This window comes from Pseudomonas sp. PDM21, assembly GCF_014852505.2.
Classification (GTDB): domain Bacteria; phylum Pseudomonadota; class Gammaproteobacteria; order Pseudomonadales; family Pseudomonadaceae; genus Pseudomonas.
This window is the reverse complement of record NZ_CM181223.1, coordinates 5,953,154-6,067,338: the sequence shown is the minus strand read 5'-3', so window position 1 is coordinate 6,067,338 and position 114,185 is coordinate 5,953,154. Positions and strand designations below refer to the sequence as shown.

Sequence of the window (114,185 nt, the reverse complement as noted above, 5' to 3'; positions counted from 1 at the left end):
GCGGCGACGCTCTGCGCCATCAGCTCCACGCCGACCCAGGCCGGCAGGCTGCCGTCGGCTTCGTTGAACAGGCCGCCCGGGCGCACCGTCAGGCGCGTGCGGATGTCCTCGTCGCCGAAGTCGAGCACTTCGTCGATGAGGATCATGTCGCCCGCGTGGGGCAGCAGGGAGGCGATCGGCCAGTCGATCATCGGGTCACTCCAGAATCCTTGCTCAGCTCGCCCAGGATCAGGCTGATGTTGTTGCCGCCGAAAGCGAACGAGTTGCTCATCAGGTAGCGCGGGCCTTGGGCCGGCAATCGCGGTGCGTCGTCGCCCACCAGTTGCAGTGCCGGCAATTGCGGATCGGCGATGCCGTCCCAGCGTTGCGGCGGCAGGCGCCGGTCAGGGTTGTGCTCGCCCAGCAGCAGCCAGCAGAACGCCGCTTCCAGCGCGCCGGCGGCGCCGAGGGTATGCCCGGACAGCGGTTTGGTCGAGGAGCAGGGCACGCCGGCGGGGAATTCCGCGCTGACGGCAAGGCTCTCCATGACGTCGTTGTGCGTGGTCGCGGTGCCGTGCAGGTTCAGGTAGGCGATCTGCCCGGCCTCCAGCCGCGCCTCGGCCAGCGCCTTGCGCATCGCTGCGCGGGCGCCACGCCCTTCGGGTTCGGGGGCGGAGATGTGGTGCGCATCGGAGCTGGCACCGGTGCCGAGCAGGGCGACTGTACCGGGCTCGCGGGTCATCAGGAACAGCGCGGCACCTTCGCCGATGTTGATGCCCTTGCGGTTCGCGGAGAACGGTTTGCACAGCTCATCCGACACCGCTTCCAGCGCGCTGAAGCCGTTGAGCGTCAGCTCGCACAGGCTGTCCACGCCGCCGCACAGCACGGCATCGCACAGCCCCAGGTTCAGCAGCCGGCGCGCGCTCTGCAGGGCGCGGCCGCTGGAGGTGCAGGCGGTGGAAATCACGTAGGTCGGGCCGGCCAGTTGGTAGTGATCCGCGAGGTACACGGCCGGGTCCGACAGCTCCTGGTGGGAGTAGTGGAAACCTTCGGGCAGCTGCCCGTGCAGGCTGTGGTGGCGCACGCCCTGGGTGGTTTCCTGGATGCCCGAGGTGCTGGTGCCCAGCACCACTGCCACGCGTGCAGCGCCGTAGCGCTGGATGGCGGCGCGGATGGCCGGGTCGATCTGAGTGGCGGCAGCCAGCAGCAGGCGGTTGTTGCGGGTGTCGTGGCGCTTGTCGGGGATGGCTGCCAGGCGTGCCTTCACCGTGCCGACGGGAACACTCTTGCCCGGCACCCAGCCGGCCTGCACCTGCATGCCGGCGGACTCGCCCGCCAGCAGCGCGGCGGCCACTTCGCGGCGGTCATTGCCCAGTGCGCAGATCAGGCCCAGCTCGTTGAGAAAGGTGGCGGTCATGGTGCGGCGCTCTCGGCGTTCAGGGGCGTCACCCGGTAGCGAAGGTCGGCGGATTCGAGGGTGAACTCCTGCGCTGACCGGTAGGTGATCTTCCAGCGTTGCTGCAGGTGGCGACCGTGCTCGTCCGCCCGGTAGTCCGTGGTCTGGTAGCGCGAGGCGAGATCACCCTCGGGCGTCAGCGCGAACAGCAGCACGGCGAAGAGTTCGCGCGCCTCGGGGTTGGGCGGCAGCAGGCCGTCGTTGCTCCATTCTCCCTCACGCAGCAGCTGGCGCGACAGCGGGATGCCCAGCGGATCGATCAGCGACCAGCGCAGCGCTGTGCCTTCCTGCTGGATCACCAGCAGCCAGTCCTGTGTCGAGGGTTGGCTGGCCTGGCCTTGTTCGCGCTGGATGTGCAGCTGCAACGGCGTCGCCAGCGGCGGCAACGCGGACGGCAACGGCGCATGCTGGGCGCAACCGGCCAGCAGCAGGACGAAGGCAAGACTCAGCCAGCGGATCATGCTCAGCGGCTCTCCAGGGGTTTGCGCACCACGGCGTTGACCAGGGTCTCCTCGCGCTGGCCGAACGGTTTCGGCTTGCGCAGGCCCCAGCGCTCCAGCAGGCCGAAGTCCTTGGCGCGGCTCCACCACAGGTAGGGGTAGGAGACGTTCTTCTCGCTGAACTCGAAGCCCTGCTCGCGGAGCATCTGCAGGTACTGCGCGGCGCTCTTCTGCACGTGCATCGGGTGGCGGAAGAACCAGCGGATCACCCAGGTATCGATGTACGCCTCGGTGGACTCGGCGAACAACAGCAGGCCGCCCGGCTTGAGCACCCGCCAGAATTCCTGCAGCGCCTGCTCCTGCTCTACCAGGTGATGGAAGGTCTGGTGGCAGAACAGGATATCGACGCTGTCCGAAGGCAGCATCAGGTCGGCGCAGTCGGCGCAGTTCAGTTCCACCTCGATGTTCTCCCGCGCCGCTTCCACGGCCGAGCAGTCGAGGCTGTGCGGGTCAGCGTCGAGACCGATCATGCGGCCGGGCCTGAAGGCATCGCGCAGCAGGCGGAACGAGCGGCCCTGGCCGCAGCCGGCGTCCAGCAGCACCGGATTGGCCGGGATGTCCCAGCTGACCAGGCGCTTGAGGTCGTTGATCGCCACGCGCAGCACATGGTGCTGCCAGGTGTGGCTCTGCAGGAACCAGAAACCGAATCGGGTTTCTTCGACGTAGGTGGAGGCGGGGCGAGTCATGACAGTCCTTGTCCTTCAGCTGGCACAGATTTCGGAGAGCACCCGCAGGCGACGCTGCGGTTCGGCGACGAAGGGATTGCGCATGTCCCAGGCGTAGCCGGCGAGGATGGAGCAGATCATCCGGCGGATTTCCGGGGTGGCCTTCTCGTAGAAGATCACGTCCTGGAAGCTGCCGTCGTACCAGCCCTCGACGTAGGCGCGGAAGGTGTCCACGCCGCGCTTGAGCGGTTGGGCGAAGTCGCCTTCCCAGTCCACCGTCTCGCCCTTGAGCTGACGGTCGAGCAGGTTGGCCGCCATGCTGGAGGAGCGCATGGCGATGGTGACGCCGGAGGAGAATACCGGGTCGAGGAATTCCGCTGCGTTGCCCAGCAGGGCGAAGCCCGGCCCGGCCAGGCGCTTGACGTTCGCCGAGTAGCCGCCAAGGGTGCGCGCCGGGGTGTCCCACACGGCATTCTTCAGCAGCGAGTGCAGGTTCGGCGCGGCGTCGAAGAAGCCCTTCAGGCAGGCGTCCAGATCATCCAGCTTGCCTTCGAAGTGACGGTCCTCGGCGACCACGCCGACCGAGGTGCGGCCATCGCTGAAGGGGATGGTCCAGTACCAGATGCCGCGCTCTTCGGGGTGGATGCTGATGAGGATCTTCTCGCGGTCGAATTCCGGCGCGTCGATCCGGTCCTCGATATGCGTGAACACGGCGCGGCGTACCGGGAAGCCAGACGGCGCCTCAAGGTCCAGCAGGCGCGGCAGCACGCGGCCGTAGCCACTGGCGTCGAGGACGAAGGCGCACTCCACCGCGTACTCGCTGCCGTCCAGGCGGCGCACCCGCAGGCGCGGGCAGTCGCCGGCGAAATCGGCAGCGATGATTTCTTCTTCGTAGCGGATTTCCACGCCCTGCAGCTCGGCCTGGTCGGCCAGCAACTGGTCGAAGCGCGCGCGCTGGACCTGGAAGGTCGAGCCCTTGCCTTGCGTGAACTTGTCGCGGAAGTCGAACGCGGTATAGCGCTCGCCCCAGCCGAAGGCGGCGCCGTGCTTCACCTGGAAGCCGGCGGCGAGCACGGCGTCGAGCATCCCTGCTTCCTCGACGAAGTCCAGGCAGTGCGACAGCAGGCTCTCGCCGATGGAGAAGCGCGGGAAGCGCTGGCGCTCCAGCACCAGCACGTCGTGGCCCTTGCGCTTGAGCAGGGCGGCGGCGATGGCGCCGGACGGACCGGCGCCGATGACGACGACGGTGCGTTGTTGCAGTTCAGGGGCGGACATCTGAAGGGCTCCTTGCCGGTGCCTGATCCTGGGACAAAGACAGGGAATCAGGCGGGGTAGCGGTGGCGGCGCGCGGACGGCGCACGCCGCAAAGGGCGGGCAGCAGGGTGGCGAACAGGCTCATCAGCAGCAGGCTGAAATACAGCAGCGAGTCGATGTAGCCCTGCTGGAACAACAGGTTGAGGAAGACGATCTCGGTCAGCCCGCGAATGTTCAGCAGCAGGCTTTCCTTCCACCGTTCACCCAGGCTCGCGCCCGGCAGCGCCCAGCGCAGGCCGAGCCAGCTGCCGGCCAGCTTGCTGAGCACCGGCAGCGCCAGCAGCGCGCCGAGGTAGAGCCAGGAATAGCCGGCGAGGGCGTGGTGGAAATCGATCTGGAGGATGCCGAAGGCCAGCACCAGCGGCACCAGCAGATTGTTCTGCAAGGCCAGCGCTGCCTGTGGCGACACCGGCAGGCGGAACGGCTGGCGCACCGCGGCCTGGGCCATCAGCCAGGTGATGGCGAACACCAGGGTATTCAGGTGCCAGTGCTGGAAGGCGATCATCAGGCCGAAGAACGGCAGGCTGTAGACCAGGTGCTGGCGCATGCCGATCAGCCTTAGCAACAGCGGCCCCGCGCCAGCCAGCAGTGGCCAGGCCAGTTGGGACGGATCGCTGCTGCCCTGGGCCAGGCCGAACAGGCTCCAGCACCCCAGGTCCATCAGCACCGCCGCGTGCATCAGGCGGCGGGTGGCGTCCTCGGGGTATTCGATGTTGCGCAGGAACAGGTAGAGCACCGGGATCGCGGTGATCGAGAACAGCAGGCCGATGCCCAGCACGCTCATCCCCTCGCGCACGCCCAGCAGCCACCAGGCGCTGGCCATGCCGCAGGCCAGCGGTACGGCGAAGCTGGGCAGGGCGATCTTCAGGCTCTGGCGGCTAACGTCGAGGTCGATCACGTCACTGAGGATGTGCCCCAGCAGCAGCGCGAAACCGATGTCGTAGAGCGGCCGCAGCCAGGGCGCCGTGACCAGCGTGCGCACCTCGAAACCCTGGCCCTGCAGCACGACGAACAGCAGCGGCAGCAGCAGGCCGGCCACCAGCAGCTGGCTGACGATGGGCAGCAGGCGCAGGCGCCGCCCGCCGATCACGGCCAGGGCGAACAGCGGCGGCATGGCCAGCCAGAAGAAGATCGTCAGCATGCCGCAGCTCCTTCTCGGGTGCTGGCTTGTGCCCAGGGGCAGAACAGGAAGCAGAACCCCAGGCCCAGCCCCACGGCCAGGCCGAAATTGCTGATCACCGGCGTGGCCGACAGCGCCAGCAGGCCGAACGACAGCCAGGTGGTGATGGCCGCCAGCAGCACGCCGACCAGGCTCACCGCCGCGCCGCCGACGCGCTCACGCATGAGGATGGTGTAATCCACGCCGATGGCGGTGACCAGCAGCAGGCCGAACAGGCTGAACAGCGTCAGCGGCTGGCCCAGCCAGCCGAGGCTGGCGAGGCTGCACAGCGCTGCCAGCAGGGGCAGCAGGACGATGCGCAGGGCGCCGCGCGGACCGAAGGGTTTGAGCAGCAGGGCGAAGATCAGCACGCAGGAGAGCAGCTTGAGTTCGGTGGCGCTGAGCTGGGTGGCGGCGAACAGGCGGTTCAGCTCGCCGAGGCGATCCACCAGTTGCACGCCCTCCAGCCCCTTGGCCTGTTCGGCCAGCACGCCGGCGTCGGACAGTCCCTGCAGGCTCACCAGCCCGGCCACGCCGCTCTCCACCATGCCCAGCCACAACGGCCGCCAGGGCTCGCCCAGCGGACCCTGCAGGGCTTGATCGAGGGATTGCGGCGGAAGCTGTTCCAGCTGATCCAGCTCGGCTTGCAGCGCGGCCTGCGGAATGCCCAGGTCGATCAGTGCCTGCCAGTGTTGCGGCAGCTGGCGCAGAGCTTCGCGGGCCTGCTGTTGTTGCTGCGCGGTGGCAAGCAACTGGTTGAGCGCGAGGTAGCCCTTGAGCTGGCCGGAGGCGACCAGCTTGTCCAGTCGCGCAGCCAGTTCGGCCTGGCGTTGCAGCAGCTGGGTTTCATCGCTGGCGCGGACCAGGAAGAACTGGCTGGTGGGCTGGTAGCCGGTGATGCGCGCGGCGGCCTGGGCCTCGCTGAGCAATTGCGGCTTGGCGCCCAGCCACTGGCGCAGGTCGTTCTTCACCTGCAGTTGCCACAGCCCGCCGGCGCAGAACAGCACAACCACCGCGAGCAGCGGCCAACTGCCGGTGCGCTGGAGCAGGGCCTGGCGCAGGCCGATCAGGCGCTCGCCCAGCGAGAGCAGCAGAGGTTGTGGAGCGATGGCGTTGCCGCGCAACAGCAGCGGCAGCAGGCCGATAACGCACAGGTAGGCGGCGAGCAGGCCGGCCACCGAGAAGGTCGCCACCTGGGTCAGCGCCGGGAAGGGCGTGCAGGCCAGGGCGAGGTAGCCGATCAGGTTGGTGGCGAGGCTGAGAAACAGCCCGCGCTGGCTCAGCTTCAAAGCACGCCAGGGCTGCCAAGGAGCGACAGTCCAGGCTTTCGACAGATAGTGCAGCGGGTAATCCGAGGCCACACCGATCAGGCTGGCGCCCAGCATCAGGGTGAGCAGGTTGATCTTGCCGAACAGCGCGATGCACGCGGTGGCCCCGGCCAGCACGCCGACCAGCACCGGCAGGAAGGCCAGCAATGCGCGCCCGCGGCGGAAGGCGAGCAGCAACAGCAGCAGGGTGCCCAGCGCGGCGCCGCCGCCAACCCAGGTCATTTCGCGGCTGGCCTGGCGCTGGCCGTCGGCTGCATACAGCAGGCCGCTGGCGGCGACTAGCTGGCCGCCGTCGGCTGCCAGTTGCTGGCGTGCCTCGGCGATCTGCGCGGCCACGGCGCGCGGCAGGTTCATGTCGAAGGCATCGGCGCGGGTACGTGCGCGCAGCAGCACCCAGCTGCGCCCGCCGTCTTCGGCGAGTAGCGCGCCGCTGCCGATGTCCAGCTGCACCTTCGCCGTCAGCGGCTGGTGGTGCTGGATGCGCAGGGCCAGGCCGAACCAGTCCTGGTCGTTGGACAACAGGCCGAAGCCGGAGAAGGGATCGAAGAGTTGTTCGACGCGCTGCTGGACGAAGGCGGCGGGGTCATCGGAAAGCTGGCGACGGTCATCGGCACTGAGCAGCGCGAGGCGGCCCGCGCGCAGTTGTTCGCGCAGGGCCGGCAGGTCGGCCTGAACGCCCCACTGCACCTTCTCGTAGTGGCCGCTGGCCTGCCAGCGCTCGGCCAGTTCGCGGGCGTGGGCGATGGCGGTGTCGCGCTCGGGGTAGCCGACCAGCACCAGCAGTTCGCGGTTGAGCGGCTCCTGCATGCGCTGCTCGGCTTGCTTCTGCAGGGCATCACGGCTGCTGCCGGGCACCAGCTCCAGCAGGTCGGTGCTCAGCGGCGCGGCACCGCGCCATTGCCAGGCAGCGAGGGCGAGCAGCGCCAGCAGCCCGGCGATCACCAGGCGTGGCAGCCACTGCGGCCGCTCAGCGGGCAAAGTCACTGCGCTCCGCATCGGTCAGGCTGTCGCCGGGCTGGCTGCTGGTCATGCGCAGCACGGTGCGGTCGCCCTGGGCTTCGTGCAGTTCGATGCGCTGCACCAGTTCGCCGCCGGCGATCTCGATGCTGTCGAAGATCTGCTTGAGCAGCACGGCACGCGGCGTCAGGGTGAGCGTCCAGTCGTTCGCCTCGCCGCTGAGGGCGAGGTCGAAGTCGCGTTGCAGGCCGCTGCTGTCGCCTTCCAGCACGGCGAGGAACAGGCGGTTCTGCTGCGCGCTGGCGCTACGTTGCGGCAGTTGCTGCCAGCCGCTGGCGTCGCGCCGGGCGATGCCCTGGCCGTCGATGCGGTAGTCTTGCTTGAGCGGCGTCTGCAGCAGCCAGAGGAGGCCGTGCTGCTTGGCGAGGACAAAGTGGCCCTTGCTCACCAGCGGCTGCGGCAGCGAACGCAGGTGCTTCTCCTGGACGAACTCGCCGCGCACCACCGCCGGCTTGCCGAGCTGCGCGGCCAGTTGCGGCAGGTCGAAGGCGTGGGCCAGAGGGGCGAGCAGGAGGCCGCAGACGAGCAGGGCGCGCTTCAGCATGCTTCTGCCTCCAGCGCGCGCTGCACGGCGTCGATGAACACCGCGGGCGAGGCCATCTGCATCTCGCGGCTGGCGATCGCCACCGCCACCTGGGTGCTGCTGGCGCGGGTCAGGCGTTCGCCGGTTTCGGCGTCGCTGATCAGGTAATTGATCTTCAGCCGATTCTCCCACTCCACCAGGTCGGCGCGCACGCTGATGCGCTGGCCGAAGCGGGCGCCGCGCACGTAGCGCAGCTGCAGGTCGATCACCGGCCAGGCATAGCCGGCCTCGCGCATCTGCGAGTAGTTGTGGTCGAGCCTGTCGAGCAGGGCGCAGCGCGCGACTTCCAGGTACTTGACGTAGTGGCCGTGCCAGACCACTTCCATCATGTCGACGTCGAAGAACGGCACCAGGATTTCCACCTCGGCCTGCAGCACTCCGGCCTTACGCATAGAGCCCCCAGTGGCGCGCGCGGATGCGCTCCAGGCACAGGCGCAGTTCGCCTTCCAGGGCGCGGTCCTCGATCAGCGGCGGGAAGTCCTGGCCGAGTTGTTCGTGCATGCCGCCCAGCGGCGCTGGCAGCGGGCGCGCACCGGCTTCGCCGCCGCGCAGCCAGACGCCCTGTTGCGCCGCCAGCAGAGTGGCGGCGGCGACTTGTTCGGTCAGCTCCAGGGTGCGCAGGGCATCGCGCGCGGCGATGGTGCCCATGCTTACCTTGTCCTGGTTGTGGCACTCGGTGGAGCGCGAGAACACGCTCGCCGGCAGGGTGTTCTTCAGCGCCTCGGCGGTCCACGCGCTGGCGCCGATCTGCACGGCCTTGAAGCCGTGGTTGATCATCGCGCGGTCCGCCGGAGCGCCCGAGAGGTTGCTCGGCAGGCCATGGTTGTAGCGGGTGTCCACCAGCAACGCGAGCTGCCGGTCGAGCAGGTCGGCGACGTTGGCCACCAGGTTCTTCAGGCTGTCCATGGCGAAGGCGATGTGGCCGCCGTAGAAGTGCCCGCCGTGGAGCACGCGCTCGTCCTCGGCGTCGATGATCGGGTTGTCGTTGGCGCTGTTCAGTTCGATCTCGATGAACTGCCGCAGCAGGCCCAGGCTGTCGGCCAGCACGCCCAGCACGTGGGGGGCGCAGCGCAGCGAGTAGCGGTCCTGCAGGCGGTGCAGCGGCGGGGTCGGCGCGTCGATGGCGAGGTCCTGGCGAATCCACGCGGCGACCTGCATCTGTCCCGGATGCGGCTTGGCGGCGAACAGGCGCTCGTCGAAGTGCTCCGGGTTGCCCTGCAGGGCGATGACGTTCAGCGCGGTGATGCGCGTGGCCAGCTTGAGCAGGTAGTCCGCGCGCGAATAGGCGAGGCAGGCCAGGCCGGTCATCACCGCCGTGCCGTTCATCAGCGCCAGCGCTTCCTTGGGCCGCAGTACCAGCGGCTGCCAGCCCAGCTCGGCATGGACGTCGGCGGCACTGCGACGCTCGCCGCGCCACAGCACTTCACGCTCGCCGGCAAGGGTCGCGGCAACGTAGGACAGCGGGGTGAGATCGCCGCTGGCGCCTACCGAACCCTCTTCCGGGATCAGCGGCAGGATGTCCAGTTCGAGGAAGGCATGCAGGCGCTCCAGCAGTTCCAGGCGTACGCCGGAAACCCCGTGGCTCAGCGAACGCAGGCGCGCGGCGAGCACGGCGCGCACGGCGGCCGGTTCCAGCAGCTTGCCCAGGCCGCAGCCGTGGAAGGTGAACAGGTGCTGCGGCAGCGCCTCGACGTGCTCCAGCGGCACGGCCACCACGCAGGAGTCGCCGTAGCCGGTGGTGACGCCGTAGATCACGCCTTCCTTGTCCAGCAGGGTGTCGAGGAACTGCGCGCCGCGGGCGATCCGCGCGCGGAACTCGGCGTCGTCGTCCAGGCGGCTTTCGACGCGGCGCTCGGCGAGGGCGACGATCTGTTCGATGCTCAGGTGGCCTTGGCCGAAAACCGGCGTTTCAGTGGCTGTCGTCATGGGCTTTCCAGAACGGGTAGAAGTTGAACCACTGCTGCGGCGCGCGCAGGCAGTAGTGTTCCAGGCGCTGGGCGTAGCGCTGGGTCCAGTGTTTCAGGACCTCCGCGCGGTCGCTGCGGCGCCACTGGATGCGCTCGGCGAAGGGCTCCAGGTGTACGCGGTAGCGGCCCTCTTCCTTCAGGCAGAACATCAGGTTGGCCGGGCACTGAAGTAGCCCGGCGAGCAGCCAGGGCCCCTGCGGGAAGGCGGCCGGGGCGCCGAGGAAATCGACCTCGACGTTGCGCCCGCCGTGCAGCGGAACGCGGTCGCCGGCAATCGCCAGCCATTCGCCGGCGTCCAGGCGCTGGGACAGCTGCAGCATGATCGCCGGGTCCAGCTCGCTCACCTGGATCAGCCGCAGGTGGCTGGCGCCGGACTCGCCCAGCAGCTTGTTGAACTGCTCGGCGTGGCGGGTGTGCACCAGCACGTTCATGCGCACCTTCTCGCCCAGTTCCGCCAGCGCGCGGCAGACTTCGAGGTTGCCCAGGTGCGCGCCCACCAGCAGCTGGCCACGGCCGCTGCGCAACTGCGCGCGCAGGTTGTGCGGGTCGTTCAGTTCGATGCTGGCGAGGTCCAGGCGGCCGGCCCAGACATCGAGCTTGTCGAGGATGGCGTCGGCGAAGGCCATGAACTGGCCGAACACGCGGCCGGTGCTCGGGCCCAGCGAGGCGTCACCGCTGTGCTGCGCCAGGCGCTGCTGGTACTCGCGGATGGCGCCGCGCGCACGGGCGCCGAAGAGGAAGAAGTACAGCACGATCAGGTGCAGCAGCGGCGACAGCAGGCGCCGGCCAAGGGTGCGCGCCGCCCAGGCGGTGAAGCGCATCAGCAGCAGGCTGCCGCGCTCGCGCTGTTGCGCCCAGTGCTGCGCGCTCACGCGGCGCTCCGCAGGCGGCGCCAGAGGATCGCCGGCGAGCGCCAGAGCATGCCGAAGAACAGCCGGGCATGCATGGAGGAGATCAGCGCGTTGTCGTGGAACAGGCGGAAGTGCGAGAGGCCGTCGAGCGGATAGTGGACCTTGGTCGGCAGCCACTGCATCGGTTGGTTGCGCCAGGCCAGGCGGACGAGGATTTCCGGGTCGAAATCCATGCGCTTGCCCAGCGTGGTGCTGTCGATCAGCTTGAGCGTCGACGCCAGCGGGTAGACGCGGAAGCCGCACATGCCGTCGCGGATCGATAGCGACAGGCTGTTGATCCACACCCAGACGTGGGTCAGGTAGCGCGCGTAGAGGCGACCCTTTGGCACGCTTTCGTCGTACTGCGGATAGCCGCAGACCAGCGCGTCGGGATGCTCGCGGGAGGTGCCGAGGAAGCGCTGTACGTCGCCCAGGTCGTGCTGGCCGTCGGCGTCCACCTGCAGCGCGTGGGTGAAGCCCAGGCGCGCGGCTTCGCGCAGGCCGGCCATCACCGCGCCGCCCTTGCCCTGGTTCACCGGCAGGCGCACCAGGTACGTGTCGCGGCCTGCGGCGAGCTGGTCCATCACCGCCGCGCACTCGCGGCTGGAGGCGTCGTCGACCAGCACGCAGGGCAGGCCGGCGGCGAGCAGTTCGGCGACCACCTGGGGCAGCGCGTGCTCGTGGTTGTACACCGGAATCACGGCACACGGTTTGGTGCTCATTCGTCCGCCCCCAGCAGGATGCGCCCTGAAGAACAGGCGGCCTCGCCACGGGTGAAGGCGAAGTACAGCTTGCCGCGCTCGGCGTCCCAGCGCAGGGCCAGCTGGCAGAGATCGCCCGGCCGCAGCAGTTGCTGAAACTTCAGTACTTCCATCCCGCCGAAGCGTGGCGGCAGGTTGAAGACCTGGCGGCCCAGTTGCTGCGCCCATTGCACCTGCACCACGCCCGGCAGCACGGGAGCCTTGGGGAAGTGGCCGGGGAAGTAGGCGAGGTCCAGGGGGATTTCCAGCTGGAAGTGCTGTTCGCCGTCCACCGCGTTGTGCGTCAGTACGTCGGGGTCGCGGCTGCGCGGCGCGTGCAGCAGTTCGTCCACCAGGCTTTGCGGCAGCTTGCCCTGGGCATTGCCCGGCAGACGTCGCAGCAGGCGCCAGCGGCGCGGCAGGGCGAGGGCTTCGCAGTGGTCGGCGAGATGTTCGCGCAGGCGCTGGGTCAGTGCGCGGCGGCCGCCATTGCGCAGCTCGTACAGGCCGGCGTCGCTCAGGGCGACCAGTGCGCCGAGGCTGGCGCGGTTCTCCTGCACCACGCCCAAGCGCGCTTCGCTGACGAAGGGATGCTTCATCAGCGCCGCTTCCAGTTGCGGCAGGGAGATGCGTTTCTCTTCCAGTTTGACGATGCGGTCGAGCCGGCCGAGCAGCTCGAAGCGGCCGTCGGCGCAAATTCGCGCGGCGTCGGCGGTCTGTTCGGTTTCGCCGGGTGGCAGGTAGGTCGATTCGATGCGCAGCGCGCCGTGCTCGTCCTGGCTCAGCACCACGCCTTCGAACGGCTGCCACAGCTGGCCGCCCTGGCGCCAGGCGATGCCGCCGGTCTCGGAGCTGCCGTAGATTTCCGTGGGTGCCTGGCCGAGGCGCTCGTGCAACTGCTCGCCGGCTTCGGCTGGCAGCGGGCCGCCGGAGGAGAACACCCGCACCACCGGGCGCAGCGCCGGCCAGTCGAGGTTGTCGCCCATGCGCTTGAGCAGCGCCGGGCTGCCGACCCAGGCGAAGCGCGGCTGGTCGAGGCTCAGGCGTTGCAGGTCTTCGGGGAAGGCGATCTGCCGACGGAGGAAGGCGCGGCCGGCGGACAGCGGCCAGAGCACGCGGAACAGCAGGCCGTAGATGTGCTGCGCGGCGACGCTGCCGAGGATGCGCGCATCGCCCAGTTGTTCGCCCCAGAGGGCTTCCAGCACCTGCACTTCGTTGCTCAGCTGGCGCAGGGACTTGCCGATCAGCTTGGGCTCGCCGGTGGAGCCGGAAGTGCTGAGCACCAGGCGGCAGGCGTCGAGGTCCAGCTCTTCAGGTGCAAGAGGGGCCGGAGACAGTGCCGGGCCGTTCAGTTCGGCCAGCAGCAAGTCACCGGGCTGATCGCCGATCCAGGCGTCGATCTGCGAGGCCAGTCGCTCGCGGCTGTGGGCGAGGTTGTCGGCCGGCAGCACCGCTTCGGCACCGGCCAGCCACGCCGCGTAAAGGGCGATGGCCAGTTCGGCGGCGTCTTCCAGGTGGATCGCCACGCGCCGGGCATTGCGCTGGCGCAGGGCGCCGGCGGCTGCGCAGACGCGCTGCAGGAAGTCGCTGGCGAGCAGCGTCGGCTCCAGCGCCAATGGGCGCGAGGCGGGCAGCTCCAGCAGCAGCCGGGCGAGGGGAATCGATTTCATCCTTGACCTCTGACCCGCTGCCGTACCAGCCACTCGACGGCGAACAGCACGCCCATCAGCAGGTAGGAAATCAGGCCGTTGTACAGCGTCCACCAGGCCAGCGGCGCCCACAGTGTGAGGGCCGCGGCGATCAGGCCGTTGCCCAGGAAGAACAGCACCCAGGCCTGGGTCACCCGGCGGGTGTAGCGCACCGCGTGGGGCGGCAGCTCCGGCTCGCGCAGTCGCGCCAGGCGCTCGACCAGCGGCGGGCCGAATTTCAGGCTGAGGGCGAACAGGCACAGCAGGCCTGCGCTGATCAGCACCGGGTACCAGCGCAGCAGGTGCGGCTCATTGAGGAACCACAGCAGCATGCAGAAGGCCACGGCCGCCAGCGCCATCCAGCGCTGCCCGGGGCGTTGCCCGCTGCCCAGGCTGCGGGCGAACCACAACCCGCCCAGCAGCAGCGCGAAGAATTTCGGCGACAGGTGGTCGATGCCGAAGTAGATCGCGAACGGGTAGAGCAGCCCGGCCAGCAGCAGGCCGAGCCCGACCAGGCGTGTCATGGGTTGGCCAGGCGATAGACCGCTTCGACCACGTCGCCGACGGTACGCACCGACTTGAACTCCTCGGCGGCGATCTTCTTGCCGGTCTGGCGCTTGAGGTGGTCGATCAGGTCGACGGCGTCGATGCTGTCGATCTCCAGGTCCTGGTACAGGTTGGCATCGAGGCTGATCTGCTCCGGCTCCAGTTCGAACAGCTCGACCAGGGCGTCGCGCAGGGTGTTGAAAATGTCCTCACGGGTTTGCATGGTCAGCGGTCTCAGGCGGCTTTCTGGGCGGTCACGAAGGCCGCCAGGCTCGCCACATTGGCGAAATGCTGGCGGGTGTCCTTGGCATCGGCGTCGATCTTGATGCCGTAGCGTTTCTGGATGGCCAGGCCCAGTTCCAGGGCGTCGACCGAATCCAGGCCGAGGCCGTCGCCGAACAGCGCGTCTTCGGCGCCGATGTCGTCAGGGCCGATATCTTCGAGGCCGAGGGCGTCGATGATCAGCTGTTTAATCTCCAGTTGCAGATCGCTCATCTCTTGCGAGCTCCTTGATGAAATGCTGGTGCAGGAAGGCATTGAGCCGGCGCGAGGCTGCCGGGGCGGGGCCCTGGCTGGCAAAGACCTGCGGGTCCAGGTCGTCGCCGACGCGCAGCCGGAAATGCACGCGGCGGGCGGGAATGCTGTACCAGGGCTCGGCCTTGGTCAGGGTGGTCGGGGTCACGGTGATGGTCACCGGGGTGATGACGCTGGCGCCGCGCAAGGCGATGGACGCCGCGCCGCGATGGAATTGCGGAGCCGCGCCCGGCGTGGTGCGGGTGCCCTCGGGGAAGACGATCAGGGTCTGGCCCTGCTGCAGCGCGTCCACGGCCTCATCGAACATGTCCATGCTGCCGTTGTTGCTGATGTACTGCGCCGCCGTCACCGGGCCGCGGGTGAAGGGGTTGGCGAACAGGCTCTGCTTGACCACGCAGTTGGCGTCGCGGATCAGGCCGATGAGGAAGACCACGTCGATCAGCGACGGGTGGTTGGCGATGACCATCTGCCCCGGACGGCCGAGGCGCTCGATGCCTTCCACTTCGTACGTCAGCACGCCGCTGCGCTGCATGATCTGCACGAACAGCCAGAACAGCCGGCTGACCGTGTGGCGTGCGCGGCTGCGACGGCGCAGGGCATCGCCCGGCAGCAGGCTCAGCAGCGGAAACACCAGCACCCGTAGCAGCAATCCACCAATACCGAAGATGGCGAAGCACAGGCCGGTGGCGAACAGGCGCCACAGCCAAGCGTCGGCGCGCTTGCTCAGTGGTTGCGTTGCCAGGTCCATAGACGCTTCTTCCAGGGGTGATGGATCAGGCCGGTGCGCTCGATCAGCGCGCGCACCAGGTTCAGGGCATTGGGGTGGGACGGCGGAGCAAGGGCTGTGCCGTTTTCCGCGAGTTCCAGTGACCATTCGCTGCCGGGCTTCAGGCGCAGGGCCACGGCATAGGGGAAGGGCACGTCGTCGACCCAGGGCGAATACAGCTCCGGTACCGGCTCCTCGGTCACCACCAGCAGCACTTCCGGGGCACCTTCGGCCAGCAGTGCAGCGGCTTCCAGCAGGCCATGCTCGAAACCGTCACGTTCGCCGGCGATGGCTGTCATTTCGCTGGTGTCCTGCCGCAGGATCGACCACAGGCCAATGACCGCGTTGTGCACGGAAAGGCTGAACTGCGTCGGGGACAGTGGTTGTTCGACGGCCAGCTCGCGCAGCAGTTCCAGGCTGCGGCCGGTTTCGCCGTGGCGGGAAACGAAGATCAGCGGCATCGGCGGCCGCCCGTCGGCCAGCGGCCAGGCGACACTGAACACCATACGCGCCAGGGGGCTCAGGCGGCGGCGTTGCATGGCGGGGAGAAAGGCGACATCCGGTTGGGCGGCGCTGTCGGGAAGACGTTCTTCCCGTACCCAGCTCTGCCAGTCGGAAATCGTGGACAGGCCCGGGGCCCAGGCACTCCACTGGTCGATATTGAATTGAATCACGCTGCGAGCTCTTGTGGGCCCTTCGGGGCATTCCGGTCGGCTAATGGGTCTTCCTTGATCCACCAAGAGCTTCGTCGACACGTGCCATGGCGCAGGGCCGGTATTATCCCCGGTCATGCTGCTGTCAAGCAAACTTTTGCTTACAAAAGGGCTGACGCAGGAAATAGGGCAATTCTCGATTAAACGCCGACTTTATGACGAACCACTGTATGAAATCCCGTCAGCCGCCGAGCGGTAGCGGAGCCTCGGTGCGAGGATGCTCGCCCTTGTCATGGGCTTTGCATAGAATCCCGGGGTCTTGAATGGTTCTGGAGGGATGGCTCATGCGGCGCGTGGTGTTCAATCAGAAGGGCGGGGTCGGCAAGTCCAGCATCGCCTGCAACCTGGCGGCAGTGAGCGCAGCGGAGGGTTATCGCACCTTGCTGGTGGACCTGGATGCCCAGGCCAATTCCACGCATTACCTCACCGGCCTGACCGGCGAGGACCTGCCGGTGGGCATCGCCGACTTCTTCAAGCAGACGTTGTCGTCCGGGCCTTTCAGCCGCAAGGGCAAGGTCGACATCTACGAGACGCCCTTCGACAACCTGCACATCGTCACAGCCAGCCCGGAGCTGGCGGACCTGCAGCCCAAGCTCGAGCAGAAGCACAAGATCAACAAGCTGCGCAAACTGCTGGACGAGTTGTCCGAAGACTACGACCGAATCTACCTGGATACGCCGCCGGCGCTGAACTTCTACACGGTTTCCGCGCTGATCGCTGCAGATCGCTGCCTGATTCCCTTCGATTGCGACAGCTTCTCCCGCCAGGCACTGTACGGCCTGCTGCAGGAGATCGAAGAGCTGAAGGAAGACCACAACGAGGAGCTGGAAGTCGAAGGCATCGTGGTCAACCAGTTCCAGCCGCGCGCGACCCTGCCGCAGCAACTGCTGGATGAGCTGGTGGAAGAGGAGCTGCCGGTGTTGCCGGTGTACCTGATGAGCTCGGTGAAGATGCGCGAGTCGCACCAGGCCTGCACCCCGCTGATCTTCCTCGAGCCGCGGCACAAGCTGACCCAGCAGTTCGTCGAACTGCACAACCTGCTGGAAGCCTGAGCGCTTACTGGCTGATCAGCACATCGCAGGGCGGCCGGCGCAGGAAGTAGCGCGTCGAGCTGCCCAGCATGGCCTGCTCGATGGCGCCGCGGCTGCGGCTGCCGAGCACCAGCAGGTCCGGCGTCCATTCCCGCAATGCTGTTTCCAGCGCCTGCTGGGGCGTGCCCTGCTGCACTGCGCAAAGCAGTTGCGGCCCGGCGGCCGGCACCTGCGTGCGCTCATCCTGCAGCGCCTGGCGCAGCAGTTCGCGTTGGGTGTCCAGGTGGCTGTCGGCGCGACCCGCCTTTTTGCCCGGCTGGTAGGCGTTGAGCGCGAGCAATTCGGCGTCGGCCGCGAGCAGTCGGTAACCGGCGCGCCAGGCCTGGCAGGAGCAGTGCGACAGGTCCAGGCCGGCAAGGGCCTTCGCGTAAGGTCTGGCGGACTCCTCCACGGCCAGCAGGATCGGCGCGCGGCAATGCCGGGCGATGCGCTCCAGGGTGGTGCCGTCGAAGCGTTCCAGCAGTTGCTGGTGGTGCGCTCCGATCACCAGCAGGTCGGCGTTCAGTTCCTGCACCGTCGCGGTCACGGTATTCGCCGCGCGGCCCTGGCGGATCACCAACTGATAGTCGGTGATATCGCTGGCGCGGGCTGCATCGCGCAGCGCCACCTCGGCGGCTTCGCGCACCGTGGCCATCATGCGGTCGGGGAAGAATTCCTCGATGACGTGCAGCAGCGTGACGCTGGCGCCGTGCTGGCGGGCCAGCTGGGCGGCGCGGCGTACGGCGATATCCGCCTCGACGCTGAGGTCGTGGGCGACGAGCAGGTTCCTGTACATGGTGGGCTCCCTCTGTGGCGCTTCCACTGTCGCGCCACGTAGGAAATCTCACCTTGATGCAGGGCAATGGCCCGGATTCAGCGGCTACGCAGCTGATAGATGGCGTGGCTTTCGGCGACGACGTTGCCTTCTTCGTCCTTCAGCTGCAGGTCGAGGACGAATTCGGCCTTGCCGAGGTTCGTGGCTTCTTCGCCAATGCGCTGGATGTCCTCCTCGCTGAGTCGCGCCTCGACCGTCACGTCGCTCGAGGCAGGGCGCAGGAAACGCAGGCCGGCTTCCTTGACGATGGGATAGAAGCGCCGGGCGTCGAAACTGGTCAGCATCAGCACGCCCCCGGGCAGCTCGGCCACGGTGAACAGTGCGCCAGCGTACATGTTGCGCAGGTGGTTCTCATTGTCCTTGAGCGGCATGCGCAGGCGCACGAGGCCCGGTTCCAGCACCTCCGCCTTGAGGCCGGTGCGCTTGACGAAGGCGATGTGCTCTTCGGTGAGTTGGCGGATGAATTCCAGGTTATGACGCATGGGCGCGCTCCGATTCGCCGGCGGGGTGTGCCCCCAAGCCTAGCCGCACCACGCGGCCTGGCAATGACCGCGTGGATTGACCGAAACGCTCGCCCTCAGATGCCCTGGCGCGACAGCCAGTCGAGCAGCTGCGGCAGCGGCATTGCGCCGCTCTGGCGCGCCACTTCCTGGCCGTTGCGCAGCAGGATCAGGCTCGGGATCGAACGAATCCCCAGGCGTGTGGAGAGGTTCGGGTTGGCATCGCTGTCGAGCTTGGCCAGGCGCACCTTGCCCGACAGCCGCGCTGCGGCCTGCTCGAACACCGGCGCAAAGCCCTTGCACGGCCCGCACCAATCGGCCCACACGTCTACCAGCAACGGCAGGTCGCCCTTGGCCTGGGCGGCGAAGCCGGCTTCGTCGAGGTCGAACGGCGTATCCAGCACGATCGGCGACTGGCAGCGCCCGCAACTGGGCGAATCGCCCAGTCGCTCGGCAGGAACTCGGTTCAGGCCGTTGCAGTGGGGGCAGGGGATGATCAGGGAATCGGACATGACGGGGCTCCTCGGGCTATGGGGAGCTAGGTGGTGGCGATCCGGGGGATTATCAACTGTACCCGGTGGCGAAGCTCAGTTTCGATGAGCCTGCATGTACTGCCGCAGAAGCTGGTTGATGCGAGTCTGGTAGCCGGCCCCCTGGCTCTTGAACCACTCCAGTACGTCCGCGTCCAGGCGGATGGTGACGGCTTGCTTGGCCGGCACATGAATTTCGGCGTTCTTGAAGAAGTCTTCGCCCAGCTCGGGGATATCGCTGGTGTCGATGTCCTTGTCCTTCAGTTTGCTCAGGCGCTTGAAGTCAGTTTTCGATGGTTTGGACATAGTGTCTGGCCTCCCGTCTGGTGGCTTTCCGGGCGGAGATGATGCGGATGACATCTCCTTCTCGTTCGGTGCTCACGACCACTCCAATCAACGACCTTATTCGGCCGAGATTGATCCAGCGCTCCTCGGCGTAATTCTCGCGGTCATCGCGTTGTGCGAGGTAGGGCTGCTGGAACAGCTCCATCGCGTCGTTGAAGTCGATTCCGTGCTTGCGGATGTTTGCCAGGTTCTTGGCTTCGTCCCATTCGAATAGCATGCTGCTCTCCGTATTGACGTTTGTACATACAAAATGTCCGTGGCGGTCGTATTACGTGACGAAATGCATGGGTTGGCTTGCTCTGTCGCTGGCGTCGGCTGCCGCCGACGGGTCGCGGGCATGGCCCGCTCCTGCAGGGGCGGGCCGTGCGCGTCGGGGGCTAGCTGTGGCTGGCGCGCCGCTCGTGGTCTGCCTCGTACAGCGAGTGGGCATCGGAGGCCAGCAGCAGGAGGGCGCGGTTGATTTGCAGGACGTTGCGCAGCGGCTGGGCGTCGAGGGTGGCGAGGGAGAGGATGCCGAGCAGGTCGATCACAGCGCTCAGGCGGTCTTCGGCGGCGTTGTAGAGTTCGTCGGTCGGGGCGTCGGTGCGCAGGTAGAGGGTGGCGTTGCGGGGATGGGCGTGGTGTTGTGAGTCGGTTCCCAGCGGGAGGAAACGGTCTTTTTCGGGGTGCGCGGGTGCCTTACCATCGGTGTTAGCCATGATTAGTTGCCTGTTAACTGATTGTGGTTAGCGGGCCTTCGGTGTTGGTAGCACCGGGGGCTCGCGCCTTTCGATCCGTGCCGTTCGGCAGTTCTGGATCGCAGTCTTCCGCCGCGAGGAACATGCTGGAAAATTCCTGCATCGTGCTGCTTATGCTCGGGAAGATGTCGTCATTCTACGGAGTCAAAGCAAGCGAAAACCCGGCGGGAAGGGGAATCCACCGTGTCTGGCAGGAGCTTGCGAAAAGGCGGGTCTGGGCGGGGTAGGACGGCGGGAATTTGATGTAGTCCCGCCGGGCACCGGCATCAGACGTGATCGCGAACAGGTCCCTGATCGTCCGGCGCAGGGCAGGTCGCGGGCATGGCCCGCTCCTACAGGAAAGCGCCGCATGCCCGCCCACTGTAGGAGCGGGCCGGCAGGCCGGATGATTCGTCGGTGGGGCAGCGCTTCCTGCCCCTGCGCATCACACGCGGAAGTGGCTGACCAGCGTCTGCAACTGCCCGCCCAGGCGGGCAAGTTCGACGCTGGACGCGGCGACTTCCTGGTTGGCCGAGGCGGTCTGTTCGGAAACGTCGCGCACGTTGACCACGCTGCGGCTGATTTCCTCGGCGACGGCGCTCTGCTCTTCGGCGGCGGTGGCGATCTGCTGGTTCATCGCCTGGATGTTGGAGACGGTGCGGGTGATCTCGCCGAGGGATTCGCCGGCCTGGCGGCTGAGGGCGACGCTGCTGGCGGTGAGTTCGCGGCTGCCGAGCATGACGCTGGAGACCTGGCGAGTCCCGCTCTGCAGGCCGGCGACCAGGGCTTCGATCTCTTCAGTGGACTGCTGGGTGCGCTGGGCCAGGCCGCGCACTTCGTCGGCGACCACGGCGAATCCACGCCCGGCCTCGCCCGCGCGGGCGGCTTCGATGGCGGCGTTGAGGGCCAGCAGGTTGGTTTGCTCGGCCACCGACTTGATGACGTCCATGACCTTGCCGATCTTCTCGCTCTCCTGCTCCAGGCGCTGCATGGCGTCGGCGGAGCGTTCGACTTCTTCGGCCAGGCGCTCGATCTGCTCGACCGCCTTATTCACCACACGGTCGCCGTCCTGGGCCTGGTGGTCGGCGGCGGAGGCGGCCTGGGAGGCCTGCTCGGCGTTGCGCGCGACTTCCTGCACGGTGGCGGACATCTCGTGCATGGCGGTGGCGACCTGGTCGGTCTCGATCTTCTGGGTGTTGGCGCCGGCGCTGGTCTGCTCGGTGACGGCGGAGAGTTCCTCGGCGGCGCTGGCGATCTGGGTGACGCCATCGCGGATGCCACCGATCAGCTCGCGCAGGCTCTGGCTCATGCGCTGCATGCTCTGCTGCAGGCGGCCCAGCTCGTCGCGGCGGCTGACCTGGATGGTCTGCGACAGGTCGCCAGCGGCGATACGGTCGACCACGGCCATGGTGTCGTGCAGCGGGCGGGTGATCTGGCGGGTGATGACCAGCGCGGCGATGCTGCCCAGCACCAGCGCGAGCAGGGTGACCAGGGTCTGCAGGCTGCGGGCCTTGGCGCTTTCGATATCGCGGCGATCAAGCTGCAGCTGGTAGAGGTTTTCGCTGATCTTGACGATGTCCTGGCCCTGGGCGGTCATTTCCTTGCGCGCCTGGACGATCGCGGCCATGTTCTGGCGCAGCGTGACGACGGCGTCGCGGTAGGTGCGCAGGGCGGTGCCGAGTTGCTGGACGTACTGCGCTTCGGCGACGCCGAGCACGCTTTCCAGGGCCGGCAGGCCGGCGATGCTTTCGTCGAGGCCGCGGGTCACGCCGTCACCGTTGCTGGTGAGGGCGGTGGCGAGGTAATCGCGCACGTCATAGCGGGCCTGCAGCAGGTCTTCGCGGGTACCGGTGATGGCCTGGAAGCGGGTGGCGCGCTCTTCGTCGGCGGGGGCCTTGAGGATGTCTTGCTGGATCTGCGCGGTCAGCTCGTTGGCGCGGGCAGCATTGTCCTGCAGGGTGCGGCGGGTGAGGCCGGCGCTCTGGTAGCCGGCGCGCATGGCGGCCAGGGATTTCTCGTAGTCACCGATGATGCCGCCGAGCTGGTCGAGCATGCGCACGTTCTCGGGGCTGACGAAGGATGCGCGCAGTTTCTGCTGCTGTGCCTTGAAGTCGGCCAGGGTGCTCATGACGTTGGCGGCTTCCTGCTCGGCGCCGTCGGCGATCATGTACTGCAGGCGCGTGATGCGCAGCTTGGTGAGGCGCGAGTTCAGCTCGGTGATGTCGCTCATCCAGTTGCTGCGGTCGATCAGCGAGCCCAGGCCGACCCAGCTGACGATGGCGAGGATGGCGGTGAAGGCGAGGACCAGGCCGAAGCCCAGGGCCAACTTGAGATTCACGCTCAGGTTGGAAATCCAGCTGTTCATTGACGATCTCCAGGAAAGGTTGTGTGAAGTCAGGCCGTTCGGAGATTGTTGTTATTGGGGGCCAGGGTGGCGAACCACGTCCCTGCACTATCGGCAGGCCGGGACGGAACCCGATGGTGGCGAGCGAAAAAAGTTATCCGCCGGCCGGCGCCGGGGGGCGGGTCGGGGTGCGGATGACGGGGGAAGGGAGACGGTGGACGGCCGCGCAATTCCCTTTTCGCTGGCGTATCAGGTGGCGCGGTCGCGCGGTTGCCTGGGGTGCAGGCAGCGACGGCATTGTACGGAAGGGCGAGGCCATCGTCTGCCCGATGATGGCATCTGGATATGACGGTGATGCGTCAGTTTATTCATGAGGTCCCGCACGAGGCACCGCCCGGCGCCTCGTGCGGGGCTGGCCGTCAGGCCCTGGCGGCGTCCAGCGCCTGGGCCAGGTCGGCGAGGATGTCGTCGATGTGCTCGATGCCGATGGACAGGCGCACCATGTCGCGTGGCACGCCGGCCTTCTCCAGTTCCTCGTCGTTGAGCTGGCGGTGGGTGGTGGACGCCGGGTGGCAGGCCAGGGACTTGGCGTCGCCGATGTTCACCAGGCGCACCACCAGCTGGAGCGCGTCGATGAAGCGCGCGCCCGCTTCCTGCCCGCCCTTGATGCCGAACGAGAGGATCGACGCAGGTTTGCCGCCCATGTAGCGCAGCGCCAGTTCCTGCTCGGGGTGGTCGGCGAGGCCGGCGTATTTCACCCAGCTGACTTGCGGGTGGTCCTGCAGGTATTGCGCGACTTTCACCGCGTTCTCGCAGTGGCGCTCCATGCGCAGGGCGAGGGTTTCCAGGCCCTGCAGGATGAGGAAGGCGTTGAACGGCGAGAGCGCGGCGCCGGTGTTGCGCAGTGGCACGACGCGGCAGCGGCCGATGAAGGCGGCGGGGCCGAAGGCTTCGGTGTACGTGACGCCGTGGTAGGACGCATCCGGCGTGTTGAGCAGCGGGAAGCGCGCCTTGTTCTCGGCCCAGGGGAATTTTCCGGAGTCGACGACGATGCCGCCGATGCTGGTGCCGTGGCCGCCGATGTACTTGGTCAGCGAGTGCACGACGATGTCCGCGCCGTGCTCGAACGGGCGGCAGAGGATCGGCGTGGCGACGGTGTTGTCGACGATCAGCGGCACGCCGTGGCGGTGCGCGGCATCGGCCAGGGCCTGGAGATCGACGATGTTGCCCGCCGGGTTGCCGATGGATTCGCAGAACACCGCCTTGGTGCGCTCGTCGATCAGTGCTTCGAGGGCGGCGATGTCATCGTGCGGCGCAAAGCGGGTCTGGATGCCGAAGCGCGGCAGGGTGTGGGCGAACAGGTTGTAGGTGCCGCCATAAAGCTTGGCCACCGAGACGATGTTGTCGCCGGCTTCGGCGACGGTCTGGATGGCGTAGGTGATGGCGGCCATGCCGGAAGCCACGGCCAGAGCGGCGACGCCGCCTTCCAGTGCGGCCACGCGCTCCTCCAGCACCGCGTTGGTGGGGTTCATGATGCGCGTGTAGATGTTGCCGGCGACCTTCAGGTCGAACAGGTCGGCACCGTGCTGGGTGTCGTCGAACGCGTAGGAGCTGGTCTGGTAGATCGGTACGGCCACGGCCTTGGTGGTCGGATCGGGGCTGTAGCCGGCGTGGATGGCCAGGGTTTCCGGTTTCATTGTTCGAGCGTCCTTGTGGCAGAAAGCCCCGAGGATGCGAGCGGTGCCCGGCCCCGGTCAATGACCGGGAGCAATGCATGGCGGGCGCCGCTAGATCGCTTTTCGCTGAGCTTATAACCGCCTCAGGACGAGCAACTGATCTCCAGGTGACGGCCCCAGTCCGGCGGTCTACGGGTGAATACCTCGGCGTCGGGCTGTTCTTCGAAGGGCTTGCTGAGCACTTCGTGCAGGCGGCGCACCACGCTGAAATCACCTTGCTCGGCGGCGCTGATGGCTTCCTGGGCGAGGTAGTTGCGCAGCACGTAGAGCGGGTTGACCGCGTGCATGCGGGCGCGGCGCTCGTCCTGGCTGCCGCCTTCGCGCTCGGTGCGGGCCTGGTAGTCGGCGGCCCAGGCGTCGAAACCGGCGAGGTCGACGAAGTCTTCCCGCACCACGGCCAGCGCCTGCTCCGGTGCCTGGTCGCCGAGGCGGCGGAAGAACAGCGAGTAGTCCACGGCGCCCTTCTGCATGGTCTGCAGCAGGCGCTGCACCCGCTCCAGGTCGCCCTCTTCGGCCGTAGTGAGGCCGAGGCGGCGGCGCATCAGGTCCAGGTAGCTGGCCTGGTAGAGCGGCAGGAACAGATCCAGCGTGGCGCGCAGGTCGTCCACCTCGACGAAGGGCGTCAGCGCCTGGCCGAGGGCGGCGAGGTTCCAGTGGGCGATGGGCACCTGGTTGCTGAAGGAGTAGCGGCCGGTGTCGTCGGAGTGGTTGCAGATGTGGTTGGCGTCGAAGTCGTCGAGGAAGGCGTAGGGGCCGTAGTCGAAGGTGATGCCCAGGATCGACATGTTGTCGGTGTTCATCACCCCGTGGCAGAAGCCGTAGGCCTGCCAGTAGGCAATCATCTCGGCGTTGCGCTCGACGACTTCGCGGAAGAGTGCGAGGTAGGGCTTCTCGTCATCCAGGCACTGCGGGTAGTACGACTGCAGGACGAACTCGCCGAGGGTGCGCAGCTGATCTTCCTGCTTGGTGTAGTAGAAGTATTCGAAGTGACCGAAGCGCACGTGGCTGGGCGCCAGGCGCAGCAGCATGGCGCCGGTTTCCTTCGACTCGCGCCACACCGTGGTGCTGGAGCCGATCACGCACAGTGCGCGGCTGCTGGGGATGCCCAGGGCGGCGAGGTATTCGCTGGCGAGGAATTCGCGGATCGACGAGCGCAGCACGGCCCGGCCATCGCCCATGCGCGAGTAGGGCGTCTGCCCGGCGCCCTTGAGGTGCAGGTCCCAGTGCTCGCCGGCCTCGTTCACCACTTCGCCCAGCAACAGGCCGCGGCCGTCGCCCAGCCGCGGGTTGTAGGAGCCGAACTGGTGCCCGGAATAGACCATCGCGCGCGGGTCGGCTGCTTCCCAGAGCTTGTGCCCGGCGAAGATTTCCGCGAACAGTGGGCTTGTCGCCTCGCTCGGGTCGAGGTCGAGCAGGGCCATGGCGGCGGGGCTGGCGACGACCAGGCGCGGGTCGGCGATGGGATCGGGCAGGACCTGGGTGGAAAACACGTCACCCAGGCGGGCGAAGCGGTTATCGAAGGTCAGTTCGTCGAGCTTTTTCACAGGCTAACTCCGGACAAGTCCGAGCATTGTGCTCGGACTTGTCCGAAGGCGTCCACCCTCAGGCCTTGTCGCCGCCAGGCTTATCGGTGCCCTGGGGGCCGCCGATCTTCACGGGTGCGGCAGCGGGTTGCTGCTGGCCGACGATGACCTGGGCTTCCTGGCCTTGGAAGTTCTTCAGGAACACGTCGACCTGGTTGAAGGCCATGTCGATGCCGGCTTCGCGGAAGGCCAGGGCGATGCGCGTGAGGGTTTCGTCCACCGCCGGGTTGCGGTCGCCCAGCTCGCGGACGTGGAAGCGCAGCTCGTAGTCGAAGGTGCTGGCGCTGATCAGGGTGAAATACACCACCGGCTCCGGGTCGCGCAGGATGCGGGTGTTGGCGTGGGCGGCGTCGAGCATGATCTTGCGCGCCAGCGGCAGGTCGCTTTCGTAGGCCAGGCCGATTTTGATGGTGACGCGCGTGACGGTATCGCTCAGCGACCAGTTCACCAGCTGGCCGGTGATGAAGGTCTGGTTGGGGACGATGATTTCCTTGCGGTCGAAGTCGGTGATGGTGGTGGCGCGGATGCGGATCCGGCTGACGGTGCCGGACAGCGTGCCGATGGTCACCACGTCGCCGATCCGCACCGGGCGCTCGAAGAGGATGATCAGGCCGGAGACGAAGTTGGAGAAGATCGCCTGCAGGCCGAAGCCGAGGCCGACCGACAGCGCGGCCACCAGCCATTGCAGCTTGTCCCAGCTCACCCCGAGGGTGGACAGCGCGCTGACGAAGCCGATGCCGCTGATGGTATAGGACAGCAGGGTGGTGATGGCGTAGGCGCTGCCCTGGGCCAGGGTCAGGCGTTGCAGCACCAGCACTTCGAGCAGGCCGGGAAGGTTGCGCGCCAAGGCGACGGTCACGGCAGCGATGACCAGCGCCATGAGGAAGTCGCTCAGGCTGATCGGCGTGGTGGACGCCGCATCGCCGGTGCCGCTGGTGTACTGGTAGAGGGTCACGTTGTCGAGGTAGGAGACGACGCTGATCAGGTCGGCCCAGACCCAGTACAGGGTGACCACGAAACCGATCAGCAGGCCCAGGCGGATCAGGCGCATGGACTGTTCGTTGATCTGCTCGATGCCCAGGGTCGGCTCTTCGACCACCTCGGTGCCCTCGATGCCTTCCTTGGGCGCGTTCTGGCGGTTCTTCAGGGCGCGCTGGTAGGCCAGGCGGCGGGCGGCGACGCCCATGCCGCGGACGAAGGTGGCTTCCACCACCATCCAGAACATCAGCAGGAACAGGGTATCGATCAGTCGGTCGGTGAGCTTGAGCGCGGTGTAGTAGTAGCCGAAGCCCACGGCCAGGAACAGCGCTACCGGCAGGGCGGTGAAGCCCAGGCCGACGATCATCTTGATCATCGATGGGCGTTCGCTGGACGGGCTCTTGAACAGCAGCTGAGCAAGCAGCCAAGTCATGGCACCGTAGCCGAACAGCACCACGGCAATGCCGATCACGTCATCGGCCAGCGAGGCCGGCGAGTGCTCGGCGACGGTGACCACGGCGACCAGCGACATCACCACCAGGCCCAGTCGGCGCATCAGCTTGCCGAGGAACTGCACCTGCGGCTGGCTCCAGTGGAAGTGCCGCTCGGCGATGCCGCCGGGGCGCAGGATGCGGTGCGCGGTGTAGAACACCAGCCAGACCTGCGCCATCTCCAGCAGCGCGCTGCCCAGGGTGGCGTTCTGTCCACGGGCGTCGAGCAGCAGGGCGAGGCCGGCGATGGCCAGGGCCAGGGTACCGGGCAGTGCCAGCAGCACGGCGAGCAGCAGCGCCAGCGGGGTGTGGGCCTGGCTGTCGCGCTTGAAGTGGCCGATATCGTCGTTCAGCGATTCCAGCTTGTCGTAGAGGAACTTGCGCTTCCACAGCAGGGCGGCAACCAGCAGGAGCAGCGGCAGGAACAGGAAGGGCCGGTCGATCAGGCCCTCGCCCAGCTCCTTGACGCCCGAGCCCCAGGGCACTTCGGCCAGCTGGTGGTGCAGCAGGGCCGGGGTCATCTTGAACCACGACAGGTCCAGCGGGCGGTTGCTGGGAATCCAGAACATCTGCTCGTCGAGGGTGGCGCGCAGGCTGCTGCTGGTTTCCTTGAGCTGCTTCTGGTTCAGCTGCAGGGTGATGGCTTCGTTGAGCAGCGCGTTCAGCTCGTGGTTGAGGCGTTCCATCAGTTCCAGGCGGGTGTCCACCAGCTCGGACAGGTCGTGGCGCAGCTGCGCGGTGACACTTTCCTGGGATTGCTGGGCCAGCAGGTTGTCGATGTAGACCTGGGTGTTGTTGATCTCGTCGCGCTTCTGGTTCAGCTCGAACTGGTACAGGCGCAGGTCGGCGATCTCGTCGGCGAGGTCCTGGTCGGTCTTGATCACCGGCAGCGACTGCTTCTGCTGGTAGAGGATCTTCGACAGCAACAGGCTGCCGCGCAGCACGTTGATCTGCTCGTCCAAGGCCTGCTCGCCCTGGGTCAGGTTGTCCAGCTGCTGCTTGGCTTCCAGGTTGCGCCGGGTCAGGGTGTTGAGGCGGTCGGTGGTGCGCAGCAGGTAGTCGGAGAGCTTGAGGTTGGCGGCGTTCTCGTGGCTCAGCAGGCTGTCGGTGCCAGCGGCCTGGTCGGCGTCCTTGGACAGCTCCGCGACGGTTTTCTCCGACTGCTCGCGGCGCTTGTCGCTGATCATCGCCTGCAGTTCGAGGGTTTCGCGCTCTTCGCGGCCGATGCGCTCGGCCAGCAGGTCGCGCTGGCTGGAGGCGAGGTCGAGCAGCAGGTTGTTGCCGGCCAGTTGCTTGCGCAGCAGCAGGTTCTGCGCGCTCAGCGCGGCCTGTTCGGCGAGCAGCTCGTTGCGGCGTTCGTCGGTCAGGGGCTTGGCGCCTTCCTTGCCGGCCTTGAGGGCGGTGTTGATGTCCAGCAGGCGCGTCTGGTTCTTGCTCAGGTCGGCCTGGGCGCGTTCGGGGCGGGTCTGCGCGGTGAGGATCTCGCTCTTGGCGTCGATCATCTCCTTCTGCCAGGCGGCCAGCTGGGTGGATTGCTCGTTGAGGAGCATTTCCAGCTGGGTGGCGTTATAGCCGCCGTAGCGCTGGGCGGCGGGCTTGTCGGCACTGCCCTTGAGGCGACTGAGGGCCTTCTGGTTCTCGCTGATCAGCTTGGGCGCATCGGCCAGGCGGCCGTTGAGCTCGCTGAGCTGCTTCTCGCTGTCTTCCTTGGCTGCCAGCAGCCTGAGGGTGTTCTCCAGGCTGGCCTTGACCGGCTTGGCTTCGGCATCGCTGAGCTTGCGGTCGGCCAGGCCGTCGAGGCTCTGCTGCACCTTCTCGGCGCTGGGGACGGTGGTATCGGCGGCCAGCGCGGGCAGGCCGGTGAGCGAGCTGCCCAGGAGGACAGCAGTCAGGAGAGTACGCAGCAGGAATGACATGGTCGCGTTCAGCGGCTCGTGCGAAAAAAGTGGAGTGAGGGTAGTGCTGGCTGGCCGGCACCCGCAAGCGGGCGCCGGTGGGCGGTCAGAGGAAGAGTCCCGGACCGGGACGACCTTCGGGGAATTTGACCCCGACCTTGCGGATCTTGTTCCCGTCCAGGGCGGCCACGGTCCAGGTCAGGCCGTTCCATTCAACCTGGTCGCCGATGATCGCCTGGCCGCCGATTTCGTGGGCGATGAAGCGGCCCAGGTTCTGCTCGCCGTCGACGCCTTCAAGCTTCAGGCCGTAGAGCGAGGCTACGGCGGACAACTGGGCGTCGCCCTCGAGGACGAAGTCGCCGAAGAAGCGTGCACTGAGGCCGCGATCCGGCGCCTGGCTGAACAGCTTGCCCAGTGGCGAGAGGTCATGCTCGTGGCCGATCACGCAGAGAATGTCGTCGGCTTCGAGGATGGTACTGCCGGACGGGTGCAGCAGTTGGGTGCCACGGAACAGCGCAGCGATACGCGTTCCCTCGGGCATCTTCAGTTCGCGCAGGGCGGCGCCGATGCACCACTTTTCCTTGCTCAGGTGGTAGACGAACAGCTCCCACTCGCTGGTCGGGTGGACTTCCAGGCCGGCGCGGGAGATCGGCGCCGGGTCCGGCGGCACCACCACGCGCAGCAGCTTGGCGGCCCAGGGCAGGCTGGTGCCCTGCACCAGCAGCGAAACCAGCACGATGAAGAAGGCCACGTTGAAGAACAACTGGGCGTTAGGCAGCCCGGCCATCAGCGGGAACACCGCGAGAATGATCGGCACCGCGCCGCGCAGGCCGACCCAGGCGATGAAGGCCTTTTCGCGGCCATGGAAGGCGCGGAACGGGAACAGGCCGACCAGCACCGACAGCGGACGAGCGAAGAGGATCATCCACAGCGCCAGGCCCAGGGCGGGCAGGGCGATCGGCCAGAGGTCGTGGGGCGTGACCAGCAGGCCCAGCACCAGGAACATGCCGATCTGCGCCAGCCATGCCATGCCGTCGAGCATGTGCATGATGCCGTGGCGCGATCGGATCGGCTGGTTGCCCAGCACCAGGCCGCACAGGTAGATGGCGAGGATGCCGCTGCCGTGCACCGCGTTGGCCAGGGCGAAGATCAGCAGGCCGCCGCTGATCGCCAGCAGCGGATAGAGGCCGTTGGCCAGGTGGATGCGGTTGATCACCTGCAGCAGCAGCCAGCCGCCGGCGAGGCCGAGCACCGAGCCGATGCCGAACTCGCGCAGGAAGTGCCAGAGGAAGCTCCAGGACAGGCCGCTTTCGCCGTGGGCGAGCATGTCGATCAGGGTGACGGTGAGGAACACCGCCATGGGGTCGTTGCTACCTGATTCGATTTCCAGGGTGGCGGTGACCCGCTCGTTCAGGCCCTTGCCGCCGAGCAGTGAGAACACGGCCGCGGCGTCGGTGGAGCCGACGATGGCGCCGATCAGCAGCCCTTCCATCCAGCTCAGCTTGAACAGCCAGGCGGCAGCGATGCCGGTCAACCCTGCGGTGATCAGCACCCCGGCGGTGGCCAGTGACAGGGCTGGCCAGAGGGCTACGCGGAAACTCGACACCCGTGTGCGCAAACCGCCGTCCAGCAGGATCACCGCCAGCGCCAGGTTGCCCACCAGGTAGGCCATGGGATAGTTGGAGAAGCCGATGCCGCCGGGGCCGTCGGTGCCCGCGATCATGCCCACGGCGAGGAAGATGACCAGAATCGGGATGCCCAGGCGCGAGGACAGCGAGCTGACCAGGATGCTCATGCCGATCAGCACAGCAGCGATCAGGAAATAGCTGTTGATGGCCACGGCATCCAAGGTGTCGACCTCCTGGGGAGTAGGGGAGTGGCGACGCTACTTGGGGATCAGGATGCAGGCCGCATGCCAATCGATTCTAACCTGCGGATTTACAAGGCTGTCAAAGGTTTGTTGAGGACCGTTCGGCGGCGCTTTCCGGCCACGCCCCGGCGGTGGCCCAGGTAGGTACCAGACTCGGCGACGTCACTTGGGTGGGCGCCCAGGCGACGGCCTCGCTCAGGGGCAGCCGGACGGCATCGAGGCAGGCCTGGCGATCACGCTGCAAGGTGGTGCGGGCCTTGGTCACTTCGCCGGCCATATTCGCCTCGCCGCCGATGGCGCGGACCTGCGTATGCCACAGATGGCGGGCCGAGCTGCCGGCGACGCCGCAGCTACCCAGCGGGTCGTAGTAGGACGAGCCGAACTGGGCGTAGCCGGCGTTGACCAGGGCATTGAAGTAGCGGCTCTGCGCGGCGATCGATTTGCCGTCGCCGCCGCGCAGGACTTCGAGACCGTTGGACATGGCCTTGTCGACGCTTTGCAGATAGTCGTCGGCGTGCTGCAAGGCTTCCGCGTTGGGATCGGTGAAGATCGGCGCAGAGTTCAGTGAGGACGCCTGGTTGCTTTGCGGGCTGCTCTGGGGCAGCGCATCGGCAGGGCCTGTATTGAACAGCGCGAGTACGCAGCCCAGCGCGGCAATAACCGCGAAGAGCGGGAAGAGATGCAGGCAGTGGCGGGAAGTGGTGGCGAGTAAGGAGGGATGCATGGCCAGGGTCGTGAAGGCAAAAAGTTGCGCGGGCGCCATTCAACGGCAATCGCCCCCGGCTTCGCTGTCGGCCTGGTCAGCTGTTGTTGTGGGAATTTTCCTTCAGTTCACTCGGCTTCCTGCTGCATTCCTGGCAGAGCCGCCCTTATCCGCAGGCATAAAAAAGCCCCGGACGTGACCGGGGCGAAAGGGACATGCGGGGGCCTAGAACCAGGCGTCCTGCATGGTGGAACAGGTATCGTCGCGGCCTTCGAGCAGGGCGAGGTCGTGGTGGCAGGACGGTACTTCCCAGGTCAGGAAGTAGCGCGCGGCCTGCAGCTTGCCGCGGTAGAAGTCGGCGTCCGACGCATCGCCGCGCGCCAGACCTTCCTCGGCGCGAATGGCCTGCTCCAGCCAGCGCCAGCCGATCACGGCATGGCCGAAGACCTTCAGGTACAGCGCGGAGTTGGCGAGGCCCTGGGCCACGCGGCCCTGCATCAGGTCGCCGAGCAGGCTCAGGGTAGTCGCGGACAGGCGCGCCATCAGTTGCTCCAGCGGTTCGCGCAGCTTGTCCAGCGACGGGTGGGCGCTGGCGCGCTCGCAGCACTGGCTGATCAGGCGGGTCAGCTGCTTGAGGCCGGCACCGTTGTTCTGCGCCAGCTTGCGGCCCAGCAGGTCCAGCGACTGGATGCCGTGGGTGCCTTCGTGGATCGGGTTCAGGCGGTTGTCGCGGTAGTACTGCTCCACCGGGTATTCACGGGTGTAGCCGTGGCCGCCGAGGATCTGGATCGCCAGCTCGTTGGCCTTCAGGCAGAACTCCGAGGGCCAGGATTTGACGATCGGGGTGAGCAGGTCGAGCAGCTCGTGGGCCTGCTTGCGTTCTTCTTCGGTGGCCAGCGTCTCGCAGTCATCCACCAGACGCGCGGCGTAAAGGCCGAGGTCGAAGGCGCCTTCGACGTAGGCCTTCTGGGTCAGCAGCATGCGCCGTACGTCGGTGTGCTCGATGATCGATACCGGCGCGGAGGTCGGGTCCTTGGCGTCCACCGGGCGGCCCTGCGGGCGTTCGCGGGCGTACTCCAGGGAGTACAGGTAGCCGGCGTAGCCGAGCATGATGGCGCCCATGCCGACGCCGATGCGCGCCTCGTTCATCATCTGGAACATGTAGGCCAGGCCGTGGTGCGGCTTGCCGACCAGATAGCCGACGCACTCGCCCTTGTCACCGAAGTTGAGGGCAGTGGAGGTGGTACCGCGCCAGCCCATCTTGTGGAACAGGCCGGCCAGGGTCACGTCGTTGCGCGCGCCGAGCGAGCCGTCTTCGTTGACCAGGAACTTGGGCACGATGAACAGGCTGATGCCCTTCACGCCGGGCGGTGCGTCCGGCAGCTTGGCCAGCACCATGTGCACGATGTTGTCCGACAGCGGGTGGTCGCCGCCGGAGATGAAGATCTTGTTGCCCTTGATCCGGTAGCTGCCGTCGGCGGCCGGTTCCGCGCGGGTGCGGATGTCGGCCAGGGACGAGCCGGCATGGGGCTCGGTCAAGGCCATGGTGCCGAACCAGCGGCCTTCGATCATCGGCTGCAGGAACAGGCGTTTCTGTTCTTCGCTGCCGAAGGTTTCGATCAGGTGGCTGGAGCCCATGCTGAGCATCGGGTAGGACGAGGTGGCAATGTTGGCCGACTGGAAGTGCGCGAAGCAGGCGCGCGCCAGCAGGTGCGGCAGCTGCATGCCACCCTGTTCGAAGCTGCGCGAGGCGTTCTGGAAACCGGCCTCGTTGAAGGCGTCCACCGCCGGCTTCACTTCCGGGATGAGCACCGCGCCGCCGTCGACGTACTGCGGTTCGTTCTCGTCGTTCTTGCGGTTGTGCGGGGCGAACAGCTCCTCGGCGATGCCGCGGGCGGTGCCCAGGGCGGCGTCGAAGGTCTCGCGGTTGTGCTCGGCGAAGCGTTCGCGCTGGGTCAGAGCCTCTGCGTCGAGCACTTCGTAGAGTTCGAAAGCGAGGTTGCGGGAGCTGAGCAGGGTCTCGGACATGGATCGACCTCCGTGGGAATCTGCGCAGTCTAGTCTGGTGAATGAAGCGCGCACAGAATCATCCATGAGCGTGATAAAGGGCTAAAACGCCCGGCCTCCCGGCGGGCCCCGGCGACGGCGGGCTCGCACCGCACCCGCCCCAGGACCTAAACTGCGCGCCTTGAGGAGTCCGCTATCCATGAACTACCGCCACGCCTACCACGCCGGTAACCACGCCGACGTGCTGAAACACATCGTCCTCGCCCGCATCTTCGCGCTGATGGCGCGCAAGGACACGCCCTTCGCCTACCTCGACAGCCATTCCGGCATCGGCCTCTACGACCTGCTGGGCGATGAAGCCAGCCGCACCGGCGAGTGGGAATCGGGCATCGGTCGCCTGGTCGAGCGCGATGACCTGCCGGAGCTGCTGGAGGATTACCTGGGCGTCGTGAGTGCGCTGAATCCCGACGGTGGCCTGGAGTTCTACCCCGGCTCGCCGGAGCTGGCGCGTCGCCTGACCCGCCCGCAGGACCGGGTGATGCTCAACGAATTGCACCCCGAAGATGGTCGCCTGCTCAAGGCCAACATGGCCGGCGAGCGCCGCATCTCGGTTCACCAGGGCGACGGCTGGCTGCTGCCCCGCGCCTTCCTGCCCGTTTCCGAGAAGCGTGGCGTGCTGCTGATCGACCCGCCCTTCGAGCAACCGGATGACCTGGAGCGCTGCGTGACCGCGCTGGACGAGGCCATCGGCCGCATGCGTCAGACCGTGATCGCCATCTGGTACCCGATCAAGGACCGTCGCCAGCTCAAGCGTTTCTACCAGCGCCTGGAGAAGAGCTCGGCGCCGAAGATGCTGCGCGTGGAGCTGTGCGTGCACCCGGCCGAGACGGCCGATCGTTTGAACGGCTCCGGACTGGTGATCGTGAACCCGCCGTGGCCGCTGGACGAGGAGCTGCGCGGCCTGCTGCCGTGGTTGGCCGAGACACTGGCGCAGAGCGAAGGCAGCAGCCAGGTGGACTGGCTGATCGCCGAATGAAAAAAGCCCCGGCAGTGCCGGGGCTTTTTCGTGGCGTGGCCGGCGAAGCTTCACGCCGGCAGGCAGACGCCTGTGCCACCCAGGCCGCAATAGCCGTTGGGGTTCTTCGCCAGGTACTGCTGGTGGTAGGCCTCGGCGTAGTAGAACGGCGGCACTTCGCGGATTTCCGTGGTGATCGCGCCGTAACCCTTGGCGTCGAGTTCCTTCTGGAAGGCCGCGCGGCTGGCGTCGATGGCGGCTTTCTGCGCCTGGTCGAACCAGTAGATCACCGAGCGGTACTGGGTGCCGGTGTCGTTGCCCTGGCGCATGCCCTGGGTCGGATCGTGGGATTCCCAGAACACCTTCAGCAGCGCCTCGATGCTGGTTTCGCGCGGGTCATACGCCACCAGCACCACTTCGCTGTGGCCGGTCAGGCCGGAGCAGACTTCGTCGTAGGTCGGGTTCGGCGTGAAGCCGCCGGCATAGCCCACCGCGGTGACCCACACGCCTGGCTGTTGCCAGAAGCGCCGCTCGGCGCCCCAGAAGCAGCCCAGGCCGACAACGATCTGCTGTACGCCGGCCGGGTAGGGCGCGGACAGCGGGCGGCCATTGACGTAATGCGCTTCGGGCACTGGCATCGGGCTTTCACGCCCCGGCAGGGCCTGGGCGGAGCTGGGCAGTTCCAGCTTGTGGGCAAGTATTTGCGAGCGCAGGGTCATGGCATTCGTCTCCTCTGAGTAGGGGCGGCAATAGACTCGGGTACTCGCCGAAGATTACAGCGTTTTATCCGGGAACGGGGATGGCTGCGGGCACGCCGTGCCAGCGCGGCTCAGTGCGGGCGGCAGGGGTAGCGCTGCAGGCTGGAGGAGAGGTCGTGGCTGGGGATGGGCTTGTCGAACAGGTAGCCCTGGCCGATGTCGCAGCGGTTGCGCCGCAGGAAGGCCAGCTGGGCGGCGGTCTCGACGCCTTCGGCGACCACCTGCAGCTTGAGGTTGTGGGCCATGGCGATCACCGCCGAGGTGATTTCCATGTCGTCCTGGTTGTCCGGGATGTCCTTGATGAAGCTGCGATCGATCTTGATCACGTCGATGGGGAATTTCTTCAGGTAGCTCAGCGACGAGTAGCCGGTGCCGAAGTCGTCCATGGCCAGGGTCAGGCCGAGGCTCTTCAGGCGCTCCAACTGCTGGCGGGTGTCGTCGGTGGCATCCAGCAGCAGGCTTTCGGTGAGTTCAAGCTCGAGCTGGCAGGCCGGGATGCTTTCCTCGTGGAGGATCGCGGCGATGGAGCCGACCAGGTCCGGGTCGCTGAACTGCTTGGGCGACAGGTTGATCGCCATGTGCAGCTCGCCCAGGCCCCTGGCGGCCAGCTCGCGTACCTGGCGGCAGGCCTGGCGGATCACCCATTTGCCGATGGGGATGATCAGCCCGGTTTCTTCGGCGACGCTGATGAACTGGTCCGGGCGGATCATGCCCTTCTCCGGGTGCTGCCAGCGCAGCAGAGCTTCCAGACCGAGCAGCGCGCCACTGCGCAGGCACAGCTTGGGCTGGTAGTGCACCGCCAGTTCGTCCTGCACCAGCGCGCGGCGCAGGTTGCTCTCGACGAACAGTTTGTAGCTGGCCTCGGCGGTCATCGCCTCGGTGAAGGTCTGCACCTGGTGCTTGCCGTTGGCCTTGGCCTTGTGCAGCGCCAGGCCCGCGTGCTTCATCAGGGTCTGCGGGTCCTGCCCGTGCTGCGGCGCGTAGGCGATGCCCACGGAACCGGTGATGCTGATCAGTTGGTTGTCGACGAACAGCGGCTTGTCGAGCACGTCGAGGATCTGCGCGGCGACCTTCTCGCCACGGCCGGCCACGGACTCCTCCAGCAGCACGGCGAATTCGTTGCTGGCGAAGCGCGCCAGGGTGGCGCTGTCGCTCAGGCTGCTGCGCAGGCGGCGGGCGAGGTTGGCCAGCAGCTTGTCGCCGGTCTGGTGACCGAGGCTGTCGTTGATCCGCTTGAAGTTGTCGATGTCCACCAGCAGCAGACTCAACGAATGCTCGCTGCCCACCTGCAGGCGTTCTTCCAGGGCGTTGATGAAGAAGTGCCGGTTGGCCAGGCCCGTGAGGTTGTCGCGGTAGGCGAGCTTCTCGATGTGCTGCTGGGCCAGCTTGCTCTGGGTGATGTCTTCGTAGATGCCGATGTAGTGCGTCAGCTCGCCCTTGTCGTCGTAGACCTTGGACAGCGACAGCTGGCCCCAGTAGGGCTCGAGGTTCTTGCGCCGGCTGCGGAACTCGCCCTGCCAGCTGTTCTGCGTGACCAGGGTGGAGCGTGCGTCGAACAGCAGCTCGCTGAGGTTCGCCAGTGCCGGCAGCTCCGGCAGGCGGCGGCCACGCACTTCGTCGGCGCCGTACTGGGTGATCGCGGTGAAGCTCGGGTTGACGTATTCCACCAGGCCGTCACGGTCGATCAGCAGGAAGGCGCTGGCGCTCTGCTCGACGGCGCGCTGGAACAGGTGCAGGGCGCTGGAGACGTTGCGCCGCTCGTGATTCATCAGCACCTGGGCGTATTGGTCGGCCAGTTCGCCGGCGAAGGCGATCTCGTCGCTCTGCCACATGCGCACTTCGCCGACGTGTTCCAGGCAGAGCACACCGACCACTTCGCCGCCGACGCGAATGGTGGCGTCGAGCATGGCGCTGATGCCTTGCGGGCGCAGGTAGCGCTGGGCCAGTTCCTGGGTGCGCGGGTCCTGCTGGGCGTTGTGGGCGTCGATGGCGCGGCCGCTGTGGACCGCGTCGAGGTAATTGGGGAAGTTGCTGGCGTCGATGTCCTGCGGCTTTTCGTACTGGTCGGTGTCGCGGCGGTAGATGGTCACCGCTTCCAGGCGATGGTCGGTGTGCAGGCGCCAGATGCCCGCGCGGGCCACGTCATAGGCCTCGCAGGCGGCCTGGGCGATCAGCTGGGCGGCTTCGAGCAGCGGGTCGCTGGACAGGTAGCGGTGGCGCGCCAGGCGCACGATCAGGTTCTGCTGGGTGCGCGAGCGCACCAGGTGCTGCAGGTGTTCGTCCTGGGAGCGCTGGTACATCTCCAGGGACATCTTCAGGCGGATGTTCTGCGCTTCCAGGTCCAGCAGGCGCGGGTCCAGTTCGGTTTCGTGCTCGTCCGCCTCGGTCTGCAGCAGATAGCCGTGGAGCAGCTGGCGGCCGTGTTGCTGGAAGCTTTCGCCGACCTCCAGCACGTTCAGCGTGCCGCGCGGCGAGTGGAGCAGGTAGCGCACCCGGTAACGGCCGTCCTTGAGCAGTTGCTGCTGCACCTGCTCATGAAGGCGATGGCGCGCTTCGGGCTCCATCAGGCTGGCGTAGGGGGCGTCGAGGATGCCGCAGAGGTCCTGGGCCGGCACGCCGATCTGGCGTTCGCAGCCGGGGTCGAGGAACAGCAGGGTCCAGCTGGGTTCATTCAGGCGCTCGAAGCGCAGCATCCCGAGCCTCGAAGGGACGGGAAGCTGCGTGACAACCTCGGCCGCCTGACGGCTGGCGGCATCGGGATGACTCTTCATGCGCGGTGGATTTCCAGGGTGCTGGACGAGGTACATGGCCTCGCCCGACTTCTATGGGCGTTGGCAAGATTTGCATGAGGCACGGGGCCATGACAAGCCAAGACTGTATCGGCCGTCACAGAGCGAAGTTGAGGCAGTGCCGGGAGCCAGGCGTGACCGCCGGTCCGGACAAAAAGAAGCCCCGCCATCCGGCAGGGCTGGAGAGTACGAGCGTGGCGTGCTCGTCGAGAGGAAGGCCGGCGCGGGGCCGGCCTTTTACAACACTTGCAGCGCTTACAGGAGCAGGGTGCGGATATCACCCAGCAGGTCGGACAGGCGCTTGGTGTAGCGCGCGGCGGCCGCCCCGTTGATCACGCGGTGATCGTAGGACAGCGACAGCGGCAACATCAGGCGCGGCTGGAAGGCCTTGCCGTCCCACACCGGCTGCATGGTCGCCTTGCTGACACCCAGGATCGCCACTTCCGGCGCGTTGACGATCGGCGTGAAGCCGGTGCCGCCAATGTGGCCGAGGCTGGAGATGGTGAAGCAGGCGCCCTGCATGGCGTCGGCGGAGAGCTTCTTGGTGCGCGCTTTCTCGGCCAGTTCGGCGGCTTCGGCGGCGAGCTGCAGGAGGCTCTTCTGGTCGACGTTCTTGATCACCGGGACCAGCAGACCGTCCGGCGTGTCCACGGCGAAGCCGATGTTCACGTACTTCTTGCGGATCAGCGCCTTGCCGCTGGGGGCCAGCGAGCTGTTGAAGTCCGGCATTTCCTTGAGCAGGTGAGCGCAGGCCTTGAGCAGGATCGGCAGCACGGTCAGCTTGACGCCGGCCTTCTCCGCGACCGCTTTCTGGGCCACGCGGAAGGCTTCCATCTCGGTGATGTCGGCCGAGTCGAACTGGGTCACGTGCGGCACGTTCAGCCAGCTGCGGTGCAGGTTGGCGGCGCCAACCTGCATCAGGCGGGTCATGGCCACTTCTTCCACTTCGCCGAACTTGCTGAAGTCGACTTCCGGAATCGGCGGGATGCCCGCGCCGCCGGTAGCGCCAGCCGGTGCGCCGGATTTGGCGCGTTGCAGCTGTTCCTTGACGAACGCCTGCACGTCTTCCTTGAGGATACGTCCCTTGGGACCGGTGCCTTTGACTTCACCCAGCTCGACGCCGAACTCGCGGGCGACCATGCGCACCGCGGGGCCTGCGTGAACCTTGGTGCCGTCACGGCTGGGCGCACCCACCGGAGCAGCTTCCGGAGCCTTGGCCTGAGCCGCGGCAGCCGGTGCCGGAACTGCGGCCGGAGCGGCAGCGGCCGGAGCCGGTGCAGCAGCCGGAGCTTCTGCGGCGGCCGGGGCTGCAGCGCCCGCGACCTTGAGCTTGAGGATCAGGTCGCCGGTGCCGACTTCGTCACCGATCTTGATCGATACGCTCTCCACCAGGCCGGAAGCCGGCGAGGGGATTTCCATGCTGGCCTTGTCCGACTCCAGGGTGATCAGCGACTGGTCGGCTTCGACCGTGTCGCCGGCTTTCACCATGACTTCGATGACGTTGGCCTTGCCGGCCGAGCCGATGTCCGGGACGTGGATGTCCTGGACGCTGGCTGCGGCGGGCGCGGCAGCCGGCGCCGGGGCAGCGGCCGGAGCCTCTGCCTTCGGAGCTTCCGCAGCCGGAGCCGGCGCTTCGGCCTTGGGCGCTTCGGCGGCAGCCGAACCACCCTCGACTTCCAGCTCGAGGATTTCGTCGCCTTCCTTCAGGGTGTCGCCCACCTTGACCTTCAGGCTCTTCACCACGCCGGCCCTGGGCGAGGGGATTTCCATGCTGGCCTTGTCGGATTCCAGGGTCAGCAGGCTCTGATCGGCCTCGACGGTGTCGCCGACCTTGACCAGCAGTTCGATCACTTCACCCTGACCATTGCCGATGTCGGGTACACGAATCAGTTCGCTCATCGTGCCTCTCCTCAGCAGTCCAGCGGGTTGCGTTTTTCGGGGTTGATGCCGAACTTGGCGATGGCTTCCGCCACGACCTTGGGTTCGATATCACCGCGATCGGCCAGGGCTTCCAGCGCGGCCAGCACGACCCAGTGGCGGTCGACTTCGAAGAAGTCGCGCAGCTTGCGGCGGCTGTCGCTGCGGCCGAAGCCGTCGGTGCCCAGGACCTTGAACTCCTTGCTCGGCACCCACTGACGGATCTGCTCGGCGTAGAGCTTCATGTAGTCGGTGGAAGCGATCACCGGGCCCTTGCGGCCGGCGAGGCATTCTTCGACGTAGCTCTGCTTGGGCTTCTGGCCCGGGTGCAGGCGGTTCCAGCGCTCGACAGCCAGGCCGTCGCGGCGCAGTTCGTTGAAGCTCGGTACCGACCAGACGTCGGCGCCGATGCCGAAGTCTTCGCGCAGGATCTTCGCGGCGGCTTCGACTTCGCGCAGGATGGTGCCCGAACCCAGCAGCTGCACGTGATGCGCGGCGTCCTTCTTGTCCTCATCGAGCAGGTACATGCCCTTGATGATGCCTTCCTCTGCGCCCTTGGGCATGGCCGGCTGGACGTAGTTCTCGTTCATCACGGTGATGTAATAGAAGATGTCCTGCTGCTCTTCGATCATCTGGCGCGAACCTTCGCGGATGATCACCGCCAGCTCGTATGCGTAGGTCGGATCGTAGGTGCGGCAGTTCGGGATGGTCGCCGCCAGCAGGTGACTGTGACCGTCTTCGTGCTGCAGGCCTTCACCGTTGAGGGTGGTACGGCCGGCGGTGCCGCCGATCAGGAAGCCGTGCGCGCGGCTGTCGCCAGCGGCCCAGGCCAGGTCGCCGATACGCTGGAAACCGAACATCGAGTAGAAGATGTAGAACGGCAGCATCGGCTGGTTGTGCGTGGAGTACGAGGTACCCGCGGCGATCCAGCTGGACATGGCGCCGGCTTCGTTGATGCCTTCCTCGAGGATCTGACCTTTCTTGTCCTCGCGGTAGAACATCACCTGGTCTTTATCCACCGGCTCGTACAGCTGGCCGACGGAGGAGTAGATACCCAGCTGACGGAACATGCCTTCCATACCGAAGGTACGGGCTTCGTCCGGCACGATCGGGACGATGCGCGGGCCGAGTTCCTTGTCCTTGACCAGCTGCGAGATGATCCGCACGAAGGCCATGGTGGTGGAGATTTCGCGGTCGCCCGAGCCGTCGAGCATGGCCTTGAGGGTTTCCAGCGGGGGAACCGGGACCTGGAAGCTCTTCTCGCGGCGAACCGGCATCACGCCGCCCAGCGCGGCACGGCGGGAAGCCAGGTACTTGGCTTCGGCGCTGCCTTCCTCGGGGCGGTAGAACGGCAGGTTTTCCAGGTCGGCATCCTTGATCGGGATGTCGAACTTGTCGCGGAACGACTTCAGGGACTCGACGTCGACCTTCTTGACGTTGTGCGCGATGTTCTTCGCTTCGCCCGAACCGGTACCGTAGCCCTTGATGGTCTTGGCCAGGATGACGGTCGGCTGGCCCTTGTGGTTGACCGCCTGGTGGTAGGCCGCATAGACCTTGTAGGGGTCGTGGCCGCCACGGTTGAGTTTCCAGACTTCCTCGTCGGAGAGGTCCTTGACCATCTCCAGCAGCTCCGGACGCGCACCAAAGAAGTGCTCACGCACGTAGGCGCCGTCTTTGGCCTTGTAGTTCTGGTACTCGCCGTCGATGACCTCGTCCATGCGCTGCTGCAGCAGGCCGGCGGTATCCTTGGCGAACAGCGGGTCCCAGAAGCGACCCCAGACCACCTTGTTGACGTTCCATTCGGCGCCACGGAACACGCCTTCGAGTTCCTGGATGATCTTGCCGTTGCCGCGAACCGGGCCGTCGAGGCGCTGCAGGTTGCAGTTGATGACGAAGATCAGGTTGTCCAGCTTCTCGCGGCCAGCCAGGGAGATCGCGCCCAGGGATTCGGGCTCGTCGCACTCGCCGTCGCCCATGAAGCACCAGACCTTCTGCTTGCCGGCGGGGATGAAGCCGCGGCTTTCCAGGTACTTCATGAAGCGCGCCTGGTAGATCGCCTGGATCGGGCCCAGACCCATGGAAACGGTCGGGAACTGCCAGAAGTCCGGCATCAGCCAGGGGTGCGGGTAGGAAGACAGGCCGTTGCCGTCCACTTCCTGGCGGAAGTTGTTCAGCTGGTCTTCGCTGATGCGGCCTTCGAGGAAGGCGCGGGCGTAGACGCCGGGGGAGGCGTGGCCCTGGAAGAACACCAGGTCGCCGCCGTGTTCGTCGGTCGGGGCCTGGAAGAAGTAGTTGAAGCCAACGTCATACAGGGTCGCCGAGGAGGCGAAGGAGGAGATGTGACCACCCAGATCCGGGTCGGCCTTGTTGGCCTTCATCACCATCGCCAGGGCGTTCCAGCGCACCAGGGAGCGGATGCGGCGTTCCATGAACAGGTCGCCGGGCATGCGGGCTTCGTGGGTGACCGGGATGCTGTTGCGGTACGGCGTGGTGATCGCGTAGGGCAGTTGGGTGCCGGACCGGCTGGCCAGCTCGCCCATACGGGTCATCAGGTAATGGGCGCGGTCTTCACCTTCACGGTCCAGGACCGATTCCAGGGCGTCCAGCCATTCCTGGGTTTCGACGGGATCGAGGTCTTGCATGGCTTGCTCCAGGGCGGAAAGGCTTCCAGAATCGGAAGCCAGTAGATCGTTGCCGATAGCTGCGCCAACCTCGTGGGCGACGCGGCGAATTCTTGGAAGTGCTCCGGGGGTACGCCCGGCGGGTTGTAGTTTTACTACAAATCGCCAGCGGATACATCCCTCCCCCTGAAAAAGTTAGTAGTAAAACTACAGGGGCGCGAAAAGACAGGAATGCCGGCGCCTCGCCGACCACTCAGGATAGACCATGAGCCTGCCGTCCCTGGCCGCTTTGCCGGCTACTCTCAAGCCTCTCGCCGAGCGCGCTGAGCAGAATTTCCGCACCGCCATCGCCGCGCTTTCCGCCGAGCAGATCGCCAGTTTCGACAGCTGGTCCGACGAGCGGCATGCCGATTTCGCCCGCGTCACCGCCGGCAGCGATTTCGTCGCCGAGCAGGTCCAGCGCGATCCTGCCTTTCTATTGGCGCTGGCCGCGACCGGCGAGCTGGAGCGTGCCCTGCAGCCCGGCGAGATGGGCGCGCAGCTGGAAGCGCTGCTGGCCGACTGCGCCGATGAGGACGAGCTGGGCCGCCGCCTGCGCCGCTTCCGCCGGCGCCAGCAGATGCGCATCATCTGGCGCGACCTGACCCGCCGCAGCGACCTGGCCGGCACCTGCCGCGACCTGTCGGACCTCGCCGACGCCAGCATCGACCAGTCCCTGGCGTGGCTCTACCAGCGCCACTGCCAGCAGTTCGGCGTGCCCATCGGCAACCGCTCGGGCCTGCCGCAGAAGATGATCGTGCTGGGCATGGGCAAGCTGGGGGCGGGCGAGCTGAACCTGTCTTCCGACATCGATCTGATCTTCGGCTACCCCGAGGGCGGCGAGACCCAGGGCGCCAAGCGCGCGCTGGATAACCAGGAGTTCTTCACCCGTCTGGGGCAGAAGCTGATCAAGTCGCTGGATGCGATCACCGTCGAAGGTTTCGCCTTCCGCGTCGACATGCGCCTGCGTCCCTATGGCTCCAGCGGCCCGCTGGTGCACAGCTTCGCCGCGCTGGAGCAGTACTACCAGGACCAGGGGCGCGACTGGGAGCGCTACGCGATGATCAAGGCCCGCGTGGTCGGCGGCGACCAGGAGGCCGGCCAGCGCCTGCTGGAGCTGCTGCGTCCGTTCGTCTACCGGCGCTACCTGGACTTCTCCGCCATCGAGGCGCTGCGCACCATGAAGCAGCTGATCCAGCAGGAAGTCCGGCGCAAGGGCATGAGCGAGAACATCAAGCTGGGTGCCGGCGGCATCCGCGAAGTGGAGTTCATCGCCCAGGCCTTCCAGCTGATCCACGGCGGCCGTGACCTCAGCCTGCAGCAGCGACCGCTGCTGCGGGTGCTGGCGATCCTCGAGGGGCAGGGCTACCTGCCGCCGCAGGTGGTTGCCGAGCTGCGCGAGGGCTACGAGTTCCTGCGCTATGCCGAGCACGCCCTGCAAGCGATCGCCGACCGTCAGACCCAGATGCTGCCGGAGGATGAGTTCGAGCGTATCCGCGTCGCCTTCATCATGGGCTTCGCCAACTGGTCGGCCTTCCACCAGGCCACCAACCAGTGGCGCGAGCGCATCGATTGGCATTTTCGTCAGGTCATCGCCGACCCGGATGAAGATGAAGAAGGCCGGGTGGATACCACCATCGGCGGCGAGTGGATTCCGCTGTGGGAAGAGGCGGTCGATGAAGAGTCCGCCTGCCGGCAGTTCGCCGACGCCGGGTTCGCCCAGCCGGCGGCGGCCTGGAAGCGCCTGACCGACCTGCGTAATGGCCCGCAGGTGCGCGCCATGCAGCGCCTGGGCCGCGAGCGGCTGGATGCCTTTATGCCGCGCCTGCTGAACATGATCGCCGAGCGCGGCCCGGCGGATGCGCTGCTGGAGCGAGTGCTGCCGCTGATCGAGGCGGTGGCGCGGCGTTCTGCCTATCTCGTGCTGCTCACCGAAAACCCCGGCGCGCTGGAGCGCTTGCTGACGCTCTGCGCGGCCAGCCCGATGGTGGCCGAGCAGATCGCCCGCTTCCCCATCCTGCTCGACGAGCTATTGAATGAAGGGCGGCTGTTCCGTCCGCCACAGGCCGCCGAGCTGGGCGCCGAACTGCGCGAGCGGCTGATGCGCATCCCCGAGGATGACCTCGAGCAGCAGATGGAAACCCTGCGCCACTTCAAGCTGGCCCACGCCCTGCGCGTGGTGGCTTCGGAAATCGCCGGTACCTTGCCGCTGATGAAGGTCAGCGATTACCTGACCTGGCTGGCTGAAGCCATCCTCGAGCAGGTACTGAGCCTGACCTGGGACCAGTTGGTCCAGCGCCACGGCCGGCCGACCCGCGTGGACGGAACGCCTTGCGCCCCGGACTTCATCATCATCGGCTACGGCAAGTCCGGCGGTCTGGAGCTGGGCCACGGCTCTGACCTCGACCTGGTGTTCATCCACGACGGCGACCCGCAGAGCGAAACCGACGGCGCCAAGCCCATCGATGGAGCGCAGTTCTATACGCGCCTGGGGCAGAAGATCATCCACTTCCTCACCGCGCAGACGCCTTCAGGCATGCTCTACGAGGTGGACATGCGCCTGCGCCCGAGCGGTGCTTCCGGCCTGCTGGTCAGCTCGCTGCGTGCATTCGAGGCCTACCAGTTGGGCGAGGCCTGGACCTGGGAACACCAGGCGCTGGTGCGCGCCCGCGTGCTCGCCGGCTGTCAGCGGGTGGCCGTGGCGTTCGAGGCGATCCGCGCGAAAGTGCTCGGCCAGCAGCGCGACCTGGCTGAGTTGCGCAAGGAAGTCAGCGAAATGCGCGCGAAGATGCGCGACAACCTCGGCACCCCGAGCACGGCCGCCGGTACTGCGGCGAATGCCTTCGAGGCCGCGGCCCCGTTCGATCTCAAGCAGGATGCCGGTGGTATCGTCGATATCGAATTTATGGTGCAATACGCCGCCCTGGCCTGGTCGTGGCAGCACCCGGAGCTGGTGGAGTTCACCGACAATATCCGCATTCTGGAAGCCCTGGAGCGGGTCGGGTTGATGTCCGGCGAGGATGTCCTGAAGCTGCAGGACGCCTACAAGGCCTACCGGGCAGCGGCGCACCGATTGTCCCTGCAGAAGCAGCCGGGCGTGGTGAGCGGCGATCACTTCCATGCGGAACGTCGCATGGTGATGCAGATGTGGAAGGCCTTTGAGCTGACCTGATTCGCTGCGATTTCCCATGAAACAGATAGCATCCGGCGAGATGATGCTCGCCGGAACGGATCGCGCTGTCAGTGCTGGGCTGGCAGCAGGAGCAAGGCGCGTAATGCCATTGCGCCAGGTCACAGGGAGTGACGAAAACCGCCCGGCCCTAAGAGTGGCTGGGCTAGACTGCCGGCATTCGCTGCTCGGCACCCGACCGTAGAGGCCCGCGCCTTGCGGCTGGATGAATGGAGTACGGGGAGGCGAGAGCCTCCCCGCTTGTTTTCGGAAAAGGCATGAGAATTCTGATCGTAGGCCCCTCCTGGGTGGGCGACATGGTGATGGCGCAGACGCTCTTCCAGTGTCTGAAGCGGCAGCATCCGGACTGCGTGATCGACGTGCTGGCGCCCGACTGGAGCCGGCCGATCCTCGAGCGCATGCCCGAAGTGCGCCAGGCCCTGAGCTTCCCGCTTGGCCACGGCGTGCTGGATATCGCCTCGCGCCGGCGCATCGGCAAGACCCTCAAGGGGCAGTACGACCAGGCGATCCTCCTGCCCAACTCGCTGAAGTCGGCGCTGGTGCCGTACTTCGCCGGTATCCCCAAGCGCACTGGCTGGAAGGGCGAGATGCGCTACGGCCTGCTCAACGACATCCGCGCACTGGATAAAGCGCGCTATCCGCTGATGATCGAGCGCTTCATGGCCCTGGCCTATGAGGCGGGCGCCGAGCTGCCGCAGCCGTATCCACAGCCGCGCCTGTCCATCGACCCGCAGAGCCGCGAGGCCGCGCTGGCCAAGTTCGGCCTGAGCCTGGACCGCCCGGTACTGGCGCTGTGCCCCGGTGCCGAGTTCGGCGAGGCCAAGCGCTGGCCGGCCGAGTACTACGCCAAGGTCGCCGAGGTGAAGATACGCGCCGGCTGGCAGGTGTGGATCTTCGGTTCGAAGAACGACCATCCCGGTGGCGAAGACATCCGCATGCGCCTGATTCCCGGCCTGCGCGAAGAGTCGGTGAACCTGGCCGGCGAGACCGCCCTGGCCGAGGCCATCGACCTGATGTCCTGCGCCGGCGCCGTGGTCACCAACGATTCCGGCCTGATGCACGTGGCCGCCGCGCTGAACCGCCCGCTGGTGGCGGTCTACGGCTCCACCTCGCCGCAGTTCACCCCACCGCTGGCCGATGCCGTGGAGATCGTCCGCCTCGGCCTGGAATGCAGCCCCTGCTTCGATCGCGTGTGCCGCTTCGGCCACTACAACTGCCTGCGCGAGCTGAAGCCGCGCCCGGTGATCGAAGCGCTGGACCGACTGGTCGCCGACCCGGTGGATGTGGAAAGCGCTGAATGAGGGTCCTGCTGATCAAGACCTCGTCCCTGGGCGATGTCATCCACACCCTGCCGGCGTTGACCGACGCTGCCCGCGCCATTCCTGGCATCCAGTTCGACTGGGTGGTGGAAGAGGGCTTCGCCGAGATTCCCGCCTGGCATCCGGCCGTGGCCCAGGTGATCCCGGTGGCGATCCGCCGCTGGCGCAAGAACCTCTGGCAGACGCTCAAGAGTGGCGAATGGGGTCGCTTCAAGCGCCGCCTGAAGGAAGTCGACTACGACCTGGTGATCGACGCCCAGGGCCTGCTGAAAAGCGCCTGGCTGACCCGCTACGCGCGCCGCCGCACGCCGGTCGCCGGGCTGGACAAGGAGTCGGCCCGCGAGCCGGCCGCCAGCCGCTTCTATAACCGTGCCTATTCGGTCGCCTGGGGCCAGCACGCCGTCGAGCGCGTGCGCCAGTTGTTCGCCCAGGCGCTGGACTACCCGCTGCCCACCGGCACCGGCGACTACGGCCTGGACCGCAATCGCCTGCTGGATTCGGTGGAGACCGAGCCCTACCTGGTGTTCCTGCACGGCACTACCTGGGTGACCAAGCACTGGCCCGAGGTCTACTGGCGCGAGCTGGCCCAGCGCATGGGTGAGCGCGGCTGGCAAGTCCGCCTGCCGTGGGGCAGCGACGCCGAGCGGCAACGCGCCGAACGGCTCGCCGAAGGCTTGGAAAACGCCTCGGTACTCCCCAAGTTAAGCCTCGCGGGCATGGCCAAGGTCCTGGCCGGCGCTTCCGCCTGCGTGGCGGTCGACACCGGGCTCGGACACCTGGCCGCCGCCCTGGACGTGCCGACGCTGTCGCTGTTCGGCCCGACCAACCCCGGTCTGACCGGCGCCTACGGGCGTTCGCAGGTGCACCTGGCCGCCGACTGGCCTTCGTGCGCGCCCTGCCTGCAGAAGACCTGCACCTACCAGCCGACGGCCGAAGACAAGCGCCAGTTCGACCTGCGGCATGAACAGCCTCTGTGCTTCACGCGCCTGAATCCCCAGCGCGTGGCGAACCAGCTGGAGGCACTGCTGCTGGCCCCGGAGACGCTTCGATGACCCTGGCTTTCGTTCTCTACAAATACTTCCCGTTCGGCGGGCTGCAGCGCGATTTCATGCGCATCGCCCTGGAATGCCAGCAGCGCGGCCATTCGATCCGCGTCTACACGCCAATCTGGGAAGGCGAAGTGCCGCCGGGCTTCGACGTGCGCGTGGCGCCGGTGAAGTCGCTGTTCAACCATCGCCGCAACGAGAAATTCAGTGCCTGGCTGGCCGCGGACCTCGCGCGCTCGCCGGTTGACCGGGTGATCGGCTTCAACAAGATGCCCGGCCTGGATGTCTACTACGCCGCCGACGGCTGCTTCGAGGATAAGGCGCAGACTCTGCGCAATTCCTTCTACCGCCGCTGGGGCCGCTACAAGCACTTCGCCGACTACGAGCGAGCGGTGTTCGCGCCGGAGTCGAAGACCGAGATCCTGATGATCTCCGAAGTCCAGCAGCCGCTGTTCATCAAGCATTACCGCACCCCCGAGGCACGCTTCCACCTGCTGCCGCCGGGCATCGCCCAGGACCGCCGCGCACCGGCCAATGCCGGGGAAATCCGCGCGGAATTCCGCCGCGAGTTCAAGCTGGGCGACGATGACCTGCTGCTGGTGCAGATCGGCTCCGGCTTCAAGACCAAGGGCCTGGACCGCAGCCTCAAGGCGCTGGCCGCGCTGCCGCGCTCGCTGCGCAAGCGCACCCGCCTGATCGCCATCGGCCAGGACGATCCCAAACCATTCCTGCTGCAGGTGAAGGCGCTGGGCCTGTCGGACAATGTGCAGATTCTCAAGGGGCGCAGCGACATTCCGCGCTTCCTGCTCGGTGCCGATCTGCTGATCCATCCGGCGTACAACGAGAACACCGGCACCGTGCTGCTGGAGGCGCTGGTTGCGGGGCTGCCGGTGCTGGTCACCGACGTCTGCGGCTATGCGCACTACATCGACGAGGCGAAAGCCGGCCGTGTGGTGCCGTCGCCGTTCGAGCAGGACCGTTTGAACACGATGCTGCAGCAGATGCTGGAGGACGATGCAGCGCGGGCGGAGTGGGGGCGCAACGGCCTGGTCTTCGCCGACAGCGCCGATCTCTACAGCATGCCGCAGCACGCCGCCGACCTGATCCTGCGGGAGCGCGCATGAAGCTCGAACTGCACGAGCCATTCAAACGCCTGTGGGCCGGAAAGGATCCGTTCGCCGAAGTCGAGCGCCTGCAGGGCAAGGTCTACCGCGAGCTGGAAGGCCGTCGCACGCTGCGCACCGAAGTTGAAGGTCGCGGCTATTTCGTGAAGATCCACCGCGGCATCGGCTGGGGCGAGATCGTCAAGAACCTGTTCAGTGCCAAGCTTCCCGTGCTCGGTGCGGGCCAGGAGCAGCGAGCCCTCGAGCGCCTGCACCAGGCCGGCGTGGCGACCATGACCGCGGTGGCCTACGGCGAGCGCGGCGGCAATCCGGCCGCGCAGCACTCCTTCATCGTCACCGAAGAGCTGGCGCCCACCACCGACCTCGAAGTCCTCTCGCTGGACTGGCTGCAGACACCGCCCGAGCCGCGCCTGAAGCGCGCGCTGATCGCCGAAGTGGCGAAGATGGTCGGCACCATGCATCGCGCCGGGGTCAATCATCGCGACTGCTACATCTGCCATTTCCTGCTGCATACCGACCGCCCGATCAGCGCCGATGACCTGCGCCTGTCGGTGATCGACCTGCACCGCGCCCAGACCCGCGCCGCCACCCCGCGCCGCTGGCGCGACAAGGACCTGGCGGCGCTGTACTTCTCCGCGCTGGACATCGGCCTTACGCGCCGTGACAAATTGCGCTTCCTGCGCGGTTACTTCCTGCGTCCGCTGCGTGACATCCTTCGCGAGGAAGCCGCGCTGCTGGCGTGGATGGAGCGCAAGGCGGCCAAGCTCTACGACCGCAAACAACGATACGGAGACCTGCTCTGATGGCCGGCTGGGTACTCGAAGCCGACTACCAGCATCTCGCCGCCGATTTCGGCAGCCTGGATGCCGTGTTCGCCCTCGAAGGTGAGCGCATCACCAAGGATGCGATGTCTGACGTCGTGCGCATCGAACGCGACGGCGTGCGCTATTACGTCAAGCGCTACCGCAAGCCGGGCAAGGGCTTTCGCCGCTACCTGCCGCGCCCGCGAGTGAAGGCCGAGTGGCAGAACCTCAAGCAGTTCGCCAAGTGGGGCATACCGACCGCTAAGGTGGTGGCCTACGGCCTGGAGCGCGTCAACGGCGGCTTCTCCCGTGGCGCGATCATCACCCGCGAGCTGGTCGGCACCGAGGACCTGCATGCCCTGGCCAAGCAGGACGATCCGCGTCTGAAGGATCGCGCCTGGGTCGCGCACGTCATGCGCCAGCTGGCTGGCTACACCCGGACCATGCATGACCACCACTTCACCCATAACGACCTGAAGTGGCGCAACATCCTGGTGGACGGGGAGGGCACGGTGTACTTCATCGACTGCCCGATCGGTGATTTCTGGGTCAGCTTCATGCTGCGCTACCGCATCACCAAGGACCTGGCCACCCTCGACAAGGTCGCCAAGTACCATCTCTCCTACACGCAGCGCCTGCAGTTCTACCTGCTGTACCGTCGCCGCGAGCGACTGAACGCGTCGGACAAGAAGCGTGTCCGGCAGATCGTCCATTTCTTCGAGGGACGCGAGTGAAGGATTTCATTGCCGAGGGTGACCAGGCCCTGCTGGAAAACAACGCCCTGGCCGATTTCGACGCCCTCTGGGCCCTGCAGCTGGAAGCCGTGGACGAGCCCAACACCGAGCGCGGCGGCTGGAGCAGCGTGTACCGCCTGGAGCTGGACGGCACCGCCTACTACCTCAAGCGCCAGAGCAATCACCTGACCCGCAGCCTGAAGCGTCCACTCGGCGAGCCGACTTTCAGCCGCGAGTTCCGCAACATCCAGCGCTATCACCAGCTCGGTATTCCGTCGATGCAGGCGGCCTTCTTCGGCGCACGGCAGGTCGGCGGCGAGCGCCGGGCGATCCTGATGACCCGCGCTCTGGACGGTTGGCGTGACCTCGATAACCTCCTGCAAGGCTGGTCGAACCTGCCCGCCGAGCGTCGCCAGGCCATCCTGCGCGCCTGCGGCATGCTCGCCCGTCGCCTGCACGAGGCCGGGCAGATGCATGGCTGCTTCTATCCCAAGCACATCTTCCTGCGCGAAACCGACGACGCCTTCGAGGCGACCCTGATTGATCTGGAAAAGACCCGTCCGCTGTGGTTCGGCCAGCGCGACCGCGTGCGCGACCTCGAGCCTCTGCTGCGCCGCGCGCCGGACTGGAACGAAACCGACGTGCGCAATTTGCTGGCGGCCTACCTGGGCACCGCTTCCGGCGGCCCGGAGGTTGACGACTGGTACCGCCGCCTGGGCGCGCGCCGCAAGAAGAAGGAAAACCGCGCATGAGGCTGTCTGCCCTGCGCGATGCCGGCCGCGCTCCGGCGCTGCCCCTGCGCATCGAGCTGGAAGACGGCGCCGGCCCGGCCGAGCTGCGCCTGGACAGCCTGCTGCGCGTTCTGCCCGGCCAGCGCTACGTCGGTGCGGCCAATTGGCGCGGCCGCCCGGTGCTGGCCAAGCTGCTGGTTGGCGGCCGTGCGGCGAAGCAGTTCCAGCGCGAACGCGACGGTGTGCGACTGCTCGCCGAACAGGGCCTGACCACGCCGCAGCTGCTGGCCGACGGTCTGAAGGACGGCGAGGGCGGCTGGCTGCTCTTCGAATTCCTCGATAACGCCGAGAGCCTCTGGGACGCCTGGCGTGCCTTGGAGGGCGAGCCGCTGCTGTCCGATGGCCAGACCGCCGTCATCGCCGAGGCGCTGACTGCCATCGCCCAGATGCATGCCAGGGGCCTGTGGCAGGAAGACCTGCACCTGGACAACCTGCTGCGCCACGCCGGCCAGCTGTACCTGATCGACGGCGCCGGCATCCGTGCGGAAACCGCCGGCCAGCCGCTATCGCGCAAGCACGTGCTGGAAAACCTCGGGGTGTTCTTCGCCCAGTTGCCAGCGAGCCTCGATCCGTATCTGGAAGAGCTGCTGATCCACTACCTGCTGGCCAACGGCGAGCACGCACTGCCGCTGGAGGCCCTGCAGAAGGAAATCGCCAGGGTTCGACGCTGGCGGGTCGGCGACCTGATGAAGAAGATCGCCCGCGACTGCAGCCTGTTCAGCGTGTTCAAGGGGCCCTTTGGCCTGCGCGCGGTACGCCGCGAGGAAGAGGAGGGCCTGCAGCCACTGCTGGCCGATCCGGACGCCTACATACAGCGCGGACACGTCTACAAGACCGGCGGTGCCGCGACTGTCGCCCGCGTGGAGCTGAATGGCCGGCCTCTGGTGGTCAAGCGCTACAACATCAAGAACCTGCTGCACTGGTTCAAACGTTTCTGGCGCCCCAGTCGCGCCTGGGCCTCCTGGCGCGAGGGCAACCGCCTGGACTTCCTCGGCATCGCCACGCCCAAGCCGCTGGCGGTGATCGAGCGGCGCTGGCTGTGGCTGCGCGGCCCGGCCTTCCTGATTACCGATTACCTGGCGGGTCAGGATATAATCGCCCGTTTCAAACCCTACCTGGACCATCCGGAGGGGGGCGGCCTGCCGCCGGAATCGGATCTTGTGGCCCTGGACAGACTGTTCGCGGCGCTGGTGCGCGAGCGCATCAGCCACGGCGACCTGAAAGGGCACAACCTGTTCTGGCAGGAGCAGGGCGAAGGCGGGCAGTGGTCGTTGATCGACCTGGATGCCATGCAGCGCCACTCGCGAGAAGCGAGCTTCGCCCGCGCCTATGCCCGTGACCGTGCGCGCTTCCTGCGCAACTGGCCAGAGGGCAGCGCACTGCACCGGCTGCTCGACGAACGTTTACCGCGGGTGCCTGGCACCCGCCCAGATGAAAGAGGCTAGACCCTGTGGCATTGACCATCCTCGGCCTGTCCGGCGCCGTAAGCCATGACCCGTCCGCCGCCCTGTACATCGACGGCAAGCTGGTCGCGGCCGTCGAAGAAGAGCGCTTCGTCCGCGACAAGCACGCGAAGAACCGCATGCCCTACGAGTCGGCCAAGTTCTGCCTGGAGCAGGCCGGGATCAAACCGTCGGACGTTGACGTGGTGGCCATTCCCTTTGCCCCCATCAGCATCTTCGACAAGGCCCGCTGGCACTACGCCAAGCGCTACGCCTACGCACCGGACCGCGCGCTGGACGCCATCCTGCTCGGCAACCGCCGCTACAAGCGCTACTACAAGCGCATCGAGTGGTGCCTGCAGCAGTTGGGCTTCGACCTGAAGAAGACCAAGATCCAGCCGGTCGAGCACCACCTGGCCCACGCCTCCAGCGCCTACCACTGCTCGGGCTTCAAGGAGAAGACGGCGATCCTCGGGATCGACGGCAAGGGCGAGTACGCCACCACCTTCTTCGGCTACGGTGAGAACGGCAAGATCCACAAGATCAAGGAGTTCTACGATCCGGACTCCCTGGGCGGCCTGTACGGAGCGCTGACCGAGTACCTCGGTTTCGACATGCTCGACGGCGAGTTCAAGGTCATGGGCATGGCGCCTTACGGCGATGCCAGCAAGTATGATTTCTCCCGCCTGGCCAAATTCGAGAACGGCGAGCTGATCATCAATACCGAGTACGCCAACGTCATCGGTTTCCGTCGCTACAAGGAAAAGGGCAAGGGTTACTACTTCTCGCCCAAGCTGATCGAGTGGCTCGGCCCGAAACGTGAAGGCGACATCGCCGACGATCCGTATATCCACTACGCCGCCAGCATCCAGGCCCTGTTCGAGAAGCTGTCGCTGGAGATGATGGATTACTACCTGGGCGACATCATCCGCGAGACCGGCAAGATCGCCTTCGCCGGTGGTTGCGCGCTGAACGTCAAGCTCAACCAGAAAATCATCGCCCGTCCCGAGGTCAAGGAGCTGTACGTGCAGCCCGCGGCCAGCGATGCCGGCACCGCTGTTGGCGCCGCCGCGTACGTGTCCTGGGAACGTGGTGTGCCGGTCGAGAAGATGGAACACGTCTACCTCGGCCCGGAATACAGCAACGAAGACGTCATCGCCGCCTGCGCCCGCCACGAGGCCAAGCCGACCTGGCGCCAGATCGACAACCTGTCCGAGCTGATCGCCAAGGTGCTGGTGGACGGCAACCCGGTGGCCTGGTTCCAGGGTCGCCTGGAGTTCGGCCCGCGCGCCCTTGGCGGCCGCTCGATCATCGGCTGCCCGAGCGTTCCCGGCGTGGCTGACCGCATCAACGCGCAGATCAAGTTCCGCGAGCGCTGGAGGCCCTTCTGCCCGTCGATGCTCGATACCGTCGGCCCGCAGATGTTCAAGATCGACCATCCGGCGCCGTTCATGACTTTCACCTTCGAGGTCAACGAGGAGTGGAAGACCCGCGTGCCGGAAGTCGTCCATGAAGACGGTACCTCCCGCGCCCAGGTGCTCAAGCGCGAATTCAACCCGCGCTACTACGACATGATGAAGGAGCTGGAGCGGCTCACCGGCAACGGCGTGGCGCTCAACACCTCGCTGAACCGCCGTGGCGAGCCGATGGTGTGCTCGCCGACCGATGCCCTGAACATGTTCTACGGCTCGGACCTGCAGTACCTGATCATGCAGGACATCCTGGTGGTCAAGGATGGCGCGGAGCCCTATGACTCGCTCGGCTGAACCGCGCGTCCTGCAGTTCTGCCACGGCTATGACGGGCCGTTCCTCGACTGTGCCCGTCAGTACGCCAGCCTGTTCGCCGGCACCGGCTACCGGGTTACCACGGTGTTCCTCACCGGTGCGCCTGATCCGGAAGTCGTGGCCGGTTGCGCCAGCGACGAGGTGCTTTTCCTCGACTACAGCTCGCGGGACATCCGCGGGCTGAAGCTCAAGGCAATCCGCGACCTGCGCGAGATCGCCCGTTCCCGCGATTTCCGCTTCTGCATCGCGCACCGTTTCAAGCCGACCTGGATCGCCATGCTCGGCACCAGGCTGCCGATCATCGGTGTGCACCATGGCTTCGGTGACTTCCAGCGCCTGGGGCGCAAGCTGTTCGCGCGCTTCTTCGCCGAACGCCTGAGCCTGCTGGGCGTTTCCAACGCGGTGCGCGACGAAATCCGTGCCTGCCTGCCGGCCTGGCCGCAGGATCGCATCGAGACGCTGTACAACCGGGTCGACGTCGACGCCCTCAGGGACCAGCAGGTCGAGCGCTATCCGGCCCGCCAGCACCTGGGGCTGGCGGACAACGCCTGGGTGGTCGGCAACGTCGGTCGCCTGCATCCGGACAAGGACCAGGCCACCCTGCTGCGTGGCTTCGCCCGCGCTCTGCCGCGTCTGCCGCACAACAGCCTGCTGGCGATCCTCGGCAAGGGGAGACTGGAAGAGGACCTCAAGGACCTCGCGCGCGAGCTGGGTATCGCCGACCGCGTGCTGTTCCTTGGTCAGGTTCCGGACGCCAGGCGCTACTTCAAGGCCTTCGATGTATTTGCCCTGACCTCCGACCACGAGCCTTTCGGCATGGTCCTGCTGGAAGCCATGGTCGCGGGAGTGCCGCTGATCTCGACCTCCGGCGGCGGCGCCGGGGAAATCGTCGAGGGGCTGGGCATCCTCTTCCCGTTGGGCGATGAGGCCGCGCTGGCCGAGGGGCTTCGCCACCTGTCGGTGCTCGATCGTGAGCAGCGGGTGATGTGTGCGCAGCAGATGGAGCAGCGTTTGCAGGCGCGCTTCTGCGATGAGGCGGTGCGCCGGGAATTCTGGAGTCTGCCGCTGGTCAAGGCTATCACCGGCGGGCGCTGACTCGTCTCCACATCACGTTCGAGGGACGAACACGTGAGTGACTCCAAGACACTCCTGTTGGATTGCACGCTGCGCGACGGCGGCTACTACAACAATTGGGATTTCGATCCCGAACTGGTCCGTGACTATCTGCAGGCCATGGCTGCAGCCGGCATCGATTATGTCGAGCTGGGGCTGCGCAGCTTTGCGCGCCACGGCTTTCGTGGCGGCTACGCCTACAGCCGAGATGCGTTCCTGAGCAGCCTTCCGCTGGTGGACAGCATCTGTTACGGCGTCATGGTCAACGCCAGTGAGCTGGTCCAGCACACCGATGGCGCGCGGGCTGCTGCCGGGCTGCTGTTTGCCCCGGCGGAACATTCTCCGGTCGGTCTGGTGCGCATTGCCAGCCACGCCCATGAGTTCGAGGCGGTGCTCCCTGCGTGCCAGTGGCTGATGCAGCAGGGCTACAAGGTCGGGATCAACCTGATGCAGATCGCCGAGCAGGCGGACGAAACCATCGTCCGACTGGCGGAGGCGGCGCAGGCGTTCGGGCTGGATGTCCTGTATTTCGCCGACAGCATGGGCAGCCTGGCGCCGGCGGACGTTCGCCGGATCGTCGGACTGCTGCGCCAGGGCTGGAAGGGGCCTCTGGGCATCCATGCCCACGACAATCGCGCCCTGGCTCACGCCAACACGCTGGAAGCTATCGATGCCGGCGCCACCTGGGTGGACGGGACGGTACTGGGTATGGGGCGCGGACCGGGTAATGCACGCATCGAATATCTGGCGCTGCAGAGGGGCAGCGGGAATCTTTCACCGTTGCTGCAACTGGTCGCGCAGCGCTTCCAGCCCATGCAGCAGCGCTATGGCTGGGGAACCAATCCCTACTACTACCTGACCGGTTTGCACGGCATCCACCCGACTTACGTTCAGGAGATGCTTGCCGACTCTCGCTATGGGAATGCCGACCTGTTGGTGGCGATCCAGGCATTGCGCTCCAATGGCGGCAAGAAATACAACCCGGACACGCTGGAGGCCTCGCGCCACTTCTACCTCGGTGAGCCCCATGGTGAGTGGGCGCCGCAGGAGCAGCTCGCGGGGCGGGAAGTGCTGCTGCTGGGCAGCGGTGACGGTGTGGCACGGCACCGCGAGGCCATCGAGCAGTACATTCGCAAGGCCCGTCCGGTGGTCCTTGCGCTGAATACGCAGACCGACATTGCCCCGGACCTGATCGACCTGCGTGCGGCCTGCCATCCGCTGCGCCTGATGGCCGACGGCGCCGAGCACCTGCGGTTGCCGCAGCCGTTGATCACGCCGGCTGGCATGTTGCCTGAGGACGTGCGCGATTCTCTCGACGGCAAGGCATTACTGGACTTCGGTCTCTCCATCGACAAGCAGGGCTTTGGATTCCATCTGAGGCACTGTACATTGCCGACGTCCCTGGTCGCCGCCTATGCACTGGCTGTGGCCGCCAGCGGCAAGGCACAGCGGGTACTGCTGGCGGGCTTCGACGGCTACCCGGGAGAAGACCCGCGCAATGCCGAGGTCAACGACGTGCTGGAGCTCTATCAGGCACACGCCTGCGCGCCGGAGCTGCTGGCCGTGACACCGACCCGCTATCAGGTACCCTGTTCTTCCATTTACGCACTCTGAGTTGCCCATGGTCGCTACGCCCGATTACGCCGTCATCATCCCTGCCCGTTATCAATCCAGCCGCTTGCCCGGCAAGCCGCTGGTGCAGCTCAACGGCGTGCCCATGATCGTGAGGACCTACAGGCAGTGCCTGAAGGCCTGTCCGGCCGAGCGTATTCATGTGGCAACCGATGACGACCGCATTCGTGAGGTGTGCGAACAGCACGACATCTCCGTGCTGATGACCTCCTCGCAGTGCCTGACCGGTACCGATCGCCTGGCGGAGTGCGCGCAGCAACTCGATGCCGAGGTCTTCATCAATGTCCAGGGCGACGAGCCGGTCTTCAACCCCGACGACCTGCGCCGGATGATCGAGGCCTGCGGCCAGTGGCCCGGCGAAGTGCTCAATGGTTACTGCGCCATCGAGGAAGAGGCGCAGTTCCGCAGCACCAGCACGCCCAAGGTCGTCCTGCGCCCGGACGGCCGTCTGCTGTACATGTCGCGCGCGACCATTCCGGGCACCAAGAGCAACGAGTTCGTCCGTGGCTGGCGCCAGGTCTGCCTGTACGCCTTCCCCCGCGAGTCCTTGGCGGCCTTCGCTGCCTGCGACAGCAAGACGCCGCTGGAGAGCCTTGAGGATATCGAGATCCTGCGTTTCCTCGAACTCGGCTGGGAGGTGCGGATGCTGGAGCTCTCCCAGGATTCGATCGCCGTGGACAACCCCGAAGATGTCGATGCGGCCGAGGCGGCCATCCGGGCGCGGAACCTCTGATGCTGCGCCCGCTCGCCGACTACCGTTGTCTGGCGTTCGATTGCGATGGTGTCGTTCTCGACTCCAATGCAGTGAAGACCCAGGCCTTCCATCAGGTTGCCCTGCCGTTCGGCGCGGCCGCCGCGCAGGCATTCGTCGACTATCACCAGGCCAATGGCGGGATATCCCGTTATCGCAAGTTCGAGTATTTGCTGCAGCAGATCGTCCGGGTGGATGACGTGCAGGAGCACTTGCCGGTGCTGCTCGAGCAGTACGCCGGTGCCGTGCGTAAAGGACTGCTGGCGTGCGCGGTCGCTCCCGGTCTGTTGCGTCTGCGCAAGCTGTTACCGCAGAGCCGCTGGATGATCGTCTCCGGCGGCGATGAAGCCGAACTGCGCGAGGTGTTCGCCATGCGAGGACTGGACGTGCTCTTCGATGGTGGAATCTTTGGCAGCCCGACGCCGAAGGACATCATCCTGGCCCGCGAACAGGCCTCGGGCAATCTGCTGGGTCCCGCACTGTTCCTGGGCGACAGCCGCTTCGATCACCAGTGCGCGCAAGGCGCAGGGCTGGACTTCGTGTTCCTCCAGCGCTGGAGCGAGTTTCACGGGGCACCTGGCTATTTCGCCGGAAAACCGGTTGTCCAGTGCAGTGACATCCAGGCCTTGCTCGAGGCTGAAAGCGCACGATGACCGCCGTGGCCCTGGAAGTCACAAGCTCCGGCGAGCGCGGCCTGCGTCTGCCGGACGGGCAGTATCGGCCGCTGTCTGCCTGGGAGCCGCTGCGCAACAGTTGTAGCGGCCCGGTGTTCATCATCGCCTCCGGGCCTTCGGTGGCCGAGTTTCCGATGCAGCGCTACGACAGCGTGCCGATGATCGCCATGAACGGCTCCATCGCCTGTTTCGAGGCGGCGGGCCTGCGTCCGCTGTTCTATCTTTGCGATGACGCGGGTGTCGCGGAAAAGAAAAGCGCGGCGCTGGCCAGTGGCATTCGCCTGGCGCGCTGGTCTGCGCTGAATCTGGAGTCGATGCAGCGGCTGTACGAGAAAGAACCGCAATCGCTGGAAGCGGACAGCCTGCTGCTGATGGAGCGGGTCAACCGCTGGATCGGTGTGCGGCGGCGTTCCGACCGTTCCTTTGCCTGGTCCGCCCGTCGCGACCCGGACTTCGTCATGCGCTGGTCGCTGCTCAGCCAGACCGCCAATCGCATCGGTTTCAGCCGCAACTACGCGCGTGGGTACTTCAATGCCCGCACCATCGCGTACGCTGCGGTGCAGCTCGCGTATTTCCTCGGCTTCGACAAAGTGTTCCTGGTCGGGGTCGACATGAATTCGGCGCTCGGCCAGTTCTACGACCCTGCCGGCGCCCAGGTGAAAAGCCGTCTGGACGGCGACTTCGGCGATCATATTCTGCCGCACTTCGACATCCTGGCGCGGCGGGTTATCGACCCGGGGTTTCAGGTGTTCAATCTTTCCCGCGACAGCCGGCTGCCTGCCGAGATGATTCCCAAGGTCAGCCTCGAGCAGGTCGATGACCTGATCGGTTCGGCGGTCTCACAACCATTGGCTCCCGAGGTGGGCAAGTCGGTATGAAGGTTCTGTTCCTGGTCCAGAAAGAACAACGCGCCATCCTCGATCGCCTGTACGACGGAATCGCTGAGCATTGCGAGTGTGACCTGCGCTGGCTGTCCAGTGACGAGCAGGCCAACCTGCGCCGTTACTTCCGTGAGCACGTGGATGTCTCGAAGTACGATCGCATCCTGTTTTTCCTGCGCTTCAAGAAGGAAATGCGCCAGGCAGCCTTCATCCGCAGCGTGCCCAACCTGGTCATTCTCGAACACGACGCCTACCAGAACTACATCCCCTGCAAGTACACCGGGAAGTTCAGTGCGCACTACCGCCGGCTGCCCTGGGTGCGGGTGATCAGCTCGGGCTTCGTGGTCAGCGAGCGTCTGCGCCAGGAAGGTTTCGATGCGGTCTTCGTGCCCAAGGGCTACGATCAGAACCTGCTGCACGACCTGGGCAGGGAGCGGGACATCGAGCTGGCCTTCGTCGGCAGTACCGGCAGCGTCGCCTACAGCGGCCGCAAGGCGCTGCTGGATGAACTGGGACGGGTGGAAAACCTGCTGGTGACCAAGACCAACTCGGGTGAGGACTACCTGAACACGCTCAACCGCATCCGCTTCTTTGTCAGCGCGGATGTCGGCATGGGCGAGTACATGATCAAGAATTTCGAGGCCATGGCCTGCGGCTGCGTGCTGCTGGCCTATGACCAGGGTGAGGCGGAGAATCGCGCGCTGGGGTTGCAGGACATGCACAACGTGGTGCTGTACCGCGATGTCACCCAACTGTGCAGCAAACTGCAGCAGTTGCGGGATGACCCGCAGCGCGCGTCCCGCATTGCCGAGGCTGGCCGAATGCTGGCCGTGGAAGGTTTCGGGTTCAGCCAGATCGGGGCACGGATTGTCCAGGCCATGGCTGTCCCGCTGCGTGAGAGGCCGCAGCCCGGTATGCTGGAGCGCTGGCGACTGGCTTTGGGGTTCTGACCTGTGGCCACTATCTGCCGGTTATTGAGGTGTCTGTGGAATACCCGCTGATTTCCGTGCTGGTGCCTTGCTACAACCGTGAGCGTTACATCGAAGATGCGTTGCTGAGCATCCTCGAACAGGACTATCCGAATTTCGAGTTGATCGTCGTCGATGACGGTTCGCAAGATGGCAGTGCGCAGAAGATCGAGGCGCTGCAGCGGCGCTTCGATTTCCAGTTCTATCGCCAGGCCAACACCGGCGTGAGTGGCGCGCTCAACACGGCGCTGAGTCATGCGCGTGGTGAGTTCATCGCTACTCCGGACTCCGACGATGTCATGTTGCCCGGGCGATTGAGCGTTCAGGCCGGCTATCTACAGGCGCACCCGGATGTCGGCTGCGTGGGTAGCAAGGTTACCTACATCGATGAGCGTGGCCGCGAAATAAAATCTGAGAAAGCATCAGGTGTCCGCCAGCATACGTTCGATGATCTGCTTTCCCGCGCACATGCGGTGGGTGGCGGCGTTGCCATGTATCGGCATGAGGCCTTGAGGCGTGCCGGCTTTTACGATCCTGAAATCCGCGTTCAGGATTTCCAGATTACCCTCAAGATTGCGCACCTTGGCTACCGTGTCGATGTCTTGCCGGACCTCGGGACTCTCTATCGCCAACATTCGAGCAATCTGTCCAAGACCTTGTATCGGCAGCAACTGATCTACGACCTGATGGCAATCACCCCCTATCGTGACCACCCTTGTTACAGAAAGGGGCTGGCCTGCGTGATCAACAAGGCGCTCAAGCACTCGGTGGTCAACGACAAGGCGTACGCGTGGTCGGTCCTGCTGCAGTTGCCGATCTGGCATTGGAACCGCGTTACCTGGCGGCGCCTGCGCCATCTGTTGTTCAAGTTCAGTCGTTGACGAATAAGTTGCTTATGAAAAACCTGATGGTCCGTGCCTGGAGGCTTTGGTGTCCCTCCGTGAGCCCTCTCGGCAGTCGCCTCGCAATCGGCAGTCGGATAGCCGAAGCCATGCTCGGAATCGGCGTACTCTGGAGCGTTGGGGGTGTGCTGCTGACGCCAAGCATGAAGTTCTACTTCAACATGGTCCTGCTGTTCGGTTATCTCCCGGCGTTGTGGCTCTGTATCGCGCGTCGTCGCGAGCTGTTCAGCCTCTTCGCTTCGCACCGGGAATCCTGGTTGCTACTGGCGTTATTCGGCTGGGCGGCCTTGTCGTTGCTCTGGGCTGAGGGAGTAGGCGAGCCGCTCAATGTGCTCAAGCGCATCACTCTCTTCATGCTGCTGGTGTTCGGCTGGGTGCTCTGGGGACGTTCGGACGAACGCAGGCTTCGCGTGTCGCTGTTATCCCTGGTTGCCTTGGCGGGAGCTTACAGCCTGCTGGCGCTGTTCGTGCAGCCTCACTTTGACGCCCATCGCCTCAATGGTTTCGGCGGCTTCCTCGATAACCCCAACTCCGCCGCCTACGCGGTCGCCTTCATCGTTGTGATGGGGGTTCCGCTGGTTCCGCGCAGGGGGCGGCAACAACTGCCCTGGGTAATCCTGCTGGCTGCCGCGCTGCTGTATGTGGCCCTGTGCGGCAGTCGCGGTGCATTGCTGGCACTGATGGCGACGGCGATTCTGAGTCTGCTGCTGGTGCCGGGGCGCGTCGCCAAGCTGCTGCCGTTGCTGCTGATGATGGGGGGCGGGGCCTTGTTCATCTTCGAGCCCGCCATTCTGGTGCGAGGCGACTCCGAGCGCCTGGAGCTTTTGCGGAGTGCCTGGCCGATACTGCAAGAGCATTTCTGGGTGGGGGTCGGCCTGGGCGGCGACTATACGGTGAGTGGCAGCGTTGGGAGCTATCACCGTGGAGCCCACAACTTCCTGGTTCATACCGCGATCCAGTATGGCGTGCCGTCGCTTCTGGTGTTTCTGGCGATGTGGGGAATGATCGGCTACCGCGCCTGGTGTTGCCGCTCGCGGGCGCTGGGCCTGTCGGTGATGCTGCTGTGGGTGTTCTCCAGCGTCGCCATGCAGTTCGATGTGTTCAGCCTGTGGGAGCGCACGCGCGCAATGTGGCTGATGCCCTGGGTGGTGATCCTGCTGGGGCTCAGCCTGGAGCGCTGGCCTCAGGTGCGGCCGGCGGTCATGGAGCCGAACTGAGGAACTGTCTCAGCTCGGCCAGCGGCCAGCGTACCGGGCTGTGGGAAAGGTAGGCTTGTGAAAGGCTGTCGGTATTGCCGGCCAGCAGCCACTGGCGATCCTGGGTATAGCGCAGCATGTGGGCGAAGTTGCGTTTGCGCTGCTGGCGCGACAGTGCCCGGCGCTGCTTCTTCATGTCCGCGAGGTCGATCAGGCCCAGGGTGCCTTCGGGGGTCTTCACCACGTTGCCCAGGTGCAGCGAGCGGAAGTACACGCCCTGGTCATGCAGCTCGGCGATCAGTTCGCCCAGTTGCGCCGCCAGTTGCGTGTCCGCCTCGCCGGCTTCGATCACCTGGCGCAGCGTGTCGCCCGGCAGGGGGCGGTAGTGCACCGCGTCGCGGGCGATATCGGCAATGCGGTACACCGCGATGATCTGCGGGCAGGGCACCGCCAGGCGCTGCAGCGTCTGGGTGTTGTCGGCGAAACGCTGCGCATAGGGATAGAGCGCCGCCGAGGAAATCAGCCGCTTGCGTCGGAACAGTTTCAGGAAGTTGCCATCGGCCAGGCGCAGGACCTTGTCGCCATGCTTGTCGGCTTCCAGCACCTGGGCGCCGGCGCGCAGCGCTTCGTAGGCGGAGAGAGCGAGGTCTTGCATAACGGGTCCCTGAATCGATAGCCGGCTATAGTAGCCCAGCCGCCGGGCAAACGAGAGCGCTGTGTTATAATCGCCGACCTTTTAAGCGTGCGATTCCTACATGTCCGGTAAAGAACCCCAGGCTCCTTCGAGCCTGAAGATCTACTTCCGACTGCTGTCCTATGTGCGTCCGTACATCGGGATGTTCCTGCTCAGCATCATCGGCTTCCTGATCTTCGCCGCGACCCAGCCGATGCTGGCGGGCATCCTCAAGTATTTCGTCGACGGCCTGGCCCATCCGGATGCCAAGCTGTTCCCCAACTCCTCCGTGGCCTGGCTTCGTGACCTGTCGCTGCTCTACGCAGTGCCGCTGCTGGTGGTGCTGATCGCCGTCTGGCAAGGCGTCGGCTCCTTCCTTGGCAACTACTTCATCGCCAAGGTTTCCCTGGGGCTGGTGCAGGACCTGCGTATCGCGCTGTTCAACAACCTGCTGACCCTGCCCAACCGCTATTTCGACAGCAATAACTCCGGCCACCTGATCTCGCGCATCACCTTCAACGTGACCATGGTCACCGGCGCCGCCACCGACGCCATCAAGGTGGTGATCCGCGAAGGCATGACCGTGGTCTTCCTGTTCCTCTCGCTGCTGTGGATGAACTGGAAACTGACCCTGGTGATGCTGGCGATCCTGCCGATCATCGCGGTGATGGTGACGACCGCCAGCCGCAAGTTCCGCAAGCAGAGCAAGAAGATCCAGGTGGCCATGGGCGACGTGACCCATGTGTCCTCCGAGACCATCCAGGGTTACCGCGTGGTTCGCAGCTTTGGCGGCGAGCCCTATGAGCGTGAACGTTTCCGACACGTGACCAGCGAGAACACCAGCAAGAACCTGCGCATGAACAAGACTTCGGCGATCTACACGCCGATGCTGCAGCTGGTGATCTACAGCGCCATGGCGGTGCTGCTGTACCTCGTGCTGTTGCTGCGTGGCGATGCCACCGTCGGCGACCTGGTGGCCTATATCTCCATGGCCGGCCTGCTGCCCAAGCCGATTCGCCAGCTGTCCGAAGTCAGCTCGACCATCCAGAAGGGCGTGGCCGGCGCGGAAAGCATCTTCGAGCAGCTCGACGAGCAGCCCGAGGTGGACAACGGCACCATCGAGCGTGACCGCGTGCAGGGGCGACTCGAAGTGAAGAACCTCAGCTTCACCTACCCAGGTACCGAGAAGAAGGTCCTCAACGACTTGAGCTTCAGCGTCGAACCGGGGCAGATGGTGGCGCTGGTCGGCCGCTCCGGCAGCGGCAAGTCGACCCTGGCCAACCTGATCCCGCGCTTCTACGACCACAGCGACGGGCAGATCCTGCTCGACGGCACCGACGTCGAAGACTACCGGCTGAGCAACCTGCGCCGGCACATCGCGCTGGTGACCCAGCAGGTCAATCTGTTCAACGACAGCGTGCTCAACAACATCGCCTACGGCGACCTCGCCAGCCGGCCGCGTGAAGCGGTGGAAAAGGCTGCCGATGACGCCTTCGCCCGCGAGTTCATCGACCGTCTTCCCGAAGGCTTCGAGACCGAGGTCGGCGAGAACGGCGTGATGCTTTCCGGCGGCCAGCGCCAGCGCCTGGCGATTGCCCGCGCGCTGCTCAAGGACGCCCCGGTGCTGATTCTCGACGAGGCTACCTCGGCACTGGACACCGAGTCCGAGCGGCACATCCAGGCCGCCCTGGAGAAGGTCATGGAAGGCCGCACCACCCTGGTCATCGCCCACCGCCTGAGCACCATCGAGGCGGCGGACCTGATCCTGGTGATGGACCAGGGCCACATCGTCGAGCGCGGTACCCACGACCAGCTGATTGCCCAGAACGGCTACTACGCCCGCCTGCATGCCCGCCAGTTCGCCGACGACCCGGTCGGCGGCAGCGAAGAAGCGCCTGTCGAGCAGCCGGTATGATGCAGGTGCGGAATCCCCCGGCATGCTGAATCGTCTGCGAGTCTTCCGCGAACACGGCTGGACGCCCATTGCGGCGGCCGACTATGCCGCCGCCTGGCAGCGCTTCGGCGGCAGCGTCGCCACCCATCCGGATGTGGTCGAGCGTCTCGCCCATCTGGCCGGTATTCCGGTGCGCTACCTGGGCTGGTTCGACGGCGATGAACTGCGAGCCGCCGTGCCGACCTGGGGGCGCAACCTGGCGCTGTCCAAGGACGTGCTCAAGCGCGAGGGCAAGAAGGCGCTGTTCGACCTGGGCAATGCCGAGATCATCCTGCCCATCGCCGAAGGTGCGCGCATCGAACTGCGCCATCAGGTGCGCTACCTCTCCGAGCTCAACCGCGAGCAGGTCTGCGACGCCCGCGAGCAGCCCGAACAGTTGGCGATGAACCGCGCGCCGGCCGACTTCTCGAAGAAATTCCGCTACAACCAGCGCCGCGAACAGCGCCTGCTGGAAGAGGCGGGCGGCGTGCTGCAGCCCATGAGCGAGCTGAGCCCTGAGGAGCAGGCGAGCATCTATGCCGACCTGTTTCAGCGTCGCTGGGAATTCGAAGTGCCGGGCAAGGCACGACTGGCCGAAGTCTTCGGCCTGATGCGCGACTTCATGCGGGGTTCGCTGGTGCGCCTGGACGGCGAGCCGGTGGCGATCCAGATTCTCTATCGGGTCGAAGCGCCGAAGTGGGTCAGCGTCGAGTACATCAACGGCGGCGTGGCTCCGGAGAACCGCGAGTTCAGCCCCGGCAGCGTGCTCAGCTTCGTCAATACGCAAGAGGCCTGGGCCGAGGCCGAGGCGCTGGGCAAGCCGCTGCGCTATTCCTTCGGCCGCGCCGATCGCGAGTACAAGGACCGCTGGTGCCACCGCGTGCCGGTGTTCCAGGTCTGACGCCCCGCCCGCGAAAGCGGGCTTGATGGAGAGTCGCCATGAGCGCCCGCAAGCAGCACCTGCTCAAACAGCACCGCCGCAAGAAGCGCGCGGTCCTGCTCGTCGCCCTGCTGGCGCTGATCCTGCTGGGCATCTTCGCGCCGTGGTGGAGCGTGCCGCTGGCCGTGTTGCTCGGCTGGGTCGCCCATGAAGCATGGTTCGCCGATCACCTGTTCTATTCGCCGCGCGACGACTACCGCTACGTCTTCCCGGAGGGCTCCATCGCCTTGCCGGTATCCCTCGGCCCGCACGGCCTGCACGTCGCCACCGGCGCGCTGCCGGAGAGCGAGGAGACGCTGGTGCTGGAGATCGAGATCAAGGCCTCGCTGCTCGGCCGCTGGCTCGACCCGCAGGTGCTGATCGAGGGCGTCGAGAACGATCGCCAGGACTTCGAGCGTGGCGTCAGCGGCAAGCGCTACATCAACCTCTCCGGCCAGGGAGAAGCACTGCGCTCCGGGCATCTGCGCATCCGCAGCCGCCATTGCCGGCTGGCGCAACAGGGTGTGCTGCACGCTTTCGACAATCCTGACTACGCCCGGCAGCGCCTGCTGATCATCGCGCCCCACGCGGACGATGCCGAGCTGGCCGCCTTTGGCCAGTACAGCCGCTGCCCGGAAGCCTGGATCGTCACCCTGACGCAAGGCGAGATCGAGGCCGAACACTACCAGCGTCTCGGTCTGGGCAAGGCCGAGGCCGCCCGGCTCAAGGGCCGCCTGCGCACCTGGGACAGCATTGCCGCACCGCTCTGGGGTGGCGTACCGGCCGAACGCTGCGTGCAACTGGGCTACTACTGCCTGCAGCTGCCGGCCATGGCCGCCGAGCCGAGCCAGGCGTTCGGCTCGAGGGAGTCCGGCGAGATCGACATCCGCAGCGTGCGCGGCTTTAACCCCTTCGCGCTGCCGGGCGACAGCGACGGCGCACCGACCTGGCTCAACCTGGTGGCCGACCTCACCGCGCTGATCGAGCACATCCGCCCGGAAGTGATCCTCACCGCGCACCCGGAACTGGACCCCCACGCCGACCACGTTCACGCCACCCAGGCGACGCTGGAGGCGATTTCGCGCAGCAGCTGGCAACCGCAGACGCTGCTGCTCTACGCCAACCACCTGCACGACAACGACCGCTGGCCCATGGGCCCGGCCGACGGTGGCATTGCCCTGCCGCCTTGTATCGAGGCATTGCCGGCCGACCCGCTGTGGAGCCCCGTGCTGGACACCGCGGTCCGCGTCGACAAGGCCCAGGCCCTGGCCCTGCAGCACGACCTGCAGACTCCGCTCACCGGCAAGAAACGCCTGCGCCGGCTGATCCAGCGCGTGCTCGCCGGCCGTCAGTGGCCGGCCACTGGCGACGACGAGTTCTTCCGCAAGGCGGTGCGCCGCCACGAGCTGTTCTGGGTTCGCAAAGTCCCCTAGGCATTGCCGTGACCGCCCGGTGTTCGGCGCAAGTCGCACTGGGCGGCTATGGTATTATCCGCGGCGATTTCGACCTGCGGAGTTCCCATGAAATTGACCATGCCCCGATTCGATCAGGCCCCCGTGCTGGTGGTAGGCGACGTGATGCTCGACCGCTACTGGCACGGCGCGACCTCGCGCATCTCGCCCGAGGCGCCGGTGCCCGTGGTGCGGGTCGAGCAGCATGAGGACCGCCCCGGTGGCGCCGCCAACGTCGCGCTGAACCTTGCCGCCCTCGGCGCCCCGGCCTTCCTGGTCGGCGTCACCGGCGTCGACGAAGCCGCCGACAGCCTGAGCGACAGCCTGCAGGCAGTGGGCGTGACCACCCGCTTCCAGCGCATCGCCGGCCAGCCGACCATCGTCAAGCTGCGGGTCATGAGCCGCCACCAGCAACTGCTGCGCGTGGACTTCGAGGAAGCCTTCCGTACCGACGCCGTGGCCCTGTCCGCCGACGTCGAGGCGCTGCTGGACCAGGTCCGCGTGCTGGTGCTCTCCGACTACGGCAAGGGTGCGCTGAAGAACCACCAGCAACTGATCCAGGCTGCCCGCCAGCGCGGCATCCCGGTGCTGGCGGATCCCAAGGGCAAGGACTTCGCCATCTACCGTGGCGCCAGCCTGATCACCCCGAACCTCTCCGAATTCGAAGCCATTGTCGGTCGCTGCACCGACGAGGCCGACCTGGTCGCCAAGGGGCAGAAACTGATGACCGAGCTGGAGCTCGGCGCGCTGCTGGTCACCCGTGGCGAACACGGCATGACCCTGCTGCGTCCGGGCCACAGCGCCCTGCACTTGCCGGCCCGTGCCCGCGAGGTGTTCGACGTCACCGGCGCCGGCGACACGGTGATTTCCACCCTGGCCGGCGCCATCGCCGCCGGTGAAGACCTGCCGCAGGCCGTGGCCCTGGCCAATCTCGCGGCCGGTATCGTCGTCGGCAAGCTCGGCACCGCCGCCATCAGCGCCCCGGAACTGCGCCGCGCCGTGCAGCGCGAGCAGGGCTCCGAGCGTGGCGTACTGAGCCTCGAACAACTGCTGCTGGCCATCGAGGACGCCCGCGCCCACGGCGAGAAGATCGTCTTCACCAACGGCTGCTTCGACATCCTCCATGCCGGTCACGTGACCTACCTGGAACAGGCCCGCGCCCAGGGCGACCGCCTGATCGTCGCCACCAACGACGACGCCTCGGTGACCCGCCTGAAAGGCCCGGGCCGCCCGATCAACAGCGTCGACCGCCGCATGGCCGTACTCGCCGGCCTCGGCGCGGTGGACTGGGTCGTCAGCTTCGCAGAGGACACCCCCGAACGCCTGCTCACCGAAGTCCGCCCTGACGTGCTGGTGAAGGGCGGCGACTATGGCGTCGAGCAGGTGGTCGGTGCTGACATCGTCAAGGCCTACGGCGGCGAAGTCCGCGTGCTGGGCCTGGTGGAAAACAGCTCCACCACCGCGATCGTCGAGAAGATTCGCCACCAGGGCTGATCCGCTCCGTCGCAAGTAGGGCGCTACCGGGTAGCGCCCTTTTTGTTGGTGGCTGGGCACTGACCGCTCTGCCAGTCACCGACGGCAAAGCGGTCATGGTCCCTGCGGCATTTTGCAGCGCATGATCGGGGCATCCACCCTCCGCGGAGCGAGATGCCATGACCACCGACGTGCAGGGCCGCGCCCTGGCCGTGCTGAACCGTGTCGCCCAGGCCGACTGGCCGGACCGACTGAAGCTGCGCAAACCCTTCGAAAGACTCCTCTACAGCGGCAGCCGCACCGGCTTCCGGCTGGCCAGCGAGCGCGCCGCAAAACAGCCCAAGAAGCCACGCAAGGCCGACCCGGACGGGCTGTTCGACCTGTCCCTGTCCGACGAGCAGCAGATGCTCGTGGAGATGCTCGAAGGTTTCGCCGCCGAAGTACTGCGCCCGGCTGCCCATGAGGCCGACGCCAAGGCCAGCCTGAGCCTCGAGCTGTTGGCCCAGGCGCAGGAACTGGGCCTGACCCATTACGGTGTCAGCGAGGTGCACGGCGGCATGGCCGGCGAGCGCACCGTGGTGACCAACGCGCTGATCGCCGAATCCCTCGCCCGTGGTGACCTGAGCCTGGCTGCCGCGCTGCTGGTGCCGCTGTCGGCGGCCAACTGCATTCGCCGCTGGGCTTCGGCGCAACAGCAGGCGCGCTGGCTGCCGGCTTTCGTCAGCGAAGAAGCGGCGCCGCTGATCGCCATCGCGGTGAACGAGCCGCAGCTGCTGGCCGATCCGCTGCGCCCGGCCACCAAGGCGCGCAAGCGGGGTTCGAGCTACACCTTGACTGGCGAGAAATGCCTGGTCGTGCGTGGCGTGGATGCGCAGAAGCTGATCGTTGCGGCGGATGCCGGTGACGGCCCGGCGCTGTTTCTGGTCGATACCCGCGCCAAGGGCGTCGAAGTGCGCGCCGAACCGGCCATGGGCCTGAAGGCCACCGGCACCGCTCGGGTTCGCTTCAAGGGCGTGAAGGTTCCGGCCGAACAGCGGCTGGCGGCGGAGCGCTTCGATTATCAATCCTTCCTCGACTACACCGCACTGGCCTGGTGTGCGCTGGCCGTGGGCACCGGGCAGGCCGCGCTGGACTACGTGATCACCTACTGCAACGAGCGCGAGGCCTTCGGTGAGCCGATCAGTCATCGCCAGGGCGTGGCCTTCATGGTCGCGGACATCGCCGTCGAACTGGACGCCATGCGCCTGATGGTCTGGCGCGCCTGCGCGCTGGCCGAGCGTGGCGAGGCGTTCCACCGCGAGGCTTATCTCGCGAAGCTGCTCTGCGCCGAGAAGGCGATGAAGATCGGTACCGACGCGGTGCAACTGCTCGGCGGCCACGGTTTCACCCAGGAACACCCGGCCGAGCGCTGGTACCGCGATCTGCGCGCCGTCAGCCTGATGGCTGGCGGCCTGCACCTGTAAGGAGCTTTGCATGTACCTCGAGACGCCGAAGAAATTCCGCACCTTGCAGAACCAGGCCCGCCAGGTGGCGGAGAACTACCTGCGACCGATTTCGCGCAAGTACGACAAGGCTGAGCACGCCTACCCCAAGGAGCTGGACCTGCTGGCCGCGCTGCTGGACGGCATGAACGCCGGCTCGCCGGACGCCGTCGGCGCCACCTCGGCCAGCAAGCGCAAGGCCGGGGCGGAGGAGGGCGTGAAGAACGGCGGCAACCTGTCCGCCTGCCTGGGCGTGATGGAGATGTGCTGGGGCGACACCGGCCTGCTGCTGGCCATGCCGCGCCAGGGGCTGGGCAACGCCGCCATCGCTGCGGTGGCCAACGAGGAGCAGCTCAAGCGCTTCTCCGGGACCTGGGCGGCCATGGCCATCACCGAGCCGGGCTGCGGCTCGGACTCGGCGGCGATCCGCACCACCGCCACTCGCGACGGTGATGACTATCTGCTCAACGGCGAGAAGATCTTCGTCACTTCCGGCGCCCGCGCCGACGCGGTGGTGGTCTGGGCGACCCTGGACAAGAGCCTCGGCCGTGCGGCGATCAAGTCCTTCGTGGTGGAGAAGGGCACGCCGGGGATGACCGTCACCCGCTTGGAGAAGAAGCTCGGCATCAAGGCGTCGGACACCGCGTCCATCAGCTTCAGCGACTGCCGTGTGCCGGCCGCCAACCTGCTGGGCAATGCCGAGATCGACGTGCAGAAAGGTTTTGCCGGGGTGATGGAGACCTTCGACAACACCCGTCCGCTGGTCGCTGCCATGGCCATCGGCGTCGCCAAGGCTTCGCTGGACCGCACCCGCGAGCTGCTGAGGAAGGCGGGTTGCCGCTTCGACTATCGCCAGCCGCTGCTCAGCGCCAGCCATGCCGAAGCGACGCTGTATCGCCTGGAATCCGAATGGGAGGCGGCGCGCCTGTTGACCCTGAAGGCCGCCTGGATGGCAGACAACCGCCTGCCCAACTCCAAGGAGGCTTCCATTGCCAAGGCCAAGGCCGGGCGGGTGGCCAACGAGGTGACGCTGAAATGCGTCGAGCTGGCCGGCGCACTGGGCTATGGGGAAGAGGAACTGCTGGAGAAGTGGGCGCGGGATTCGAAGATCCTCGACATCTTCGAAGGCACCCAGCAGATCCAGTTGTTGATCGTGGCGCGGCGGTTGCTGGGCAAGAGTTCCAGTCAGCTCAAGTAAGCCGAGCCGCTTTTTGTAGGAGCGAGAGGGACGCCTGGTTATTGCTCGCGAACCAAAGCAACCGGCCAGGCCGGCGTTGGGCGGTTCGCGAGCAAGCTCGCTGCTACAGGAAAGCCGCTGTCAGGTCGGCCGGTTCACGTGGGTGGAATCAGGCCGTGCGCCGCCCGCTGCCGGCATTGCCGGCGGCGGGCGGCCACTGCTCCATCCATTCGCGGAAGCGGATACGCTCCTCGCGCACGAGCCAGCCATCCTGCTCGGCAAAACTCTCCGACAGCCACAGGCCACGGGTGCTGGCCTTGCACAGCTCGCCCTTGCTCAGGGTGAACAGCTCGCCGGTCGGCTCGCCGTGCTCCAGCGGCAGCAGGTAGATGTCCGGGCGACGGCGGTCCAACCGCGCCACCAGCGGGCCGCTCTCGAGTTTCTCGTCGACATGGAACAGGCTGACCTCGCGGGCATCCTTGGGCAGCTCCATGCGCAGGTCATAGACCAACTGCAGCGAGGCTGTCGGCAGGTGCACATAGGCCTGCGGGCGCTCCAGCAAGCGCAGCGCGCCGGCCTGCACCGGGCGCGAGGCGCCGGACAGCGGGGTCAGGGAGAAGTGGCTGGTTTCACGGTAGCGCAGGATGCCCTCGTAGGGCGTCGGCAGCCAGGTGTCGCCGAAGCGCCCGCCGAGCCAGCCGTCGGCGGTTTCCACCAGGCATTCCTCGGCCACTTCCTGGATAGCGGTGAGCAGCGGCAGGTTCAGTTCGTGGGCCGGCACATAGCCGGAAATCAGCTTGAGCACCGTGTCGCCACGGTCCAGGCGGCGTTGGCGCACCAGGATCCAGTGGTCGCGGCCCTGGTAGTTCAGGGTCAGGCGCACCGAGACGCCAAGGTTGGCCAGCTCGCTGACGAAGCGTTCGGTTTCGTTGATCTCGATGGGGCGGCGCTTTTCCAGGACCTGGGCGAAGTTCAGGGGCTTGCCGAGGGTCTGGTAAATGAGACCTTCCGGGCTGGCTTCCACCAGCAGCGGCAGGGTCTTGAAGGCGGTCGGGTCCTTGCGGGCGAGCGTACGGGGCATAGGGTCTTCCTTCTCGTACAGGGCGCCGGGTTGCGCTGGCGCGTCCTTACCGTGGTAAGCGACGCCGACGCGAACGCTGACCGTCTGCTGGGGACGGTCCGGCCGATCGTTCAATTACGGGGTCGCTACAACCTAGACAGCCTGACACCGTTCCTGGTGTCATCGAAAATCCAAAGGATTTCCGGATTTTTCCCTGAAAGGCTTGGCGATTCCGAGGCTTTTGCGTGGGAATCGCCGGCTGGCGACAGTTTCTGTGCCCGCGGTTTTTGCCGGGGGAGTTGGAGCATGGCACAGGAATACGTAATCCACATGACCGCCGATCAGCGGTCGAGGACCTCGGCGGCGATGGTCACGTTGTGCGCGAGATGCAGTGGATTGATGGTGCCGACGATGGCGCTGGCGACGCCGGGATGGCCGAGCACCAGCTCGAAGCTGGCGCGCACCGGGTCGACACTGGGGGCGAGGGTAGCGTGGCCGCTGGCCAGGGCCTTCTTGATCAGGATGCCGCGGCCGTGGGCCTGGGCATGGTCGATCACCGGCTTTTCCGCCTGCTCGTTGAGGTTGTAGGTGACCATCGCGCAGTCGCCGCGCTCCAGGGCCAGCAGGCCGCCGTCGGCAGTCTTGCCGGAGAAGCCGAAGCCGCGGATCAGCCCTTCTTCCTTCAACCGCTCAAGGGTTGCGTAGACCTCGGTGCCGCGCAGGATGTCCAGGTCATTGCCGTCGGAATGCACCAGCACCAGGTCGATGTAGTCGGTTTCCAGACGCTGCAGGCTGCGTTCCACCGAGCGGCGCGTGTGGGCGGCGCTGAAGTCGAATTGCGACTGGCCGCCGACGAACTCCTCGCCGGTCTTGCTGACGATCACCCACTGGTCGCGCTGGCCGCGCAGCAGCGGGCCGAGGCGCTCCTCACTGTGGCCGTAGGCCGGCGCGGTGTCGATCAGGTTGATGCCCAGCTCGCGGGCGAGCGCGATCAGGTCGGCGGCCTCGCGGTCATCGGGGATGCGGAAGCCTTCGGGGTACTTCACGCCCTGGTCGCGGCCGAGTTTCACGGTACCCAGGCCCAGTGGAGAGACGTTCAGGCCGGTGCTGCCCAGCGGGCGATGCAGGTGATGCAAGGTCTTCATCCGAGCAGTTCCTCCCACACCGGGCGGGCCATGGCCGGGCGCGGCAGGTCCGGCAGGGCGGCGCTCGCCTGCGGGCGGATGCCGCTTTTCTCCAGGGACTCCAGCACGCGGTCGGCGAAGTTCGGCGCCAGGGCCAGCTTGGTCGGCCAGCCGACCAGCAGGGTGCCGTCTTCGGCGAGGAAGGCGCTGTCCGGGCGCAGCAGGTTGTTCTGCGAGGGTTCGGCGCGGTCCACGCGCAGGGTTGCCCAGCGGGCGCCGGAGAGGTCGATCCACGGCACCAGCTTGTGCAGCTCGCGCTGCGCCTCGGCGATCTGCTCGGCCTCGTTGCGGGCCACGCCGCCGGCTTCGGCGATGTCGCCGCCCAGGTACCAGACCCAGTCGCCGTTGCTCAGCGGGTGGGTGGTGACGGTGACGCGCGGTTTCGGCCCGCCGCCGAGGCAGTGGGCGTACAGCGGTTTCAGGGTCGGCGCGGTGACCAGCACCATGTGCAGCGGGCGACGCTGCATCTCCGGGCGCTCCAGGCCCAGCTCGCGCAGCAGGGCCTCGTTGCCGGCGCCGGCGCTGAGCACCACGCGTTGGGCGCGGATTTCGCGGCCATCCACGCGCAGGCCGATCAGCCTGTCAGCGTCGCGCAGGGCTTCGAGGCGTTCGCCAGCCAGCAGGCTGTCACCGGCCAGTTCGGCCAGGCGAGCGACCAGGCTGGGCACGTCCAGCACCAGTTCGGTGAGGCGGTAGGCCTTGCCCTTGAAGGCCTTGTCCTGCAGGGCTGGCGGCAGGTCGCTGCCCTTCACCTGGGCGACGCGACTGCGCACTGCCTTGCTGGCGAAGAAGCTGGTGAGGTTGCCGGCCAAGCCGCCGGGCGACCACAGGTAATGGGCGTCGGACAGCAGGCGCACGCCGCGCAGGTCTACCTCGCCGGTGCCGGCCAGGCAATCGCGCCATAGCGCCGGCATGTCGGCGATGGCTTCGGAGGCGCCAGTCAGCGCGCCGTGCAGGGCGTATTTGGTGCCGCCATGGATGATCCCCTGCGAGCGCATGCTCTGCACGCCGCCTAGCGCAGTGTTCTCCACCAGCACGGTGGAAAAGCCGGCGCGCCGCAGGCGGGCATTGAGCCAGAGACCGGCGATGCCGCCGCCGACGATAAGGATGTCGGTGCTCAGGGATTCGGACATGAAAGCGCCTCGAGGGAAAAACGAAGCGCGCAGTATAACCCGATGGCGCGCGGCGACAGGCCGCGCACCATGGCCACATCAGTGACCGGCGTTGCCGGAGAACAGCTGGATCACCACCACGCCGCTGACGATCAGGCCCATGCCGAACAGGGCGGCGGTATCGAGCTTCTGCTGGTAGAGCACCAGCGCCGCGATGCTGACCAGCACGATGCCCAGGCCCGCCCAGATGGCGTAGGCGATGCCGACCGGAATGCTGCGCACCACCAGGGTGAGCATCCAGAAGGAAATGGCGTAGCCGACGATCACCAGCACCAGCGGCAGGGGCGTGGAGAAGCCCTTCACTGATTTCAGCGAAGCGGTGGCGATGACTTCGGCGACGATGGCGATGGCGAGGTAGAGATAGCCGGGCATGGTGGGTGCTCCCCGGAACGACACGCCGCTCGGTATGAGCGACACGCAGCTGACGTTCGAATCTGCCGGGCATTCTAGTCCCCTGGATGATGGGATAAAGTCATTACCTATCTGAATTGGAGATGGGTGTCGGCCATGCAGTGGAACCTGGATCAGTTGCGACTCTTCGTCAGCGTCGCCGATCAATCTTCCTTCTCGGCGGCGGCGCGACAGCTGCAGCGCGTGCAGTCGGCGGTGAGTTCCTCCATCGCGCTGCTGGAGAGCGACCTGGGCGTCACCCTGTTCGAACGCAGCAGCGGCCGCCAGCCGGTGCTGACCGGCGAGGGCAGGGCGCTGCTGGATGAAGCCCGTGAGGTGCTGCGCCAGTGCGAGCGCCTGGAAAGCCGGGCGCTGGCGCTGGTGCGCGGCACCGAGCCGTTGCTGCGCCTCGCGCAGGACGAGGCGATGCCCTACCAGCCGGTGCTTTCCGGGCTGCAGGCGCTGGCGCAGGAATTCCCTACCCTGGAGGTGCAGCTGGCCAGCGGCGCCCAGGGCGACGTGGCGCGCAAGCTGCTGGAGCGCCGCGCCGACCTCGGCCTGCTGTTCCATCATGAGGGCATGCCCGAGCAACTGGAGCGGCAGCGGCTGGGCACCATCGAAATGGTCACCGTGTGCGGCGCCGGGCACGAGCTGGCCAGGCTGGACTACGCCGACCGCCGTGAGCTGGCGCGGCATCGCCAGTTGCTGATGGCCCCGCAGGACAGCCACTACCCCGGAGGCGAGCAGATCAGCCCGCTGGTCTGGCGCGCCGACAGCTTCTACGCCATGGCCGAACTGCTGATGCGAGACCTCGGTTGGGCCTGGCTGCCGACCCACGTGGCGCAGTACCCGGCTTACCAGCCGCTGCTGGTGGAACTGGCCAGCGACTGGACGCCACCACCGCTGGTGGTGGAGCTGGTCTGGCGCCGCGACGAGCCGCTGGGGCCGGCGGCGCAGTGGTTGGGCGAGTGCTTCGCGGAGCACCTCGCTTCGCCGGTCTGAAGAGCTTTTCGTAGGGCGGATAACCTGGAACCGGTTATCCGCCGGCTCTTGCTCGGCGGATAGCGCTGGCGCGGCTCTGACGGATTCTGCGGCGGGGGATGAGGGGAATTTGCTACTCTCCGCCGCCATGAACCGGACCCTCTATACCCTGCTGTTCCACCTGGGCCTGCCGCTGATCGCGCTGCGCCTGTTCCTGCGTTCGCGCAAGGCGCCCGCCTATGCCCAGCGCGTCGGCGAGCGCTTCGCCCTCGGCCTGCCGGCGCTCAAGCCCGGTGGCATCTGGGTGCACGCGGTGTCGGTGGGCGAGAGCATCGCTGCCGCGCCGATGATCCGCGCGCTGATGCAGCGCCACCCTGGCCTGCCAATCACCGTCACCTGCATGACGCCCACCGGCTCCGAGCGCATCCGCGCGCTGTTCGGCGACCAGGTGCAGCACTGCTACCTGCCTTACGACCTGCCCTGTGCGGCGGCGCGCTTCCTCGACCGTGCGCAGCCGGTGCTGGGCGTGATCATGGAAACCGAGCTGTGGCCGAACCACATCCACCAGTGCGCCAAGCGCGGCATACCGGTGGCTCTGGCCAATGCGCGGCTGTCCGAACGCTCAGCGCGCGGTTACGCGCGCTTCGCCGGGCTGACCCGGCCGATGCTGGAAGAGATGAGCTGGATCGCCGTGCAGACCGAGACCGAAGCCGAACGCTTCCGCCAGCTGGGTGCGCGCCCGGACTGCGTGAGCGTGACCGGTTCGATCAAGTTCGACCTGACCATCGATCCCGAGCTGCTGGCGCGCGCCAGTGACCTGCGCAGCCAGTGGCAGGCGCTGCAGCGACCAGTCTGGATTGCCGCCAGCACCCATGCCGGGGAAGACGAAATCATCCTCGCTGCGCACCGCCAGCTGCTGGAGAAACACCCGGACGCACTGCTGATTCTGGTGCCGCGTCACCCGGAACGCTTCAACCCTATGTTCGAGCTGTGCAGCCGCGAAGGCTTGCGCACCCTGCGCCGCTCCACCGGTGAGCAGGTCAAGGCGGACACCCAGGTGCTGCTGGGCGACACCATGGGCGAGTTGCTGTTCCTCTATGCGCTGGCCGATGTCGCCTTCGTCGGCGGCAGCCTGGTGCCCAATGGCGGGCACAACCTGCTGGAACCGGCGGCTCTGGGCAAGCCGGTGCTGTCCGGCCCGCATCTGTTCAACTTCCTGGAAATCGCCGCGCAACTGCGCGAGGTCGGCGCGCTGCGCGAAGTGGCTGATGCGCCTTCGCTGGCGGTGGCGGTGGCCGCCCTGTGGGACGAGCCGGCTTCTGCCGAGCGCATGGCCGATGCCGGCCTGGGCGTGATGAGGGCCAACCAGGGCGCGCTGGAGCGTTTGCTGGATGGCCTCGGGCGACTGATCAGAAAGTCGGCGGCGTAATTACCCAGAGCACCACGGCATCCACCTCGCCGGGGTTGCCGTAGCGGTGCGGCTCCTGGCTGGAATAGCTGAAGCTGTCGCCTTCGTTGAGCACGAAATGCCGCTCGCCCACCCAGAGCTCGAAGGTGCCGCTGAGCAGGTAGCCGGCCTCCTCGCCGTCGTGGCTGTAGCTCTGCTGGCTGTAGGTGCCGGGCGGAAACTTCGAGTGGAGGATTTCCAGCTGGCGGCTGGGCTGCGGGCTGAGCAGTTCGTCGACGATGCCGTCTTCGTAATGCACGCTGGTACGGGCGTTGCGGCGCACCACGTAGCCGGCGTCGGCCGGGTCGACCTGAACTTCGCTGGCGAAGAACCACTGGATCGTGACGCCCAGGCTGCGGGCGATGTTGAACAGCGCCGGGATCGATGGGTAGGCCAGGTTGCGTTCCAGCTGACTGATGTAGCCGGCGGTGAGTCCGCTCTGCTCGGCCAGCTCCGCCAGCGTCATGCCACGGCGCTTGCGCAGGCCGCGGATGCGGGTGCCGAGGAACTGAGCTTCGGCGTTGGCGGGGGCTTCCTGCGGGGCTTTGCGGCTCATGCGGCGGTGGTCCTGGCGATTGGCGTCGTGAGGCATTCTAAACAATGCGCCGGGTCCTTTGTTTCTTCATTGGGAGCCATGGGGCGTCCCAGGTTCTGCTCGTCGTAGGATGGGTGGAGCGCAGCGATACCCATGCTGACGCTGCTCGGGCATTGATGGGTATCGCTGCGCTCCACGCCATCCTACTCAGAAGCAGGGCTAATCGGAGCCGCATCATTCAAGAAGCCGATTCTCCGCACCTCAGATCGCCCAGCCCGCCTTGAGCCCTTCATAGATCGCTTCTTCTGCCGTACGCGGCGCCAGGCAGTCGCCGATGCGGCGGACTTCGGCGAGGTCGGCGATCTCGTCGGCCAGTTCGTCCACCGGCTGGTGTCCCTGGCAGAGCACCAGGGTGTCGATGTTTTCCACCAGCATCGGCTCGCCGCTGGCGGTGTGCTGCAGGTACACGGTGCTATCGTCGACGCCGTACAGGCGCGCATAAGGGGTGATGGTGATGCCCAGGCGGTGCAGCTCGCCGGCCATGTGGTCGCGCACGTAGAGCGGCAGGCTTTCGCCGGCGTGGGTGCCGTTCACCGCCAGGTGCACCTGGTGGCCGTCGCGCACCAGGCGCTCGGCGATGCCGGGGGCGATCCAGTCGGCGCGCCAGTCCGTGACCAGCACCGAGCGGCCCAGCTGCACTTCGCCACGCAGTACCTGCCAGGCGTCCACCACCTGCAGTTCGCCGGCTTCCTCGTAGGGCGGGCGATAGGGTGTGGCGCCGGTGGCGACGATGACCACGTCGGGGCGTTCCTGTTCGACCAATGCACGGTCGACGCGGGTGTTGCGGCGCACTTCGACGCCGGCCAGCTGCATCTCGCGCTGCAGGTTGGTGGAGGCGCCGCCGAACTCCGCACGGCGTGGCAGCAACTGGGCGAGATTGACCTGCCCGCCGAGCTGGCCGCTGGCCTCGCAGAGAGTCACGTCATGGCCGCGCTGTGCCGCGACGGCGGCGGCCTTCATGCCGGCCGGCCCGCCGCCGACCACCAGCACGCGCTTGCGCTGGGTGGCCATCTTGCGTTCGGCGTAGATCAGCTCGCGGCCGGTTTCCGGGTGCTGGATGCAGGAGATCGGGTAGCCGCGGTGGAAGTGGCCGATGCACGCCTGGTTACAGGCGATGCAGGCGCGCACGTCCTCGACGTGACCGCTTTCGGTCTTGCCCGGCATCTGCGGGTCGCAGATCAGCGCGCGGGTCATGCCGCAGACATCGGCCTGGCCGCGGGCGAGGATCAGCTCGGCTTCCTGCGGCTGGTTGATGCGCCCGGTGACGAACAGCGGGATCTCCAGGTTGCGCTTGAAGGTGCCGGCTTCGTTCGCCAGGTACGCCGCTTCGACGGCCATCGGCGGAACGATGTGGATGGCGCCGCCCAGCGACGCCGAAGTGCCGGCGACTATGTGCACATAGTCCAGCGAGTTCTGCAGGCCTTTCACGCCCTGCAGCGATTCGTCTTCGGTGAGGCCTTCCGGGTCGCGCTCGTCGGCGGAGATGCGCAGGCCGATGATGAACTCCGGGTCGGTGGCGGCGCGCACGGCGGCGATCACTTCGCGGGTGAAGCGCAGGCGTGCGTCGAGGTCGCCGTTGTAGCCGTCGCTGCGGCGGTTCACCCGTGGGTTGAGGAACTGCGCCGGCAGGTAGCCGTGGCTGGCGACCACTTCCACGCCGTCGATGCCGGCGGCATGCAGGCGGCGAGCGGCGTCGGCGTAGCCCTGGACGATCTCGTCGATCATCGCCTGGCTCAGCTCGCGGGGCATCACCCGGAAGCGTTCGTTGGGCGAGGCGGACGGCGCGTAAGCCACGGCCAGCAGACCGTCGCTGGACTCCATGATCTCGCGGCCGGGGTGGAACACCTGCGACAGCACCACGGTGCCCTCTGCGTGGCAGGCCTCGGCGATGCGCCGGTAGCCGGGGATGCACTCGTCATCGGTGGCCATCAGCACGTGAGAGGTGTAGCGGGCACTGTCGTGCACGCCGGCGACCTGCAGCACGATCAGGCCGACGCCGCCTTTGGCGCGGGCGGTGTGGTAGGCCACCAACTGGTCATTGACCAGGTTGTCGGTGGGCATCGAGGTGTCGTGCCCGGTGGACATGATGCGGTTCTTCAGCTCCTTGCCGCGGATGCGCAGCGGGCTGAACAGGTGGGGAAACTGGCTCATCGGGCAACTCCGGATTCTTGTTGTGGTGCAGCCTGGGGGGCAGCGTTGAAACGCCGGCCGCGTCGGGCGGCCGGAGGCGGACTCAGGCGTTGCGCGCCTGCCAGTCCACCGGGTAGAGCGCGTAGAACACGCAGGCTTTCTCGCCTTCGTAGGCCAGCGGCGTGCGTTCGGGGACCCAGATCACGTCGCCCGGTTTGGCGTCGATCACCTGGTCGGCCAGGCGCAGGCGGAAATTGCCTTCCAGCACCACGATCAGCTCGTCGTAGAGCACCGTCCACTCGATGGACACGCCGTCGAAACGCGCCAGGCCCGCGCCCATGGTTTCGCTGTCCGCCGGGCCGATCAGCCGGCAGATGGCGGCGCGTTCGATGTCTTGCCCACCGTAGGGTTGGAATTGCAGGGCGGACTGCTGGAAGTGACGGACCTGGGACACGGCGGCTTCTCCTCGAACGGACAATGTTGTCTAGGCAAGTGTTATTTAAGTTGTATCTATGGAAATTTACCGACAGTAAAAAATCAACTTGTTTTTTTAAAAGTGACTGAGTAGTTTCAATCTCACCCCGGACGCCTCCGGGGTCACCGCGACGTGCTCCACAACAACTACAAGAGGAGAGGCGCATGACCCGTCCCGTACGGTCCCCCCTCGCATGGCGGGCCCACCCGCTGGCAATCGATTTCTCTCTGCCCTGCCTTTCCTGCAACGTTGTTTCGGCGCGCCCGTCCAGCGTGTGCGCGGCCATCCCGGCTGCGCCCATTGCCACCTACGACTGGGGGTATGCTCGATGACTTTCCACCGCAACACCTGCCACAAGCGCTCCTTCCTCAAGACCGCCGTCTCGCCGCTGCTGCTTGCATTCGGGCTCGGCTGCGGCGCTGCCCAGGCCGCCGAGAACATGGTGGTGGTCGGCTACGGCGGCGCCGGCCAGAAGGCCCAGGATGCAGCTTTCTTCCAACCCTTCAGCAAGCAGTCCGGGGTCGGCGTGACCCAGACCGAGTACAACGGCGAGATGGCGCGCATCAAGGTGATGGCCGACACCGGCCATGCCGACTGGGACGTGGTGCAGATCGAAGGGCCGGACCTGGCCCGGGGCTGCGACGAAGGCCTGTTCGTGCCGCTGGACTGGCAGCAGATCGGCAACAAGGAACAGCTGATCCCCAACGCCGCGAAGGACTGTGGTTCCGCCGCCCTGGTCTGGGGCGTGGCCATCGCCTACGACGCCGACAAGCTCAAGCCGGCGCCGCAGTCCTGGGCGGATTTCTGGGACGTGAAGAGATTCCCCGGCAAGCGCGGTCTGCGCAAGCGCGCCATCTACAACCTGGAGTTCGCCCTGATGGCCGACGGCGTGAAGCCCGCGGACGTCTACAAGGAACTGGGCACCAAGGCCGGCGTCGACCGCGCCTTCGCCAAGCTCGACCAGATCAAGCCCTACGTGCAGTGGTGGGAGGCTGGCGCGCAACCGCCGCAGTGGCTGGCCGCCGGTGATGTGGTGATGACCACCACCTACACCGGGCGTATCGCCGATGCCTTCAAGGCCGGGCGCAACCTGCAACTGGTCTGGCCGGGCAGCCTGTACGGCATGGACTACTGGGCGATCATCAAGGGCTCCACGCACGTCGATGCGGCCAAGCGCTTCATCGCCTTCGCCAACGGCGCCGATGCGCAAGTCGACTACGTGAAGCACATTGCGTATGGTCCGACCAACACGCAGGCCGCCGAACGCCTGCCGGCCGACCTCGCTGGCTGGGTGCCGACCTCGAAGCAGAACCTGCCCGTGGGCCTGGCGATGGACGATGAATTCTGGGTCGACCACGGCGAGGAGCTGGAAGAGCGCTTCAACGCCTGGGCCGCGCAATGACCAGATCGTGACCGTGACGCCGGGGCAATCGCTCCGGCGCCTTTTGCCTTGAGGAGGAGAGCACCATGACGTCGCTGCAGGCGCCGGCCCCGAGCCGCGCCACCTGTTCGCCCGAAGAATGGAAATTGCGCGAGGAGCTGGCGGCCTGTTACCGCCTGATCGCGCACTACCGCATGACCGACCTGATCTTCACCCACATCTCGGTGCGCATCCCCGGTCCCGAACACCATTTCCTGATCAACCCCTACGGCCTGATGTTCGACGAGATCACCGCCTCCAGCCTGGTGAAGATCGATCTCAGCGGCCATGCCGTGGAGCCATCGCCGTACAAGGTCAACCCGGCCGGCTTCGTGATCCACAGTGCCATCCACGGTGCTCGCGACGACGCGCAGTGCGTGCTGCATACCCATACCCGCGCCGGCTGCGCGGTGGCGGCGCAGGCCTGCGGCTTGCTGCCGCTGAACCAGATATCCCTGGAGTTCTACGGACGCCTCGGCTACCACGACTACGAGGGCATCGCCCTGTCGATGGACGAGCAGGAGCGCCTGGTGCGCGACCTGGGCGACCACTACGGCCTGATGCTGCGCAACCACGGCCTGCTGACCGTAGGGCAGACGGTGCAGCAGGCGTTCCTGCGCATGTACTACCTGGAGAAGGCCTGCGACATCCAGCTGGCGGCCCAGGCGGGCGGTGAGCTGGTGATCCCGCCGGAGGAGGTGTGCCGTCACACCGAGCAGCAATTCAACGCTCCGGCGCGGCCGCTGGCGGAAGGGGAGTTGAGCGACCCGGATGGCTACGATCTGGCGTGGTCGGCATTGCTGCGCATGCTGGACCGGGTATCGCCAGGATATCGCGACTGACCGGCGCCGTCGTTTCAGTCTGCTTCTGCGATCAATGCCAGGGCGATTGTCCGGCAAGAAAAAGCCCCGCGATGCGGGGCTTTTTCTTGGGGCTGGGTCAGTACTTCGCGCCAGCCTTGAGTTGCGCCTCGGCGGCCTTGGCCAGGTCCGGCGGGAGGAAGTCCTTGTCCGGGTTGTAGTCCGGCTTCAGGTACGCGCCCAGTGCCTCCAGGTCGCTCGGCGCGAGGGTGCCGGCGGTCTGCTTGAGGCTCAGGTTGTCGAGGATGTAGTCGTAGCGGGTGTTGTTGTAGTCGCGCACCGAGTTGTACAGCGAACGCTGGGCGTCCAGTACGTCGACGATGTTGCGGGTACCGACCTGGTAACCGATCTCGGTGGCTTCCAGCGAGCTCTGGTTGGAGATGATCGCCTGGCGACGCGCCTTCACCTGCTCCACGTCGGTGTTCACCGCGCGGTGCTGGTTGCGGGCGTCCTGAACGACCTGGCGGCGCTGGCTTTCGCGCAGCTGTTCGCTCTGGTTCAGGCGCTGGTAGGCCTCGCGGACCTGGGAGCTGGTCAGGCCGCCGCTGTAGATCGGCACGTTGAGCTGCAGGCCGATGCTGCTCTGGTCGACATACTTGCCGTAGTGCGGCTCACCCGGCAAACCGGAGTTGGAGAAGCCCAGGGCATCGTTGTCGCCCTTCTGGTACTGGGCCACGGCGTCCACGGTCGGCAGGTGGCCGGCCTTGCGCTGGCGCAGGGTCTCTTCGGCGGCGTCGACCGCGTAGTTGCTGGCCTGCAGGCGCAGGTTCTGCTGGACCGAGGTGTCCACCCAGGCCTTGGCGTCGTTGGGGATCGGTGCGACGACCGGCAGCGAGTGGAGGATGCCCTCGATGGAGCTGTACTCGCGGTTGGTCAGGGTCACCAGGGCCTGGAAGGCGTCATCCACCTGCTGCTCGGCCACCAGGCGGTTGGCCCGCGCGGTGTCGTAGCTGGCTTGGGATTCGAGCACGTCGGTCTTGTCGGAGAGGCCGACGTCGAAGCGTTCGTTCGACTGGTCGAGCTGGCGCTTGAACGCCGCTTCCTCGGCCTTGCTGGCGGCCAGGTTGTCCTGGGCGCGGAGTACGCCGAAGTAGGTCTGGGCGGTCTGCAGGATCAGTTGCTGCTGGGTGGCGGAGAATTCCAGCTGGGCCTGTTCGGTGGTGTTTTCCGCGGCCTTGAGCTGGAACCAGCGGTCCGCGCGGAACAGCGGCTGGCTCAGGCTCGCCTGGACCAGCTGGGTGTTACGGTTCAGCGTGGCGCTGGGGGTGTCCAGCGAAGTGCGGGTGCTGCCCGTGCTGGCGCCGGCATTGATCTGCGGCAGCAGGCCGGAGCGTGCCTGGGGCACGGCTTCCTTGCGCGCCAGGTAGTCGGCCTGGGCGGCGGCGAGATCGGCGTTGTTGTCGACGGCATCCTTGTAGACGTTGATCAGGTCCGTCTTGGTGGGCAGCGAGGGAGCGGCCGGAGCGGGCTGTGCAGCCCAGGCAAAGCCTGTCGTTGCGGCTACAGCGACAGCCAGAGAGAGTCTGCGCAGCATTCGTTCATCCTGGAAAGTGATGCGAGGTGGGGCAAGGCTACGGTCGCCGCCGGTGGCGGTCAAGGCACGTTCGTACGAGCCTTCCGAGGCAGGAGTGTAGCCGCGTGTAGGCAATTGCGCGTTTTCGGCCGGGCGGCGTTGGCTTATCCGTGCGCACTTGATTAGACTGCGGGCGTTCTTGTCGGGGTGCCCCATTGCGAGGGGCTGAGATCGGATAGTTCCGGATCCCGTTGAACCTGATCGGGTTAGCACCCGCGTAGGGAACAAGAAGTACGCATCCCGCGGCGCATTCCGCCCCGGCCCCAGCCCTCTCCGGGATGCGTCCCTTCGCTGCAGTTAGCAGCTCCTCTCGTCTCAGGTTCTCCCCCGGCAATCAACCCCAGGAGAGCCAGGATGAGCACCCAGAAAAACAACGTCACCCGCCTTGAACAGCTGGACCGCCAGTCGACCCAGCCCTTTCCGAATTCGAAAAAGGTCTACCTGACCGGCTCGCGCCCGGACATCCGCGTCCCCGTGCGGGAAATTTCCCTCGCCGATACCCCGACCGCCTTCGGTGGCGAGCAGAACGCCCCGGTGATGGTCTACGACACCTCCGGCCCCTACACCGACCCGGATGTGCGCATCGACCTGCGCAAGGGCCTGCCGGACGTGCGCTCGCGCTGGATCGACGAGCGCGGCGACACTGAAATCCTTCCCGGCCTGACCTCCGAGTTCGGCCAGTCGCGCCTGGCCGATGCCAGCCTCGACGCCCTGCGCTTCGCCCACGTGCGCACCCCGCGCCGCGCCAAGGCCGGCAGCAACGTCACGCAGATGCACTACGCGCGCCAGGGCATCATCACGCCGGAGATGGAATACATCGCCATCCGCGAGAACATGAAGCTGCAGGAAGCCCGCGCCGCCGGCCTGCTGGACGCCCAGCATCCGGGGCAGAGCTTCGGGGCGAGCATTCCCAAGGAAATCACCCCCGAGTTCGTCCGCGAGGAAGTGGCCCGTGGCCGCGCGATCATCCCGGCGAACATCAACCACATCGAATTGGAACCGATGATCATCGGCCGCAACTTCCTGGTGAAGGTCAACGGCAACATCGGCAACAGTGCGCTGGGTTCTTCCATCGAGGAAGAAGTGGAGAAGCTCACCTGGGGCATCCGCTGGGGCGCCGACACGGTGATGGACCTGTCCACCGGCAAGCACATCCACGAGACCCGCGAGTGGATCCTGCGCAACAGCCCGGTACCCATCGGCACCGTGCCGATCTACCAGGCGCTGGAGAAGGTCAACGGCGTCGCCGAGGACCTGACCTGGGAAATCTTCCGCGACACCCTGATCGAACAGGCCGAGCAGGGCGTGGACTACTTCACCATCCATGCCGGTGTGTTGCTGCGCTACGTACCGCTGACCGCCAAGCGCGTCACCGGCATCGTCTCCCGTGGTGGCTCGATCATGGCCAAGTGGTGCCTGGCCCATCACCAGGAGAATTTCCTCTACACCCACTTCGAGGAAATCTGCCAGATCATGAAGGCCTATGACGTCAGCTTCTCGCTGGGCGACGGCCTGCGTCCGGGCTCGGTGGCCGACGCCAACGACGCCGCGCAGTTCGGCGAGCTGGAGACCTTGGGCGAGCTGACCCGGATCGCCTGGAAGCATGATGTCCAGGTGTTGATCGAGGGCCCCGGCCACGTGCCGATGCACCTGATCAAGGAGAACATGGACAAGCAGCTGGAGTGCTGCGACGAGGCGCCGTTCTACACCCTTGGCCCACTGACCACCGACATCGCGCCGGGCTACGACCACATCACCTCGGGCATCGGTGCGGCGATGATCGGCTGGTTCGGCTGCGCCATGCTCTGCTACGTCACGCCCAAGGAGCACCTGGGCCTGCCGAACAAGGATGACGTGAAGACCGGCATCATCACCTACAAGATCGCGGCGCACGCCGCCGACCTTGCCAAGGGCCATCCGGGCGCGCAGATCCGCGACAATGCGCTGTCCAAGGCGCGCTTCGAGTTCCGCTGGGAGGACCAGTTCAACCTCGGCCTGGACCCGGACACCGCCCGGGCCTTCCATGACGAGACCCTGCCCAAGGACTCGGCCAAGGTGGCGCACTTCTGCTCCATGTGCGGGCCGAAGTTCTGCTCCATGAAGATCACCCAGGAAGTCCGCGACTACGCCAAGGAAAATGGCCTGACCGATGAGCAGAAAGCCATCGAGGCCGGCTTCCAGGAGCAGGCCACGCGCTTCAGGGACGAAGGCTCGGTGATCTACAAACAGGTGTGACACCCGCGCCCGGCTCTTCGCGGAGCCGGGCGTTTTCGCTCCATCCCAAGAACAAGACCCACTCCAACCACTGAGCCCTGCACGCATCGTGACCACTACCGCCATCGACTATTCACCGACCTCCGCCGTGGGCAGCACCCAGCGCGTGCTCGGCCTGCGCGACCTGTTCTCCCTCTGGTTCTCCCTGGGCATCGGCCTGATGGTGCTGCAGACCGGCGCCCTGCTGGCGCCGGGCCTGGGCCTGGCCGGCGCGCTCGGTGCAATCCTGCTCGGCACCCTGGTCGGCGTGCTGCTGCTGGCCAGCGCCGGGGTGATCGGCACCGACACCGGCCTGTCCGCCATGGCCTCGCTCAAGCTCAGCCTGGGCAGCCACGGCGCCGCGCTGCCGGCGCTGCTGAACCTGATGCAGCTGATCGGTTGGGGCGCCTTCGAGATCATCGTCATGCGCGATGCCGCCAGCCTGTTGGCGACCCGTGCCTTCGGCGAAGGCAGCCTGTGGACCAGTCCGGCGCTCTGGACCCTGGTATTCGGCGCCCTGGCGACCCTGCTGGCAGTGGCCGGCCCGCTCGCCTTCGTGCGCAAGGTGCTGCGCCGCTGGGGCATCTGGCTGTTACTCGCCGCGTGCATCTGGCTGACCTTCGACCTGTTCCAGCGCGCCGACCTGGCCGCCCTCTGGACCAAGGCCGGCGACGGCTCGCTGTCCTTCGCCGTGGGCTTCGACATCGCCATCGCCATGCCGCTGTCGTGGCTACCGCTGATCGCCGACTACTCGCGCTTCGGCAAGCGCGCCGGGCAGACCTTCGCCGGCGCCGCGCTGGGCTTCTTCATCGGCTGCTTCTGGCTGATGGGGCTGGGTGTGGCCTATACCCTGGCGTTCGCCCAGGGCAGCGACGCCAATGCGCTGCTGCTGGCGCTGGCCGGCGCCGGCATGGGCATCCCGCTGCTGCTGATCCTGCTGGATGAATCGGAGAAGGCCTTCGCCGACATCCACTCGGCGGCGGTTTCCAGCGGTATCCTGTTGCCGCTCAAGGTCGAGCTGCTGGCCCTGACCATCGGCGTGATCTGCACCCTGATCGCCTGGTTCGCGCCGCTTGCGCAGTACCAGAACTTCCTGCTGCTGATCGGCTCGGTGTTCGCCCCGCTGTTCGGCGTAGTGCTGATCGACCACTTCGTCCTGCGCCGCCGCGCGCCGGCCGCGATTCCCCACGGCCTGCGCTGGGGTTCGCTGGTTGCCTGGGGCGGTGGCGTGGTGGTGTATCACCTGCTGGCGAACTACCAGCCGGACCTGAGCGCGACCTTGCCGGCGCTGGTGGTGGCCGGGGTGTTGCAGCTGCTGCTGGGGCGCGTTGGCGCCAGGGTTCCGGCTTCGGCGTGATGCTGTTCGCGGGCATGGCCCGCTCCTACAAAAGCTGAGCCATTGCTCCACGGCCAACTGTAGGAGCGGGCCATGCACGCGACCGGGAACGCTCCTGAGCAGCCGGTGAATCGCGGACGAATCTGCGATGGCTCTCTGGCTAGTCAGATCGAGACTTACTGCGCCCCGCGCCCCGGGAAGTAGTAGGTCTTCACGATGCCATTCAGGCGCGGATACGGAATCTTCAGCTCCGGGTGCCCGACCGAATGCGGGGCGATGCGGTCGATGTCGTACTTGAGCGTCATCGCGCCGAAGGTCAGGGCGAAGTGCTCGGTCGGCTGGAACGGCCAGTCCTTCGAGAAGTTCGGGTCCTGCTCGTCCAGCTTGTTCTGCAGGATCCACGCCTGGTGCGCCATGCGCGCCACCTTCCAGAAGTTGTCCTCCTGGCCGGGCAGAAGAATGTCCTGGAGGGTGAGCACCTTGTGGATGCGTCGATCATAATTGATGAATGCGCGGCCGGGCTGGCCGTACTCGCCGCCGGTGAAGCGATAGCTGGACAGCTCGATGATCACCAGACCGTCATGCTGTTCGCGGATCTTCGCTTGAAGGTAGGAACTCCAGCCGGGCTGGGCCGAATCGAGGAAGCGCTTCTCGTAGACGTCCAGGCTGGCGGGCGCCGCGCCGTCGCCTTCGCGGGCCAGTTGCAGCAGTTGCGTGTTGATCGCCTCGTTGAGCGCCGGCTCGTCGTCGAAGCTGAGGGTATCGAGGTTGAACAGCGGGCACTGCTCGCCCTGGCAACCGGGTTGGGGATGTTCGAACGCGGTGTGCTGCGCGGCCAGCGGTTCGTCGAGCGCGGGCTTGAACAGACCCTGGCATGCCCCCAATAACAGGCTGATGCCGCACAGGGCTGCTAGTTTCAGAAGTCGCATGGGATTCCTTGTCGTGGACGTTCGCCGGCAATGGAGTGGTTCGACCGCCATCGGCGCTGCCGGTTCGGCGGTTGATTATGAACCACTTTGCGAACCCCGGCTGCGTGCGGCGGTCACAGCCAATCTGGTCGTCCGGCCGCCCGCGAAAGAGGCTGCGCCTGCCCCGGCGGCGCGATAGGATGGCGCGAAGTTCAACGTACTGTCAGTAGGAACGGGAGTAGGAACGGGATGTCGGAAACGTTCAAGCCAGGCCCCCAGGACATCGAGATCCAGAAGCGCGAGCAGTGCTTCAAGGGCTTCTACAAGGTCGACCGCCTGCACCTGCGGCACCGCCAGTTCGCCGGCGGCATGGGCCCGGTGCTCAAGCGCGAGTTGTTCGTGCGCCACGATGCCGTGTGCGTGCTGCCCTACGATCCGCAGCGCGATGAAGTGGTGCTGATCGAGCAGTTCCGCGTCGGCGCCATGGACGCCGGGGTCAATCCCTGGCTGATGGAACTGGTGGCCGGGCTGATCGACAAGGACGAGGAGCCCGAGGAGGTCGCCCGCCGCGAAGCGGTGGAAGAGGCCGGCCTGACTCTCGGCGCGCTCTGGCCGATCGCCCAGTACCTGCCGTCGCCCGGTGGTAGCAACGAATTGGTGCACCTGTTCGTCGGCCGCTGCGACAGCAGCAATGCCTCGGGCATCCACGGGCTGGAGGAGGAGGGCGAGGACATCCGCGTCCATGTCATGCCGTTCGAGGAAGCACTGCAGGCCGTACGTGACGGCCGCATCAACAACGCGGCGAGCATGCTCGCCCTGCAATGGCTGGCGCTCAATCGCGCCGAGGTAAGGGGGTTATGGGTGTGAATCTGTTGCGCGAGCGCTATCGCGTCGACCTGGCGGGTCTGCAGGCGACCTGCGAGGCGAACTACTTGCGCCTGATGCGCCTGTTGCCGGAAATGCGCGAGGCCCAGGTTTCGCGTCGCGTGGCGCTCAGCGAAGGCGAGCGTCTGCTTGGCGTGCTGGCGCTGGACGTGATCGAAGCCTGCCCCTACACCACCGTGCTGCAGGTGCGCCAGGAGCTGGGCCTGCCCTGGCTGCCGGCGCCCAAGCTGGAAGTGCGGGTGTACCACGATGCACGCATGGCCGAAGTGGTCGGCGCCGAGCAGGCGCGCCGCCTGCTGGCGATCTACCCCTACCCGAACCAGGCGATGCACCAGCCGGACGAGAAGAACCAGCTCAACCAGTTCCTCGGCGAATGGCTGAGCCACTGCCTGTCCTGCGGCCACGAGCTGGAGCCAGTGCTGCAACGCTGAAGTCTCGATGATGGCCATGTGATATGGCTGCGCGTGATATCCTGCCCGCCCATCGCCCACTCGTGTCCCTAACTGTGATCTGTGACGCTTTCCCGGTTTGCTCAGGGGGGCGCCTGTCACCATACTTCGTCACGAATTCCCGCACGCCCGCCTCACAGGAGAAGGCGTTTTGCCCACCCAGCCCACCGCTTCCGATTCCGTCCTGGTCGTCCAGCTTTCCGACAGCCATCTGTTCGCGCAGGAAAATGGCCGGCTGCTGGGCATGGATACCGCCGACAGCCTGACGCAGGTCGTCCGCCTGGTGGGCGAGGAGCAACCGGTGATCGACCTGGTGCTGGCCACGGGTGATCTCTCCCAGGATGGCTCGGTCGAGTCCTACCAGCGATTCCGCGCCATCACCGCGCCGATCGACGCAGCGACCCGCTGGTTCCCCGGCAATCACGACGAAATGGAGCCGATGCGCGAAGCCGCCGCCGGTACCGACCTGCTCGACCCGGTGATCGACCTGGGCGCCTGGCGGGTGATCCTGCTGGACTCCACCATTCCCGGCGCGGTGCCGGGGCAGATGACCGTCGAGCAGATCCAGCTGCTGGAGCGCGCCATCCAGGCCGCGCCGGACAAGCACCTGCTGATCAGCTTCCATCACCATCCGGTGTCCATCGGCAGCCAGTGGATGGACCGCATCGGTATCTACAACCCGGAACGGCTGTTTGCCGTCATCGACCGTCACCCGAACGTGCGCTGCCTGCTCTGGGGGCACGTGCATCAGGAGATCGATCGCATGCGCGGCGACGTGCGCCTGCTGGCCTCGCCGTCGACCTGCGTGCAGTTCACTCCCGGTAGCGAGGACTTCTGCGTCGACAGCCCGGCGCCGGGCTATCGCTGGCTGCGCCTGCTGCCCGATGGTCAGGTAGAGACTGGCGTTTCGCGGGTGACCGACATCGCATTCGAAGTCGACTACAGCATCAAGGGCTATTGATCGGTCACGCTTGGAACGCCTTGCGACGCTGACCCACTTGCGGCATGCCACTTGCAGCTTGTAGCCTCCCGGCCCATGACCGCATTCCTCTATATCCACGGCTTCAACAGTTCGCCCGGCTCGCAGAAGGCGCGCCAGTTCACGGCTGCCATGGGGCGCCTGGGCCTGGCCGAGCAACTGCGCGTGCCCGCGTTGCATCACCATCCGCGTAAGGCTTTGGCGCAACTGGAAGCCGCCGTCGCCGAACTGGGCCAGCCGCTGCTGATCGGCAGCTCCCTGGGTGGCTATTACTCGACGTACCTGGCCGAACGCCATGGTCTGAAGGCCGTGCTGATCAACCCGGCGGTGGCACCGCACCGGCTGTTCGACGGCCAGCTCGGCCCGCAGACCAACTACTACAGCGGCGAGACCTGGGAACTGACCCTCGATCACGTTGCCGCGCTGGCGGAACTGGAAGTCCCCGCGCCCATCGAAGGCTCGCGCTACCAGGTGTGGCTGCAGACCGCCGACGAAACCCTCGACTACCGCGCCGCCGAGCGCTACTACCGGGCCGGCGCGTTGCGCATCGAGTCCGGCGGCGACCACGGCTTCCAGCGCTTCGTCAGCCATCTGCCGGCGCTCCTGGCCTTTGCCGGTGTGCCGTCCAGCCAGTGGCGCGACGTGGATTTTTCCGACTTTGAAGCCATCACCTCTTCGACTGATTAAGCAGGAACCCCATGGCCCAGCAGAACGCCTATAACGCAGACGCCATCGAGGTTCTCTCCGGCCTCGACCCGGTGCGCAAGCGCCCGGGCATGTACACCGACACCTCGCGGCCCAACCACCTGGCCCAGGAAGTCATCGACAACAGCGTCGACGAAGCCCTCGCCGGCCACGCCAAGAGCGTGCAGGTGATCCTCCACGAGGACAACTCGCTGGAAGTGATCGACGACGGCCGCGGCATGCCGGTGGATATCCACCCTGAAGAGGGCGTGCCCGGCGTCGAGCTGATCCTCACCAAGCTGCACGCCGGCGGCAAGTTCTCCAACAAGAACTACCAGTTCTCCGGCGGCCTTCACGGCGTGGGCATCTCGGTGGTGAACGCGCTGTCGACCCTGGTCGAGGTGCGGGTCAAGCGTGACGGCAACGAATACCGCATGACCTTCGCCGACGGCTTCAAGTCCAGCGACCTCGAGGTCGTCGGCACCGTCGGCAAGCGCAACACCGGCACCAGCGTGCACTTCTGGCCGGACGCCAAGTACTTCGATTCGCACAAGTTCTCCGTCAGCCGCCTCAAGCACGTGCTCAAGGCCAAGGCCGTGCTGTGCCCAGGCCTGCTGGTCAGCTTCGAGGACAAGTCCACCGGCGAGCGCATCGAGTGGCACTACGAGGACGGTCTTCGTTCCTACCTGGTCGACTCGGTCTCCGAGAACCTGCGCCTGCCCGACGAGCCGTTCTGCGGCTCGCTGGCCGGCAACAAGGAGGCGGTGGACTGGGCCCTGCTGTGGCTGCCCGAGGGCGGCGAATCGCTGCAGGAAAGCTACGTCAACCTGATTCCCACCGCCCAGGGCGGCACCCACGTCAACGGCCTGCGCCAGGGCCTGCTGGATGCGATGCGCGAGTTCTGCGAATTCCGCAACCTGCTGCCTCGCGGCGTGAAGTTGGCCCCGGAAGACGTCTGGGAGCGCATCGCCTTCGTCCTCTCGATGAAGATGCAGGAGCCGCAGTTCTCCGGCCAGACCAAGGAGCGCCTGTCCTCCCGCGAGGCCGCCGCGTTCGTCTCCGGTGTGGTCAAGGATGCCTTCAGCCTGTGGCTCAATGCCCACCCCGAGCTGGGCCTACAGCTGGCCGAACTGGCCATCAGCAACGCCGGCCGCCGCCTCAAGGCGGGCAAGAAGGTCGAGCGCAAGAAGATCACCCAGGGCCCGGCACTGCCCGGCAAACTGGCTGACTGCGCGGGGCAGGACCCGATGCGTTCCGAGCTGTTCCTGGTGGAAGGTGACTCCGCCGGCGGTTCGGCCAAGCAGGCGCGGGACAAGGAATTCCAGGCGATCATGCCGCTGCGCGGGAAGATCCTGAACACCTGGGAAGTGGACGGCGGCGAAGTGCTCGCCAGCCAGGAAGTCCACGACATCGCCGTGGCCATCGGCGTCGATCCGGGTGCGGCCGACCTGAGCCAGCTGCGCTACGGCAAGATCTGTATCCTCGCCGACGCCGACTCCGACGGCCTGCACATCGCCACCCTGCTGTGCGCACTGTTCGTCCGTCACTTCCGCCCGTTGGTGGAAGCCGGCCACGTCTACGTCGCCATGCCGCCGCTGTTCCGTATCGACCTGGGCAAGGAAGTCTTCTACGCCCTCGACGAAGCCGAGCGCGACGGCATCCTCGACCGCCTGGCCGCCGAGAAGCGCCGTGGCAAGCCGCAGGTCACCCGATTCAAGGGCCTGGGCGAGATGAACCCGCCGCAGCTGCGCGAAACCACCATGGATCCGAACACCCGTCGCCTGGTCCAGCTGACCCTGGAAGACACCGAGGGCACCGTGGAAATGATGGACATGCTGCTGGCCAAGAAACGCGCCGGCGACCGCAAGTCCTGGCTGGAAACCAAGGGCAACCTGGCGGACATCGCCTGATGCGCTGGCTGTTGGCTTCGCTTGGGCTTTGCGCCGGCCTTGCCGTCGCCGCCCAGGCTCCCAAGGCTGCCGCGCCGCTCGCCACGCCCATGGCGCCGGCGTCGCTGCAGTTCGTCGCGGAACACCCGGTGGAAGGCATGCCCAGCGGCAACCTCTCCGGGCTCGCGCTGTGCGGCAACGAGATGTGGACGGTGTCCGACCGCGACGACGACCGCATCTATCGCCTGCTGATCGACGAGACGCCGGGCAAGGCCTGGCAGGCCAGCGCCGAACCCTTCGTGGTGCCGGGCACGCCGGAAAGCGGCCTGTCCTGGGGCACCCGCGCGCGGGTCAGCATCGGCGGCCTGCTGCGCGGCGGCGCCATGGACTTCGAAGGCATCAGCTGCGACCAGGCGGGCAACCGTTATGTGGTCAGCGAGGGCTATGCCGCCGTCCTGCTGCTGCCCGCCGTTGGCGAGCCGAGCTGGCTGCCGTTGCCGCAGAACCTGCTGCGTCAGGCCCGCGCCAGTGGCCTGCTGATGGAATTCAATGCGCTCTACGAAGGCATCGCCATCAGCGCCGACGGCAAGCAGCTGTGGCTGGCAGCCGAGCGCCAGCGCCGCGGCCTGCTCAAGGTGCATAACGAGAACGGCACCTGGAAGTGCGATGGCAACTGCGTGATGCTCAGCGAAGGCGGCACCGCGCTGCCGCCGCCGGAGCTGGGCGCCGAGCGCGCGCTGCCGATCGATTTCTCCGATCTCGCGCTGTACAAGGACAAGCTGTTCACCCTGGAACGCCTGGCGCACCAGATCTGCCGCCGCGATGCCAAGACCGGCGCGCAGGAGCTTTGCTGGTCCTTCGCCGCCGGTGCGCTTGCCCCGGAACGGCGCTACGACCTGCCTTACGGCGTGGCCGAAGCGCTGATCCTCGACGACCAGGGTGCCTGGATCGGCCTGGACAACGGCGAGCACGCCCGCGCCGACGGTGACAGTCGCCCCTACGTGCTGCGCTTCGCGGCGCCGGCCGGCGGCTGGCTTGGTGGCAAATGAACGACGCGGTGCCGGGCAAGCGGATCGGCAAGATCATGATGTTCCTCGCCTGGGGCGCGGGCATCCTGCTGGCCACCCGCTATTTCGGTGCCTGGGAAACCCGTCAGCACAACCCCAACCCGCAGCCGCAGTCGACCCGCGGCGACGGTTACGTGGAAGTGCGGCTGATCGGCAATCGCGCCGGCCACTATGTGGTGGACGGCAGGATCGGCAGCGAGACGGTGACCTTCATGCTCGACACCGGCGCCACCCAGGTGGCCCTGCCGCAGCGCCTGGCCGATCGCCTCGGCCTGCCGCGTGGCCTGCCGGTGACCCTGGACACCGCCAACGGCCGCAGTCAGGGCTGGCGCACGCGCCTGCCCAGCCTGCAGCTTGGCGACATCCGCCTGACCAATGTGCCGGCGCTGATTGCGCCGGGCATGGAAGGCGACGAGGTGCTGCTCGGCATGAGCGCACTCAGACAACTCGATTTCACCCAGCAGGACGGCACCCTGGTGCTGCGCCAGCGATCTACACCGTGAGGCACGCATGAGCGAAACCCTCGATCTGAGTCTGGAGGGCGTGGAGCGCCGGTCACTGGCCGACTTCACCGAACAGGCTTACCTGAACTACTCCATGTACGTGATCATGGACCGCGCCCTGCCGCACATCGGCGACGGTCTCAAGCCCGTACAGCGGCGTATCGTCTACGCCATGAGCGAACTGGGCCTGGACGCCGACTCCAAGCACAAGAAGTCGGCGCGTACCGTCGGTGACGTGCTGGGTAAATACCACCCCCACGGCGACTCGGCGTGCTACGAAGCCATGGTGCTGATGGCGCAGCCGTTCTCCTACCGCTACCCGCTGGTGGACGGTCAGGGCAACTGGGGGGCGCCGGACGATCCCAAGTCCTTCGCCGCCATGCGTTACACCGAGGCCCGCCTGTCGCGCTACGCCGAGACCCTGCTGTCCGAGCTGGGCCAGGGCACCGCGGACTGGGTGCCGAACTTCGACGGCACCCTGGACGAGCCGGCCGTGCTGCCGGCGCGCCTGCCGAACCTGCTGCTCAACGGCACCACCGGCATCGCCGTGGGCATGGCCACCGACATTCCTCCGCACAACCTGCGCGAAGTGGCCGCTGCCTGCATCCGCCTGCTGGATGAGCCGCAAGCGACCATCGTCGACCTGATGGAGCACGTGCAGGGCCCGGATTTCCCCACCGAAGCGGAAATCATCACCCCGCGCGCCGACCTGCAGAAGATCTACGAAACCGGCCGTGGCTCGGTGCGCATGCGCGCCGTATACCGCGTCGAGGACGGCGATATTGTCGTTACCGCGCTGCCGCACCAGGTCTCCGGGGCCAAGGTGCTGGAACAGATCGCAGGGCAGATGCAGGCCAAGAAGCTGCCGATGGTGGCTGACCTGCGCGACGAGTCGGACCACGAGAACCCGACCCGCATCGTCATCATTCCGCGCTCCAACCGCGTGGATGCCGAAGAGCTGATGACCCACCTGTTCGCCACCACCGACCTGGAAAGCTCGTACCGGGTGAACATGAACGTCATCGGCCTGGACGGCAAACCCCAGGTCAAGGACCTGCGCCAGGTGCTGAGCGAGTGGCTGACCTACCGCACCGACACCGTGCGCCGCCGCCTGCAGTTCCGCCTGGACAAGGTCGAGAAGCGCCTGCACCTGTTGGAAGGTTTGCTGGTCGCCTTCCTCAACCTCGACGAAGTCATCCACATCATCCGCACCGAGGACCAGCCCAAGCCAGTCCTGATGCAGCGCTTCGAGCTCTCCGAGCTGCAGGCCGACTACATCCTCGACACTCGCCTGCGTCAGCTGGCGCGCCTGGAAGAGATGAAGATCCGCGGCGAGCAGGACGAGCTGGCCAAGGAGCGCGCCAAACTGCTGGCGATCCTGGGTTCCAACGCCAAGCTGCGCAAACTGGTGCGCGACGAACTGCTGGCCGACGCTGAAACCTACGGCGACGACCGCCGCTCGCCCATCGTCGCCCGCGCCGAAGCCCGCGCCCTGTCGGAAACCGAGCTGATGCCGACCGAGCCGGTGACCGTGGTGCTGTCCGAGAAAGGTTGGGTGCGTTGCGCCAAGGGCCACGACATCGACGCCACCGGCCTCTCCTACAAGGCCGGCGACGGCTTCAAGGTGGCCGCGCCGGGCCGCTCGAACCAGTACGCGGTGTTCATTGACTCCACGGGGCGCAGCTACTCGCTGGCGGCCCACAGTCTGCCGTCCGCCCGTGGCCAGGGTGAGCCGCTCACCGGCCGCCTGACGCCGCCGCCGGGCGCCTCCTTCGATCGCGTGCTGCTGCCGGAGGATAATGCCCTGTATGTGCTGGCCTCTGACGCCGGCTACGGCTTCGTCGCCAAGGGCGAGGACATGCAGGCCAAGAACAAGGCCGGCAAGGCGCTGCTCAGCCTGCCCAACGGTGCGCAGGTCATGGCGCCGCGCCCGGTAAATGACTTGGAACAGGACTGGATCGCCGCAGTCACTACCGAAGGCCGCCTGTTGCTGTTCAAGGTCTCCGACCTGCCGCAGCTGGCCAAGGGCAAGGGCAACAAGATCATCAGCGTGCCGGGCGACCGCGTGGCCAGCCGCGAGGAGTACCTCACCGACCTCGCCGTTCTTCCGACGGGCGCGACTCTGGTGCTGCAGGCCGGCAAGCGCACGCTCTCGCTCAAGGGTGACGACCTGGAGCACTACAAGGGCGAAAGGGGCCGTCGGGGCAACAAACTGCCGCGCGGTTTCCAGCGAGTGGACGCCTTGCTGGTAGAATCGCTGTCTCAGGATTGAAACGCGGCTCGATACATTCTGCCTCTGGAGCTGAGGCGCCGGTTAAGGGATGATACGTCCCTTTGGGTAACCGGCGCCGCGGCGCGTTGCCTGAAGTCATATTGGTTTTGTTAGAAGTAGCGCCGAAAATCGGCGAATGACGGTGATCCAGATGAGCGCTTTGCGCGCCTTGGCCTATCTTTCCCTCGTCAGCCTCCTTGGGCTGGCGGGTTGTACGGTGAATCGACCGACCCAGCTGTACCAGCTGGATGCGGGTGCCGTTCCGGTTCCGGAACGGGACAACGGTGTCGCTGTACTCCTCGGTCCGGTATCCCTGGCCGACTACCTGAAGCGCGAGACCATGGTCCAGCGCCAGGCTGACGGAATCCTCAACCTGTCTACCGAAGCCCGCTGGGCCGGCAGTCTCGAGACCAACGTCAGTCAGCAGCTGATGCGCCTGCTCTCGGGCGAGCTGGACAGCACCCGCCTGGCGCTGTTCCCGGAGAAGCCCGGCTTCACTCCGCAGGTCCAGGTCATGCTGACCATCAGCCGCCTGGACTCCGGCCCCAAGGAGCCGGCGGTGCTGGAGGCACGCTGGCGTCTGCTCGACCCGAAGGGTGAACTGCGCGACAGCCGTGTCTTCCGCGAGGAAGAGGCGCACTCGGGTAGCGTGCAGGACCAGGTGCGCGCGCAGGGCGACCTGCTGCGCAAGCTGTCCGTGCAACTGGCTCGTGACGTGCGTCCGGTTGCCGCAGCGGTTGCCGAGCAGCAGGCTGCGCCGCCACGCAAGCCGGCAGTGGCCAATACCGAGCAGGCGGCCAAGCCCAAGGAAGAAGGTCCGAAGATCCCGTTGGTGGTGCCGATCCGCACCGATGTCGAGGTCTACCGCTTCTAGTCCGATCCTCGCGATCGCAGCATTCACGGCCCGCCGAGCATAGCTTTGCGGGCCGTTTTGCTTCTGCCGTGGCCGGTTTTGACATCTTCTTGACGGCCCCTGTGGTATCTACGGGCGCTTGTGCAGGTTAATGGCGCCCGGACGTTTTCCGCGCGGAACCTGCGAGAGACTCGCGCGTGTCGTCACTCCCTCAACTTTCCGGTGTTCAGGCGGAGTCCGCCCTGAGTCGTCAGACGCTTTGCGTGATGCTGGCGGCGCTGATGCTGTTCCTGCTCGGTGTGCAGGGCGATGCCTTCGTCGGCTTCGACTCGCGCTTCGTGCTGTTCGCGCGCGAAATGCTGCGCCACGGGCCGGGCTGGTTCCCGACCACCTACGGCGCGCCCTATCCGGACTATCCGGCCACCTCGACCTTCCTGACCTACCTGCTCTCGCTGCCACTGGGGCGGGTCACCGAATTCACCGCCTGGCTGCCCACCGCCCTGGCCGGGGCGATCTGCACCGGCGTTGTGTATCGCCTCGTGGCTCCGTTCTCGCGCTCCTGGGCGCTGGTCAGCGTGGCGATGCTGCTGCTGACCGCCACCTTCGTCAGCGAAACGCGGGCCGTGTCCCTTGACCTGATGGTGGCGGCCGTCGGCCTGCTGGCCTTCTACGTTGCCTTCCATGCCGAGCGCCATGGCGTGCCAGGCTTGCTGCTGCGCCTGCTGCCGTTGCTGCTGCTCGGTTTCGCCCTGCGCGGCCCGTTGGGGCTGGTGGTGCCGGCGGGCATGGTGTGCAGTCAACTGCTGCTGGACCGGCGCTGGAAGCCGCTGTTCGCCTTCTCGGCGAGCGCGCTGGCGTTGCTGATCCTCTGCGTCTTCGCGCTGATTGCCCTGGCGCGCTCGGCGGGTGGCGAAGCCTTCGTCCAGGACGTCCTGCAGATGCAGGTGATCGGTCGTCTGGACGGCTCCGCCGGCTCCAGCGATGCGCTGTATTACTTCCGCAGCTCCCTGGGCAACTACGCGCTGGCCTTCCCGTTGGCGCTGCCGGCGCTGGCGCTGCTCTGGCAGCGTCGCCGCGAGCCGGCGTTCCGCCTGGTGGCGGGCTGCGCCCTGGCGGCGCTGGTGGTCATGGTCGGGCTGTCGGTGCCGCAGGCCAAGAAGGCCCGCTACATCATCGCGCTGGCGCCACTGGCCGCCATTATTGCCGGCTACCCGTTCATGGTCGCCGGCAGCCGCCTGGCACAGGTGCTGCGCGGTTTGCTGCGGGCGCTGTGGCTGGCCTTGCCGGTCCTGCTGCTGGCGGGTTTGTGGTTGGCCTGGAAGCGTTATCCGCAGGAGCTTGCCGCGCTGGGCTGGCGCCTGCCAGCGTGCATCGTGGTGCTCGCCGCGCTGCTGGTTTTCGGTGCACTGCGCTGGCGACATCCGCCAGCACTGGCGCTGGCCGCCGCGCTCGCGCTTTGGGCCGGCTACATCCTGGTCTTCGAACCGATGGAGCACCGTCTGTACGACAGCCAGGCGTTTTCCCGCGAGGTGCTGCGCCAGCTCGACGCACAGCCCGCCCCCCTGGTGCTCTATGGCATGGCGCCGGACGCGCAGGCGATCAAGCTGATGGTCAACCTCGACCGCGACCTGAAGCCGCTGTTCCTCGACCGCCCTGAGCAGTTGGCGGCGCAGGGCGGCCCGTTCTACCTGATGATCCAGGCGCGCGATGCCGAGCGCGTAGCCGCCACCCAGCCGGCGGCCTCCCAGCTGTTGTTCGAAGGCAGTTTCGACAAGGAAACCTTCCGCCTGCTGCGCCTTCCCGGAGTGGGCTCCAAGCCGTGATGAAAGCACTGACACCCTTGCTTGCCGGCTGCCTGTTGCTGGGCGGCTGCGGCGATTCCGATACCCAGGATGTGGTCGAGCGGGACCAGGCGTTCTTCCGCCAGCACCCCTTGCCAGCGCTGGAGATCGCCTCCGGCGGCGGCAGCTTCGTGCTGCCCTTGTTGCCCGATACCCAGTTCTACGCGGAGAACAATCACCGCAAGCGTCACCTGTTCCGCAGCGAACAGCGCTTCCCCGACCTGCCGTACCAGCCGGCGCTGGCGTTCTTCGCGCAGACTTTCTGGCTGGCCAAGTACGCCGAGGTACTGCAGGTCCCGCTGGTGGTGCACCTGGGCGACGTGGTGGAAAACGCCGGTGTCGCCACCCAGTGGCAGACCGCCAGCGGCGCCATGCGCACGCTGGAGGAGCGCGGCGTGCCCTATAGCATCGCCACGGGCGAACGTGACGTACACGAAGAGGCCAGCACGGATGACCGTCGCTCCTTCCTCGACCGCTTCGCGGATCACTTCGGCCCCGAGCGCGCCGCCTGGCAGAGTACCTACGTCGGCAGCGACCCCAAGGGCCTGAGCCAGGTGCACCTGTTCCAGCGCTACGGCCAGTCGTTCCTGCTGCTGGCGCTGGACTGGAGCCCTTCCGAGGCCACCCTGACGTGGGCGCAGAGCGTCATCGACGAGCATCCCCATGTGCCGGTGATTCTCGCCTCGCACAGCATCCTGCGGCGTAGCGCCGGAGGCGTGGCGGAACTGTCCCGCGAAGACAACGCCAGCGGCGCACTGCTATGGGACCGGCTGATTCGCCGTAACGACCAGGTATTCCTCACCCTGAACGCCCATGCCGATGGCGCGGCGCACACGCGGATGCTCAACGACCTGGGGCACAGCGTGGACATGGTGATGGTCGACTACCAGCACCAGTACCTGGGTGGTAACGGCCTGCTGCAGCTGCTGGAACTGGACCTGCGGCGCAACAGCCTCGCCGGGTTGTCGCTGTCGCCCTGGGTGCTGTGGAAGCGTCAGGTCTACCCGCAGGCCTACAAGCCCTGCGCGACGCCCCAGGCCCTGCATGATTGCGATCAGCTGATGCCGGAGGACTCTCCCGGCTGGGACAACCGCTTCCAGATCGAGCTGGATTACCAGGCGCGGTTCAGCAGCTTCCAGGGCTACACCGCGCAGCTGCCTTTGCCGAGCACGCAGGCGCCGTTACTGGAGCAGCTTCAGGTGCAGTTGGGCAAGCGCTGAGTCAGCCGTTGCGACGCAGGACGCGGCGCAGACCGATACCGCCCAGCGCCACGCCCAGGCAGGGCAGCCAGACCCAGCGCGCCTCCGAGATCAGCACCTCCAGCCCGCGCGGGCTGAGGAAGCGCGACAGGCCGATGGGCGAGACTTCGATGGGGTGCAGCGGCAGGAAGTAGCGCTGATCGCTCCACGGCCAGAACCAGGCGACGCCCAGGCCGCCGTCGGTCATCGCATCCAGCACGCTGTGAGATGCGGTGGCGAGTCCCACCCACAGGCCGGCCTTCAGCGGGCCGCTGCTCAGCAGGCGGCAGCACAGCGCTCCGAGCACACCCATGCACGCCGCGAACAGCAGGGAATGGCTGAAGCCGCGATGACCGAAGGCATCGTTATAGGCAATGCCCAACTTGAAGGCGACCACATCAAGGTCGGGCAGGCAGGCGGCGAGCATGCCGGCCAACAGCAGGCGCGGTGGGATGAAGCGTGAGCCGAGCGCAAGGCCCACGGCGAGCGCGGGCAGGGGATGGGTGATCAGGGTGGTCATGGAATCCTTTCCACGAGGGGCCAGGCGGCCCCACCTCTCATTCTATTGGTGTCAGGTGGTGCGCAGGGCGCGCATGCGCGAGAGCTGGCGTTCGAGCATGGAAGGATAAGGTTCCTTCAGCCATTCCACACAGCAGGCATTTTCCGGGCTGGCGATAGGGCGAATACGTGCGCGCTCGCGGACTTTTTCATCGTCGCCGATGGATTTCTCCACCAGCAGCAGGTTGCGGCTGTGCTGGCTCAGGGCCAGGGCATCCTGGGCGGAAGAATCCTGCAGCAGCTCGGCCTGTTCCAGGTCGGCGACGTCCTCGCCCAGCACCAGGCCCAGCTGCAGTTGCAGGGTGATGCCGCTGTCGGCCACCTCGATCTGCAGGGCATGGCCCAGGGCGCGCATCAGCTCGCCGCAGCACAGGGCATTGGTGAGGAATTCCTCGTCCTGGTCGCGACTGTGGAAGAGGATCAGGCTGCCACCGTCGCTGAGGGTGTAGAGCGTGCCCTTGTACAGGCGCGCGGCTTGCTCCAGGCAGTCGCGGTAGCGCTGCAGCAGGTCGACCAGGCGAGCGCGCGGCAGTCGGCGCAGCTGTTCCTGGGCGCCCAGTTGCACGGCCAGCACCGCGCTGGTGCCAGCGGAAACCGGCTCCGGCTCGGCTTCAGGTTCTTCTTCGACGCCGATCTCGTCTTCGGCTTCCTCTTCCGTCACCGCCTCGAATTCTTCCTCGGGGAAGTCCTCATCGGAGTCGGCCTTGCGGCGCGCGGCGGGCGCGAGCAGTTCGTCGTCGGAGAAGATGTTCTCGTCGAATTCGTGTTCGTCGGTGGCACCGACGGCTTCCAGAGACGGTTCCCTGGCCACGGGCTTGCCAGCCTTGGCCGGCGCTTTCGGGCGCGGCGCAGAGGGGCTGACCACTGGCTCGGGGGCCGGCGGCTTCTCCGGCGCCAGGCGCGCCTGGAGCTGGCGGGCGAGGTCGCCGATCTCGTTCTGCAGGCCGGCGCCCGGCGCGCTGTCGTCCGGATCGCGCAGCCAGACACGAAGCTGTAACAGCGGTGTGGAAATCTGCCGCCCCAGGCGCAGGCCGAAGGTCAGGGTGAGCAGCAGCAGGATCAGGCTGATCAGTCCCATGCTCTGCAGGCTGACGGTCATCGGCTGCTCGAACTGGTGCATGTCGAGGCTGATGCGCAGGTGACCGGCGATCACCTCCTGGAAGGTGATGGGCGTGGAGTACAGGCCCTCGGCGTCGCCCAGCAGGCCCTGCTTGGGCCGCGTGCCGGATTCGGCAAGGATGCGGTTGTCCACGCTGTAGATGGCCGCGTGGGCCACCAGCGGGTTCTTGGTCAGGTTGTTGAGCAGCACGTTGAGGCTGAGGATGTCGTTGGACACCAGCAGCTCGGTGGCCGACTGCGCGGTCTGCGTGGTCAGGCTCTGGCCAAGGGCGTCGGCCTGCTGCTGCATGGCCTGCTTGAACTGCAGGCCCATCACGCAGGCGTAGATCACCAGGGCCGTGGCCACCAGCAGCAAGCTGTGGACAGCGATGCGCAGGGCAATCGGCACGCGGCGCTGGCGCAGGGCGTGGAAGAGCAGCAGGAAGAAATTGTCGGGCTTGACGGAGGTGGGCCGGGTCACAGCGGGCTCGGTCTTCTTTAGGGCAGATGCGGGGCAGTATAACGAGGCCCTACCGGGGGGCAAAGCGCCGCAGGCGCTGTCAAGGCGGCGAAAGTCTGCGCGTCGTGTCGATCTGCCGCGCATTCCGATCGGCGGTGCCGTCTCTTGATCCGTGGGCAGGCAGGCGAGCGGAGCATCCGCAGGCAGTGAAAGCAGGTAGAATGACCGCCTTTTTTCCATGGCGGAGACAGCGCCTTGCGCGAGATCGTCCTGATCAACATCACCGGGGAAGACCGCCCCGGCCTCACCGCGGCCATTACCGGCGTCCTGGCGCAGGGTGGCGTGAACATCCTCGATATCGGCCAGGCGGTGATCCACGACACCCTGTCCTTCGGCATCCTGGTGGAAATCCCGGATAACGAGCGGGCCTCGTCGGTGCTCAAGGACGTGCTGTTCACGGCCTACAAGCTCGACCAGCAGGTGCGCTTCACGCCGGTCTCCGAAGACGACTACCGCCAGTGGGTCGGTGGCCAGGGCAAGCCCCGCCACATCGTCACCCTGCTGACTCGCCGGGTGACCGCCGAGCAGTTGCAGCGGGTCAGCTCGATCACCGCCAAGTACGGCCTGAACATCGATCAGATCGATCGTCTGTCCGGGCGCATGCCGCTGGATATGCCGGCCGACGAGGGCAAAGGCTGCATCGAATTCTCCGTGCGTGGCGAGCCTGCCGATCCGGCTGCCCTGCGCGCCGAGTTCCTCAGCGTGGCCCAGGAGCTGAACGTCGACATCGCCTTCCAGCAGGACTCGGTGTTCCGCCGCAATCGTCGCCTGGCGGTGTTCGACATGGACTCGACGCTGATCGAGGCCGAAGTGATCGACGAGCTGGCCAAGGCCGCCGGCGTCGGCGAGCAGGTGTCCGAGATCACCGAGCGCGCCATGCGCGGCGAGCTGGACTTCCGCGCCAGCTTCAAGGAGCGCCTGGCGCTGCTGCAGGGCCTCTCCGAGGATGTGCTGGAAGAGATCGGCGCCTCGCTGCGCCTGACCGAAGGCGCCGAAACCCTGTTCGCCGAACTCAAGCGCCTGGGTTACAAGACCGCCATTCTTTCCGGTGGCTTCAGCTACTTCGCCAAGCAGCTGCAGGCGAAGCTGGGCATCGACTATGTGTTCGCCAACGAGCTGCAGATCGTCGACGGCAAGCTGACCGGCGTGGCCATCGAACCCATTGTCGACGCTCAGCGCAAGGCCGACCTGCTGCGCGAGCTGGCGGCGAAGGAAGGTCTGCAACTGGAGCAGACGATTGCCGTGGGTGACGGCGCCAACGATCTGCCGATGCTTGGCCTGGCCGGCCTGGGCGTGGCGTTCCGCGCCAAGCCGCTGGTCAAGCAGTCGGCCAAGCAGGCGATCTCCACCCTCGGGTTGGATGGCATCCTGTACCTGCTCGGCTTCCGTGACCGCGAAGGCGCCTGACCAGCGCTGATCGACGCCGGAATGAAAAAGCCGCCCCTTGGGGCGGCTTTCTTGTTTCTGCCGGTCGGAATCACTCGTCCGAAGCGAAGTCGTAGTCCATCGCCTGGCTCGGCCCCTGCAGGTAGCGGCCCTGGATGTAGTTGGCGCCGGCCTGCCACAGGGTGGCCAGCGCGGTGGCGCTTTCCACCATGGGCACGATGGTCAGCTTGGCCTGGGCGTGCAGGCTGGCCATCAGGGTCTTCAGGTTTTCCTGGTTCTCCGGGATGTTCAGGTCTTGCACGTAGGAGCCGTCGACCTTCACGAAGTCGACGTTCATGTGCTTGAGCGTGTTGAACGGGTTGAGCGCGCAGCCGAACTGGCAGAGTGCGATCTGGCAGTGCAGCTCGGCCAGGCCCTGGCTCAGCACCTTGGCCTGGCGCAGGAAGGCGATGGCGTCCGGTTCGCTGATCTGGATGATCAGGGCGTCGGCCGGCAGGCGCGAAGCCTTGAGTGCCACGCTCAGCCACGGCAGCAGTTCCGGGTCCTGCAGGCTGGAGCTGGAGAGGTGCACGAAGAGTTTGGTCTCGTGTCCCTTGGCGCGGTGCTCGGAGAGCAGCTTGATGGAGTTGAGCAGTACCCAGCGGTCGATCTTCTCGGCCAGCCCGCTGGCCTTGGCGGCGTTGAGGAAGTCAGCCGGCGGCACTTCCTCGCCCTGCGGGTTGAGCAGGCGCAGCAGCACCTCATAGTGTTCGTGGGTGTCGCCGCGCAGGCTGATGATCGGCTGGAACAGCAGGCGGAAGCTGTTCTGCTCCAGCGCCTGGCGGATGATTGCGCTGATGTCGCCACGGTAGGCGGCGGCGGCCAGTTCATCGGCCGGGTTGAAGACCTTCAGGCCGTTGCCGTTCTTCTGTGCGACCTCGTCGGCGCCGCGGTGGGCGCGTTCGATGACTTCCTGGGCGCGGGTGGTCTTCTCGTCCAGCCCGGCCGTGCCGATGGACAGGGTGACCTGGGCGCTGCGACCGTGGATGTCGAACAGGTGGCCTTCGATTTTCTTCAGCAGCGAGTGGAAGCGTGGCGCGGAGTGCTCCGGGGCTTCGCCCGGCAACAGCACGGCGAATACGTCGTCGCTCAGGCGCGCCAGCTGGGCCGGCTCGGGGAATTGCCCGCGCAGCAGGTTTCCCAGGTCCGCCAGCAGCAGGTCGATGCTGGCGACGCCCAGGTCCAGTTGCAGCGCCTGCGCGCGGTCTAGCTGCATATAGGCGAAGGTGGCCGGCTGGCCGGCGGTCACCGCGCGCTCCACGGCGCTGTCCATCAGGTCGAGGAAATGGGCGCGGTTGTACAGGCCGGTGACCAGGTCCTGGCTGCTGACTTCGCGGAGTTTTTCCTCGAGCTGGGCGTTGTCGGATTCAGCGCGGATCACCACCTGGATGCACGGCTCGCCGTCGTAGGTGGCGGGCGAGAAGGTCATGCGCGCGGCGAAGGCCTGACCGTCGCTGCGGATACCGCTGCAGGCGAGGTCGGCGTTGTCCTCGGTGCTTTCCTTGGAGAGATGGTAGCCCTTGAGGAAGTCCTTGAAATTGGCCTGGTCGCAGCCGGCGATCAGGTCGATCATCGGCATGCCTTCCAGCTCCTCGGCGTCCTCGTAGCCGAACAGGCCGACGTAGGCGCGGTTGGCGTAGATGTGCATGCCGTCGTGGACGTAGGTGATGGCGTCCACCGAGCTGTCCAGCAGCAGCTGGCAGCGCTTCTCCGCTTCGCGCAGGGCGACTTCGGCGGAGCGGCGGGCACGGCGTTCCTCGAGGTTGGCCAGCTCGCGGTTGGCCACCAGGATCAGGCGCTCGTCCTCGCCTTGCGGCAGGGCATCCTGCGCGCCGAGGGCGAGGGCCTCGGTCACGGCGTCGGACTCCGTGCCGCTGACCAGTTGGATGAAGGGGATGTCCTTGGCCTGGCGGCGGATGGCGCCCAGCGCTTCGCTCGGGTCCAGCGCCTCGGCTTCCGGGGCTGCGATCAGCAGGTCCCAGCCCTGGGGCAGGATGTCCGTCAGGTCTTCACTGGAGGTGATGCGGTGGACGCGGGTCGCACGACCGGCGTTGCGGAACAGGCTGACCAGGCGCTCGGCTTCGTTCTGCGAGTCTTCCAGGATCAGCAGGCGGATGGTTTTCTTTTCATTGGCCATGAGGAAGGCTGCTTATACCGCGCTGGACGGCAGCAAAAAGGCGACGAAAGGGAAGTCCCCGGAATCTACAGAGACTTCCACAGCGAGTCAAAGTCTTCCTCCCCGCCGGGGCCGCGAGCGTTCGGGGCTGTGATGGGCTTATCGCTCGGTGCGCCGGCTGAATCCTGTGCCTGGTATTCGAACTGGGTGAAGCTGGCGGTGGCGGTGACCTTGCGTGTCAGGGTGGCGCGGCGTTCGTCCCCATGCAAATTGAGCTGCACGCGGTTACCTTCCTGGAAGGGCAGGCGCGGTGTGATGACCGTGGCCGGGCGGGAAATCGCGGCGATCTCCGGCAGCAGCAGGGCACGCAGGTACTGGCTGCCCTGTTCAGTCTTGCGCAGCAGTTGCAGGCCACAGGGTTGGGCGAGCGGGGCGATCAGTTCGATGCCCATCTGCGTGCCGCCGCCTCGGACCTGGCGGATCCAGCGCACCACGGCGACGCTCCAGCTGTGCTCCGGGGTGTCCTGGATGCCCAGAATCTCGCCGGCCTGCAACTGGCTGGGGATGTCCTTCGGCCAGGTCAGGCAGTAGCCGCCGGGACTGTGGTTGACAATGGCCAGTGTGTGCACCGGGTAATCGTCGCGCGGAGTCTCCGCCGCCACGCCCAGACCGCTCTCGTCGGTGGCGCGCGGTGCGGTGTACTCGATCTCTTCCAGCGGCATGCCGGGTTGCCAGTCGTTGAGCTTCTGCGCGTCGAAGGCATCGGACCAGGCATCTTTCACATCGGCCTTGAAGGTCGGTATCTGCTCCTGCACCTGGATTTTCAGCAGGTCATTGAAGTTTTTACGGCCAGCGAGGAAGTAGTGCAGGGCGCTCATGCCGATGCACAGGGTCAGTTGGCCCTGGCCGGGGGTGCGGTGGAAGGTGCGCTCGGCGATGTCGCCCCAGGCTGCGGCGAGGTGCTGCAGAAGGTCGACGCTGACGCCCTCGGGCACCTTCAGGCGCGCCTGTGCTCGGTTTTCCGGCGGCAGCAGCAGGTATTCACGGATCACGTCCACCAGCGGTTGCGGGTCGATGCCCAGGCTGCCGGCAAGGTCGCTTTCCTTGAACAGGGTGCGGTAGCGCGGCGGGCCATCCACCTGCGGAACCACCACGAACAGGGTGGAGGGCGCATCGGCGGTCTGCACTTTCACCAGCGCAGCCCAGCCTTCGAGGACTTCGGCGACGCGGGCGATGTTGTTCTGGCGCATCTGGTTGCAGCGCGCCGAGCCGAGCATCAGCGCCACCAGGTAGGACTGCTCGATGGACAGGCCCTGGGCCTGGCGGGCCAGCGCGTCGCGTACCGGGGTGTGCTGCAGGCCGTGCTGACGGGCCAGTTGGTAGAGCTGGTGGAGTTCCAGCCAGAGGTTTTCCGGCACCGGGCAGTACAGCTGCGAGGCGCGCACCAGCGGACCGCAGAGGCTGCGGATGGCGCGCTGGATGGCGGCGGTCATGGTCTGGGCGCGCTCGCGGGTGAAGCGCGAGGCTTCGCGCACGACGATCAGCTTGTAGCCGATGGCCAGGTGGTTCTGCAGCGCCTGGCAGAGGTTGGCGACCTTGCGCGGACGCTCGTCCAGGACGATGGACTGGTTGAGGAAGTGGCGTTCCAGGTTATGGCAGACAAAGTGCACTTCCGGGCGGAACAGTTCCAGCAATTGCAGGCGCGTCTCGACCGGCAGCTTGAGCTGGTTGAGCTCGATCAGCCCCTGATAGAGCTGGCGGGCCGTTTCACCGAGGTTGGCCTTGGGCAGGTGATCCAGCCAGTTTTTCAGCTCGCGCGTGTTGGCGTTGCAGAAGCTCAGGCTCTCGTGCGTCGGTGTGGGGACACGTAGAAACTGCTGGGGACTGTTGTCCATGGTGGGAATGGTTTCTCCACAAGCCGGCTCGTTGTACGAACCGGCTGGTCATAACTGTCGGCTTTTTCCGAACTCTAGCAGCATCCGTCGCCCGCCGCAGCCCATCGCCCGGATGGTGCGCGGACAGGTCACGCCAGCGGTGTTTCGCCTTTGATCTGCCGTTGCAGGGCGTTCTTCGCCGAGTCCTGCGCCGTGCTGCGTACCCAGCCGTCGCCCTGGGCGATCACCGGATGGGCGGCCCAGTCGAGCAGGTCCTGGCGCCGGCAGACGCCGGTGTTGCCCTTGCCGGCGCCGGCCACCACCTTGTAGACCACCTGGTCCTGGCGGCCGCGCTTGTCCGGGTGGTCGTCGATCACCTGTCGCACGGCCCAGGCGTCGCCGCTCAGGGCGTTGCTGTAGCTGGCGCCGAGCAGGACATCTTCCGGCGTCAGGCGCTGTGCCTGGGCGTGCTCCTGGGCCAGTTGGAGGATCTTCAGCAGGTCGTCGAACTGCACGTCGATGAACGAATCCATCTTGCGCAGCGCATGGTAGAGGTCTTCCGGAGACGGGCCGGCGGGCAGCTTCGGCGAGTCCGGCAGGCGTGCCAGCGGCGCGGGGTAGCGACGCCAGGCAAACAACCCATTGAACAGGATGGCGACGAGGAGAATCAGCACCACGTTGAGCAGCACCGGGCTGAGCACGTAGTGGAAGCCCAGCGCGGTCACGGCCGGGCCGCCGGAGACGGCGGCCAGCGCGGTGGCGCCGCCCGGCGGGTGGATGCAGCGCGCGTAGTGCATGACCAGGATCGCCGCGCCCACGGCGAGGGCGGGGGTGAAGGGCTGGTCGGGAAAGAGCTTCTGGCAGATCACCCCAACGATGGCCGAGAGGACCTGCCCGCCAAGCACGGCCCAGGGCTGCGACAGGGCGCCATGAGGCACGGCGAACAGCAGCACGGCGCTGGCGCCCATGGAGGCGACGACCCAGATGGCCGCTTCGCCGGGCAGGACCCAGTGGGTGACGGCGTAGATGGCGGCGATGCCGCACAGCGCTCCGATTGCGGAGAGCCATTTTTCCAGATGACTGGTGGCATTTGCCCGCCAGCCGAACAGGTGCAGGAAGCGTTTCATGGCAGGGAACTGGCACGATGAGGCGAAAAGCGTTGGCGGGCGACTCATTGGCCGCCCGCCTTATAAGAGTGGGCGTCAGCCCTGGCGCGCGCCACCCAGGCGCTCGCCCATGCGCACGGCGGTGCTGGCAGCGAGGTTTTCCGCCCAGCTGACCTGCTCCGGACCGAACAGTACGATGGCGGTGGAGCCCAGCTTGAAGCGGCCCAGTTCGGCGCCTTTCTCCAGGTGGATCGGTGCGCGGGAAGCTTCGTCGTAGGCGAAGGACCTCAGCTCGCGCTTGGGCGGAGTAACCAGGCCGGCCCAGACGGTCTCGATGGAGGCGACGATCATCGCCCCGACCAGAACCACGGCCATCGGCCCGCGCTCGGTGTCGAAGATGCACACCACGCGCTCGTTGCGGGCGAACAGCTCCGGCACTTGCTCGGCGGTCAGCTGGTTTACCGAGAACAGGCGGCCCGGCACGTAGACCATCTCGCGCAGGGTACCGGCCAGCGGCATGTGCACGCGGTGGTAGTCCTTGGGCGACAGGTAGACGGTGGCGAACTCGCCGCCCATGAAGGGCGCGGCGCGCTCGGCGTCGCCGCCCAGCAGTTCCATCAGGCTGTAGCTGTGGCCCTTGGCCTGGAACACGCGGCCGTGCTCGATCGGGCCGAGCTGGCTGATGGCGCCGTCGGCGGGGCAGAGCACGGAGCCTGCGTTTTCATCCAGCGGACGCGCGCCGTCCTTCAGGGCGCGGGTGAAGAAGGCGTTGAAGTGCTCGTAGGCACGCAGGTCCTCGACCTGGGCTTCGCGCATGTCCACCTGGTAGCGACGGGCGAACCAGGGAATCAGGCGGTCCTTGAACCAGGGCGCGCGGCACTCTGCGGCGCAGCCGATCAGGCGCGACAGCAGGTGATGCGGCAGCAGGTACTGGGCGAGGATGAACAGACGATCTTTGAACGACATTCCTTAAACCTCTACGGGGGTGTCGGGATGGTTGCCCCATTCCGACCAGGAACCGGCATAGCCCTTGACCCGCGGATAGCCGAGGGCCTTGGCCACCAGGTAGGTGAAGCCGGAACGGTGGTGGGTCTGGCAGTGGGTGATCACTTCCTTGTCCTTGGTGATGCCCAGGTCCTCAAGGATCTGTGGCATATCGGTACGGATGCGCAGGGCGCGGGCCGGGTCCATGCCGGCGGTCCATTCGAAATTGACAGCGCCGGGTACGTGGCCGGCCTTGGCGGCGAGGACTTTCTGGCCGCTGTACTCGCTGGGGTTGCGGGCGTCCCAGACGGCCAGGTCGGCGGCGCCCAGGCGGCTCTGCAGGTATTCGCGGGTGGCGGTGGGCTCGTCGTGCAGGGTCAGCGGCAGCGGGCCGCCGGCTGGTGCCGGGGTGTCCTCGGAGAGCGGCAGGCCGTCGGCGAGCCAGGCGTGCAGGCCGCCGTCGACGTAGTGGTAGTTGTGATGGCCGATCACGTCCAGCAGCCAGATGAAGCGGCCGGCCCAACCGCCGCCTTCGTCGTCGTAGACCACGTAGACAGCATCGGGGTTGTGGCCCAGCTCGCCGAACAGAGCTTCCAGGTCGGCCTTGGCCGGCAGCAGGCCCGGTGCCGGCCCGCCGAGCTGGGTACGCGCGGGGGCAATGAAGCGGGCGCCGGGAATGTGGCCCTGCGCATAGCGCGCGGCGCTGGTCAGGTCGACCAGGATCAGGTCGGGGGCGTCGAGGCGGCTGGCGAGGTCAGCCGGTTCGATCACCAGGGGCAGGGCGGAGAAGGCGGACATGTCGGGGTCTCCCGGCGGGAACGGTGGGGGGAGGCAACGTGAGCAGGCGCCCTGGGCTACCCCGTGAGGGCGGTTAGTTTAAAGGGGACGCGGCGGGGCGCAAACCTTTCGCGGATCAGGTGCCCCGCGCCATCTGCTTCACCGCGTGCTCGATGCACTGCACGGTGCGGCCGAAGGCCTGGGCGTGCAGGTCCGCCAGCGGCTGGCCATTGCGGTCGCAGACGACCAGCATGACCACCCGCGCGCCGTTGCCCAGCGAGCGCAGCAGCAGGTGTTCGCTGGGGATCAGCGCCTTCAGCGCGCCGGGAATCAGCGCTGAGAACTCGGCCATGTTGGTCGGGCTCAGGCGCAACTGACCGGGTTGTTGCAGGAGTTTTCGCAGTACCGGGCTGGCGGCGACTTCCAGCTTGAAGTCGCCGACCCCACCGTCCAGGCCGAAGTCCCGGCGCGCCTGCAGCCAGCTGCCGCCCTTGTCGGCCAGCAGGATCATGCCGCGTTGCAGCCCGCAGGCCTGCAGGGCGTCGCTGGCGCAGTCGAGCAGTTGCACGGCGTTGCCGAACGGGCTGGGCGTCTGCATCAGGCGGGTGCAGTGCTGGCGCCATTGCGCCAGGGTGTCTGGCGCCTTGGTCGGCTCTTCGGCCCTCGGGCCGTTGAGCCAGCGACGCGCTTCCCAGGGCCAGAGTAGCGCCTCGGCCGGGTGCCAGAGCAGGGGGCGGGCGTGGCGCCGGGCGCTCTGCGCGGCGAGGCCGTGGACGGTCTGCTGCAGCTCCTCCAGCGGCATCTGCAGGTACAGACTGGTCAGGCGCTGCCAGCGCAGCATGTGCACGCCGCCCCAGGACTGGTGCGCGGCCATGGCGATGCTGTTGGCGAGAAGGATCGTGTTGGCCGGTCGGGTCAGCCAGCGCTGCAGCTCCGGGTCGGCGTCCAGGCGCTGCTGCTGGCCCAGTGCATCGTGTTCGGTGTGGGCGACGTGCAGGGCGCGCACCAGCAGGCGCTTGTCGTCGCTGAGCAGGGCGTAGCCCTGGCCGACCCAGTCCGGCAGTCGCCAGCTGTCGGCCAGTGCTCGACACAATGGTAACAGGCGGGTGCCGAGCAGTTCTTCCTCGACTTCGCTGCTGCAGCGGCCCAGGCCGTAGACCTGGCGTTGCCAGTTCTCCATCAGCTCCGGTCGGGCGGTGGCCAGCGCCCACAGTGGCGCCAGGGTGAACAGGCTGCCC

96 protein-coding genes and 1 riboswitch (2 of these 97 running past the window's edge) are annotated in these 114,185 nt (G+C 66.6%); of the genes, 43 read left to right on the top strand and 53 right to left on the bottom strand.

What is annotated here, in order from left to right; genetic code table 11:
* The 18 genes in view from IB275_RS28020 to IB275_RS27935 are tightly spaced (at most 47 nt apart) and all read right to left on the bottom strand, a layout consistent with a single transcriptional unit that may run on beyond the window.
* Positions 1–191, bottom strand: partial view of a hotdog family protein gene (locus tag IB275_RS28020; RefSeq protein ID WP_081515433.1) — the 5' portion only. Its footprint begins 307 nt before the window's first position; the window shows 191 of its 498 coding nt (coding positions 1–191); the start codon lies at positions 189–191; the stop codon falls past the left edge of the window.
* A complete protein-coding gene (locus IB275_RS28015; protein WP_192293144.1) occupies positions 188–1,396 on the bottom strand; it encodes a beta-ketoacyl-[acyl-carrier-protein] synthase family protein in 1,209 nt (402 codons plus the stop codon). The genes IB275_RS28020 and IB275_RS28015 overlap by 4 nt, the downstream gene beginning before the upstream one ends.
* Entirely contained in the window at positions 1,393–1,896 is a 504-nt protein-coding gene (locus IB275_RS28010; RefSeq protein ID WP_081515435.1) for a hypothetical protein, read from the bottom strand. The genes IB275_RS28015 and IB275_RS28010 overlap by 4 nt, the downstream gene beginning before the upstream one ends.
* A gap of 2 nt (positions 1,897–1,898) precedes the next feature.
* Complete coding sequence (locus tag IB275_RS28005; RefSeq protein WP_192293142.1) at positions 1,899–2,621, bottom strand: class I SAM-dependent methyltransferase; 723 nt, start codon at positions 2,619–2,621, stop codon at positions 1,899–1,901.
* A gap of 15 nt (positions 2,622–2,636) precedes the next feature.
* Positions 2,637–3,875: an NAD(P)/FAD-dependent oxidoreductase gene (locus tag IB275_RS28000; protein ID WP_192293140.1), complete on the bottom strand. Its 1,239-nt coding sequence runs from the start codon at positions 3,873–3,875 to the stop codon at positions 2,637–2,639.
* Positions 3,862–5,055 carry a cation:proton antiporter gene (locus tag IB275_RS27995; protein ID WP_192293138.1) on the bottom strand — a complete coding sequence of 398 codons (1,194 nt, stop codon included), beginning with the start codon at positions 5,053–5,055 and terminating at the stop codon, positions 3,862–3,864. The genes IB275_RS28000 and IB275_RS27995 overlap by 14 nt, the downstream gene beginning before the upstream one ends.
* Positions 5,049–7,397, bottom strand: a complete 2,349-nt coding sequence (locus IB275_RS27990) for an MMPL family transporter (RefSeq protein WP_192293136.1) — start codon at positions 7,395–7,397, stop codon at positions 5,049–5,051. Before IB275_RS27990 ends, IB275_RS27995 begins: the two co-directional genes overlap by 7 nt.
* A complete protein-coding gene (locus IB275_RS27985; protein ID WP_192293134.1) occupies positions 7,369–7,962 on the bottom strand; it encodes an outer membrane lipoprotein carrier protein LolA in 594 nt (197 codons plus the stop codon). Before IB275_RS27985 ends, IB275_RS27990 begins: the two co-directional genes overlap by 29 nt.
* On the bottom strand, positions 7,956–8,393 hold the full coding sequence (locus tag IB275_RS27980; RefSeq protein WP_192293132.1) for an acyl-CoA thioesterase: 438 nt from the start codon (positions 8,391–8,393) through the stop codon (positions 7,956–7,958). The genes IB275_RS27985 and IB275_RS27980 overlap by 7 nt, the downstream gene beginning before the upstream one ends.
* Entirely contained in the window at positions 8,386–9,927 is a 1,542-nt protein-coding gene (locus IB275_RS27975; RefSeq protein WP_192293130.1) for an HAL/PAL/TAL family ammonia-lyase, read from the bottom strand. The genes IB275_RS27980 and IB275_RS27975 overlap by 8 nt, the downstream gene beginning before the upstream one ends.
* Positions 9,911–10,789 carry a lysophospholipid acyltransferase family protein gene (locus IB275_RS27970; RefSeq protein ID WP_225607717.1) on the bottom strand — a complete coding sequence of 293 codons (879 nt, stop codon included), beginning with the start codon at positions 10,787–10,789 and terminating at the stop codon, positions 9,911–9,913. The genes IB275_RS27975 and IB275_RS27970 overlap by 17 nt, the downstream gene beginning before the upstream one ends.
* Before the next feature lie 47 nt (positions 10,790–10,836).
* Positions 10,837–11,580, bottom strand: coding sequence for a glycosyltransferase family 2 protein (locus tag IB275_RS27965; RefSeq protein WP_192293126.1), 744 nt, complete (start codon positions 11,578–11,580; stop codon positions 10,837–10,839).
* Entirely contained in the window at positions 11,577–13,268 is a 1,692-nt protein-coding gene (locus tag IB275_RS27960) for an ApeI family dehydratase (protein WP_192293124.1), read from the bottom strand. Before IB275_RS27960 ends, IB275_RS27965 begins: the two co-directional genes overlap by 4 nt.
* Positions 13,265–13,810 carry a COG4648 family protein gene (locus IB275_RS27955; protein WP_192293122.1) on the bottom strand — a complete coding sequence of 182 codons (546 nt, stop codon included), beginning with the start codon at positions 13,808–13,810 and terminating at the stop codon, positions 13,265–13,267. The genes IB275_RS27960 and IB275_RS27955 overlap by 4 nt, the downstream gene beginning before the upstream one ends.
* Entirely contained in the window at positions 13,807–14,055 is a 249-nt protein-coding gene (locus tag IB275_RS27950; RefSeq protein WP_081515447.1) for an acyl carrier protein, read from the bottom strand. The genes IB275_RS27955 and IB275_RS27950 overlap by 4 nt, the downstream gene beginning before the upstream one ends.
* Before the next feature lie 11 nt (positions 14,056–14,066).
* Entirely contained in the window at positions 14,067–14,327 is a 261-nt protein-coding gene (locus IB275_RS27945; protein ID WP_045216036.1) for a phosphopantetheine-binding protein, read from the bottom strand.
* The gene (locus tag IB275_RS27940) at positions 14,302–15,114 is read right to left on the bottom strand and encodes a lysophospholipid acyltransferase family protein (protein ID WP_192293120.1); all 813 of its coding nucleotides are present in this window, start codon (positions 15,112–15,114) and stop codon (positions 14,302–14,304) included. Before IB275_RS27940 ends, IB275_RS27945 begins: the two co-directional genes overlap by 26 nt.
* Positions 15,090–15,806: a beta-ketoacyl synthase chain length factor gene (locus tag IB275_RS27935; protein ID WP_192293118.1), complete on the bottom strand. Its 717-nt coding sequence runs from the start codon at positions 15,804–15,806 to the stop codon at positions 15,090–15,092. The genes IB275_RS27940 and IB275_RS27935 overlap by 25 nt, the downstream gene beginning before the upstream one ends.
* Before the next feature lie 323 nt (positions 15,807–16,129).
* Between IB275_RS27935 and IB275_RS27930 the strand changes: the two genes are divergently transcribed.
* The gene (locus IB275_RS27930; RefSeq protein WP_138523465.1) at positions 16,130–16,897 is read left to right on the top strand and encodes a ParA family protein; all 768 of its coding nucleotides are present in this window, start codon (positions 16,130–16,132) and stop codon (positions 16,895–16,897) included.
* Positions 16,898–16,901: 4 nt separating this feature from the next.
* Here the strand turns inward: IB275_RS27930 and IB275_RS27925 are convergent, their stop codons facing one another.
* The 13 genes from IB275_RS27925 to IB275_RS27865 form a co-directional block, all read right to left on the bottom strand.
* Positions 16,902–17,711: a universal stress protein gene (locus tag IB275_RS27925; RefSeq protein WP_192293116.1), complete on the bottom strand. Its 810-nt coding sequence runs from the start codon at positions 17,709–17,711 to the stop codon at positions 16,902–16,904.
* 77 nt (positions 17,712–17,788) lie between these two features.
* Positions 17,789–18,232: a YiiD C-terminal domain-containing protein gene (locus IB275_RS27920; RefSeq protein ID WP_138213960.1), complete on the bottom strand. Its 444-nt coding sequence runs from the start codon at positions 18,230–18,232 to the stop codon at positions 17,789–17,791.
* Positions 18,233–18,327: 95 nt separating this feature from the next.
* On the bottom strand, positions 18,328–18,762 hold the full coding sequence (gene trxC / locus IB275_RS27915) for a thioredoxin TrxC (protein ID WP_192293114.1): 435 nt from the start codon (positions 18,760–18,762) through the stop codon (positions 18,328–18,330).
* A 75-nt stretch (positions 18,763–18,837) separates the two neighbouring features.
* Entirely contained in the window at positions 18,838–19,086 is a 249-nt protein-coding gene (locus IB275_RS27910) for a BrnA antitoxin family protein (protein WP_138213962.1), read from the bottom strand.
* Entirely contained in the window at positions 19,064–19,342 is a 279-nt protein-coding gene (locus IB275_RS27905; RefSeq protein WP_138213963.1) for a BrnT family toxin, read from the bottom strand. The genes IB275_RS27910 and IB275_RS27905 overlap by 23 nt, the downstream gene beginning before the upstream one ends.
* Before the next feature lie 160 nt (positions 19,343–19,502).
* Positions 19,503–19,823: a hypothetical protein gene (locus IB275_RS27900; protein ID WP_192293112.1), complete on the bottom strand. Its 321-nt coding sequence runs from the start codon at positions 19,821–19,823 to the stop codon at positions 19,503–19,505.
* Positions 19,824–20,286: 463 nt separating this feature from the next.
* Positions 20,287–22,071: a methyl-accepting chemotaxis protein gene (locus IB275_RS27895; protein WP_412548193.1), complete on the bottom strand. Its 1,785-nt coding sequence runs from the start codon at positions 22,069–22,071 to the stop codon at positions 20,287–20,289.
* 533 nt (positions 22,072–22,604) lie between these two features.
* Positions 22,605–23,882 (bottom strand): bifunctional O-acetylhomoserine aminocarboxypropyltransferase/cysteine synthase, encoded by a 1,278-nt coding sequence (locus IB275_RS27890; RefSeq protein ID WP_081515457.1) that lies wholly within the window; start codon positions 23,880–23,882, stop codon positions 22,605–22,607.
* 122 nt (positions 23,883–24,004) lie between these two features.
* Positions 24,005–25,465, bottom strand: a complete 1,461-nt coding sequence (selO, locus tag IB275_RS27885; protein ID WP_192293102.1) for a protein adenylyltransferase SelO — start codon at positions 25,463–25,465, stop codon at positions 24,005–24,007.
* 58 nt (positions 25,466–25,523) lie between these two features.
* A complete protein-coding gene (gene mscK, locus IB275_RS27880; RefSeq protein WP_192293100.1) occupies positions 25,524–28,889 on the bottom strand; it encodes a mechanosensitive channel MscK in 3,366 nt (1,121 codons plus the stop codon).
* 85 nt (positions 28,890–28,974) lie between these two features.
* On the bottom strand, positions 28,975–30,717 hold the full coding sequence (locus IB275_RS27875) for a potassium/proton antiporter (protein WP_081515459.1): 1,743 nt from the start codon (positions 30,715–30,717) through the stop codon (positions 28,975–28,977).
* Between the two features lie 100 nt (positions 30,718–30,817).
* Positions 30,818–31,501 carry a hypothetical protein gene (locus tag IB275_RS27870; protein WP_192293098.1) on the bottom strand — a complete coding sequence of 228 codons (684 nt, stop codon included), beginning with the start codon at positions 31,499–31,501 and terminating at the stop codon, positions 30,818–30,820.
* A 165-nt stretch (positions 31,502–31,666) separates the two neighbouring features.
* Positions 31,667–33,469: an acyl-CoA dehydrogenase gene (locus tag IB275_RS27865; RefSeq protein ID WP_192293096.1), complete on the bottom strand. Its 1,803-nt coding sequence runs from the start codon at positions 33,467–33,469 to the stop codon at positions 31,667–31,669.
* A gap of 178 nt (positions 33,470–33,647) precedes the next feature.
* On the opposite strand from IB275_RS27865, the gene IB275_RS27860 reads away from it, so the two are divergent.
* Positions 33,648–34,484 carry a 23S rRNA (adenine(2030)-N(6))-methyltransferase RlmJ gene (locus IB275_RS27860; RefSeq protein WP_192293094.1) on the top strand — a complete coding sequence of 279 codons (837 nt, stop codon included), beginning with the start codon at positions 33,648–33,650 and terminating at the stop codon, positions 34,482–34,484.
* 50 nt (positions 34,485–34,534) lie between these two features.
* Here the strand turns inward: IB275_RS27860 and msrA are convergent, their stop codons facing one another.
* From msrA to aceE, 4 genes are all read right to left on the bottom strand, one after another.
* Positions 34,535–35,182: a peptide-methionine (S)-S-oxide reductase MsrA gene (msrA, locus tag IB275_RS27855; protein ID WP_151188528.1), complete on the bottom strand. Its 648-nt coding sequence runs from the start codon at positions 35,180–35,182 to the stop codon at positions 34,535–34,537.
* 110 nt (positions 35,183–35,292) lie between these two features.
* The gene (locus tag IB275_RS27850; RefSeq protein ID WP_192293092.1) at positions 35,293–37,992 is read right to left on the bottom strand and encodes a putative bifunctional diguanylate cyclase/phosphodiesterase; all 2,700 of its coding nucleotides are present in this window, start codon (positions 37,990–37,992) and stop codon (positions 35,293–35,295) included.
* A gap of 273 nt (positions 37,993–38,265) precedes the next feature.
* Positions 38,266–39,909: a dihydrolipoyllysine-residue acetyltransferase gene (aceF, locus tag IB275_RS27845; RefSeq protein WP_192293090.1), complete on the bottom strand. Its 1,644-nt coding sequence runs from the start codon at positions 39,907–39,909 to the stop codon at positions 38,266–38,268.
* A gap of 11 nt (positions 39,910–39,920) precedes the next feature.
* Positions 39,921–42,569, bottom strand: a complete 2,649-nt coding sequence (gene aceE / locus IB275_RS27840) for a pyruvate dehydrogenase (acetyl-transferring), homodimeric type (protein ID WP_081515467.1) — start codon at positions 42,567–42,569, stop codon at positions 39,921–39,923.
* A 244-nt stretch (positions 42,570–42,813) separates the two neighbouring features.
* Between aceE and glnE the strand changes: the two genes are divergently transcribed.
* The 17 genes from glnE to IB275_RS27755 all read left to right on the top strand — a co-directional run bounded on the left by glnE (position 42,814) and on the right by IB275_RS27755 (position 62,959).
* A complete protein-coding gene (glnE, locus tag IB275_RS27835; RefSeq protein ID WP_192293088.1) occupies positions 42,814–45,759 on the top strand; it encodes a bifunctional [glutamate--ammonia ligase]-adenylyl-L-tyrosine phosphorylase/[glutamate--ammonia-ligase] adenylyltransferase in 2,946 nt (981 codons plus the stop codon).
* Positions 45,760–46,034: 275 nt separating this feature from the next.
* A complete protein-coding gene (gene waaF / locus IB275_RS27830; RefSeq protein ID WP_192293086.1) occupies positions 46,035–47,078 on the top strand; it encodes a lipopolysaccharide heptosyltransferase II in 1,044 nt (347 codons plus the stop codon).
* Positions 47,075–48,148 carry a lipopolysaccharide heptosyltransferase I gene (gene waaC / locus IB275_RS27825; protein ID WP_192293084.1) on the top strand — a complete coding sequence of 358 codons (1,074 nt, stop codon included), beginning with the start codon at positions 47,075–47,077 and terminating at the stop codon, positions 48,146–48,148. The genes waaF and waaC overlap by 4 nt, the downstream gene beginning before the upstream one ends.
* On the top strand, positions 48,145–49,266 hold the full coding sequence (locus IB275_RS27820) for a glycosyltransferase family 4 protein (protein WP_192293075.1): 1,122 nt from the start codon (positions 48,145–48,147) through the stop codon (positions 49,264–49,266). The genes waaC and IB275_RS27820 overlap by 4 nt, the downstream gene beginning before the upstream one ends.
* Positions 49,263–50,069: a lipopolysaccharide core heptose(I) kinase RfaP gene (gene rfaP, locus IB275_RS27815; protein ID WP_138213981.1), complete on the top strand. Its 807-nt coding sequence runs from the start codon at positions 49,263–49,265 to the stop codon at positions 50,067–50,069. The genes IB275_RS27820 and rfaP overlap by 4 nt, the downstream gene beginning before the upstream one ends.
* Positions 50,069–50,803, top strand: a complete 735-nt coding sequence (locus IB275_RS27810; protein WP_138213982.1) for a lipopolysaccharide kinase InaA family protein — start codon at positions 50,069–50,071, stop codon at positions 50,801–50,803. Before rfaP ends, IB275_RS27810 begins: the two co-directional genes overlap by 1 nt.
* Positions 50,800–51,555: a lipopolysaccharide kinase InaA family protein gene (locus IB275_RS27805; protein ID WP_138213983.1), complete on the top strand. Its 756-nt coding sequence runs from the start codon at positions 50,800–50,802 to the stop codon at positions 51,553–51,555. Before IB275_RS27810 ends, IB275_RS27805 begins: the two co-directional genes overlap by 4 nt.
* A complete protein-coding gene (locus IB275_RS27800; RefSeq protein ID WP_192293073.1) occupies positions 51,552–53,039 on the top strand; it encodes a lipopolysaccharide kinase InaA family protein in 1,488 nt (495 codons plus the stop codon). Before IB275_RS27805 ends, IB275_RS27800 begins: the two co-directional genes overlap by 4 nt.
* Positions 53,040–53,044: 5 nt before the next feature.
* On the top strand, positions 53,045–54,802 hold the full coding sequence (locus IB275_RS27795; protein ID WP_192293071.1) for a carbamoyltransferase family protein: 1,758 nt from the start codon (positions 53,045–53,047) through the stop codon (positions 54,800–54,802).
* Positions 54,786–55,916: a glycosyltransferase gene (locus tag IB275_RS27790; RefSeq protein WP_192293069.1), complete on the top strand. Its 1,131-nt coding sequence runs from the start codon at positions 54,786–54,788 to the stop codon at positions 55,914–55,916. Before IB275_RS27795 ends, IB275_RS27790 begins: the two co-directional genes overlap by 17 nt.
* Before the next feature lie 33 nt (positions 55,917–55,949).
* On the top strand, positions 55,950–57,548 hold the full coding sequence (locus IB275_RS27785) for an aldolase catalytic domain-containing protein (RefSeq protein ID WP_192293067.1): 1,599 nt from the start codon (positions 55,950–55,952) through the stop codon (positions 57,546–57,548).
* Between the two features lie 7 nt (positions 57,549–57,555).
* Positions 57,556–58,299, top strand: a complete 744-nt coding sequence (locus tag IB275_RS27780) for a 3-deoxy-manno-octulosonate cytidylyltransferase (protein WP_192293065.1) — start codon at positions 57,556–57,558, stop codon at positions 58,297–58,299.
* Positions 58,299–58,970, top strand: coding sequence for an HAD family hydrolase (locus IB275_RS27775; protein WP_192293063.1), 672 nt, complete (start codon positions 58,299–58,301; stop codon positions 58,968–58,970). The genes IB275_RS27780 and IB275_RS27775 overlap by 1 nt, the downstream gene beginning before the upstream one ends.
* The gene (locus tag IB275_RS27770) at positions 58,967–59,869 is read left to right on the top strand and encodes a WaaZ-like lipopolysaccharide core biosynthesis protein (protein ID WP_225601727.1); all 903 of its coding nucleotides are present in this window, start codon (positions 58,967–58,969) and stop codon (positions 59,867–59,869) included. The genes IB275_RS27775 and IB275_RS27770 overlap by 4 nt, the downstream gene beginning before the upstream one ends.
* Positions 59,866–60,822, top strand: coding sequence for a glycosyltransferase family protein (locus IB275_RS27765; RefSeq protein WP_192293061.1), 957 nt, complete (start codon positions 59,866–59,868; stop codon positions 60,820–60,822). Before IB275_RS27770 ends, IB275_RS27765 begins: the two co-directional genes overlap by 4 nt.
* Positions 60,823–60,857: 35 nt before the next feature.
* Positions 60,858–61,721 (top strand): glycosyltransferase family 2 protein, encoded by an 864-nt coding sequence (locus IB275_RS27760; protein WP_192293054.1) that lies wholly within the window; start codon positions 60,858–60,860, stop codon positions 61,719–61,721.
* A 164-nt stretch (positions 61,722–61,885) separates the two neighbouring features.
* Positions 61,886–62,959 carry an O-antigen ligase family protein gene (locus IB275_RS27755; RefSeq protein ID WP_225607703.1) on the top strand — a complete coding sequence of 358 codons (1,074 nt, stop codon included), beginning with the start codon at positions 61,886–61,888 and terminating at the stop codon, positions 62,957–62,959.
* On the opposite strand, the gene IB275_RS27750 is transcribed toward IB275_RS27755, so the two are convergent.
* Positions 62,943–63,593: a lipopolysaccharide kinase InaA family protein gene (locus tag IB275_RS27750; protein WP_192293050.1), complete on the bottom strand. Its 651-nt coding sequence runs from the start codon at positions 63,591–63,593 to the stop codon at positions 62,943–62,945. The two genes, IB275_RS27755 and IB275_RS27750, sit on opposite strands and share 17 nt — an antisense overlap.
* 100 nt (positions 63,594–63,693) lie before the next feature.
* Between IB275_RS27750 and msbA the strand changes: the two genes are divergently transcribed.
* The 6 genes from msbA (at position 63,694) to IB275_RS27720 (ending at position 72,066) form a co-directional block, all read left to right on the top strand.
* Complete coding sequence (msbA, locus tag IB275_RS27745) at positions 63,694–65,526, top strand: lipid A export permease/ATP-binding protein MsbA (protein WP_192293048.1); 1,833 nt, start codon at positions 63,694–63,696, stop codon at positions 65,524–65,526.
* Between the two features lie 22 nt (positions 65,527–65,548).
* Positions 65,549–66,445 (top strand): GNAT family N-acetyltransferase, encoded by an 897-nt coding sequence (locus tag IB275_RS27740; protein ID WP_192293046.1) that lies wholly within the window; start codon positions 65,549–65,551, stop codon positions 66,443–66,445.
* Positions 66,446–66,483: 38 nt separating this feature from the next.
* Positions 66,484–67,896, top strand: a complete 1,413-nt coding sequence (locus IB275_RS27735) for a PIG-L deacetylase family protein (protein WP_192293044.1) — start codon at positions 66,484–66,486, stop codon at positions 67,894–67,896.
* 87 nt (positions 67,897–67,983) lie between these two features.
* Positions 67,984–69,408: a bifunctional D-glycero-beta-D-manno-heptose-7-phosphate kinase/D-glycero-beta-D-manno-heptose 1-phosphate adenylyltransferase HldE gene (gene hldE / locus IB275_RS27730; protein WP_081515487.1), complete on the top strand. Its 1,425-nt coding sequence runs from the start codon at positions 67,984–67,986 to the stop codon at positions 69,406–69,408.
* Positions 69,409–69,566: 158 nt separating this feature from the next.
* The gene (locus IB275_RS27725) at positions 69,567–70,850 is read left to right on the top strand and encodes an acyl-CoA dehydrogenase family protein (RefSeq protein ID WP_192293042.1); all 1,284 of its coding nucleotides are present in this window, start codon (positions 69,567–69,569) and stop codon (positions 70,848–70,850) included.
* 10 nt (positions 70,851–70,860) lie between these two features.
* Positions 70,861–72,066, top strand: a complete 1,206-nt coding sequence (locus tag IB275_RS27720) for an acyl-CoA dehydrogenase family protein (protein WP_192293040.1) — start codon at positions 70,861–70,863, stop codon at positions 72,064–72,066.
* 148 nt (positions 72,067–72,214) lie between these two features.
* On the opposite strand, the gene IB275_RS27715 is transcribed toward IB275_RS27720, so the two are convergent.
* The 4 genes from IB275_RS27715 to IB275_RS27700 form a co-directional block, all read right to left on the bottom strand.
* Positions 72,215–73,126 carry an NUDIX hydrolase gene (locus IB275_RS27715; RefSeq protein ID WP_192293038.1) on the bottom strand — a complete coding sequence of 304 codons (912 nt, stop codon included), beginning with the start codon at positions 73,124–73,126 and terminating at the stop codon, positions 72,215–72,217.
* 320 nt (positions 73,127–73,446) lie between these two features.
* Positions 73,447–74,250, bottom strand: a complete 804-nt coding sequence (locus IB275_RS27710) for an aldo/keto reductase (RefSeq protein ID WP_192293036.1) — start codon at positions 74,248–74,250, stop codon at positions 73,447–73,449.
* On the bottom strand, positions 74,247–75,422 hold the full coding sequence (locus IB275_RS27705; RefSeq protein WP_192293035.1) for an NAD(P)/FAD-dependent oxidoreductase: 1,176 nt from the start codon (positions 75,420–75,422) through the stop codon (positions 74,247–74,249). The genes IB275_RS27710 and IB275_RS27705 overlap by 4 nt, the downstream gene beginning before the upstream one ends.
* 78 nt (positions 75,423–75,500) lie before the next feature.
* On the bottom strand, positions 75,501–75,833 hold the full coding sequence (locus tag IB275_RS27700; RefSeq protein ID WP_081515493.1) for a DMT family transporter: 333 nt from the start codon (positions 75,831–75,833) through the stop codon (positions 75,501–75,503).
* 135 nt (positions 75,834–75,968) lie between these two features.
* Between IB275_RS27700 and IB275_RS27695 the strand changes: the two genes are divergently transcribed.
* Both IB275_RS27695 and waaA read left to right on the top strand, forming a co-directional pair.
* Positions 75,969–76,853: a LysR family transcriptional regulator gene (locus tag IB275_RS27695; RefSeq protein WP_081515494.1), complete on the top strand. Its 885-nt coding sequence runs from the start codon at positions 75,969–75,971 to the stop codon at positions 76,851–76,853.
* Between the two features lie 127 nt (positions 76,854–76,980).
* On the top strand, positions 76,981–78,261 hold the full coding sequence (waaA, locus tag IB275_RS27690; RefSeq protein ID WP_192293647.1) for a lipid IV(A) 3-deoxy-D-manno-octulosonic acid transferase: 1,281 nt from the start codon (positions 76,981–76,983) through the stop codon (positions 78,259–78,261).
* On the opposite strand, the gene IB275_RS27685 is transcribed toward waaA, so the two are convergent.
* The 3 genes from IB275_RS27685 to IB275_RS27675 all read right to left on the bottom strand — a co-directional run bounded on the left by IB275_RS27685 (position 78,242) and on the right by IB275_RS27675 (position 81,458).
* The gene (locus IB275_RS27685; protein WP_081515496.1) at positions 78,242–78,835 is read right to left on the bottom strand and encodes a helix-turn-helix domain-containing protein; all 594 of its coding nucleotides are present in this window, start codon (positions 78,833–78,835) and stop codon (positions 78,242–78,244) included. The two genes, waaA and IB275_RS27685, sit on opposite strands and share 20 nt — an antisense overlap.
* A 240-nt stretch (positions 78,836–79,075) precedes the next feature.
* On the bottom strand, positions 79,076–81,025 hold the full coding sequence (locus IB275_RS27680; protein ID WP_192293033.1) for an oxidoreductase: 1,950 nt from the start codon (positions 81,023–81,025) through the stop codon (positions 79,076–79,078).
* An 82-nt stretch (positions 81,026–81,107) separates the two neighbouring features.
* Positions 81,108–81,458, bottom strand: coding sequence for a EutQ-related cupin domain-containing protein (locus IB275_RS27675; protein WP_081515498.1), 351 nt, complete (start codon positions 81,456–81,458; stop codon positions 81,108–81,110).
* A gap of 349 nt (positions 81,459–81,807) precedes the next feature.
* On the opposite strand from IB275_RS27675, the gene IB275_RS27670 reads away from it, so the two are divergent.
* Positions 81,808–82,881 carry an ABC transporter substrate-binding protein gene (locus IB275_RS27670; RefSeq protein ID WP_192293031.1) on the top strand — a complete coding sequence of 358 codons (1,074 nt, stop codon included), beginning with the start codon at positions 81,808–81,810 and terminating at the stop codon, positions 82,879–82,881.
* A 65-nt stretch (positions 82,882–82,946) separates the two neighbouring features.
* A complete protein-coding gene (locus tag IB275_RS27665; protein ID WP_192293029.1) occupies positions 82,947–83,741 on the top strand; it encodes a class II aldolase/adducin family protein in 795 nt (264 codons plus the stop codon).
* Between the two features lie 97 nt (positions 83,742–83,838).
* Here IB275_RS27665 and IB275_RS27660 read toward each other — a convergent pair whose 3' ends face one another.
* Positions 83,839–85,293: a TolC family outer membrane protein gene (locus tag IB275_RS27660; protein WP_081515501.1), complete on the bottom strand. Its 1,455-nt coding sequence runs from the start codon at positions 85,291–85,293 to the stop codon at positions 83,839–83,841.
* 172 nt (positions 85,294–85,465) lie between these two features.
* A riboswitch (TPP riboswitch) is annotated at positions 85,466–85,573 on the top strand.
* A 113-nt stretch (positions 85,574–85,686) separates the two neighbouring features.
* Between IB275_RS27660 and thiC the strand changes: the two genes are divergently transcribed.
* The gene (thiC, locus tag IB275_RS27655; RefSeq protein ID WP_192293027.1) at positions 85,687–87,567 is read left to right on the top strand and encodes a phosphomethylpyrimidine synthase ThiC; all 1,881 of its coding nucleotides are present in this window, start codon (positions 85,687–85,689) and stop codon (positions 87,565–87,567) included.
* 88 nt (positions 87,568–87,655) lie between these two features.
* A complete protein-coding gene (cytX, locus tag IB275_RS27650) occupies positions 87,656–88,942 on the top strand; it encodes a putative hydroxymethylpyrimidine transporter CytX (protein WP_192293025.1) in 1,287 nt (428 codons plus the stop codon).
* 155 nt (positions 88,943–89,097) lie between these two features.
* Here the strand turns inward: cytX and IB275_RS27645 are convergent, their stop codons facing one another.
* On the bottom strand, positions 89,098–89,850 hold the full coding sequence (locus IB275_RS27645; protein WP_192293023.1) for an RsiV family protein: 753 nt from the start codon (positions 89,848–89,850) through the stop codon (positions 89,098–89,100).
* Between the two features lie 228 nt (positions 89,851–90,078).
* Between IB275_RS27645 and IB275_RS27640 the strand changes: the two genes are divergently transcribed.
* From IB275_RS27640 to IB275_RS27590, 11 genes are all read left to right on the top strand, one after another.
* Positions 90,079–90,696 carry an NUDIX domain-containing protein gene (locus IB275_RS27640; RefSeq protein WP_017520423.1) on the top strand — a complete coding sequence of 206 codons (618 nt, stop codon included), beginning with the start codon at positions 90,079–90,081 and terminating at the stop codon, positions 90,694–90,696.
* Positions 90,687–91,145: a DUF1249 domain-containing protein gene (locus IB275_RS27635; protein WP_045216166.1), complete on the top strand. Its 459-nt coding sequence runs from the start codon at positions 90,687–90,689 to the stop codon at positions 91,143–91,145. Before IB275_RS27640 ends, IB275_RS27635 begins: the two co-directional genes overlap by 10 nt.
* Positions 91,146–91,314: 169 nt before the next feature.
* Positions 91,315–92,124, top strand: a complete 810-nt coding sequence (gene cpdA, locus IB275_RS27630) for a 3',5'-cyclic-AMP phosphodiesterase (RefSeq protein ID WP_192293021.1) — start codon at positions 91,315–91,317, stop codon at positions 92,122–92,124.
* Between the two features lie 75 nt (positions 92,125–92,199).
* On the top strand, positions 92,200–92,829 hold the full coding sequence (locus IB275_RS27625) for a YqiA/YcfP family alpha/beta fold hydrolase (RefSeq protein WP_192293019.1): 630 nt from the start codon (positions 92,200–92,202) through the stop codon (positions 92,827–92,829).
* 11 nt (positions 92,830–92,840) lie between these two features.
* A complete protein-coding gene (gene parE, locus IB275_RS27620; protein ID WP_081515508.1) occupies positions 92,841–94,736 on the top strand; it encodes a DNA topoisomerase IV subunit B in 1,896 nt (631 codons plus the stop codon).
* Positions 94,736–95,764: an esterase-like activity of phytase family protein gene (locus IB275_RS27615; protein WP_192293017.1), complete on the top strand. Its 1,029-nt coding sequence runs from the start codon at positions 94,736–94,738 to the stop codon at positions 95,762–95,764. The genes parE and IB275_RS27615 overlap by 1 nt, the downstream gene beginning before the upstream one ends.
* Positions 95,761–96,285: a retropepsin-like aspartic protease family protein gene (locus IB275_RS27610; protein ID WP_192293015.1), complete on the top strand. Its 525-nt coding sequence runs from the start codon at positions 95,761–95,763 to the stop codon at positions 96,283–96,285. Before IB275_RS27615 ends, IB275_RS27610 begins: the two co-directional genes overlap by 4 nt.
* A 7-nt stretch (positions 96,286–96,292) precedes the next feature.
* Positions 96,293–98,557 (top strand): DNA topoisomerase IV subunit A, encoded by a 2,265-nt coding sequence (parC, locus tag IB275_RS27605; RefSeq protein ID WP_192293013.1) that lies wholly within the window; start codon positions 96,293–96,295, stop codon positions 98,555–98,557.
* A 151-nt stretch (positions 98,558–98,708) separates the two neighbouring features.
* Entirely contained in the window at positions 98,709–99,431 is a 723-nt protein-coding gene (locus tag IB275_RS27600) for a PqiC family protein (RefSeq protein WP_081515787.1), read from the top strand.
* A gap of 245 nt (positions 99,432–99,676) precedes the next feature.
* Positions 99,677–101,233, top strand: a complete 1,557-nt coding sequence (locus IB275_RS27595; protein ID WP_192293645.1) for an ArnT family glycosyltransferase — start codon at positions 99,677–99,679, stop codon at positions 101,231–101,233.
* Entirely contained in the window at positions 101,233–102,471 is a 1,239-nt protein-coding gene (locus IB275_RS27590) for a metallophosphoesterase family protein (RefSeq protein ID WP_192293011.1), read from the top strand. The genes IB275_RS27595 and IB275_RS27590 overlap by 1 nt, the downstream gene beginning before the upstream one ends.
* A 1-nt stretch (position 102,472) precedes the next feature.
* On the opposite strand, the gene IB275_RS27585 is transcribed toward IB275_RS27590, so the two are convergent.
* Both IB275_RS27585 and IB275_RS27580 read right to left on the bottom strand, forming a co-directional pair.
* Positions 102,473–103,009 carry a metal-dependent hydrolase gene (locus IB275_RS27585; protein ID WP_192293009.1) on the bottom strand — a complete coding sequence of 179 codons (537 nt, stop codon included), beginning with the start codon at positions 103,007–103,009 and terminating at the stop codon, positions 102,473–102,475.
* Positions 103,010–103,060: 51 nt separating this feature from the next.
* Positions 103,061–104,626 carry an AhpA/YtjB family protein gene (locus IB275_RS27580; RefSeq protein WP_192293007.1) on the bottom strand — a complete coding sequence of 522 codons (1,566 nt, stop codon included), beginning with the start codon at positions 104,624–104,626 and terminating at the stop codon, positions 103,061–103,063.
* 234 nt (positions 104,627–104,860) lie between these two features.
* Here IB275_RS27580 and serB point away from each other — a divergent pair, with 234 nt between their 5' ends.
* Positions 104,861–106,072 carry a phosphoserine phosphatase SerB gene (serB, locus tag IB275_RS27575; protein WP_138524114.1) on the top strand — a complete coding sequence of 404 codons (1,212 nt, stop codon included), beginning with the start codon at positions 104,861–104,863 and terminating at the stop codon, positions 106,070–106,072.
* 70 nt (positions 106,073–106,142) lie between these two features.
* Here serB and IB275_RS27570 read toward each other — a convergent pair whose 3' ends face one another.
* The 6 genes from IB275_RS27570 to IB275_RS27545 all read right to left on the bottom strand — a co-directional run.
* Positions 106,143–108,227 carry an EAL domain-containing response regulator gene (locus IB275_RS27570; RefSeq protein ID WP_192293005.1) on the bottom strand — a complete coding sequence of 695 codons (2,085 nt, stop codon included), beginning with the start codon at positions 108,225–108,227 and terminating at the stop codon, positions 106,143–106,145.
* A gap of 65 nt (positions 108,228–108,292) precedes the next feature.
* The gene (locus IB275_RS27565; RefSeq protein ID WP_192293003.1) at positions 108,293–110,101 is read right to left on the bottom strand and encodes a cyclic-di-GMP receptor FimW-related protein; all 1,809 of its coding nucleotides are present in this window, start codon (positions 110,099–110,101) and stop codon (positions 108,293–108,295) included.
* Positions 110,102–110,229: 128 nt separating this feature from the next.
* The gene (locus tag IB275_RS27560; RefSeq protein ID WP_192293001.1) at positions 110,230–111,207 is read right to left on the bottom strand and encodes an HPP family protein; all 978 of its coding nucleotides are present in this window, start codon (positions 111,205–111,207) and stop codon (positions 110,230–110,232) included.
* 75 nt (positions 111,208–111,282) lie between these two features.
* Positions 111,283–112,152 carry an archaetidylserine decarboxylase gene (gene asd, locus IB275_RS27555; RefSeq protein ID WP_192292999.1) on the bottom strand — a complete coding sequence of 290 codons (870 nt, stop codon included), beginning with the start codon at positions 112,150–112,152 and terminating at the stop codon, positions 111,283–111,285.
* A 3-nt stretch (positions 112,153–112,155) separates the two neighbouring features.
* A complete protein-coding gene (rhdA, locus tag IB275_RS27550; RefSeq protein ID WP_192292997.1) occupies positions 112,156–112,968 on the bottom strand; it encodes a thiosulfate sulfurtransferase in 813 nt (270 codons plus the stop codon).
* Between the two features lie 115 nt (positions 112,969–113,083).
* A protein-coding gene (locus IB275_RS27545; RefSeq protein ID WP_225601724.1) for an HDOD domain-containing protein crosses the window boundary here: on the bottom strand, positions 113,084–114,185 show its 3' portion. It continues 422 nt past the right edge of the window; 1,102 of the gene's 1,524 nt are visible here — the last part of the coding sequence; its start codon lies off the right edge, out of view; its stop codon occupies positions 113,084–113,086.

Excerpts from the sequence above, each read along its gene's own strand:
- IB275_RS28015 (WP_192293144.1), bottom strand. The coding sequence starts at position 1,396 with ATGACCGCCACCTTTCTCAACGAGCTGGGCCTGATCTGCGCACTGGGC.
- IB275_RS28010 (WP_081515435.1), bottom strand. The coding sequence starts at position 1,896 with ATGATCCGCTGGCTGAGTCTTGCCTTCGTCCTGCTGCTGGCCGGTTGC.
- IB275_RS28005 (WP_192293142.1), bottom strand. The coding sequence starts at position 2,621 with ATGACTCGCCCCGCCTCCACCTACGTCGAAGAAACCCGATTCGGTTTC.
- IB275_RS28000 (WP_192293140.1), bottom strand. The coding sequence starts at position 3,875 with ATGTCCGCCCCTGAACTGCAACAACGCACCGTCGTCGTCATCGGCGCC.
- IB275_RS27995 (WP_192293138.1), bottom strand. The coding sequence starts at position 5,055 with ATGCTGACGATCTTCTTCTGGCTGGCCATGCCGCCGCTGTTCGCCCTG.
- IB275_RS27990 (WP_192293136.1), bottom strand. The coding sequence starts at position 7,397 with ATGCGGAGCGCAGTGACTTTGCCCGCTGAGCGGCCGCAGTGGCTGCCA.
- IB275_RS27985 (WP_192293134.1), bottom strand. The coding sequence starts at position 7,962 with ATGCTGAAGCGCGCCCTGCTCGTCTGCGGCCTCCTGCTCGCCCCTCTG.
- IB275_RS27980 (WP_192293132.1), bottom strand. The coding sequence starts at position 8,393 with ATGCGTAAGGCCGGAGTGCTGCAGGCCGAGGTGGAAATCCTGGTGCCG.
- IB275_RS27975 (WP_192293130.1), bottom strand. The coding sequence starts at position 9,927 with ATGACGACAGCCACTGAAACGCCGGTTTTCGGCCAAGGCCACCTGAGC.
- IB275_RS27970 (WP_225607717.1), bottom strand. The coding sequence starts at position 10,789 with ATGCGCTTCACCGCCTGGGCGGCGCGCACCCTTGGCCGGCGCCTGCTG.
- IB275_RS27965 (WP_192293126.1), bottom strand. The coding sequence starts at position 11,580 with ATGAGCACCAAACCGTGTGCCGTGATTCCGGTGTACAACCACGAGCAC.
- IB275_RS27960 (WP_192293124.1), bottom strand. The coding sequence starts at position 13,268 with ATGAAATCGATTCCCCTCGCCCGGCTGCTGCTGGAGCTGCCCGCCTCG.
- IB275_RS27955 (WP_192293122.1), bottom strand. The coding sequence starts at position 13,810 with ATGACACGCCTGGTCGGGCTCGGCCTGCTGCTGGCCGGGCTGCTCTAC.
- IB275_RS27950 (WP_081515447.1), bottom strand. The coding sequence starts at position 14,055 with ATGCAAACCCGTGAGGACATTTTCAACACCCTGCGCGACGCCCTGGTC.
- IB275_RS27945 (WP_045216036.1), bottom strand. The coding sequence starts at position 14,327 with ATGAGCGATCTGCAACTGGAGATTAAACAGCTGATCATCGACGCCCTC.
- IB275_RS27940 (WP_192293120.1), bottom strand. The coding sequence starts at position 15,114 with ATGGACCTGGCAACGCAACCACTGAGCAAGCGCGCCGACGCTTGGCTG.
- IB275_RS27930 (WP_138523465.1), top strand. The coding sequence starts at position 16,130 with ATGCGGCGCGTGGTGTTCAATCAGAAGGGCGGGGTCGGCAAGTCCAGC.
- IB275_RS27925 (WP_192293116.1), bottom strand. The coding sequence starts at position 17,711 with ATGTACAGGAACCTGCTCGTCGCCCACGACCTCAGCGTCGAGGCGGAT.
- IB275_RS27920 (WP_138213960.1), bottom strand. The coding sequence starts at position 18,232 with ATGCGTCATAACCTGGAATTCATCCGCCAACTCACCGAAGAGCACATC.
- trxC (WP_192293114.1), bottom strand. The coding sequence starts at position 18,762 with ATGTCCGATTCCCTGATCATCCCCTGCCCCCACTGCAACGGCCTGAAC.
- IB275_RS27910 (WP_138213962.1), bottom strand. The coding sequence starts at position 19,086 with ATGTCCAAACCATCGAAAACTGACTTCAAGCGCCTGAGCAAACTGAAG.
- IB275_RS27905 (WP_138213963.1), bottom strand. The coding sequence starts at position 19,342 with ATGCTATTCGAATGGGACGAAGCCAAGAACCTGGCAAACATCCGCAAG.
- IB275_RS27900 (WP_192293112.1), bottom strand. The coding sequence starts at position 19,823 with ATGGCTAACACCGATGGTAAGGCACCCGCGCACCCCGAAAAAGACCGT.
- IB275_RS27895 (WP_412548193.1), bottom strand. The coding sequence starts at position 22,071 with ATGAGCGACATCACCGAGCTGAACTCGCGCCTCACCAAGCTGCGCATC.
- IB275_RS27890 (WP_081515457.1), bottom strand. The coding sequence starts at position 23,882 with ATGAAACCGGAAACCCTGGCCATCCACGCCGGCTACAGCCCCGATCCG.
- mscK (WP_192293100.1), bottom strand. The coding sequence starts at position 28,889 with ATGTCATTCCTGCTGCGTACTCTCCTGACTGCTGTCCTCCTGGGCAGC.
- IB275_RS27870 (WP_192293098.1), bottom strand. The coding sequence starts at position 31,501 with ATGGCGCCCGCGCAACTTTTTGCCTTCACGACCCTGGCCATGCATCCC.
- IB275_RS27865 (WP_192293096.1), bottom strand. The coding sequence starts at position 33,469 with ATGTCCGAGACCCTGCTCAGCTCCCGCAACCTCGCTTTCGAACTCTAC.
- IB275_RS27860 (WP_192293094.1), top strand. The coding sequence starts at position 33,648 with ATGAACTACCGCCACGCCTACCACGCCGGTAACCACGCCGACGTGCTG.
- msrA (WP_151188528.1), bottom strand. The coding sequence starts at position 35,182 with ATGACCCTGCGCTCGCAAATACTTGCCCACAAGCTGGAACTGCCCAGC.
- IB275_RS27850 (WP_192293092.1), bottom strand. The coding sequence starts at position 37,992 with ATGAAGAGTCATCCCGATGCCGCCAGCCGTCAGGCGGCCGAGGTTGTC.
- aceF (WP_192293090.1), bottom strand. The coding sequence starts at position 39,909 with ATGAGCGAACTGATTCGTGTACCCGACATCGGCAATGGTCAGGGTGAA.
- aceE (WP_081515467.1), bottom strand. The coding sequence starts at position 42,569 with ATGCAAGACCTCGATCCCGTCGAAACCCAGGAATGGCTGGACGCCCTG.
- glnE (WP_192293088.1), top strand. The coding sequence starts at position 42,814 with ATGAGCCTGCCGTCCCTGGCCGCTTTGCCGGCTACTCTCAAGCCTCTC.
- waaF (WP_192293086.1), top strand. The coding sequence starts at position 46,035 with ATGAGAATTCTGATCGTAGGCCCCTCCTGGGTGGGCGACATGGTGATG.
- waaC (WP_192293084.1), top strand. The coding sequence starts at position 47,075 with ATGAGGGTCCTGCTGATCAAGACCTCGTCCCTGGGCGATGTCATCCAC.
- IB275_RS27820 (WP_192293075.1), top strand. The coding sequence starts at position 48,145 with ATGACCCTGGCTTTCGTTCTCTACAAATACTTCCCGTTCGGCGGGCTG.
- rfaP (WP_138213981.1), top strand. The coding sequence starts at position 49,263 with ATGAAGCTCGAACTGCACGAGCCATTCAAACGCCTGTGGGCCGGAAAG.
- IB275_RS27810 (WP_138213982.1), top strand. The coding sequence starts at position 50,069 with ATGGCCGGCTGGGTACTCGAAGCCGACTACCAGCATCTCGCCGCCGAT.
- IB275_RS27800 (WP_192293073.1), top strand. The coding sequence starts at position 51,552 with ATGAGGCTGTCTGCCCTGCGCGATGCCGGCCGCGCTCCGGCGCTGCCC.
- IB275_RS27790 (WP_192293069.1), top strand. The coding sequence starts at position 54,786 with ATGACTCGCTCGGCTGAACCGCGCGTCCTGCAGTTCTGCCACGGCTAT.
- IB275_RS27780 (WP_192293065.1), top strand. The coding sequence starts at position 57,556 with ATGGTCGCTACGCCCGATTACGCCGTCATCATCCCTGCCCGTTATCAA.
- IB275_RS27775 (WP_192293063.1), top strand. The coding sequence starts at position 58,299 with ATGCTGCGCCCGCTCGCCGACTACCGTTGTCTGGCGTTCGATTGCGAT.
- IB275_RS27770 (WP_225601727.1), top strand. The coding sequence starts at position 58,967 with ATGACCGCCGTGGCCCTGGAAGTCACAAGCTCCGGCGAGCGCGGCCTG.
- IB275_RS27765 (WP_192293061.1), top strand. The coding sequence starts at position 59,866 with ATGAAGGTTCTGTTCCTGGTCCAGAAAGAACAACGCGCCATCCTCGAT.
- IB275_RS27755 (WP_225607703.1), top strand. The coding sequence starts at position 61,886 with ATGAAGTTCTACTTCAACATGGTCCTGCTGTTCGGTTATCTCCCGGCG.
- IB275_RS27750 (WP_192293050.1), bottom strand. The coding sequence starts at position 63,593 with ATGCAAGACCTCGCTCTCTCCGCCTACGAAGCGCTGCGCGCCGGCGCC.
- msbA (WP_192293048.1), top strand. The coding sequence starts at position 63,694 with ATGTCCGGTAAAGAACCCCAGGCTCCTTCGAGCCTGAAGATCTACTTC.
- IB275_RS27740 (WP_192293046.1), top strand. The coding sequence starts at position 65,549 with ATGCTGAATCGTCTGCGAGTCTTCCGCGAACACGGCTGGACGCCCATT.
- IB275_RS27735 (WP_192293044.1), top strand. The coding sequence starts at position 66,484 with ATGAGCGCCCGCAAGCAGCACCTGCTCAAACAGCACCGCCGCAAGAAG.
- hldE (WP_081515487.1), top strand. The coding sequence starts at position 67,984 with ATGAAATTGACCATGCCCCGATTCGATCAGGCCCCCGTGCTGGTGGTA.
- IB275_RS27725 (WP_192293042.1), top strand. The coding sequence starts at position 69,567 with ATGACCACCGACGTGCAGGGCCGCGCCCTGGCCGTGCTGAACCGTGTC.
- IB275_RS27720 (WP_192293040.1), top strand. The coding sequence starts at position 70,861 with ATGTACCTCGAGACGCCGAAGAAATTCCGCACCTTGCAGAACCAGGCC.
- IB275_RS27715 (WP_192293038.1), bottom strand. The coding sequence starts at position 73,126 with ATGCCCCGTACGCTCGCCCGCAAGGACCCGACCGCCTTCAAGACCCTG.
- IB275_RS27710 (WP_192293036.1), bottom strand. The coding sequence starts at position 74,250 with ATGAAGACCTTGCATCACCTGCATCGCCCGCTGGGCAGCACCGGCCTG.
- IB275_RS27705 (WP_192293035.1), bottom strand. The coding sequence starts at position 75,422 with ATGTCCGAATCCCTGAGCACCGACATCCTTATCGTCGGCGGCGGCATC.
- IB275_RS27700 (WP_081515493.1), bottom strand. The coding sequence starts at position 75,833 with ATGCCCGGCTATCTCTACCTCGCCATCGCCATCGTCGCCGAAGTCATC.
- IB275_RS27695 (WP_081515494.1), top strand. The coding sequence starts at position 75,969 with ATGCAGTGGAACCTGGATCAGTTGCGACTCTTCGTCAGCGTCGCCGAT.
- waaA (WP_192293647.1), top strand. The coding sequence starts at position 76,981 with ATGAACCGGACCCTCTATACCCTGCTGTTCCACCTGGGCCTGCCGCTG.
- IB275_RS27685 (WP_081515496.1), bottom strand. The coding sequence starts at position 78,835 with ATGAGCCGCAAAGCCCCGCAGGAAGCCCCCGCCAACGCCGAAGCTCAG.
- IB275_RS27680 (WP_192293033.1), bottom strand. The coding sequence starts at position 81,025 with ATGAGCCAGTTTCCCCACCTGTTCAGCCCGCTGCGCATCCGCGGCAAG.
- IB275_RS27670 (WP_192293031.1), top strand. The coding sequence starts at position 81,808 with ATGACTTTCCACCGCAACACCTGCCACAAGCGCTCCTTCCTCAAGACC.
- IB275_RS27665 (WP_192293029.1), top strand. The coding sequence starts at position 82,947 with ATGACGTCGCTGCAGGCGCCGGCCCCGAGCCGCGCCACCTGTTCGCCC.
- IB275_RS27660 (WP_081515501.1), bottom strand. The coding sequence starts at position 85,293 with ATGCTGCGCAGACTCTCTCTGGCTGTCGCTGTAGCCGCAACGACAGGC.
- thiC (WP_192293027.1), top strand. The coding sequence starts at position 85,687 with ATGAGCACCCAGAAAAACAACGTCACCCGCCTTGAACAGCTGGACCGC.
- IB275_RS27645 (WP_192293023.1), bottom strand. The coding sequence starts at position 89,850 with ATGCGACTTCTGAAACTAGCAGCCCTGTGCGGCATCAGCCTGTTATTG.
- IB275_RS27640 (WP_017520423.1), top strand. The coding sequence starts at position 90,079 with ATGTCGGAAACGTTCAAGCCAGGCCCCCAGGACATCGAGATCCAGAAG.
- IB275_RS27635 (WP_045216166.1), top strand. The coding sequence starts at position 90,687 with ATGGGTGTGAATCTGTTGCGCGAGCGCTATCGCGTCGACCTGGCGGGT.
- IB275_RS27625 (WP_192293019.1), top strand. The coding sequence starts at position 92,200 with ATGACCGCATTCCTCTATATCCACGGCTTCAACAGTTCGCCCGGCTCG.
- parE (WP_081515508.1), top strand. The coding sequence starts at position 92,841 with ATGGCCCAGCAGAACGCCTATAACGCAGACGCCATCGAGGTTCTCTCC.
- IB275_RS27615 (WP_192293017.1), top strand. The coding sequence starts at position 94,736 with ATGCGCTGGCTGTTGGCTTCGCTTGGGCTTTGCGCCGGCCTTGCCGTC.
- IB275_RS27610 (WP_192293015.1), top strand. The coding sequence starts at position 95,761 with ATGAACGACGCGGTGCCGGGCAAGCGGATCGGCAAGATCATGATGTTC.
- parC (WP_192293013.1), top strand. The coding sequence starts at position 96,293 with ATGAGCGAAACCCTCGATCTGAGTCTGGAGGGCGTGGAGCGCCGGTCA.
- IB275_RS27600 (WP_081515787.1), top strand. The coding sequence starts at position 98,709 with ATGAGCGCTTTGCGCGCCTTGGCCTATCTTTCCCTCGTCAGCCTCCTT.
- IB275_RS27595 (WP_192293645.1), top strand. The coding sequence starts at position 99,677 with ATGCTGGCGGCGCTGATGCTGTTCCTGCTCGGTGTGCAGGGCGATGCC.
- IB275_RS27590 (WP_192293011.1), top strand. The coding sequence starts at position 101,233 with ATGAAAGCACTGACACCCTTGCTTGCCGGCTGCCTGTTGCTGGGCGGC.
- IB275_RS27585 (WP_192293009.1), bottom strand. The coding sequence starts at position 103,009 with ATGACCACCCTGATCACCCATCCCCTGCCCGCGCTCGCCGTGGGCCTT.
- IB275_RS27570 (WP_192293005.1), bottom strand. The coding sequence starts at position 108,227 with ATGGCCAATGAAAAGAAAACCATCCGCCTGCTGATCCTGGAAGACTCG.
- IB275_RS27565 (WP_192293003.1), bottom strand. The coding sequence starts at position 110,101 with ATGGACAACAGTCCCCAGCAGTTTCTACGTGTCCCCACACCGACGCAC.
- IB275_RS27560 (WP_192293001.1), bottom strand. The coding sequence starts at position 111,207 with ATGAAACGCTTCCTGCACCTGTTCGGCTGGCGGGCAAATGCCACCAGT.
- asd (WP_192292999.1), bottom strand. The coding sequence starts at position 112,152 with ATGTCGTTCAAAGATCGTCTGTTCATCCTCGCCCAGTACCTGCTGCCG.
- rhdA (WP_192292997.1), bottom strand. The coding sequence starts at position 112,968 with ATGTCCGCCTTCTCCGCCCTGCCCCTGGTGATCGAACCGGCTGACCTC.